The organism is Streptomyces sp. NPDC107575 (genome assembly GCF_055657265.1).
Genome location: NZ_JBVKBG010000007.1, coordinates 1 through 112,506, shown reverse-complemented (window position 1 = coordinate 112,506; position 112,506 = coordinate 1). Strand labels below are relative to the sequence as shown.

Below are 112,506 nucleotides of genomic sequence, written 5' to 3'. Positions count from 1 at the left end.
ACCGCCGCCGCGGGGCGGGCCCTCGGGGCGTGGGGACTGCCCGCCCTCACGCTGCCGTTCTGCCTCGTGGCGAGCGTCATCACGCTGGCCGCGCCCGGGTTCGCGCGGGTGTGGACCGGCGGGGGCGGCATCGCCGCGTTCCCGCGGGCGGTGTCCGGGGCCAGGACCGGGATCCAACTCGACGACGCCGTCCGGGGGTTCTTCGCCGGATTCGGCCAGATCTTCCTGATGCCGCAGTGGTACGCGGGGGCGCTGGTGCTCGCCGGGCTGCTGGTGGCCGGGCCGCGCGTCGCGGGCGTGGCCTGCCTCGGGAACGCCGCGGGCATGGCGACCGCGTGGGCCCTCGGCGAGCCGGCCGCGCAGCTCGCGGATGGCACGTCCGCGTACAACGCGGTGCTGGTTGCGCTCGCGCTCTGCGGGGTGTTCCTGAAGGCCACGCGTCGTACGGTGGCGTACGCCGTCGCGGGGGCGGTGGCCGCGACCGTTTGCGCTCCGGCGTTCGGGGCGCTCGCCGCGCCGGTCGGCGGCCACATGTTCACCTGGCCGTTCGCGTTGACCACGCTGGTGTTCCTTGTCGCTGCGAGGTCGTTCCCTCGGTTGACCCAATCAAGCCCCTGCGGCGATTGAGCAGGCGGCGCCGTGGCCGACGCCTCGGGGCTCCGCCCCGGACCCCGCTGCTCAATCGCCGCAGGGGCTTGAATGCCCGAACCGCGGGTCAGGCCGACTCGAGGGCCGCGACGTCCAGTTTGCCCATCTTCATCATCGCGGCGAGGACCCGCGCGGCCCGGTCCTTGTCGGGGGCCGCGAGGAGTTCGGGCAGGCAGCGCGGGACGATCTGCCAGGACAGGCCGTACTTGTCCTTGCACCAGCCGCACGGGCCCGCCTCGCCGCCGTCCGCCGTGAGGCGGTCCCACAGGCGGTCGACCTCGGCCTGGTCGGCGCAGTCGACGGAGAACGAGACCGCCTCGTTGAACTTGAACTCGGGGCCGCCGTCCAGCGCCTGGTACTCGGTGCCCGCGAGGCGGAACGACACGACGACGCCCGAGCCGGGTTCCTGGGACCCCTCGTCACCGAAGCGCTGGACCTCCAGGACCTCGGAGTCGGAGCCGGGGAAGAGCGACATGTAGAAGTCGACGGCCTCCTCCGACTTGCCGTCGAACCACAAGCAGGGGCGGATCTTCTGGATGCTGGCGGACATGGTGTGCCTCCTGAGTTCCCGTTCCGATGGCCGGTGCCGGTCGCGCCGGTCCGCACTTCAGGCTTCTTCACCTACAGACCGGCCGCCAGCCGGGAACTCATCGGCGGGGCATCACCAAAAGCACGGCTAGAACACGACGAGCGCCCTGCCGCCCTTGCCCGCCATCATGGTGTCGAACGCCGCCGGGATCCCGTCCAGCGCGATCCGCTCGGTCACCAGCGTGCTCAGGTCGAGGCGGCCCGCGCGGATGTGCTCGGCGAGCACCGGGAGGTCCTGGGCCGGGTCGCAGTTGCCGTAGACGCAGCCGGACAGCGTGCGACCCCAGTGGAAGATCTCCAGGGCGTTGAAGGTGACCTGCTGGTCCTTGCCGCCGATGCCGACGACGGTGGTGCGGCCGCCGCGCCGGGTGGACTCCCAGGCGGTACGGATCGTGACGGCCCGGCCGACGCACTCCACCGCCACGTCGACGCCCTGCTTGCCGGTCAGACCGCGGATCTCGCGGGCCGTGTTCTCCGACGCGACCACGTAGTCCGTGGCGCCCGCCGCCCGCGCGAGGGCCTCCTTCTCCGGCGAGACGTCGACCGCGATGATCTTAGAGGCGCCCGCGATGCGCGCGGCCTGGAGCGTGGCGAGGCCGACGCCGCCGACGCCGTACACCGCGACGGTCTCCCCCTCCCGGACCCGCGCGGAGTGGTGCACGGCGCCGTATCCGGTGAGCACGGCGCAGCCGAGCAGGGCCGCGTCGGTGAGCGGGACGCCGTCCGGCACCGGCAGGAGGCAGTTCGCGGCGACGACCGTCTCCTCGGCGAACGCGGCGACGTTCAGGCCGGGGTGCAGGTCGCTGCCGTCGGACGCGCGCTTCGCGTGGATGCCGGCCGCGCCCGCGAGGGCGTTGGCGCACAGCCAGACCTCGCCGAGCCCGCAGGCGTGGCAGTTTCCGCAGGAGGGCGCCCAGTTGAGGACGACGCCGTCGCCGGGCACCACGTGCGTCACGCCCTCGCCGACGGAGACGACGGTGCCCGCGCCCTCGTGGCCGAGGACCGCGGGGACCGGGACCCGCATGGTGCCGTTGGTCAGGGACAGGTCGGAGTGGCAGACCCCGGCGGCGGCGAGCCGCACCCGGACCTGGCCGGGGCCCGGTTCGGGCAGGTCGATGTCGGCGATCTCCAGCGGGGAGCCGACGGCGGGCAGTACAGCGGCGCGGACCATGATGAGCACAACTCCCTGAGCGAGTGCGGGGTGTCACGTACGTGCCCAGCCAAACTAGCGTCGCTAGTTTCAGGGGTCCAGGGGCCAGGGGGCCAGAGGTCAGGGAGGGGCAGGCGTACTGGCGTCTGCCGAGGGCCCCGGGCGCCCGGTCAGTGCCGCTGGCGCTCCTTCTCGCGTCGCCGCAGGCGGGGAACCCACGACCTCTTGGGCACCGAACCGCGCCCGGGGCCGCCCCTGACCCCGAGCCCGGCGGCCACGAACAGCAGCCCGCCCAGCATCACGAACGGCGCCGCCGTCCCCGCGACCCCCGCGATCAGACCCGCGGACGCCGGGGCCGCGACCTGCCCGAGCCGGTTCCCGGTCAGCCGGAGCGCGAGCGCCGTGGAGCGGGCCTCTGCGGGGGCGGCCTGGACGACCGTGGTCATGGAGAGCGGCTGGCCGACGCCGAGGCAGAAGCCGAGGACGATCAGCATCACGGCGAGCGCCCACACCGGCACGGGCAGCGCGATGCCCGCGCACAGCACCGCCGCGAGCAGGCACGTGGTGGCGATCAGGGCGGTCCTGCCCAGCCAGTTGATGAGCGGGGTCATGACCAGTCGGCAGGCGACCGTGGCGCCCGCGCGCAGGCTGAGCAGCACGCCGACCACGGACGGCGCGATCCCCCGGTGCTCGCCGACGACCGGCAGATACGCCGTGAGGATGTCGGTGGCCGACAGGACGGCGAGGCTGATGAAGATGCCGCCGGGCACGCCGCGGGTGCGCAGGATGCGGTGCACGGGGACCCTGGAGGCCTCCTTCGTACGCGAACCCGTCCGCGTACGCCGGGACTCGATGCGCCACAGCGAGGTGACGGCCAGCGCGCAGACGCCCGCCGACACGAGGAGCGCGAGGGCGCTCGTGCCCGCCATGTCGTGGCCGTCGATGAGGGCACCGGCGGCGATCGGCCCGACGAGCTGGCCGAGGGAGGCGCCGATGGTGAAGTGGCCGAAGTTGCGGTCCTGGTCCTCGGGCGCGGACTGCCGGGCCACGATCGACTGGGCGCCGATCACGAAGCACAGATGCCCGAGCCCCATCACGCCGCTCCAGGCGGCCATCGCCACAAGGGTGTCGGCGAGTCCGCTCAGCGCGCAGCCGCCCGCGATGAGGACGACCCCCACCGGGAGCAGCGGCGCGCACCGGCCGTGGTCCGTGCGCCGGCCGAGCGGCACGGCGGCGAACAGCGGGAGCAGCGCGTAGACCCCCGCGATGACGCCGACGGCACGCTCGTCGGCGCCGAGCGCGAGGGCCCGGTAGGAGACCGCGGGCCGCGCCATCGACACCGCCCCCTGCGCGAAGCTGAAGGCGATGACGAGGCGGAGCAGCCAGGCACGGCTCATGAGGTCACGGGATTCATCGGTTCTCGGGATTCATCGGGTCACACGATTCCGAACAGCAGACCGGCGCCGAGGACGACCAGCGCGGTCAACGCCGCCCATTTCACGGTGAACTTGGTGTGGTCGCCGAACTCGACCTTAGCCATGCCCACGAGCACGTAGACCGCCGGGACCAGCGGGCTCGACATGTGCAGCGGCTGCCCGGCGAGCGAGGCGCGGGCGATCTCGAGGGTCGAGACGCCGTGCGCGTTGCCGGCCTCGGCGAGCACCGGGAGGATGCCGAAGTAGAAGCCGTCGTTGGACATGAAGTACGTGAACGGGATGGACAGCACGCCCGTCACGAGTGCCATGTGCGGGCCCATCCAGTCGGGGATGCCGCCCACGACCCACTTCGCCATGTGGTCGACCATGCCGGTGCCCTGCAGCACACCCGTGAAGACGGCGGCGGCGAAGACCATGCCCGCGACGTTGAGGACGTTCTCGGCGTGCGCGCCGATCCGGGCCTTCTGGTCGGCCATGTGCGGGTAGTTGACCGAGAGCGCGAGCGCGGCGCCGAGCATGAACAGGACCGGGATCGGCAGGAGTTCCATGATCATGGAGGCCAGGAGCACCACCGTGAGCAGCGCGTTGAACCAGTAGAGCTTGGGGCGCAGGGTGGCCCGGTTCGGGTCGAGCCCGGAGAAGGTCTCGCCCTCCTCGTTCTCGTACGAGGGGGCGGACGCGGAACCGCCACCGGCGCCGGCCCCCTTGCTGCCGCTGCCTGCGCCCGCGCCGACGAGCACCTTCTCCTCGACGGTCTCGGTGACCGTGACGTCCTCGTCCAGGGAGAGGTAGCCGAGCCGCTTGCGCTCCCGGCGCCCGAGCACGTACGCGAGGGCGAACACGAAGAGCAGTCCGACGCCGAGCGCCGGGATCATCGGCACGAAGATGTCGCTGGCGTCCACCTTCAGCGCGGTGGCGGCGCGGGCCGTCGGGCCGCCCCACGGCAGCGTGTTCATCACGCCGTTGGCCGTCGCGGCCACACCCGTCATCACGACGAGGCTCATCTTCAGGCGCTTGTACAGCGGGTACATCGCCGAGACGGTGATCATGAAGGTGGTCGAGCCGTCGCCGTCGAGCGAGACGATCGCGGCGAGCACGGCGGTGCCGACGACGATCCGGACGGGGTCGGCCTTCGCGAACTTCAGGATGCCGCGCACGATCGGGTCGAAGAGACCGACGTCGATCATCACGCCGAAGTAGACGATCGCGAACATCAGCATGGCGGCGGTGGGCGCCAGGTCACCGATGCCGGCGATCACGTAGTCGCCCAGCTTGGCGCCCTGGCCCACCAGGACGCAGAACAGCGCCGGTATGAGCACGAGCGCCGCGATGGGCGACACCTTCTTCATCATGATCAGCACCAGGAAGGTGGCGATCATCCCGAATCCGAGGATGGTCAGCATGGGGAGGGCCCTCTCACGTCTACGTTCGCCTTCGAACAGCCGCCGTGGGGGAGGCAGCCAGCGAGACGCTAGGTGGGCCGAACAAGCGTTAACAAGACATTGACACGCGAGCAATAAGCGCAAAACTCCAGGTCACAGCCGTCTCGCGCGGAAACCTCGGCGGAGACCTCGGCGGATACCTCAATCCAGCACCCGTGCCAGGTACGCCCGCAGCAGCTCCCGCACCTCCGCGATGATCGCCTCGTCGCCGCGCTCCGGGTCGATCCGGAACGCGAGCCGGACCAGGGCGTCGGCGGACTCCACGGCCACCAGGAACGCGCGGCGCAGGGCCGCGTCGGGGGTCCGGCCGAGGCGCGGGGCGAGGAGTTCGGTGAGGGTGTCGGCGACGCGGTGGTTGGGGTCGGCGTCCGGGGCACCCACGGGGAGCTGGGTGCCGAAGTCGACCAGGGAGAAGCCCGGCGCCGTCCGCTTCATCGCGAGGTACTCGTCGAGCACGGCGTCCATGGCGGCCCGCCAGTCGCCGGTGGGGACGTCCCCGAGGCGCGCGGTGACCCGCCGCACGTACCGCTCCAGGTTGCGCTCGGCCAGCGCGTCGACCAGGGCCCGCTTGTTGCCGAAGAAGCGGTAGACCGAGCCGATGGGGACCTCGGCGCGGTGCGCGACGGCGCGGGTGCTCAGCTCGTCGTAGCCCGTCTCGTCGAGGAGTTCGGCGCAGGCGTCGAGGATCCGGGTCAGACGCTCGGCGCTGCGCCGCTGAACGGGCGTGCGGCGCAGGGACGTTGGGTGGGCCATGCGGGTCACCCTACGGGGACGCGGTCAGGTCCGCGGTGGCCTGGACGGGCTTGTCCGCGACGGCCCACACCGTGTGGTCGTCGGCGTAGAGGCGGGCGGTGAGCTGGTGGGTGCCGCGGTGCACACGGCTGCCGGGGAGGCGGTAGTCGACGGCGCGCAGGCGGGCGAGGCAGCGGCCGTCGAGGTAGAGCCGCGCGTACCCGCGGCCGAGGGCGGCGCGGGCCGGGGTGCCGTGGGGGCTGAGGCGGAAGCGGCGCACCCAGACGCGGACCTCCCAGCCGCCCGCGGGGCCCGTCCGCGGCTTCACGATCAGGCCGATCTCGGGAGCGCCCTTCTCGGGTATCCGGCGGAAGTGGTGGCCCGCGCCGTCGGTGCGGGAGAGGACCTCTCCGGCGGACCGCGGGCCGTCGCCGCCCTCCCCGCAGCCGGCCGCGCTCGCGATCAGGGCACAGATCAGCAGCGCCGCGGCGGCCGCACGGAGCGACGGGAAGGTGGGCATGTCCGGGACGGTAGAGGACCGTCGGCTCCGGCGGATCCCTCGCGGGGAGGACGCCCGCGGGCCGCCGCTCGGCCGCTGGTACCGCCGCGCGTCGGCCATCCGGAGGACGGCGGTGTCTTGCGCCGCGCACCCGCGAATCCTACGGTGTTGCATAGGAATCATTGACCAGGGAGCGATGATGAGCGGGGACGTACGCAAGACCGCCGAGGGGCTGACCTACCTCTCCGGCTTCGGGAACGAGCATGGCTCCGAAGCCGTGCCGGGAGCCCTGCCCGAGGGGCGCAACTCGCCGCAGCGCGCACCGCTCGGCCTGTACGCGGAGCAGCTCAGCGGCACCGCGTTCACCGAGCCGCGGGCGCAGAACCGCCGCTCGTGGCTGTACCGGATCCGCCCGTCGGCGGCCCACCCGGAGTTCACCCGTGTCGACAACGGGGCGGTGCGCACGGCCCCGTTCACCGAGACCGCCCCCGACCCCAACCGCCGCCGCTGGAACCCGCTGCCGGAGCCCGCGCCCGGCACGGACTGGCTGGCCGGCCTGTGGACCCTCGGCGGCAACGGCGACGCGACGCAGCGCACCGGCATGGCCGTGCACCTCTACCACGCCAACTCCCCCATGCTGGACCGGGTGTTCAGCGACGCGGACGGCGAGCTGCTGATCGTCCCGGAGCGCGGCGGACTGCTGCTGCGCACGGAGTTCGGGGTGCTCGCCGTCGAGCCGAACGAGGTGGCGCTGATCCCGCGCGGCGTCCGCTTCCGGGTGGAACTCCTCGACGAGACGGCCCGCGGGTACGTCTGCGAGAACTACGGCGCCCCGTTCCAGCTCCCCGACCTCGGCCCGATCGGCGCCAACGGCCTGGCGAACGCACGGGACTTCAGGGCGCCGGTCGCCGCGTACGAGGACGCCGAGGGCCCCGTCGAGGTCGTCAACAAGTTCTGCGGAAACCTCTGGACCGTGACGTACGACCACTCCCCGCTCGACGTCGTCGCCTGGCACGGCAACCACGTCCCGTACGTATACGATCTGCGCCGCTTCAACGTCATCGGGACGATCTCGTACGACCACCCGGACCCGTCGATCTTCACGGTGCTGACGTCCCCCTCGGACACGCCGGGCCTGGCCGGGGTCGACTTCGTCGTCTTCGCGCCGCGCTGGCTGGTGGGCGAGGACACGTTCCGGCCGCCGTACTTCCACCGGAACGTGATGAGCGAGTACATGGGGCTCATCGAGGGTGCCTACGACGCGAAGGCCGAGGGCTTCGTGCCGGGCGGCGGCTCCCTGCACAACATGATGTCGGCGCACGGCCCCGACCGGGACACGTTCGACCGGGCGAGCGCCGCCGAGCTGAAGCCGCAGAAGGTGGACGACGGCCTGGCGTTCATGTTCGAGACGCGCTGGCCCGTCACCCTCGCCCCGCACGCCTCGACGGCAGAGCACCTCCAGCGCGGCTACGACGACGTGTGGCGCGGACTGGAACGCCACTTCCGCGGATAGACCCCATGGTCGCCGCATTGCACCACTCCCCCCGCGACCGGTACGGATAACCCGTGACGTCATTCGCCCCGGACTCGATCGTCCTGAACCGCAAATTGCCGCTCTGGTATCAGGTGTCGCAGTCCCTGCGCGCCTCGATACTCGGAAGATCGCCGCAGGACCCGCTGCGCCTGCCCACCGAGGAGCAACTCGCGGGGCACTACGGGGTCTCCGTGCTCACCATGCGTCAGGCGCTCAAGGAACTGGAGGACGAGGGGCTCATCACGCGGCACCGGCGCCGCGGCACGTTCATCGAGCCGGATGCCCAGCAGGGCGCGCCGGTGCGCCTGCTCGGCTCGGTCGACGCGATCGTCGCGCAGCAGTCCGGCATGACGACGCGGCTGCTCGACCACGACACGGTGCCGGTGCCCGTGGCCTTCGCCGAGCACTTCCCGGGGGCCGGGTCCGTCCCCACGTACCACCGGCTGCGCTCCGACGAGAAGACCGGCGAGCCGACGAACCATGCCCGCAACTACCTGCGGCCCGACATCGGCGCCCGCGTCGACCTCGCGGACCTGGAGCGGTGGCCGATGACGAAGGTGCTGCGGGACGTGGTCGGCGTGCGCATCAGCCGGATCACGGACTCGGTCCAGGCGCGCCTCGCGGACCCGGAGACGGCCCGCCTCCTCGAAGTCCCCCTCCTGAGCCCGATCCTGCACTACACGGGTGTGACGTACGACGAGGAGGGCAGGGTGCTGGACGTGGCGGTCATCCACTACCGGGGAGACCGCTTCTCGTTCACGGTGACGTTGGACGCGGACTAGGCACATCAAGCCCCGCTTTGTGGACGAGAGCCCGCGGGGTCCGGGGCGGCGCCCCGGGAGCGCAACCACGGTGCCGCGCAAGAGGGGGACGTACCATGCCGGGCGTGACGAACGACCCGCTCCTGGCGGAGCTCATGCCCTGGTCCGTCGCGCCGCTGCGCACGGGCCGCGGCTGGCCCGTCGCACCGGACGCCGCGACCCTGAAGTCCCGCTGGAACACATTCGTCCAGGCCGACGAGGCACAACGCAGCACGCTCCTCGAACCCTCCCGTGCCCGCACCCTGCACACCGCCGCCGCCCAGCTCCCTGGCCAGCGCACCGGCACGGAGCCGCTCGCGCACGCGGAGGGCCCCTGCCCGGAACCCGTACCGCTGCTGCACGGCCCGTTCGACGAGCAGTGGCTCATCCCGGACCAGCGCCTGATCGACGCGGCCCGGCCCGAACTGTGGCGGGTCGCGGACGACCGGCAGCTCTTCCTGGTCGAGCAGGGCCACGTGCCCGACGCCGGCGGCCCCGCACTGCTCGCGTCCGCCGTGCTCCCGGAGGGCCGCTCCCCCGCGGGCAGGCCCGGCCGCATCCGCCCGCTGTACCGCCGCCCCGGCGGCACGGAGCCGAACGTGGCGCCGGGCCTGCTCACCCACCTCTCCGGGACGTACGACCGGGAGGTGACGGCGCCCGACCTGTTCGCGTGGATCCTGGCGGCGGGCGCCCGCGACGGCTCCCCCGACGTCCGCGTGCCGCTGCCGGACGACCCCGGCGTATGGGCGCGCGGCGTCGAACTGGGCCGCCGTGTGCTGTGGTTGGAGCGGCGCGGCACGGACGCCGAGCGCCCCAAGCTGCCCGGCGGCCGCCGCCCGTACGTACGCGCCCCGCTGCCGGCCCGGCCGACGGAGATCCGCTACGACCGGGACGAGGAGGCCCTGCTCGTCGGCGAGGGACGCGTCTCCCCGGTCCCCGCGGCGGCCTGGGACTTCCACGTCAGCGGGGTCCGGGTCCTGGAACAGTGGTTCGCGCGCCGCACCGAGCCCGCCGAGCCCGGCACGCTCGCGGCGCTGCGCCCGGCCACCTGGCCGCAGCCGTGGACCTCGCAGCTCCTGGAACTCGTCACGGTCCTGACGCTGCTCGCGGAACTCGGCCCGCGGCAGCAGGAGTTGCGGGAGGCCGTGCTCGCGGACCCGATGACGTCGAAGGACCTGGAGCGGGCCCACGTCCTCCCCGTCCCCGACGCGGCACACCGCCCCGCCTCGGTCCTGGACCACCAGGAGGAGGGCCCCGGCGGCCAGTTCGCGATCCTGTGACCCGGCGGGACGGGCACGCTACTCCGCCGCGAACCCCTCCAGCGTCCGCCTCAGCGCCCGCTCGAACACCGCCTCCAGGTCGATCGGGCCCGCGTCCTCGGCGAACGACGCCGCGAGGCGCGGGTACTTGCCCGAGGCCACCTGCTCACCCAGGTACGCGATCCGCACCGCCTGCTCCTTCTCGGCGCTCCACGGCAGGGAACGGGTGCGCTCGGCCGTGGCGATCTCGTTGGCCACGTACGTCGTGACCACGCTGGTCACCGCCGCGACCAGCTCCATCTTCGTGCCGTACGGCAGATCGAGCGGGTCGAGGCAGGTCAGGCAGTACTCCAGATATGCCAGCGCGTTCGGGCTGAACCCGTAGACCGGTGACATCAGGCCCGGCATCCAGGGGTGCCGGTGCATCAGCGCCCGCGCCTGCCGGGCGAGCCCGAGGACGTCCGCCCGCCAGTCGCCGCTCGGCTCGGGGAACTCGTACTCGGCGCTGACGGCGTCGACCATCAGCTCGTACAGGTCCTCCTTGCGCGGCACGTAGTTGTACAGCGACATCGTGCCCATGCCCAGCTCGGCGGCGACCTTCCGCATGGACACCGCGTCGATGCCCTCGGTGTCGGCGACGCGGACCGCCGTCGCCGCGATGTCGGCCCTGCTGTGCGCGGGCCTCGGCCCCCGCCCGGCGCGCTCGGGGCGCGCCCAGATCACTTCGGGTTCGACCGCTCGGCCCGCCATTGATCATCACCTCGCGCACCATCCTAGTTACGTACACCGTACGTAGTGCGCTACGGTGGGGCCATATGACTTCTACGTACGCTGTACTTAGTGAAGGTCTGGAGAAGCGCTTCGGCAAGGGACCGAAGGCCGTGCACGCCGTGCGCGGCCTGGATCTGGCGGTCCGCGAGGGCACGGTGTGCGGACTGCTCGGGCCGAACGGGGCGGGCAAGACGACCGCCGTCCGGCTGCTCACGACGCTCCTGCGCCCCGACGCCGGCACCGCGCGTGTCGCGGGGCACGACGTCACCGCGGAGCCGCACGAGGTACGCCGCCGCATCGGCGTCACCGGCCAGTACGCCTCGGTCGACGGGGACCTCACCGGCCGCGAGAACCTGCGCCTGTTCGCCCGCCTGCTGCGCGCGCCGGGCGCCAGGACCCGCGCCGACGAGCTGATCGAGCGCTTCGAGCTGACCGAGGCCGCCGACCGCCCGGCCCGTACGTACTCCGGAGGCATGCGCCGCCGCCTCGACCTGGCCGCGAGCCTGATCACCCGGCCCGCCGTACTCTTCCTCGACGAGCCGACGACCGGGCTCGACCCGCACAGCAGGAACGGCATCTGGGAGGCCGTGCGCGAGCTGTCCCGCGAGGGCACGACCGTCGTCCTCACCACGCAGTACCTGGAGGAGGCGGACCAGCTCGCCGACGACATCGTGCTGATCGACGGGGGCCGCGCCGCCCACTCGGGCACGCCCGCCGAGCTCAAGGCGCAGATCGGCCACTACGCGGAGGTGGCCGTGGCGCAGGACGCGGGCGAGCAGGCGCTGCACGCGGCCGCCGTCGTCCTCGACCAGCTCACCGGCGCCCGCCCCGAGGTGGACGCCGAGCGCCGCACCGTGGGCGCCGTCGTCCTCGACCCGGCCGTCACGCTCCCCCGCGTCGTCCGCGAACTCGACGCGTCCGGCGTCCCGTTGCTCGACGCGACGCTGCGCCCGCCCACCCTCGACGAGGTGTTCCTGCGCCTCACCGTCACCGGCCACGAGACCCAGGAGGTCGCCGCATGAGCACCGCCATCCTCTACGACGGAACCGCCATGCTCGGCCGGCACCTCCAGCGCGTCCGGCACGCCCCGGCGATCCTGATCATGACGCAGACGATGCCGATCGTGTTCCTGCTGTTCTTCGGCTACGTCTTCGGCTCGGCGCTCGCCATGCCGGGCTCGGACTACCGGGCGTTCCTGGTGCCGGGCATGCTCGTCGCCACCGCGGCGGGCGGGATCATGAACGGGATGTTCGGCGCCGCCCAGGACTCGCACCGGGGCGTGATGGACCGCTTCCGGACGCTGCCGATGAGCCGGGCGGCGGTGCCGCTCGGGCAGGCCGTCGCCGATCTGCTGACGACGGCGGTCGGGCTCGTCCCGCTGGTGCTCGTGGGGCTCGCGATGGGGTGGCGGATCGAGGGCGGACTGCCGGGCGCGCTCGGGGCGTTCGGGCTGCTCCTGCTCTTCCGGTTCGCGACGACCTGGGTGGGGATCCTGCTCGGCCTCGCCTCGGGGAGCGAGGAGGCGGCGGGGCAGCTCGGCAGCGCGACCTTCATGCTGCCGCTGCTGTCGAACGCGTACATCCCGACCGACGGGATGCCGGGCTGGGTGCGCACGGTCGCCGAGTGGAACCCGATCAGCGCGGTGGCCACGGCCGTCCGCGACCTGTTCGGCAACGCGCCGGTGCCGCACGGCGCCGCGTGGCCGGTGACGCACCCGGTGGCGGGCTCCCTGGCGTGGTGTGCCGTACTGCTCGCGGTGTGCGTGCCGCTCGCCGTCCGCCGCTGCACGCACGGCGGACGGTGAACGGACCTCCCGTGCCTACTTCTGCGGCTCCAACGCCGGGCCGAGCGAGGAGAACTTCTCCTGGGACACGACCCGCTTCGGCGGCCAGGTGATGTTGCTCGGCGGCCACTTCTGCCCGGTCTTCTTCAGGAACCACTGCGGCGGCTCGTACATGGGCGGCTCATAGCCGTCGGGGATCGCCGTCTTCCACTCGACGTCCTTGGTGCGGTCCTTGAACTCGTCCTTGATGGCCTTGAGCCGCTCCGGCTGGGTGATCAGGTCGACGGCGGTGGCGGCCAGGTACTTCGCGGCGGCGAGCACCGCGGCCTGGCCGGGCGCCGCCGCCGCGCAGGCGGCCGTGGACCAGGTGTGGAACTTGCCGCCGATCGGGGCGAGCGCGGCGCCCATCGAGACGGTCGGCACGTTCCAGCTGATGTCCGCGACGTCGGTGGAGCCGCCGCCGAGGAACACCGGGTCCGGCGGCTTGAGTTCGGCGACCTTGTCGTGCATTCCGGCCTCGGGGAGCCCCAGGGACTTCTGCAGGTCCTTCGCCAACTGGTGTGCTTCCGCAGTGAACTTCGGCGGTCCGATCTGCCGCATGTTGTCGTGCAGCAGCTCCGCGAAGGACTTGGACGGCAGCTGGTTCCAGCAGGCCGAGGTGATGCGGTGCTGGACCTTCGTCTGCGAGGCCTTGGCGGCGGCCTCGGAGATCGCGATCACCTTGTCGAGCAGCACCTGGACGCGGGCGGTGCTGCCCTCGCGCACGTAGTAGCTGATCTCGGCGATCTCCGGGGTGACGTTCGGGATGTCGCCGCCGTTGTTGATCACCCAGTGCAGGCGGGCGCTCGGCGCCATGTTCTCCTCGCGCAGGAACTCCGACATCGTCGCCATCATCACGGCGGCGTCGAGCGCGGACTTGTTGCCGAGCGGGGTGCCGCCGTGCCCGGCCACACCGAGGAAGGTGAAGGTCACGGCGGTCATGGCGTTGCTGGTGCCCCAGCCGGTGGCGTTCGCGGTGGAGGGGTGCCAGTCGAGGAAGGCGTCGAGCCCCTCGTACACGCCCTTGCTGACCGCGTACGTCTTGCCGATCAGGGTCTCCTCGGCGGTGGAGCCGAAGAACTTCACGGTGACGGGCAGCTTGTGCTTCTTCGCGGCCTGGGCGACGGCGGCGGCAGCGGCAGCCGCCGCGGTGCCGAGCGCGCTGTGCCCGCAACCGTGCCCCGGGCCGTAGCTCGGGGCGAAGGGGTCGTGGATGTACTCGCGGGGGTCGTGGTGCCCGACGCCCTTGTTCTGGGAGAGGCCGGGCAGCGCGTCGTACTCGCCGCTGAACCCGAGCACCGGACCGCCGCTGCCGTACGAGAAGGTCGCGGTGAACGCGGTCGGGAAGCCGGCCGTGCCGAACTTCACGTCGAATCCGGCCTGTTCGAGGAAGCCGGCCTCGGCGAGCGAGGAGTTCCACTCGCGCAGCGAGAGCTCGGCGTGCTCCCAGATCTCCTCGTTCAGGCCGGTGATGCGGGAGCTGTTGGCGCCGATCCAGCCGAGGGCGGCGGCCTTGGCCGGGCTGTCCTCGGCGAGTCCTTCAGGGGCCTTGTATTCGAGAGGCGCCGCGTCCGCGCCGTCCGCCGCGGCGGCCATCGCCGGGTCCGCCTGGGCGGTCATCGCGGCGGTGGTCACTCCGGCGGCGCCGAGCATCTGCATGATGCGGCGTCTGCTGATCTGCGGCCCGGTGCCGGTGTCGGGCATCTCGTGCTCGTGGTGGTCGTGCAGGTCACACACGCGAACCTCCGGGGGTGAGGTGGGTGTAGCTGTAACTGCCAACGACGATCACGCGCCACACTGAACCCTGGAGGTTGCCCCGTCAACATCCGTGCGTGACAAGGGCGTTACGCGACGTGCGGGCGCACGCGCACGACAAAGGCCCGCATCGTCCTCCTTGCCGGAGTGTCCGCCGCGTGCCGTGGGGATGACGGTCGCTGTGATGCGCGGCGGTGCACCGGACGGCGCGGAGGCGCGATACGGGCCTTGTCTCTTGCTGGGTCGGCCGCTTTCTAGTGGCCGCCGAAAAGCGAGCGGGTCAGCCGCCGCAGCGGCGCGAAGAGGGAGACCCTCCGCACGCGTGCGCGCCTTCCGCTGCGCTCGTGCGCCGTGTCACGCGTGGTCAGCTCGCGCATCAGTGACGTCGCCTCCATCGTCTCGCGCTGCGGGACGGCAGGGCCGCCGAGCACCGAGAGATGGCGGTCGAGACGCGAACTGGTCGCACTGTTCCCGCAGGTGATCGCAGGCACTCGCGGCCTGCTGCGCACTGTTATCTGTTCCATGTCACTCCCCACCCGTACGAGGGCACCCGGCCCGGGCAGGTTAACCCTATCGCCCCAGCGCGGCACTCGTGTATCCCGGTCGCAGCATTCACCTCCCTCGTAAGGGGGTTGACGGTTCGAAAGCGATCACTCTCCGAATCCGACCGATTCCAGGGCGAGTTGGACAAGTGGGGCTCCTGTGGGCCGTTCTGAGCCGCCGTCCGGCTCGGTCGTGACAGCGAGTGAGGAGGCGTCCGGAGTCAAGCCGGTGGCCACCACGGGCGTGTCGGAGCCGCCGTCGGGCAGCAGACCGAGGGAACGGGGCGGCGCCGAGGGCTCCATCAGCCACAGCTGGTGGACCCGCCCCCGGGGCGGCGACTGGAGACCTGTGACAGTGATCACGGCGCTGCCCCGCTCCGGCGACGCGACCACGTTCAGGCCGTCCGCGCGCACCGCGCCGGCGTCCGGCGCCGCGAGCACCCGCGCCACCTCGCGCGAGGCGGCCCGCTGTGCGTCGAGCCGGTCCGAGGTGCGCTCCAGCTGCACGGCGAAGAGCGCGGCCACGGTGAGCGCGCCCGCCCCGGTGGCCACGCCGAGCGGAATCAGCAGCCCACGCGCGCGTGGTGCGACGCGGGCCCGCGGCTCCACCGTGACCTGCTCGGTGCGTCGTACGGCGGCCAGGACCCGCTCGCGCAGCGCGCTGGGCGGCGCGACGGCGGCCGAGCAGGCGAGCCGCACGGAGCTCTCCGTGAGCGCGCGCACCTCCTCGGCGCACGCGTCGCAGCGCTTCAAGTGCCGCTCGAAGCGGGCGCGTTCGCGGTCCTCCAGGGCGTCGAGGGCGTAGGGCGCCACGAGGGAACGCGGCCGGTGGGGCAGTCGGGTACGGAGGTTCATGCGGCGTCCCCCAGGCAGGCGCGCAGCCGGGTGAGCCCGTCGCGCATCCGCGTCTTGACGGTGCCGAGCGGGACCGAGAGGCGTTGCGCGACCTCCCGGTAGGTGTAGCCCTCGTAGTAGGCGAGGGTCACGGAGGAGCGCTGGAGGTCGGTGAGGCCTTCAAGGCAGCGGCGCACCCACTCGCGGTCCAGGTTCGTCTCGACCTGCTCGGCGACCTCGTCGAAGGCGGTGCGGTGCCAGCGGCTGGCGGCCCGCGCCTCGCGCTCCCTGGACGCGCGGGCCTGGCGCACCCGGTCGACCGCTCTGCGGTGGGCGCGGGTGAGCACCCAGGCCATCGCGGTGCCCCGGCCCGGGTCGAAGCGGGCCGCGTCCCGCCACAGCTCGAGGAACACCTCCTGGGTGACCTCCTCGGACTGCGCGGGGTCACGAAGGACCCGCAGCACGAGCCCGTACACCGTGCCCGACACCAGTTCGTACAGCTCCTCGTACGCCCGTACGTCGCCCCGCCCGACCATCGGCAGCAATTTGTCCGCCCGCATCGGTTCCCCTCCCGCTCGGCGGCGCGCGGCCCGGTGCCGCGCCGCCCCCACTACCTGGTTCGCGGCCGGGCCCGGTCCGGATCGGGGGCGCCGCGAGGTTTCGTGAGGGAAGTACGGGCGGCCGGGGGTCCGCCGCCCAATCGGCGGCCGACCAATCCGCCGGGCGCGGCGCGCCGAATGGCTTGGCGTCAACCGCACTTCGTGCACGGACCGCGTGAGGACGGACCCATGACCTCTCAGTCAGCGAAGCCATCGAAGACACCGGCTTCGGCAAGCCCCGACATGGCACGCGGCACACCCCGCGTGCGGATGCGGCGCCAGGGCCTGGCGCTCCTGGTCTGCGGCGGCCTCGCCGCGGGCGGCCTCGCGGCCGCCGGCGCGACCGGCGTCGGCCCCCAGCGGGCCGAGGCCTCCAGCCACCGCGAGGCCCCCTTGATCTCCGGCCAGCCCCAGTACGACAACACCGACGTGTACGCGTTCGTGAGCCCCGACAAGCCGGACACCACGACCCTGGTGGCCAACTGGACCCCCTTCGAGGAGCCCGCGGGCGGCCCGAACTTCTACCCGTTCCCCGAGGACGCCCATTACGACCTGCACATCGACAGCGACGGCGACGCGCAGGGCGATCTGCTGTACCGGTGGACCTTCAAGACCCACACCAAGAACGGGAACACGTTCCTCTACAACACCGGCCCGGTGAACAGCCTCGACGACCCGAACCTCAACGTCACGCAGACCTACGACATCGACCTGCTGCGTCTGAAGGACCAGAAGATCGTCTCCAAGTCGAAGATCGCCGACGACCAGCCGGTGGCGCCGTCGAACGTCGGCAAGGCGTCGATGCCCGACTACAAGAAGCTGCGCGACCAGGCGGTCAAGAAGGTCGGCGGCGGCGTCACCTCCTACGTGGGCCAGGCCGACGACCCCTTCTTCCTCGACCTGCGCGTCTTCGACCTGCTGTACGGCGGGAACCTCTCGGAGGTCGGCCGGGACACGCTCAAGGGCTACAACGTGAACACGGTCGCCCTCCAGGTGCCCACCGCGTTCCTGACGGAGTCGAAGGACCAGCCGACCATCGGCGTGTGGTCGACGACCTCCCGCAAGGACGCGCAGGGCGACTGGACGCAGGTCTCACGGCTCGGCAGCCCGCTGGTCAACGAGGTGGTGAACCCGCAGAAGGTCAAGGACCGCTTCAACGCGTCCTCGCCGTGGAACGACGCCCAGTTCCTGCCGTTCGTGACCGAGCCCGAGCTGCCGAAGCTGATCGAGTCGATCTACAAGATCAAGGCTCCGAAGACACCGCGCAACGACCTGGTGGACGTCTTCCTGAAGGGCGTGAAGGGCCTCAACCAGCCGCCGGGCGTGCGCCCCTCGGAGATGCTGCGCCTCAACACGTCGATCCCGCCGACGAGTTCACCGAAGCGGCTCGGCGTGCTGGAGGGCGACAAGGCGGGCTTCCCGAACGGGCGCCGGCTCGCCGACGACGTCGTGGACGCCGAGCTCCAGGTCGTCGAGGGCGAGCTCCTCGGCAAGAAGAACGACCTGGGCGACGCCGTCGACGCCAACGACAAGAAGTTCGAGTCGTCGTTCCCGTACGTGGCGCTGCCCACGGAGGGTTCGCGCGGGCCGCTCGCCAAGACCAAGTCGCAGAGCGACACCGAGGTCCGCGACCAGCTCACCGGCAGCTCGGTGAACTCCGGCTCGGGCGACGACAACACCCTCGTGCTGGCCTCCGCCGCGGCGGCCGGCGCCGGATTCCTGCTCATCGGCACCGGGCTCGTGTGGTGGCGCGGCCGGAGCAGGCGGCGGGCGCGGTTCAATCCGCCGTTCTCCATGTGAACCGTCCCCGCTGAACCGGCGCGGCCCGCGTGCCTGATCCTCCACACCGCGGGCCGCGCCTCCCACTCGTCCCTCGCCACCACGTCCCAAGGAGCGCGCATGCAGGCCTTGTTCAGCAAGGGGATCAGGGCGTCCGGGCTCGGGCGGCTGCTCGCCCTGGGCGCCGCGCTCGCCCTCGCCGTCACCGCGGGCGCCCTGGTCGCCGACGACGGCTCCCCGCCGAAGGCCGTGACCACGGGGAGCGTCCCGAACCCGGCACCGGCCCGGCTCGCCTCCGGCGATCTCGACCGGGGCGTCGCCGAGCTGCAGAAACATCTGAAGGCCCGGCCCAAGGACTACGCGTCGTGGGCCTCGCTCGGCACCGCGTACGTCGAGCAGGCCCGGGTGAGCGCGGACCCGTCCCGCTACCCGCAGGCCGGGCGCGCGCTGGCCCGCTCCCTGAAGCTGCGGCCCGGCAACGACCCGGCGCTCGCCGGGCGGGCCGCGCTCGCCGCGGCCCGGCACGACTTCGACGGCGCGCTGCGCCACGCCCGCAGGGCCCTCGCCGTCAACCCGTACAGCGAGGCGGCCCTCGCCCTGCGCGTCGACGCGCTCGTCGAACTCGGCGACTACCGGGCCGCGTCGAAGGCCGCCGACGAGGCGGACTCGCGCCGCCCCGGCATCCCGGCCTTCACCCGCTTCGCATACGTACACGAGCTGCGCGGCGACGCCACCACCGCACGCAAGGTCCTGGAGCGGGCCCTCGCCTCGGCCACGGCACCCGGCGACGTGTCGTACGTGGCGACGTCGCTCGGCCAACTCGCCTGGCGCCAGGGCGAGTACAAGACCGCCCTGCGCCATTACGCGACGGCGCTGCGCGCGGACCCGGACGCGGTCGCCGCCCTGGAGGGGCGCGGCAGGGCGCGGGCCGCGAGCGGGGACACGGCGGGCGCGATCCACGACCTGAAGGCCGTCGTCGCGCGCGCCCCGCTGCCGAGCGCGCTGGTGGAGCTCGGCGAGCTCTACGAGGCGCGCGGCGAGGACAGGGCCGCGAAGCGGCAGTACGCCCTCGTCGGCACCTGGCTGCGGCTCGCCCGCGCGGGCGGCGTCGACGTCGACCTCGACATCGCGCTCGCCTCGACGGAGCACGGCGACCGGGCCGCGGGCCTCAGGGCGGCGCGCGCCGAGTGGCAGCGCCGGCACACCGTGCACACGGCGGACGCGCTCGCCTGGGCGCTGCACGTGGCCGGCCGCGACAAGGAGGCGCTGCCGTACGCGCGGCGGGCCACGGCGACCGGCTTCGGCGAGGCCGCGTTCCTCTACCACCGGGGCGTGATCGAACTGGCCGCGGGCGACCGCTCCGAGGGCCGCGAGCTGCTGCGCGAGGCGCTGGACCGCAACCCCGGATTCTCGCCGCTGGGCGCGAAGGCGGCGCGGGCGGCCCTGGCGGGGTCCGATGACAAGGGGGCCTCGCGATGAGGCGCTGGAAGCGGTACGTCGTCCTGCCCACGGCGCTGGGCGCCGCCACGGTCGGGCTCCTCCTGGCCGCGTCCCCGCAGGCCTCCGCGCACCCGCTCGGCAACTTCACCGTCAACCACTACGACGGGCTGCTGGTGCGCCCCGGCGCCCTGCGCGTGGACCACGTGGAGGACCTGGCCGAGATCCCGACGCAGCAGGTGCGGCCCGAACTCGACGCGCGGGGGCGGGAGTCGTGGGCGAAGGAACGCTGCACGAGCGCCGCGCGGCGCACCGAGACCGACGTCGACGGGCGTCGGGCCGCCCTCGATGTGCGTACGGCCGACGCGGTGCTCCGCCCCGGCCAGGCGGGGCTCAGGACGCTGCGCGTGGAGTGCGCGTTCACCGCTCCGCTGCCGCGCGCGCAGGACGGCGACAAGGTCCGCGTCGAGCTGCGCACCGGCGCCGCTGAGGGCCCGGGCTGGCGCGAGATCACGGCGCGCGGCGACCGGACGACGCTGACGGCGTCGAATGTGCCGACCACATCGACGTCCGCCCGCCTGACGCGTTACCCGAAGGACCTGCTGTCCTCTCCCCCGAACCGGACCTCCGCCGAGGTCACGGCCGCGCCCGGCGGCCCGGCGGCCCCGGCCGCGGGAGGCGGTGCGGCCGGATCCGAGGTCCTCCCGCGCGGCGCCGACCGCTGGACCGAGGCCCTCACCAATCTGGTGTCGCGGCACGAACTCGGCCCCGGCTTCGCGGCGTTGGCCCTCGGCATCGCGCTGTTCCTCGGCGCGCTGCACGCGCTCGCGCCCGGCCACGGGAAAACCCTGATGGCCGCGGCCGCGGCGGCCCGCAGCCGGGCCAGGTTGCGCGACGTACTGCCGCTCGCCGCGTCCGTGACGGTCACCCACACCCTCGGCGTGATCGCGCTCGGCGTCCTCGTGACGGCAGGATCCGCGGCCGCGCCCTCCGTGATCGCCTGGCTGGGCCTGGCGAGCGGTGTGCTGGTCACGGCGGCCGGGGTGGGCCTGCTGCGCAGGGCGTGGCGGTACCGCGCGGCGGCACGGGCGCACACGCACGACCACGGGCACGACCACGGACACACGCATGACCACGGGCACGGCCACGCCCACCCGCACCCCCATGCACACCCCATGCCTCAACCCACCCTCCGCGGAACGCTGTTCCTCGGTTTCGCCGGAGGTCTCGTGCCCAGCCCCTCGGCGGTCGTCGTGCTCGTCGGCGCCTCCGCGCTCGGCAAGGCGTGGTTCGGCCTGCTGCTGGTGTTCGGTTACGGTGCCGGGCTCGCGCTCACCCTCACCGCCGTCGGCTTCACGGTGGTGCGGGTCGGCGGCCGGATCGCGCAGGCGCTCGCCGATCTCCCGCGCCCCGGACGCGGACCGCTCGCCGCGTTCTTACGCCGTGGTCTGAGCCGCGCGGTGCCGTTCGGTTCCGCGTTCGTCGTCGTGGCCCTCGGCTGCGGATTGGTGTTCAGGGGGGCGGCAACGGCGCTCGGTTGAGCTACTTTTGTTCAGACTTGTCGTGCCGCGCTTGCTTGTCTTCCCACGAATGGGGGCGCCCGTGGTTGAGCGTGTGGTCGCCGGACGGTACCGACTGCTCGACCCCCTCGGCGAAGGCGGCATGGGCACCGTGTGGCGGGCCCGCGACGAGGTGCTCGGGCGCGAGGTCGCCGTGAAGGAGGTGCGGGCGCCCGCCGGGCTCCCGGACGCCGATGTGCAGCGCATGTACGCGCGCCTGGAGCGGGAGGCGTGGGCGTCGGCGCGGGTCACGCACCGCAACGTCGTGACCGTGTACGACGTGGCCACCGACGAGCAACGCCCGTGGGTCGTCATGGAGTTGGTCCGCGGCGTCTCCCTCGCCGAGCAGCTGGACGCGGAGGGCCCGCTGCCCCCGGCGCGCGCGGCGCACATCGGCGCCGAGGTGCTCGCCGCGCTGCGCGCCGCACACGGCGTGGGCGTGCTGCACCGCGACGTGAAGCCCGCCAACGTCCTCCTGTCGAACGACGGCAGGGTCGTGCTCACGGACTTCGGCATCGCCATGGTCGAGGGGACCCAGGCCCTCACCATGACGGGCGAGGTCATCGGCTCCCCCGAATTCCTGGCCCCCGAGCGGGCGTTGGGGCGCACGCCGGGTCCCGAGTCGGACCTGTGGTCGCTCGGTGTACTGCTGTACGCGTCCGTGGAGGGGCACTCGCCGTTCCGCCAGGACACCCCGCTGAGCACGCTGCGGGCCATCGTGGACGAGGAGTTGCCGCCGCCGCGCCGCGCGGGTCCGCTGACGCCCGTCATCGAGGGGCTGCTGCGCAAGGACCCGGCCGAGCGGACCCCGGTGTCCGACGCCGAGCGGGACCTGCGCATCATCGGCTCGGGCGGCACCCTGCGCGCGGGCCCGGTGCAGGCCTCGCCGCTGGCGTCGCAGCCGACGGTGACGTCGATGCAGTCCCCCGTCCACACGCCTCCGCCGACGCCCGTCGCGGCGGGCTCGGTCGGGGCGACCGGGACGGCCGCCACGACGCCGGTCACGGCCCAGTCCGATCCCCGCTACCCGCGCCGCGCCTCGATGGCCATGATCGCGGGCATCGTGGTCCTCCTCCTCGCCATCGGTGGACTCACGTACGCCCTGCTGAACCGCGACTCGGACCCCAACGGCAGCACGAACAACGGCGGCGGCACGTCCGGGGGCAAGAGCGGCGGGGGTACGACAGGCGGAGACAACGGCAGCGGCGGCGGAAACGGCGACGGGGGCGGCGGAACGACCGGCGACAACAACGGTGGCAACGGCGGCTCGACCGGCGGAGGGGACAACGGCAACGGCGGTTCCGGCAGCGGCGGCCACACGACCACCCCGGCCCAGTCCGTCCGGGTCAGCGTCCATGCGGTGCGCGGCAGTTACTCGGGCCCGTGCCCGCTGCCGGCCGCGGCCGCCCCGGCGTTCTCCGCGACGATCACGGTGGGCCGCGCCCCGGCGAACGTGCAGTACCGCTGGGTGGTGAAGAGCGGCGAGGCCTCCGACCCCGGCTGGAAGACGCTGAACGTCCCCAAGGGCGCCGCGAACAAGGCCCGTACGGTCACCACCACGCAGACGCACTACGAGGAGGGCGGGACGCTGCGCGACCAGATCGGCGTCGAGGTGCGCAGCCCGCTGGCGGCGACGTCCAACTACGTCTCGTACGCGACCACATGCAAGGTGGTGACCCCGACGAGCGGGGCCACCACCGGTTCGCCCACGTACTGAGGTCCGCGATCCGTGATCCGCTTTACACGGCGGGTCTACGCGGCGGACCCGAACACGGGCAGGTAGCCGCCCGACTGTCCGGCTGCCGTGGGGTGGTACGACTCGCCGATGTTCGACCAGTTGACGCTGTGCAGCCACGCGTCGCCGGAGCAGATCTCGTGCCCGGTGAACGTGCTGGTCACGTCGCCGAAGGCGAAGCCCCTGGTCGCGGCGTTCTGCTTGATGGTGGAGTTGAGGAGGTCCGCGGCGCCGTTGATGGCCGAGCGCTCGTTCTCGGAGAGGCCCGCCACGCAGGTGCCGCTGAGCTTGTAGAAGCGGGGGTAGCCGAGGACCACCACGCGGGCGGCGGGGGCCTTCGTGCTGATGGCCGAGTAGACGTCGGAGAGCTTGCTCGGGAGGGTCGAAGTGACGTACGAGCGCGCCTGGTTGACGCGGTCGATGCAGGTGGACTCGGAGTACAGGACGCAGGTCGTCATGACGTCGGCGAAGCCCGCGTCATTGCCGCCGATGGAGATCGAGACGAGCCCGGTGCCCGCGCCGAGCGGGCCGAGCTGATTGGCGATGACATCACCCGTACGAGCGCCCGAGCACGCGGTGAAATTAAAGCTTGAGGGTGAGTGGGCCGCCGCCCACAAGGCGGGGTACGCCTTCGTGGAGCGCTTGCAGGCACCGCTGCCCGAGTCGTAGCTGCCGGCGCCGACACCGGAGGAGTAGGAGTCGCCCAGGGCCACATAGCCCGTGGCGGCAGCGGAGTCGGAGGCTTGCGCGGCCGTCGCCCCGGTCAGGGCTGCCACCGCGGCAAGAGCGAAAGAGGAGACGTAGGCCGCAATCCGGAAAGATCTCATGGAACCTCCCTTTAGCAGGATCAGCAGGGTCTCTGCCGCCCACCGTTGTTGCAGGTTCATGTCAGGGGTATGACATACCCGCGGCCCGACCGCGCTACGCCCGTAGAGCGCCCACCAACTGGAGGGAACGGGCCGGGAGTTGCCCCGTCGACACCTTGACGCCGGACCGCGGACTGCGCCACATTGAAGCCCGGCATCCGGCGCTTCGGGGGGCAAAGTCGCCAATGCAGACCATCGGCATCAAGCCGTCGTCATCGGACGGCTCACATCTGCTCGCGGGGGCGGGCGTCGTCGCGGCAGGCGCGGGGCTCGTGCTCGCGCTCTCGCACGCCGAGTCGCCGCTGCGCGGGCCGCTCGCGCTCTTCTTCCTGCTCGCCGCGCCCGGCGCCGCGTTCGCGGCCGCCCTGCGCGGACTCGACCCGTGGGCCCGGGTGCTCGCCTCCGCGGCCGGCGCGGTCGCGGTCGTCATGCTGGTCGCCCAGGGCATGCTCGCCGTGCACCGCTGGTCGGTGACCGGCGGGGTGCTCACCGTGGCGATACTCAGCGCTTCCGCTTTTCTTGTGCAATGGATCGTTCGGCGGCTGCGCGGGGGCGCGGCCGAGGAGATTCGCAAACGGATCGCGAAAATCCACTAATGGGGACGGAAGTTAAGAGAATGGCCAAAACAATAAAAACGTGAGGCCTCGTTCCAGGTCTTGCCATACAGTCTCAATCATCAATACCGTCGTACATCCACCCGCATCGGACCGGCACGAAATGCGATCTAGGGGAGGGACCGAGGTCGCGAAGGTCCGGAGCGGGGCGCGGCAGGGGGGTGCCGCGTTCCGGTGAGCCGCTCGCTTCGGCGTCCTGGGTCGCCGGGTCGCGTGCCGCGCGACCGGTCCGACGAACCGGTGTGTACAGCCAGCTCACCCGGCCTGTACGGAGAGCTCTTCTGGCCTGGCCGTAAGTGAGAACCCCCCTTTCGAACCGGACACGAAGCCGGACCGCCCGGGGGCGGGCGGTCCACCGGACGAGAGGGACCAGACTCATGAGCAGTTCCGTTGTGCCTCCGGTGATACCCGAGGGGACACCTCCGGAAGGCCGAATTCCCGCCCGTTACCGGGCCATCTCCACGCACCTGGCGATCGCGCCGCGGGTCAGCGTGGTCATTCCGGCCATGAACGAGGCGGAGAATCTTCCGTACGTCTTCAAGACCCTTCCCGACTGGATCCACGAGGTCGTTCTGGTGGACGGCAATTCCACCGACGACACCGTGGAAGTGGCCAGGGAATTGTGGCCGGAAGTCGTGGTCGTACCGCAGCGCGGAAAGGGCAAGGGGGATGCCCTGATCACCGGCTTCACGGCCTGCACCGGAGACATCATCGTCATGGTCGACGCGGACGGCTCCGCGGACGGGCAGGAGATCGTCTCCTACGTCTCCGCGCTCGTCTCCGGCGCCGACTTCGCCAAGGGCTCGCGGTTCGCCAACGGCGGCGGCACGGACGACATGACGCCCATCCGCAAGCTCGGCAACTGGGCGCTGTGCTCGGCCGTCAACGCCAAGTTCGGCGCCCGCTACACCGACCTCTGCTACGGGTACAACGCGTTCTGGCGGCACTGCCTGGACGAGATCGAGCTCGACTGCACCGGGTTCGAGGTCGAGACCCTGATGAACATCCGGGTCGTCAAGGCCGGCCTGAAGGTCCAGGAGATCCCGAGCCACGAGTACCTGCGCATCCACGGCGCCAGCAATCTGCGCGCCGTCCGCGACGGCCTGCGCGTGCTCAAGGTCATCATGAAGGAGCGCTCGAACCGGCGTGCCCTGCGCAGCAGGCAGACCCCCGCGAAGCTCAACCTCGTGCGGGAGGACGGGTCTTGACGCAGCGACACGAGACGCGGATGACGGCGTCCGTCGTCATCTGCGTGTACACCGAAGAGCGCTGGAGCGACATCCTCGCCGCCGTCGACTCCGTGCGCGCGCAGTCGTACGCCGCCCTGGAGACGCTCCTCGTCGTCGACCACAACCCGGCCCTCCTTGAGCGTCTCGCCAAGGAGTTCGACGGCGCGGCGGACGTCGAGGTGCTGGCGAACGCCGGTCCGCGCGGCCTCTCCGCCGGGCGCAACACCGGGATCGCCGCGGCGCGCGGCGACATCGTCGCGTTCCTCGACGACGACGCCGTCGCCGAGCGGGACTGGCTGCATTGGTTCGCCGACGCCTACGCCGACCCGCGCGTCCTCGCGGTCGGCGGGCGCACCGAGCCGATCTGGGCCTCGGGCCGCAGGCCGCTGTGGTTCCCGGAAGAGTTCGACTGGGTGGTGGGCTGCTCGTACAAGGGGCTGCCGCCCGGCAAGGTCCGGGTGCGCAACGTGCTGGGCGGCAACGCCTCCTTCCGGCGCACCGCCTTCGACATCGCGGGCGGCTTCGCGACCGGCATCGGGCGGGACGGCGACAAGCGCCCGCTGGGCTGCGAGGAGACGGAGCTGTGCATCCGGATCACGCGGGCGAGACCGGACGCGGTGCTCCTGATCGACGACCGCGCCGTCATCCACCACCGGGTGCCGGCCGGGCGCGAGCGCTTCGCCTACTTCCGCACCCGCACGTACGCCGAGGGCCTCTCCAAGGCGCTGGTCGCCCGAAGTGTCGGCGCCGACAAGGGACTCGAGACCGAGCGCGCCTACTCGACGCGGGTGCTGCCGGCCGGAGCGGCGCGCGGCGTACGGGACTTCGCGCTCGGCCGGGCCGGCGGCGCGGGCCGCGCCGGGGCGATCGTCGCCGGGGTGCTGACGGCCGCCGGGGGCTACGCGCTCGGCAGCTGGCGGGCGCGCGGCGCGGGCGCGACGTTCACCGTGGCGGAGATCGACGCGCCCGCGAAGAACGTCGGGAGAACGGAGGCGGCGGCGTGAGCGCCCAGCAGCGGAGGCCCGACGGCGGGCCCGTGCCGATCCTCATGTACCACGCCGTCTCCTCCGATCCGAAGCCCGAGACGCGTCAACTCTCGGTCTCCCCCAGCCAGTTCGCCGAGCAGATGGAACTGCTCGCCGACCACGGCTGCACCCCGCTGACCACCGCCGAGCTCGCCGGGAGCTGGCGCGGCGACGGCCCGCTCCCGGACCGTCCCGTCCTGATCACCTTCGACGACGGCTACGAGGGCGTCCACACGCACGCCCTGCCAAGCCTCGCCAAGCACGGTTTCCCAGCCACCCTGTTCGTCTCGACGGGGTGGCTGCGCGGCGCGTACGACACCGGGGGCGGGCTCGACGCGATGCTCGACTGGCACCAGGTGCGGGCGCTCGCCGGGCAGGGCGTGGAGATCGGCGGGCACAGCCACACCCACCCGCAGCTCGACCAGCTCGACGACGCGGACCTGGAGTTCGAGCTGCTGCGCTGCCGGGAGATCGTCACCGGCGAGCTGGGCCGGGCGCCGGTCTCCTTCGCGTATCCGTACGGCCACTCCGACCGGCGGGTGCGGCAGGCGGTGCGCGCGGCCGGCTTCGCCCAGTCGCTCGCCGTCGGGAACGCGCTCGCCGCGCGCCGCCAGGGCCCGTACGCCCTGCGCCGAGTCACCGTGCGCCGCTCGACCGGTGTCACCGAGTTCGAGCGGCTCGTCGACGGCCGCGCCATCGGCCGCACCTTCGCCGCGGACCGTGCCCTCACCAAGGGGTACGCCGTGGTCCGCAGAGCCCGGCAGGTCCGCCGGAAGACGGCCGCCCTGCTGCCCGGCCCGATCCGCCAGAAGGGCCCGAGCACCCGTGTCTGACACGACGACCACCCGCGCCAAGGCCGACCGGGCCGCCACGACCGAGGCCGACGCGCCGGCCGCCCCGGGACGGCGGCTCAGGCTGCCCGGCATACGGCGCGGCAAGAAGGGCACAGAAGACGGCATGGGCGGTTCGGGGGGCGGAAGCCAGCTGTTCCGGAACGCCTATGCGCTGATGCTGAACACCGGCATCTCCGGCGTGCTCGGCGTCGGCTTCTGGCTGGCCGCCGCGCACTACTACACGGCGGACGCGGTCGGGCAGGGCTCGGCGGCGATCGCGGCGATGAAGTTCCTCGCGGGGCTCACCGCCGTGACACTGACCGGCGCGCTCGCCCGCTTCATCCCGATCGCCGGGCGCGGCACGGGCCGCCTCATCTTCCGTACGTACGCGGGGAGTTCCGCGGCCGTCGCGTTCGCCGCGCTGGTCTTCCTGCTGACGCTCGACGTGTGGGGGCCCTCGTACCGGTTCCTGCACGGGACGCTGCACGGGCTTGGCTTCATCGCGGCCGTCATCGCCTGGTCGCTGCTCACGCTGCAGGACGGGGTGCTGACGGGGCTGCGCAGCGCGCTGTGGGTACCGGTGGGCAACACGGTGTTCTCGCTGGTCAAGCTGGGCCTGCTCGTCGCGTTCGCGGGCGCGCTCGCGACGACCGGGGTGTTCGTCTCGTGGGTCGTCGCGATCGCGTTCTCGGTGATCCCGCTCGGCCTGCTCGTGTTCCGGCGGCTCGTGCCGCGGCACATCGAGGCCACGGACGGCAAGACCGAACCGCCCTCGCTGCGAGAGATGGGCCGGTTCCTCGCCGGCGACTACACCGGCTCGCTGTTCTCGCTCGCCGTCGTGTACCTGGTGCCGGTGCTCATCGCCTCGCAGGTCAGCTCGGCGGACAACGCGTACTTCTACATCACGACCACGATCGGCGGCACGGTCAACCTGCTGGCCATCAACATGGGCGCCTCGCTGACCGTGGAGGGCTCGCACGACCCGGCGCAGCTCGCCGCGAACACCCGGGCCGCGCTGCGCCGCATGGCCCGCATCATGCTCCCGATCTGCGCCCTGCTCTTCCTCCTCGCCCCGTACGTGCTGCACGTGTTCGGGCAGGACTACTCGGACGCGGCGACCCCGCTGCTGCGCTGGTTCGCGGTCGGGGCGGCGCTGCGGGTGGTCATGGAGACGTACTTCGCGGTGCTGCGCGCGCAGAGCCGCACCTCAGGACTCGCCTGGCTGCAGGGCCTGTTGTGCGTGCTCGTGCTCGGCCTCACCCTGCTGCTCCTGCCCCGGATGGGGCTCACCGGCGCGGGCGTAGCCGAGATCTCCTCGCTCACCGTGATCGTGGCGATCGCCGCGCCGAAGCTGTGGCGTGTGGTGCGCACGGCGCCCGCCGAGCCGGCGCCCGTGGACGCGCCGCCGGACGGCGACCTGGCCGACCTGGGCACGCCGAAGGCGCGGTCCGGCAAGGAGGAAGGCCCCAAGTGGGCGCTGCGCGACGCGATGGACTCGGACACGCTGAAGCTCGCGGTGCAGCTGAACCTGGACCACCAGGAGCGCCGCCCCGACGTCCGCCCGGGTCCCGTGACACCGCCGGCCGGGACCCGGATGCCGACGTGGGCGACCAAGCCGCCTTCGCCTGCTGCAACGCCCACGTCCGCCTCCTCGGCTGCCTCCGCCTCCGCCTCGCAGGCGTCGAGCGGCATCCACGGGGAGGACGACTCGGCCCTCCACCCCGACCCGTACCCGGAGGCCGTCGACCTGGCCTTCGACCCCGAACCCGACACGGGCCCCGAATCCGAACCGGCCCCCGAGCCGGAATCCGGTCCCGAGCCCGATCCGGCCGCCCCGGCGCGCCCCGGCACACCGTCGGAGCCGGCCCGTCGAGCCAGGCTCACGCCCACCGTCGTCGTCCTCGCGCTGCTGCTCGTGGCGGCCGTCGGCCTCTACTGGGGGCCCGTCCTCGGGATGGGCGAGGCCGATCTGGACCGGATGGGCGGGCTCGGACTGATCTCCGTCCTGTCCCCCGTCACACTGCTCGGCGCCGCCCTGCTCATCGGCGTCTTCGCCTCGCTCCTGTGGCTCGAACGCCCGCACAAGCGGCTGCTGTTGCTCACCCTGCTCGCCACCGTCGTGTCGCTGCACGCGCTGCCCGCCGTCATCGAGGCGGAGCCGCGGTTCGCGACGGCCTGGCAGCACCTGGGCTTCATGGACTACATCGACCGCACCGGCTCCGCGGTCCCCGACCTCGACGCGCGCTGGAGCTGGCCCGGCTTCTTCGCCGCGGCCGCGTTCCTCGCGAAGGCCTGCGGCGTCAGCGATCTGACCGAGATCATCCGCTGGTGGCCGACGGTCATCCAACTCCTCTATCTGGCCCCGATGTTCCTGCTGCTGCGCTCGGTACGGGCAAGCTGGCGGGCCAAGTGGTCCGGTGTCTGGATCTTCGTCCTGAGCGGCTGGGTGGGCCAGGACTACTTCTCGCCGCAGGGCTTCACGTACCTCCTGTATCTGGTCTTCGTGGCGATCCTGCTGGTCTACTTCCGGGCGCCCAGGATGCTGTGGTCGAAGCGGCGCCCCGGCGAGACCGAGGTCGCGCCGACCGACAGGCGCCAGCGGGCGGTACTGCTCGTCGTCCTGATCGCCCTGTTCGCGGCGACGGTCCCGGCGCACCAGCTGACCCCGTTCGTAATGCTGGGCGTCCTCGCGGTGCTCGTCCTGGTCGGCAGGTCGGAACTGCGCGGCCTGCCCCTGCTGTTCGGCGTCATCGTCGTCGTCTGGCTGGGCTTCCTCGCCGAGCCGTACTGGTCGGGGCACTTCAACGAGCTGTTCGGCGGGGTCGGCGGCGTCGGCGGGAATGTGACGTCCTCGGTCTCCGGCCGTATCCAGGACGGCAGTTCGTCCCACAAGCTCGTCCTCTACACGCGCGTGCTGCTCGCCGGCGCCGTGCTCGCGTTCGCCTGCTGGGGCTGGTGGCGGCGCCGCGACTGGAAGTACCGCGAGCGCTCGCTGATCGTGCTGGCCTTCGTCCCGTTCCTGGGCTTCGGCATGCAGTCCTACGGCGGCGAGATGGCGCTCAGGGTCTTCATGTTCGCCCTGCCCGGCGTCGCGCTCCTCGCCGGGCTCGCGCTCTTCCCGCGCACCGGAGCCACGGCGAAGGAGCGCGACAAGGACCGCATCAGCCTCGCCCCGCTGGCCGCGCTCATGGCGGGCCTGGTGCTCATGGGCGGGTTCCTGGTGGCCCGCTGGGGCAACGAGCCCTTCGAGCGGATCCGGCCCGGCGAGGTCGCGGCGATGGACTACGTCTACGCGCACGACAAGCCGACCGTACGGCTGCTGTGGCTGAGCAACGACACGGTCAACAACGTCACGCCCGCGATGCCGTGGGGCGCCCGCGACATGGAGAAGGTCAACTACGTCCCGACGCTCGCGCCCGTCGACCCGGTCCTGGTCGGCGGCCTGGTCAAGGCGCTCAAGGACGCGGGTCCCAACTCGTACCTGATGCTCAACAAGAGCCAGGTCGTGTATCTCCAGATGGACGTCGGCTACTCCAAGGCCTGGCCCACGCGGCTCGTCGAGAACCTGGACCGGCGCGAGGAGCTGAAGAAGGTCTACGTCAACGCGGACGTGACCATGTACCAGCTGCGCAAGGAGCCGACGGGCCCGGTCGCGAAGGCCGACCCGGGGCCGATCGGGCCGCAGGTCACCTGGACGCCGTGGTCCCTTGTGGGCGCGCTCGCGGCGGTCGCCCTGATCCTGCTGCTCACGGCGCGCGAGGTGGTCCGGGTCGCGCTGCGGCCGAGCGTGCGCCAACTCCGCTGGCTGCAGAGCACGTTCTGGTTCTCGCTGCCGCTGCTCGCGGTGGTGCTCGCGTCGCTGATCCAGCGGTTCATCACGATGGGGCTGAACTGAGGCGCCGGTGCGGTGGCTGCGGCGCTATCGCCGCAGCCACTTCACCTCGTAGCCCTTCATCTCGAACCGCTGACCGTCGATCTTCGCGCTGATCGGCCGCTTCAAGGTGTTCACGACGAGCACGGCCTTGTCGTCGGCGAGCACCCGCACGTTCGGCACGTCGTCCTTGGCCACCGACACCTTCTCGAACCTCGTGCCGGGACCGAACTCCTCGTTGAACCGCGACACCAGCCCGTACATCGGCAGCGCGCCCCCGCCGGAGGCGCGGTCGGTGGGCCGCCACAGGCAGCCGGCGCAGCCCGCGCCCTTCTCGTCCTCGGGGTTCCAGTAGAACCCGGACGTCGCCCCACCCATGGCCATCGCGATCATCCCGGAGGCCTGCACGGCGACGCGGTGCGGCTCGCTCCAGCCCTGCCGCTCGTCCCTGCTGTCGGCGGGCTCCACGTAGTACTCGGCCCACCACAGCGGCAGGTCGTCGGTCTGCCGCTCGATCCACCGGCTGACGTCGGTGAACTTGTCGGTGGCGGCGAACTCGTCGGGCAGCAGTTCGTCGTCGTTCGTATAGCTCGACCCGTCGACGACGACGAAATCGGCGCCCGCCTTGTTCTTGTTCCAGTACTCGAAGGCGTCGACGATCCGCTGGTCCATCCGCCCCCAGGCGCCCTTCACGACATCCGAGCCGCCGTCGGTCTGCTTCGGATGGAGGCTGTCCATCACGAGGTAGGGGCCGCCGACCATGATGTCCTCGCGGACGTTCTTCAGCGCCTTGTAGACGAGGTTGTAGAGCTTCGTGTAGCCCTCGTAGTCCCAGCGGCCCTTGCCGTCGTTCCAGAAGCCCTTGAACTCGTTCCAGACGATGAAGTGCCGGACGTACGGGTACCGCTTCGCGACCGTCGCCGCGAGGTTCGCGTAGTCCTTGTAGTGCTCCGGGGCCGGCGCGGTCTCCAGGCTGGCCTTGCTCCAGTCCGTGTTGCCGACGCCCGCCTTGCCGCCCTTCATCCAGTCGGGCGCGCAGCACAGCGTGACCACGGGTGTGCCGCCGGACTTGCGGACGAAGTCGATCCGCCGGTCCAACTCTTCGAACTGGTAACGCCCCTTCACCGGCTCCGGGTTGCTCGCGCCCCAGCCCATGATGTGCTGGTTCTGCGGCATCGGCCGCTCACCCAGCAGCTTCTCCGCGCGCTCGGTCGCCTCGGGCGAGCCCTCGTCGGCGGAGAACTGTGTGTGCGTGAACCCCCAGCCGACCTGCGGCCCCAGCTCCTTGGGCGGCTCGCCGGGCGTGCCGTGCACCCGGTCACCGTCGGGGGTGGTGCCCGCGGTGCTGTGCTTGCCGTCCGGAAGCGTGCTGATCACCGTCAGCACCAGGGCCAGTACGGCCATACCCACGCCGAGCAGGGCGATGAGCCGCCATCGCCGCGCCCCCGATTCCCACCCATGACGTCCCATCAAGGACAAGAGTAACGAGGGGAGTTGGCGGAAGGACCAGCTCCGTTGCCACGGACTCGTAACGAGGTTCGACAGCCGGGGTGCGCGTGTCGGCCGGTACGGAGCGGGGGCGCGCTGCGGAAATTGCGTGCGGGAGGCCCGTTCGTGCCGGATCATGGCGGCATGTCTGCGAACCCCTTCGACGTGCTGCCGGTCCGGCTGGGCGTCGACGACAGCGACTCACCGTCCGACGTCGTCGACGCGCTGTTCCTCGGCCGCTTCGCCACGGGCGAGCAGCCCTTCTCGCACGCCAAGAACATCGACCGGGTGCGCTCCGCGGCGACGCTGCTGCCGCCGGACGCGCGGGTGCTGCGCTCGGCGCGCGACGACGACCGCAGCGCGACGCTCGCCGAGGGTGACGGGTGGACGCTGCTCATCTCCCGGTGGAGTCGGGGCGCGGACGTCACCGTGACCGCGACGACGGCGGAGCTGGCGGAGAAGGTCCTGAAGCAGGCCACGGACGGCGCGGCCGACGAGCCGGAGCCGCAGCCGGAGAACGTGGCGATGGGTTTCTGGTACGTGTCCCCGCGCCGCGGGCCGCACCGTACGACGCGTCAGATCGCGGCGGGTACGTGGGAGGAGGTGCGGCCCAACTACACGGCGCCGGTCGCCGAGGCGATGGACGGGCTGATGAAGACGCGGCCCGAGGACATCGCGGGCCGGCTGCTCCTGCTGCACGGGCCGCCGGGGACGGGCAAGACGTCGGCGCTGCGGACGCTGGCGCGGTCGTGGCGGGACTGGTGCCAGGTCGACTGCGTGCTCGACCCCGAGCGGCTCTTCTCGGACGTCGGCTATCTGATGGACATCGCGATCGGCGAGGACGACGGTTCGGCGAACGGGCGTTGGCGGCTTCTCCTCCTGGAGGACTGCGACGAGCTGATCCGCGGGGAGGCGAAGCACACGGCGGGGCAGGCGTTGTCGCGGTTGCTGAACCTGACGGACGGGCTGCTCGGCCAGGGCCGCAATGTCCTGGTCGGGGTCACGACGAACGAGGACCTGGAGCGGCTCCACCCGGCCGTGGTACGGCCCGGCCGCTGCCTCGCCCGCATCGAGGTCTCCCCTCTGACGCGCCGCGAGGCCACGGAGTGGCTGGGGACGGAGGAGGGGGTGGGGCGGGAGGGGGCGACGTTGGCGGAGCTGTACGCACTGCGCCGCGGGGTGTCTCCGACGGCGGTACCGGATCCACGGGGCGGCTCGGAGGCGGGCCTGTACCTGTAGCCCCCCGTCCACCCACGCCACGGGGCTCCGCCCCGGCCCCCGCGCCTCAAGCGCCGGCGGGGCTGGAAAAGATCGGGGCTCTGCCCCGTACCCCGCTGCTCAATCGCCGCAGGGGCTTGATTTTGCCCGCCCACCCGCAGACGACGGGCCGGTCTCCGCCGCCCATCTCCCACCCGCCCGCCCCCTCCAGGGGCGTCGGCCTCACGGGGTGCCGCCACCGCCTGCCGGCGAGCTGCCGCCGGCACGGCTGCCCACCCGCCGCGGTCGGCCGTCACCGCCTTGGGCAATCTGCCGCCTTGGGCGGCAGGGTGGGCAAGGCGGCGCCCGGTGCCGCGCAACAGGGACGACTGGCCCAGCCACGACACGGCAGACGGCGACCGCCTACGCGTACGCCGCGCGCAGCGCGTCCCGTGCCGCGGAGAGGGCCGCGGATTCCGAGAGGCCCAGGCGGCGGACCCGTTCCGCGTACGCCTGCGCCGCCACCACCGCCTCCCGCTCCGCCGCATCCCCCGCCGCCGCGACGAACGTTCCATTGCGGCCCCGCGTCTCGATCACCCCGTCCGTCTCGAGGGCCCGGTACGCCTTGGCCACCGTGTTCGCGGCGAGCCCGAGTTCCTCCGCGAGCCCGCGCACCGTGGGCAGCTTGTACCCGACGGGCAGCGCCCCCGACCGGGTCAGCTCGGAGATCTGGGCCCGCACCTGCTCGTACGGCGCGCCACTGTCGTCAATACGGATCTTCAAGGTCACGCGGCCGATTCTCCCGCAGCACCGAAAAATAGGAGGCACCCGGTAGCGCGCGGCGCGTAGCGTGCGCCCCCATGACCGTCATCGTGCGCGCGCTGGACCTCAGCGATCCGGCCGACACCGAGGCCTTCGCCCGTATCCGCCGCACCTGCCTGCCCGCCATGCTCGCGACCCCGGCCTCCGTCGCGTACGACGCCGCACAGGCCCACCCCGACGCCCACTACCGCCAGCTGATCGCCCAGACCGGCACCGGCGAGGTGATCGGCACCGCGCAGGTGGGCCTCGCGTACGACAGCCCGCAGCCGGGCCAGGGCTACGCGAACGTATACGTCCACCCCGAGCACACCGGCCACGGCGCCGGCACCCTGCTCCTGCGCACGGCGGAGGAGCACCTCGGCCGGCACGGCGCGACGGAGGTGCACTGCTGGGCCCTGGACGCCCCGCGCAACCTCGCGTGGGCCGCCGCCCGCGGCTACCGCGCGAGCCGCAGCGCGCACTTCCTCCGCCTCGACCTCACGAGCGGCGCCCTCCCGGCCCGCCAACCGCTCCCGCCCCACGTCGAGTTGCGCACCGCATCCGACTACGCGGCGGATCCCCGGCCACTCTTCGACCTGGACGCGGAGGCCACGTCCGACGAGCCGGGCGACATCCAGTCCGAACTCACCGACTACGAACAGTGGTTGCGCGACACCTGGCACCAGCCGCTGCTGAACCACGAGCTGACCACGGTGGCGCTCGTGGACGGCACCCCCGCGGCGTTCACCGCGGCCCTCACCGACGGCGAAGGCCGCTACGTGTCGGGCATGACGGGCACGGCCCGCGCCTTCCGCGGCCGGGGCCTCGCCAAGCTCGCCAAGAACGACTCCCTGCACCGGGCCCGCGCCGCCGGCATCACGGTGGCGTACACGGGAAACGACACCGGCAACGAGCCGATGCTCGCGATCAACAAGTGGTTCGGTTACGCACTCGACGCGACGGAGATCCGCCATGTCCGCACCCTCACCCACTGAACCCGCTGGCGGCTCCCTCCACGTCCACCTGGTCAAAGCGGGCCGCACGAAGATCAGTTATCCGGTGGAGCTCCTCCACGACGACGGCATCCGCGTCACGGTCCGCGCCCCCTGGGCGGGTGACGGCGTACGGGACTTCGGCTTCGTGCAGTTCGCCCCCGGCGACGTCTTCACCGAGCACTACTGGCGCGACCGCTGGTACTCCGTGAAGGAGGTCCGCGCGGCGGACGGCTCGCTCAAGGGCTGGTACTGCGACATCGCCCGCCCCGCCGAACGCACCGCCGAAGGCGACATCCGCTGCGAGGACCTCGACCTCGACCTGTGGGTGTCGGCGGACGGCGTACAGGTGATCCGCCTGGACGAGGACGAGTTCGCCGACAGCGGCCTCGCCGAGCGGGACCCGGAGGCCGCGCGGAACGCGGTCCGGGCCCTCGACGACCTCGAACGCCTCGCCAAGCAGGGCGAATTCACCGCCTTGCTCGTCCACTGACCGCCAAGCGTCAACCGCTCACACAACGCCGACCACCGCGTACCGCTCGTCCGCGACCTCCCGCCCCCACAGCCGCGCGTCCCCCGACAGCGGCTCGCGGCGGACGTCCGCGACGAGCGGCGCGAGCGCGTCCGCGAGGCGCGCCGCCGGGATCCCGACCGGGCTCGCCTCGCCCCACACCCCCTCCACCAGGACGAGCCGCCCGCCGGGCCGCAGCAGCGACACCCAGCGTCTCAGCACGGCCCCCATGTCGGGCAGCGTCCACAGCACGTGCCGGGCCAGCACCACGTCGTACGCGCCCTGCTCCACCGGCGGCTCCGCCGCGTCCCCGAGCAGGAACTCCGCGTCATGTCCCGCGAGCTTGCGCCGGGCGTGGCCCAGCATGGCCGGCGCGCTGTCCACCCCGGTCACCCGATGTCCCCGCTCGGCCGCGAGGAGTGACAAGCTGCCCGTCCCGCACCCGAGGTCGACCACGTCACAGGCCTCTTCCGGCAGCCACCCCGCGAGCCGCCCGGCCCAGGCCGCACGGACGTCCGGGTCCCGCAGCCCGTGATCCGGATCGTCGTCGAATCCGTCCGCCGCCGCGTCCCAGTCGATCGGCCCCTCGGCCGTGCCCCCGCATGTCGTCATTCCCCCATCGTGACAACCGCCACTGACAATTGCGCTTCGAAGGGGGACCCTCCGGGAACAGGTCTACAACGGCACCACGTTGGAACCCGTGTAGGTACAGGAGGCATCATGCGCCGAGTGACCATGCACAAGCCGACCGGAGCGAGCACCATCGCGCGGCGGCTTCAGGACGAAGCGGCGGAGCGCAAGCGCGAGCGCCCCGAAGTGCGCAAGGACGTCCGCAAGACCTGGTGGCCCGACGAGTGAGCGGGGCCGGTCAGATGCCTCCAAGACCCAGCCGCTTGCGGTAGTGGACTCGGTCGTAGGGGCCGTCCGTGCGGCGGTCCACGACCTCGTATCCGTAGCGCGGGTACAGCTCCTGGTTCTCCCACATGAGGGCGTTCGTGTAGAGCCGCACCTCGGGGAGGCCCAGTACGCGCGCGTGCTCCTCCACGAAGGTGAGCAGGCGGCGGCCCACCCCCTGGCCGTGGGCGTCGGGGTGGACCGCGATGCTGTCGAGGAAGAGGTGGTCGGGGCGGGCCTCGACCACGACCAGGCCGGTGACGTCCGGGGCGCCCGTGACGTGCACCAGGCCCGCCGCCACGTTCGCCGCGTGGTCGGCCTCCATGGGTGCCGGTACGACGCCGATGCGGGCGATGTAGTGGTGGTACGCCGCGTCCGTGACCGCCTTGACGGCGGGCACGTCGGCGGCCGTCGCCCGGCGGATCGCGGGTTCTCCGCTGTCGTTGGTCATGCCGTCCTGTCTACGTCACTTCCCCTCCCGCGCACCACCAGCTTCTTGAGCAGCGGCCACGCCACGATGAGCAGGACGACCGCGTAGACCGTCACGGAGAACGGCGTGTTGACCAGGCCGCTGACGCTGCCGTCGCTGATCTGGAGGGCGCGGCGCAGTTGTTGTTCGGCGTTCGGGCCGAGGATGACGCCGATGACGGCGGGCAGCACGGGCAGTCCGTAGCGGCGCATGCCGAAGCCGATGAGGCCGATGATCAGCAGGATGACGAGGTCGACGGCCTCGCCGCCGACGGCGTACGCGCCGACCGCCGCGAAGAAGAGGATTCCGGCGTAGAGGTACGGGCGGGGGATGCGCAGCAGCTTCGCCCAGACGGGGGCCAGGGGCAGGTTCAGGGCCAGGAGCAGCACCATGCCGACGAAGAGGGACGCGATGAGGCCCCAGACCAGTTCGGGTTCGCGTTCGAAGAGGAGCGGGCCCGGCTGGATGCCGTACTGCTGGAAGGCCGCGAGCATGACCGCGGCGACCGCGGTCGTCGGGAGGCCGAGGGTGAGCATCGAGACCAGCGTGCCGGCGGCGGATGCCGAGGCCGCCGATTCGGGCCCTGCCACGCCCTCGATGGCGCCCTTGCCCCACTCGTCCTTGTGCTTGGACAGGCGCTTCTCGGTGACGTAGGAGAGGAACGTGGGGATCTCGGCGCCGCCCGCGGGGATCGCGCCGAACGGGAAGCCGATGAGGGGGCCGCGCAGCCAGGACTTCCAGGTGCGCTTGACGTCGGAGCCGCCGAGCCAGGGGCGGCCGACGGGGATCGCCTCTCCGCTGGTGCGGCGCAGGTGGGCGGCGACCCACAGGGCTTCGCCGATGGCGAAGAGGCCGACCGCGACGATGACGACGTCGATGCCGTCGGCGAGCTGGAGCGAGCCGAAGGTGAGGCGTTGCTGGCCGGTCATCTGGTCGAGGCCGACCAGGCCGAGCGTGAGGCCGATCAGGAGCGAGGCCAGGCCGCGTACACGCGACGAGCCGAGGACCGAGGTCACCGCGATGAACGCGAGGACCATGATGGCGAAGTAGTCGGGCGCGCCGATGTCGACGGCGAGCGAGGCGACCTTCGGGGCGAGGGCGACCAGCAGGATCGTGCCGATCATGCCGCCGGCGAAGTGTCCGACGGCGGCGGCCGCGAGGGCCTGTGCGCCGCGTCCGGCCTTCGCCATGGGGTTGCCCTCCATGGCGGCGACCACGGCGGCGCTCTCGCCGGGGGTGTTGAGCAGGATCGAGGTCGTCGAGCCGCCGAACATGGCGCCGTAGTAGATGCCCGCGAACATGATGAACGCGCCGGTGGGTTCGAGCCCGTACGTCACCGGGAGGAGCAGGGCGACGGCCATGGCGGGGCCGATGCCGGGCAGCACGCCGATGGCGGTGCCGAGCAGGACGCCGATCGCCGCCCACAGCAGGTTGATGGGCGTGAGGGCCGTGCCGAAGCCGTCGAGGAGGGAGTTGAGGGCGTTCATCGGGTCACAGCACTCCCATCAGGGGGCCGCCCGGCAGGGGCACGCCGAGCAGGTTGTTGAAGAGGACGAAGGTGAGCAGGGAGAGGCCCGCGGCGATCAGCGGGTCGCGGGTGAGGTGGCGGCTGCCGAGCGCGTACGCGGCGCCCCAGAACAGCAGCGCGCCCGCGAGCGGGAAGCCGAGCGGTTCGATGAGGACGGCGGTGGCGAGGAAGACGCCGGCGAGCAGCAGCACGGTGCGCCAGTCGGCGGGTTCGGACAGGTCGATGTCCTCGCCGGCCTCGGCCTCTCCCCTGCCGCCGCGCAGGACGTCGACGGCGAGCAGGACGGCGACGGCGAGCAGCCCGATGCCGACGACCACCGGCACGGTCTTCGGTCCCACGGGTCCGCGCTGGGCGATGTCGACGTTCATGGTGAGCGCGTCGGTGAGGACGAGCACGCCGAGCACCAACAGGAGTACGCAGACGCCGAGTTCGGAGTGTGCGCGCAGCCAGGACGTGCGCGTGCCCTCGTCGGGGCGGGTCTCGGTGGCGGTCGCGGGCTCTACCGGGTTCACAGGCCAAGCTCCTTCAGTACGGACACGACGCGCTTGTCCTCGGCGTCGAGGAAGGTCCCGAAGTCGTCGCCGACGAGGAAGGCGTCGTCCCAGCCGTTCGTCTTCAGCGACTTCTTCCACTCCTTGGAGGCGTGCAGCTTCCGTACGAGGTGGGTGAGTTTGTCGCGCTGGGTGCCGGAGAGGCCGGGCGGGGCGACGATGCCGCGCCAGTTGGTGAAGTCGACGTCGTAGCCGGACTCCTTGAGCGTGGGTCCGTCGAGGCCGGGGGCGCGTTCGGGGCCCGTGACGGCGAGGAGGCGCAGTTCGCCGCTCTTGATCTGGTCGAGGTACTCGCCGACGCCGGAGACGCCGAAGGCGACCTTGTTGCCGAGGATGGAGGCGAGGAGTTCGCCGCCGCCGTCGAAGGGGACGTAGTTGACCTTCTTCGGCTGGATGCCGGCGGCGCGCGCCATCAGCATGGGCGCCAGGTGGTCGGGGCCGCCGGGCGAGGAGCCGCCGCCGACGGGCAGCTTGCCGGGGTTCTTCTTCCAGGCGTCGATGAGCTGCTTGATGTTCTTGTACGGGGAGTCCTTCGCGACCACGACGACATCGGGCTCCTCGGTGAGCCGGGCGATGGGTGTGGTGTCGGCGAGGGTCTTCGGGGAGTGGTTGGAGCGGGCGGCTCCGACGACGCCGAGGCCCATGGACATGGCCAGCTTGCCGTTGCCGTGTTCGCCGACGAGGCGGGTGAGGCCGACGGTGCCGCCCGCGCCGGGCAGGTTGAACACCTCGATGTTGTGGGTGAGTCCGGCGTCCTCGGCGTTCTTGGCGGCGGTGCGCGCGGTGATGTCGTAGCCGCCGCCGGGGGTGTTGGGGACCATGAGGCGCAGGCCGGGGATCTGGGTGCCGGTGTCGGCGCCGCTGCCCGTGGTGAGCAGCGGCGGTCCCACGAGGACGAGCAGCGCGGCCCCGAGCAGGGCGAGGGGTGTGCGCAGGCGCACGTGTGCCACCTACTTCTTGGGGTTGTTTTGGGGGCGGGTTGGTTGTGAGGTGGCCCACATGTTGCCCACGTGTTAACAAGCTGTCTCTCTTCCGCAAGCAACGGACGTTGTGGTCCTTGTGGTCGCGCACCTAACCTGCGCCAGTGACAAAGGGCTTGGTCAAGGTCTTGATCGTGGACGACGACTTCATGGTCGCGAAGCTGCACAGCCGGTACGTGTCCGCGATGGACGGGTTCGTGGTGACCGGGGTGGCGCACAGCGGCGCGGAGGCGTTGCGCGCGGCCGAGGCGTTGCGTCCCGATCTGGTGCTGCTCGACGTGTATTTGCCGGACATGGACGGCATCGAGGTGTTGCGTGCGCTGCGCGCCGCGGAGGAGCGGGATCCGGTCCGTACGCCGGTGGACGCGCTGTTCATCACGGCGGCGCGGGACGCGGAGGTGGTGCGGGCGGCGCTGCGGGCGGGGGCGCTGCACTATCTGATCAAGCCGTTCAACCAGGCGGCGCTGCAGGAGCAGTTGAGGCATGTGGCGGCGCTGCGGACCCGCCTCGACGACCTCGACGAGGCCCGCCAGGAGGACGTCGACCAGATCTTCGGGGCCCGCCCGCCGGGTTCGCGGGAGCTGCCGAAGGGGCTCGCGGCGCACACCGCGGATCTGGTGGAGCGGACATTGCGGGCGCATCCGGCGGGGCTCTCGGCGACGGAGTGCGCGCAGGAGGCGGGCACGCTGTCGCGGGTGAGCGCGCGCCGCTATCTGGAGTTCTTCGCGGGGACGGGGCGGGCGCGGGTGTCGCTGCGGTACGGCGGGACGGGGCGGCCCGAGCGGCGGTACAGGTGGGTGTCCTGAGGTCGGTATCAGGGGCGCCCCGAAGGCGGTTTCGGTGGGTGTCCTGAGGGGAGTCTGAGTGGCGTCTTAAGGGGGCCATAAAGATCCACTCGGAGCGCTCCCAGGGGCCTGACAGGGCGTTTTTTCGGGCTAACTTCCTTGCCGCAACCCCCAATGCACTCGAGCAAGGAGCACCCCCATGCCCGCATCCCGCCGCAAGATCGCCGCGTTCGCCACGGTCGGCGCGCTCCCCCTCGCACTGACCGCCCTGTCGGCGTCGCCCGCGGCAGCGCACGGCACGCTCGGCGATCCGGCCAGCCGGGTCGCCGCCTGTTACGCGGAGGGCGCCGAGAGCCCCACGTCGGCGGCGTGCAAGGCGGCGGTCGCCGAGGGCGGCCCGCAGGCCCTGTACGACTGGAACGGCATCCGGGACGGCGAGGCGGCCGGCAAGCACCAGGAGAACATCCCGGACGGCAAGCTGTGCTCGGCGAACTCCGAGGAGTTCAAGGGCATGGACCTGGCCCGCGACGACTGGCCCGCGACGAAGGTCTCGGCGGGCTCGTACACCTTCAAGTACAAGGTGACGGCCCAGCACAAGGGGACCTTCAACCTCTACATGACGAAGCAGGGCTACGACCCGTCGAAGCCGCTGAAGTGGTCCGACCTGGACCTGGAGAACCCGGTCGCGACGAAGACGGACCCGACGGCGTCGGGCGGCTACTACACGTTCTCGGGGAAGCTCCCGGACCGCACGGGCCGCCAGCTGGTCTACGGGATCTGGCAGCGTTCGGACAGCCCTGAGGCGTTCTACTCCTGCTCGGACGTGACGTACGGCGGCGCGTCCACGGCCGCCGCGGCGTCCGAGCCCTCGGATCAGCAGATCGCGGCGGACGCGGAGAAGTCGACGGTCGACCACAGCGGTATGGACATGGGCGACGACGCCAACGCGCCTGCGGCGCAGGGTGATTCGCAGAACCTCGCGGAGACGGGTGGCGACTCCACCACCCCGTACATCGCGATGGGCGGCGCGGCCGCGCTGGCGATCGGTGCGGCGGGGTTGTTCGCGTCGATGCGGCGGCGCGCCGCGGGTGGGCGTCACAGCGGCTGAGCATTATTAAGCCCCTGCGGCGATTGAGCAGCGGGGTCCGGGGCGGAGCCCCGAGTCCTTGACCCCGGGAGCCGCCTGCTCAATCGCCGCAGGGGCTTGATTGGCTCAAGCCGCCGCAGGCCTCGCCGCGCCAGGGCCGAACTTGGTCCGGACGGAGTCCACGGCCGCCTCGATGCGGCGGTCCCGCTCGTCCGTCGGGTCGAACAGGAGCTGGCGGGAGGCCCGTTCGGCCGCGACGAGTTGCTCGGCCCGCAACGCGAAGGACCGCACCCGGGCGCGCTGCAGACCGAGCCGGTCATGGAGTTCGTACGCGAGCGAGGTCAGGGCCGGGGTGTGGGCGGACGCCTCCCGCAGGGTGCGGGTGCGCGTGGTCGTGCTGCGGTCCGCGTAGCGCACGGTGAGGGTGAGGGAGCGGGTCGTCTGCTCCTCGGCGCGCAGCCGCAGGCCGAGCCGGTCGGTGAGCGCGAGGAGCGCGGCCCGCTGCCGGTCGCGGTCCAACTCGTCCTGCGGGAAGTCGTGTTCGACGCGGATCGAGCGGGCCGGGGCCGCCGGGACCACCGGCGTCGGGTCGAGGCCGCGGGCCGCGTCGTACAGCTTGCGCCCCGCCGCGGCGCCGAGGATCCGCTGCAGGGTGCCGAGCGGCGCGGCGGCGATCCGGCCGACGCTGTCGAGGCCGTACGAGGACAGGGTGCGGGCGGTCGCGGGCCCCACGCCGTGCAGGGCGGCGGCCGGTTTGTGGGCGAGGAAGGCGGCGACCGCGTCGAGGTCGTCGGGGAGTTCGCGGACGGCCGAGGGCGGGCCGTCGACGGCGACCATGCGGGCCAGCATCGGGTTCGCGGCGACGCCGATGGTGGAGCGGAGCCCGTACAGGCCGCCGGTGCGGGCCCGGATCCGCTCGGCCAGGGCGGGCGCGTCCGTGCCGAAGTAGCGCAGGCTGCCCGTGACGTCGGCGTACGCGGCGTCCGGGGGCAGCGCCTGCACGAGGGGCGTGAACTCGGCGAGCAGGCCGAGCAGCCGGAGGTAGAGCTTCTCGTCCGCCAGGTCGTGGAAGTGGACGTACAGAATCTGCGACACCGAATCCGACACCGCCGCCTGCCCCTCGCTCTCCTTCGTCATCCCGCGCTCCCCGGACTCTGGTGCCACAACTTGCGGCTCTGCTTGACGGATTCGCCGGGTGGCTGGAGGTCCGCCCAGGGGTGCAGGTCGTAGCCCGTCTCCAGGCGGATGCTGCGTCCGCCGTCCGCCGTCCCGCCGGCGGCGGGGCGCTCCTCGGTGAGTCGCTCGGTGACGGCGGACAGGCCGCCGGTGCGGCGCAGTTCGGCGAGTTCGGCCAGGTCCCAGGCGGCGGAACCGGTGACCGAGAGCGCCTTGCCGCTGCCGCCGCCCCTGCGCTGCACCACGCCGCGCACGAGGAGCAGCCAGGAGTGGAAGACGGTGTGCGCGGCCGCGTCGTGGCTGTCCTCGAAGAACGCGCAGTCGACGAGGCCCGAGGTGTCGTCGAGCGTCGTGAAGATGACGCGCTTGCCGGAGCGGACCGGTGGCGTCTGCACGGCGCCCTTCGCGCCGGCGACGAGGACCACCTGTCCGTGCGGCAGGTCCTTGAGGCGGTGCGCGGAGGCCACGCCGAGTTCGTCGAGCAACTCCCGGTGGTCGCCCAGGAGATGGCGCGAGGTGTCCATGCCGAGCACGCCGAGCTCGGCGCCGAGCCGTTCGGCGTCGTCGAGGTCGGGGAGCTGGGCGGGGGCGACCTCGGCGGGGGCCTCGCCGGTCTCACCGAGTGCCAACTGTCCCTGTGCGCCGCCTCGTTGGGCGCGTTGCGATTCGGCGATGTGCAGCATCAGGTCGCGCCGGTTGCGCCCGAAGGCGTCGAGCGCGCCGACCTGGGCGAGTCGTTCGGCGACCGGCCGGGACGGTCGGGCGCGGGAGAGGAAGTCCTGGAGCGAGACGTAGGGGCGGCCCGCGACGATCCGCTCCGCCTCGGCGTCGCTCATGCCGCGCACATCGTCGAGCGCAAGCCGGATGCCGTGGACGAAACCGCCGATACCGCCGAAACCATCCCCACCATCAGACACCAGTTCGATTCGATAGGCCGGATCCGACGCGTTCACATCGAGCGGCAGCACCGGCACCCCCCACCGCCGCGCGTCCGCGAGCAGCAGCCGCTTCGGGTACATGCCGGGGTCGTGCGTGAGCAGCCCCGCGTAGAACGCGGCCGGATGATGCGCCTTCAGCCACGCCGACTGGTACGAGGGCACGGCGAACGCAACGGCGTGCGCCTTGCAGAACCCGTACGCGCCGAACGCCTCGATGATCTCCCAGGTCCGCGCCACGACCTCCTCCTCGTAGCCGCGCTCGCGGGCCCGCTGCTCGAACCAGACGCGCACCCGCCCGACCTGGTCCGCCTTCGAAAGCGCCCGCCGCGTGTAGTCGCCGAAGGCGAGACTGCACCCGGTCATGACGTGCAGCATCCTGATGATCTGCTCGTGGAAGACGACCACGCCGCACGTCTCCTCCAGCGCGCCCTTCAGGTCCGGGTGCGGGTACGCGGGCGCCTGCTTGCCGTGCCGCGCCTTGATGAACGGGTCGACCATGTTGGCCGCGACCGGTCCTGGCCGGAACAGCGAGATGTCCACGACCAGGTCGTGGAAGGTCTCGGGCAGCAGCCGCGCGAGCAGATCGCGCTGGCCCGGCGACTCGGTCTGGAAGCAGCCCAACGTCTGGGAGGACTTGATGAGTTGATACGTCTTCGGGTCGTCCTGCGGCACCTGCGCCGGATCGTCCAGGTCGATGCGGCGGCCGCCCACCCGCTCGATCTCGGCGACGGAGTGCGCCATCGCGGACTGCATGCGCACCCCGAGGACGTCGAGTTTGAGGAGGCCGAGGTCCTCCACGTCCTCCTTGTCGAACTGGGACATGGGGAAGCCCTCGGTGCTGGTCGGCACGACCGGGGTGCGGCGCAACAGCGACGTGTCGGAGAGCAGCACTCCGCACGGGTGCATGGCGATTCCGCGCGGCAGCGCGTCGAGCGCCTCGACCAGGTCCCACATCCGGCTGCCGCCGTGCGCCTCGGGGTCGATGCCGCGCAGCTCAGGGAGTTCCCGGAGTGCGGAGCGGGCGTCGCGGGCGCGGATGTGCGGGAAGGACTTCGCGAGCCGGTCCACCTCGGCCGGTTCCATACCGAGGGCGAGGCCCACGTCCCGTACGGCGTGCCGGACCCGGTAGGTCTCCGGCATGGACACGGTGGCCACCCGCTCGGGCCCGAAGCGGTCCAGGATCGACCGGTAGACCTCCAGGCGGCGGGCGGACTCCACGTCGATGTCGATGTCGGGCAGCTCCATGCGCTGCTCGGACAGGAAGCGCTCCATGAGGAGCCCGTGTTCGACCGGGTCTGCGGTGGCGATGCCCAGGAGGTGGTTGACGAGCGAGCCCGCGCCGGAGCCGCGCGCGGCGACCCGGATGCCCAACTCCCTTGTGTCGGAGACCACTTGGGCGACCGTGAGGAAGTACGAGGCGTAGCCGAGGCGTTCGATCAGGCCCAGCTCGTCCTCCAGACGCTCCCAGTAGCGGCGCTTTCTGTCGTAGCGGCGGGCCAGCATCGCGGCGTCGCAGCGCGAGCGAAGCACCCGGTCGGGGGTGCGGCGGGCGGCGCCGACGAGATCGGGCTCGGGGAAGTGGACGCGGCCGAGCCCCAGGTCGTCCTCGGGGTCGACGCGGCAGGACTGGGCGGTCTCCTCGGTGACGGCGAGGAGACGGCGCGCGGTGTTGACGCCGTATCCGGCGGACTCGGACACCTGCTCGGCGATGCGCGCCATGTCGGCGGCCGGCTTGAGCCAGCGTTCGCCGCTGTCGAGGGCGCCGCGCGGGTCGATCGGCACCAGTCGGCGCGCGGAGTCGAGGACGTCCGCGACCGGCCCCTGCCCGGAGTCGGCGTAGCGGACGGCGTTGCTGAGCACGGGGAGGATCCCCTGGTCGACGGCGAAGCCGAGGGCGCGGGCGGCGTGCCGCAGCGAGCCGGAGCCGGTGCCGCTCAGGCCGTGGGAGACGACCTCGATGCGCAGCGCCGCGCTGCCGTACCGCTCGCGCCAGGGCGCGAGCAGCCGGGCCGCGCGGTCCGGGCGTCCGGCGGCGAGCGTGCGGCCGACGTCGGATTCGGGGCCGAGCAGGACGACGACGTGGTCCGCCCCGAGGACGTCCCAGGGCAGCAGCGGCCTGCGGTCGCTTCCCGCGTCGCGGTGGGCTTCGGTGACGAGCCGGCACAGTTCGGCCCAGCCGGCCGCGCCGTCCCGCGCGAGGAACGTCACGCGCTGCGCCGACTCGTCGACGAAGGCGCCGCCCCGGGCCGGTGCGCGCCGCCGCTCGGTGCGCTCGGCCGCCTCGGCCGGCGCGGCCACGGCGAGGTCCGCCCCGAACAGCGGCCGGATGCCGGCCCGGCCCGCGGCCTTCGCGAAGCGGACGGCGCCGCCGAGGGTGTCCCGGTCGGTCAGGGCGAGGGCGTCGAGGCCGCGCTCGGCGGCGCGCTCGGCGAGCGCGTCCGGGTGCGAGGCCCCGTACCGGAGGGAGAACCCTGAGGCGGTGTGCAGATGCGTAAAGCTCCGCATCCGAACCACCTCGCCACTACTCCCCCCTCTGTACGACTTGCCACACCAGCCTCATCAGGACCGATGCCCTCACCGTAAACCATGTTCGAATACTTGTGCGAGTCGATACGGCCACTCGGAATCCGGCCACCCGGGAAGCCGCCCCACCCGTTCGGCCCTCCCCGACTGCATGAGCCGGGGCCGCGCCCGAGCGTTGAGGCATGAAGTTCGCCGAAGAGTTCAAGAACGCCGTCACCCCTCGAGCCGCGCTCCTCGTCATCGGTGTCCTGGCTCTCCAGCTCCTGTTCATCACCTCCTACGTGGGGGCGCTGCACAGTCCGAAGCCGAAGGACGTCCCGTTCGGCGTCGTCGCGCCGCAGCCCGCGGCGGCGAAACAGCTCGCGCAGCAGCTGGACAAGCTGCCCGGCTCCCCGCTCGACGCGCGGGTGGTCGGCGACGCGAAGACCGCGCGCGACCAGGTCCTGAACCGGGAGATCGACGGCGCCCTGGTATTCAAGGCGAAGGGCGCGCAGGACACCCTCTACGTCGCGTCCGGCGGCGGCACCGTCCTGGCGTCCGCCCTGGAAGGCCTGGCCACCACGATCGACGCCCAGCAGCAGCGCACGGTGCGGACCGTCGACGTGGCGCCGGCCTCGGCGCAGGACTTCGACGGACTCTCGGCCTTCTACCTCGTCGTCGGCTGGTGCGTCGGCGGCTATCTGTGCGCGTCGATCATGTCGATCAGCGCCGGGTCCAAGCCGGCGAGCCCGCAGCGCGCCGCCATCCGGCTCGGCTCGCTCGCGGTCTTCGCGATCGTGGGCGGCATCGGCGGCTCACTGATCATCGGCGACTCGCTCCTGGGCGCGCTGCCGGGCTCCTTCTGGGGCCTTGCCGGGCTCGGCGCCCTGGTCACCCTCGCGGTCGGCGCGATCACGCTCGCCCTGGAGGAGCTCACGGGCGTCGTCGGCATCGGCCTCGCGGTGCTCCTCATCGTCATCGCGGGCAACCCGAGCGCGGGCGGCGCCTTCCCGCTGCCGATGCTGCCGCCGTTCTGGCAGGCGATCGGCCCCTGGCTGCCACCGGGCGCGGGCACCTGGGCGGCCCGCTCCATCGCCTATTTCAAGGGCAACGACCTCACCCAGTCCCTGCTCGTCCTGTCCGCGTGGGCGGTGGTGGGCATCGTCGCGACGCTGCTGGTGTCGGGCCTGCGCGAGAAGCGGCGGGGCACGGAGCCGACTCCCGAGCCGGCCCCGGCACCCGCCGCGTGAACCTCGCTCACTCGGTCCCGTAGTACGCCTGCCGCATCAGCCGCTTCATGTCGTCGATCATCGGCATCCGCGGGTTGGCGGGCGCGCACTGGTCGGCGTAGGCGTTCATGGCCTGCTGCGGCAGGGCCTCCAGGAAGGCCGCCTCGTCGACGCCCTCCGCCCGGAAGGACGCCGGGATCCCGCACCGCTCGCGCAGCTCCTCGACCGCCCTCGCGTAGGACTCCACGCCCTCCTCGGGGGTGGCGGCGGGCAGGCCGAGCATCCTGGCGATGTCCTGGATCCGCTCGGGCGCCCGGTACGTCTCCGCCTTCGGCCACGGCGTCGCCTTGTACGAGACGGTGCCGTTGTGCCGGACGACGTGCGGCAGGAGCAGCGCGTTGGTGCGGCCGTGCGCGACGTGGAAGGTGTTGCCGAGGGTGTGCGCCATCGCGTGGACGAGGCCGAGGAAGGCGTTGGCGAAGGCCATGCCCGCGATGGTGGAGGCGTTGTGCATCCTCTCGCGCGCCTCGGGGGCCCTGGCGCCGTCCTTCACGCAGGCCTCCAGGTTCTCGAAGATGAGCTTGATGGCCTGGAGGCACTGGCCGTCGGTGAAGTCGTTCGCGTACACGGAGACGTACGCCTCGGTGGCGTGGGTCAGCGCGTCGAAGCCGGAGTCGGCGGTGACGGTCGGCGGCAGGTTCATCGGCAGCGCCGGGTCGACGATCGCCACGTTCGGGGTGAGCGCGTAGTCGGCGAGGGGGTACTTCTGGGCGGCGGCCGGGTCGGAGATGACGGCGAAGGGGGTGACCTCGGAGCCGGTCCCCGAGGTGGTCGGTATCGCGACGAGCTTCGCCTTCTCCCCCAGCTGCGGGAACGTGTAGGCCCGCTTGCGGATGTCGAAGAACTTCTCCTTGGTGTCCGCGAACTCGATCTCCGGGTGCTCGTACATCAGCCACATGATCTTCGCGGCGTCCATCGGCGAGCCACCGCCGAGCGCGACGATCGTGTCCGGCCGGAACTCCCGCATGGCGGCGGCGCCCGCCCGCACGGTGGCCAGCTCAGGGTTCGGCTCGACGTTGTCGATGACCTGCAACGTCACCGCGGTGGCCCGGGAGTTGAGGATGTCGGTGATCCTCTGCACGAACCCGATGTCGCCCATCGTCCGGTCCGTGACGACGGTGACCCGGTGCACGTCGTCCATCTCGGCGAGGTACTTGACCGCGCCCCGCTCGAAGTAGATCTTCGGCGGGATCTTGTACCACTGCATGTTGGTGTTGCGCCGCCCGATCCGCTTGATGTTGACGAGGTTGACCGCGGAGACGTTGTTGGAGACCGAGTTGTGGCCGTACGAGCCGCAGCCGAGGGTCAGCGACGGGACGAAGGCGTTGTAGACGTCGCCGATGCCGCCGAAGGTGGAGGGCGAGTTGACGATGACGCGGACCGCCTTGACGCGGCGGCCGAACTCCTCGGCCAGTTCCGGGGATTCGGTGTGAACGGCGGCGGAGTGACCGAGGCCGTTGAACTCGACCATCCGCGCGGCGAGTTCGATCCCGTGCCCGGTGTCGTCCGCCTTGAGGGCGGCGAGGACCGGGGAGAGCTTCTCGCGGGTGAGCGGCTCGCCGGGGCCGACCTCCGCGCACTCGGCGACGAGGACCGAGGTGTCCTCGGGGACCTCGAAACCGGCCTGCTCGGCGATCCAGGTCGCGGGCTTTCCGACGACGGACGCGTTGAGCCTGGCGCCCGCGCAGTCGCTGCCGTGGGCGGTGGTGCCGAAGACGAACTCCTCCAGCTTGGCCTTCTCGGCGGCCGTCACCACGTGCGCCTTGAGCCGCCGCAGCTCGGCGATGCCGTCCTCGTAGATCTCCGCGTCGAGGATCACGGCCTGCTCGGAGGCGCAGATCATGCCGTTGTCGAAGGCCTTGGAGAGCACGATGTCGTGGATGGCGCGCTGGAGCTTGGCGTCCTTCGCGACGTACGCGGGCACGTTGCCCGCACCGACGCCGAGGGCGGGCTTTCCGCACGAGTAGGCGGCCTTGACCATGGCGTTTCCGCCGGTGGCGAGGATGGTGGAGACGCCCTCGTGGTTCATGAGGAAGCCGGTGGCCTCCATGGAGGGCTGCTCGATCCACTGCACGCAGTGCGCGGGGGCGCCGGCCTCGATCGCCGCTTCGCGCACGATGCGCGCGGCCTCGGCGGAGCACTTCTGGGCGCTGGGGTGGAAGGCGAAGACGATCGGGTTGCGGGTCTTCAGGGCGATCAGCGCCTTGAAGATCGTGGTGGAGGTGGGGTTGGTGACGGGGGTCATCGCGCAGATGACGCCGACCGGTTCGGCGATCTCGGTGATGCCGCTGATCTCGTCGCGGGAGATCACACCGGCCGTCCTCAGGCCGCGCAGCGAGTTCACGACGTGCTCGCAGGCGAAGAGGTTCTTGACCGCCTTGTCCTCGAACAGGCCGCGGCCCGTCTCCTCGACGGCGGCCTTCGCCAGGTCGCCGTGGTGGGCGAGCGCCGCGAGCGACGCCTTCTTGACGATGTGGTCGACCTGTTCCTGGTCGTACGTCAGATACGCCGCGAGCGCTTCGCGCGCTCCAGCGACCAGTTCGTCGACCGTCCCCTCGACACCCTCGGCACCCTCGACATCCACGGCAGGCTCCCTTTTCGTGCCTTTTCGCTGATGCCTCAATTCCACACCTTTACGTTCCACTGAGGTGTCGGAGAACGTCCTCGGCCCGGGGGACCAAGGTCCCACGCCTCCAAAGGCGAAGGCCCCGCCCCCGGTCTCCCGGGGGCGGGGCCCTAAGGCGTCGGCCGGTCAGCCGATTTCCGTGCCCGTGGCGGAGAGCGCCTCCGTCACCGGCTGGAAGAACGTCTCGCCGCCCGACGTGCAGTCGCCGCTGCCGCCGGAGGTGAGGCCGATCGCCGAGTCGCCCGAGAAGAGCGAGCCGCCGCTGTCACCGGGCTCGGCGCAGACGTCGGTCTGGATGAGGCCGTTGACGATGTCGCCGTTGCCGTAGTTCACGGTGGCGTCGAGGCCCTTGACCGTGCCGTCGTGCACCTGCGTGGTGGAGCCGGAGCGGGTCACCTTCATGCCCACGGTCGCTTCCGCGGCCTTGGTGATCTGCTGCGCGGAACCGTTGTAGAGGTTGACCTCGCTGGGGTGGTCGACGCCGGACGCGTACTTCACGAGCCCGAAGTCGTTGTCCGGGAACTGGGAGTCGGCGTTCGTGCCGATCTCCTGGCCGCTGGAGTCGGTCCACGTGGAGATCGACTCGGTGCAGTGGCCCGCCGTGAGGAAGAACGGCTCGCCGCCCTTGGTCACGTTGAAGCCGAGGGAACAGCGGCCGCCGCCCCCGGTGATGGCGTCGCCGCCCGCGACGAACGGCTTGAACTCGCCCTGACTGCGCTTGAGTTCGGCCTTGCCGCCGAGCTTCTCGACGACGCCGGTGAGCTGGTTCCAGTCGGCGCCCTTGACCGTGCGGTCGGCGGTGACGACGACCTTGTTGGTGGCGGGGTCGACGGCCCAGGAGGTGCCCGGGATGGTCGCGTCCTGCTTCAGGGTCGTCCGCGCGCCCTTCAGCTCGGCGAGCGAGTTCTGGACGACTCTGGCCTTCGCGCCGGCGGCCTGCGCCGTCTGCGCGGCCTCGTCGTTCAGGACGTTGACGACGAGCTGCTTGGTCTTGGCGTCGTAGTAGCTGCCCGCCGACTCCGCGCCCAGGTCCTTGGTCAGGCTCGAGGCGAGAGTTCCGGCCTTGGCGATCGAGAGCGTCCGGGGCGCCAGGTCGGGAGCGTCGGTGCTGGCGTTCGCGGTCTGGAAGGTGATGCCCGCGGCGGCCAGCGCGAAGATTCCCGCTCCGACCACGGCGGCACGCCGCTTGGGTATGCGTCGGTGCTTCAACTCACGTCCTCCTGTGGGGGGTTGGGATACCGGTTCGAGTGGGGCCGGACCGGATCCGTGAGGCTGACTTGGCCACTATCCCGACCGTCACAGGGAACACACAAGGTCGACTTCCGGACGCGCGTTCGCAAACCGTCGTACGCCCCTCACTCCCTGAATGCGCCCCCGCGCCGCACGTCGATCCCCACTGCAAACACGCCGGGCTCCCGCGGGTGGGCGGAGGGTGAGGTCTAGTCCTGTCCTGAATTCGCCCCCGCCTGCTCGCCGTTCACGCCGGGCTCGGGGGCCTGCGCACGCCCCTCGGTCAGCCCCGGCAGCGCCCCTTCGGCGAGTTGGGTGACGGCGGTCCGCGCCACGTGTTCCGCGTCTCCGGGCGTGGCCCGCTCCAGGAAGCGCAGCAGCTCGACCGGGAACGGCAGCACCAGCGTCGAGTTCTTCTCGGCCGCGACCGCCACCACGGTCTGCAGGAGCCGGAGTTGGAGGGCGGCGGGCTGGTCGGACATCACGCCGGCCGCCTCGGCGAGCTTCTTGGACGCCTGCAACTCGGCGTCGGCGTTGATGACACGCGCGCGGCGCTCACGATCGGCCTCGGCCTGCCGGGCCATCGACCGCTTCATGGTCTCCGGCAGCGACACGTCCTTGATCTCGACCCGGTCGATCTGGACGCCCCAGCCCACGGCCGGGCTGTCGATCATCAGCTCCAGGCCCTGGTTGAGCTTCTCGCGGTTCGACAGCAGATCGTCGAGGTCGCTCTTGCCGATGATGGAACGCAGTGAGGTCTGCGCCATCTGCGAGACCGCGAAGCGGTAGTCCTCGACCTGCACCACGGCCTCGGCCGCGTCGACGACCTTGAAGTAGATGACGGCGTCCACCCGCACCGTGACGTTGTCCCGCGTGATGCCGTCCTGCGCGGGCACCGGCATCGTGACGATCTGCAGATTGACCTTACGGAGCCGGTCCACGAACGGCACGATCATCGTGAACCCCGGGCCGCGCACGGACTTGGTGAGCCGGCCGAGCCGGAACACCACCCCGCGCTCGTACTGCTTGACGACCCGCGCCGCCGCCATCACGTACACGGCTCCGGCACATGCGACGGTCACTCCCGCCGTCACCAGTTCCTCGACCATCTCACGGCCCCCCAGGGTCCGAAGTGGGCGCAAAAGGCGTGTACTTCGAAGGTAATCCCGTAAGGGACACAGAGGGAGAGCCCCCGCCCGACCGAAATGGCCGGACGAGGGCTCCCGCTGCTGGCTGCGACTGCGGAACGTACGACGGGTGGTGCGGTCGGATCAGTAGACGCTCACGCCGTACGCGCTGAGCGCCTCGGTCACCGGCTGGAAGAACGTGGTGCCGCCGGATGAGCAGTTGCCGCTGCCGCCGGAGGTGAGGCCGTAGGCGGTGGAGCCGCCGTACAGCGGGCCGCCGGAGTCGCCGGGCTCGGCGCAGACCGTGGTCTGGATGAGGCCGGAGACGATGTCGCCGCCGCCGTAGTTCACGGTGGCATTGAGGGCGGTGACCCGGCCGCTGTGGATGCCGGTGGTGGAGCCCCGCCGGGTGACGGTGGTGCCCACGGACGGGGTGGCGGCGCGCGTGATGTCCACGCTGCCGACAGTGCCGGGGTGGGTCACGCCGCTCGCGTACTTGACGATGCCGTAGTCGTTGCCGGGGAAGCTGGACCCGGTGGTGGAACCCGCGGTCGAGGTGTGCGCGGAGTTGGACCACCAGGTCCCCGCGCCGTCGGTGCAGTGACCGGCGGTCAGGAAGTAGTAGGTCCCGGCGCTGTTGCGGACGTTGAAGCCGAGGGAGCAGCGCCAGCTGCTCGCGTAGATGGCGTCGCCGCCGGATATCAGCTTCTTGAAGGTGCCCGCCGTGCGCTCGACCTTGAGGGCGCCCGCGGTGTCGCCGGCCGCCTTCTTGATCTTGTTGATCTCGGCCTGCGAGACCGTGCTGTCGACGGTGACGACGACCTGTTTGGTCTTGGAGTCGACGGCCCAGGCGGTACCGGCGACATCCGCGGAGCGGACGGCGTCACGGGTCTGGGTGAGTTCGGCGGCGCTGAACGTCTGCGAGGCGTCGGACGCGTTGGCGGAGGGAATCGCGAATGCTGCCACGGCGAGCAGACCGGAACCGACGGCGATCAGCCGGGTCGATCTGGTTCTGCCGCTGCGGGGGGTGCTGCGCTTGATCCTCACTGCTCGTTCCTCCCGTAGGGAAGTCGGGGGCCCTCGTGGGGTGGGGCCCGTGAGGCGCAGTCAGGAGACGGGCGGTTGTCCGGATTCCGGACCCGCCGTGCCCCTGACAATCGCTGACGGGAGTATTCGCCGGTCCGGCCGCCGCGCACAAGAGTGCCTTTCGGACTTCCGCCACTTCTCCGCAATCGCCCCCGCTCTGTGCGCGGCCGGTGCCTCAGGCTCCGCAGTCACAGCACGAGCAGCAGTCACAGCAATCGCAGCAGTCCGGCCCGTCGCAGTTGCGGCAGCAGCCCTCGCGCTTCTTCCGGGACCAGGCCCCCTCGTACTCCTCGGCGCAGCACACCTTGCACGTGCAGCACAGCCCGATCGCGACGGCGCACCCGGCGAGCAGTCCCCGCTTCCCCGGCTTCGGCGACTTCCCGAACGGATCGCCCCCGGGGCCGCCGGGACCGCCCGGCCCGCCGGAGCCACCGCCGCCGTACGGATTGCCGCCGCCGTACGGATGCTGGGGCCCGTACGGCCCCGAGCCCCCGGAGCCGTACGGCACGTCGTCGCCGTGCTGCGGCGTCGACGCAGAGCCCGCGTGCGCGTGGGCAGTGGCGCAGGCCCCCGTTCCGAACGCCCGGTCCACCGAGCGCCCCAGCTCGTGCGCGAGGAGCAGGTGCGCCAGCTTGTCGTCCGCGAAGTCGACGTCGCGCAGGGCGAGCCGGACGCCGTGCAGCGCGTCGTCGGCGAGGCGCCGCGCCTCGACGAGCGAAGTGCCGGTGGCGGTGAGGGGGTTCCAGGCACCCGACGCGGCATCGGCCTCCCGGTCCTCGACGGCGTCCAGCAGATGCGCGAGCCGCCCGAACAACCGGCCCGCCTCGGCCAGCGGCTCGGCGTTCGCGGGGCGCCCGGCGAGCGTCGCGGTGTGCGCGAAGGCGGCGGCGGTCGCCGTCTCGGTCGGCTCGGTCACGGCGAGCACGCCGGTGCCGGGCCCGGCGAGCGCCTCGACCCCGGCCTGCCGCTCGACGGCGTCGACCAGGACCGCCGTGTCGAACCCGACGTCGGATCCGGTACGGGCCCCGGCCCTCGTCCAGCCCGCGGCGACCTTCCGCGCGGCGACGGCCACCGGCCTGCGCGCGAAAAGACCGTCCCGGTCGTCGACGTGGTCGCGCACCTTCGCCGAGGCGAGAACGAGCGAGACGGCGGCGGCGAGCCGTGCCCCCTCGCCCTGCGCGACGGAGGCGCCCCGCATGCCCCGCAGCGGGCAGGGCCCGGCCTGCCGCCGCCGGTCACCGGAGCGCTCGCTCTGAGCCTCCGTCAGAACCGATATCAGCAGCCCGTCGTAATTGGTGACGACGCGGGCGAACTGCCCGTGGTCACCGCGCAGCGCCAGACACAGCCCGCAGAGGTGCGCCATCCACTGGGTCCTGAGGCTCTCCCCGAGCCGATGAGAGCAGGGCCGAACCATGCCGAACAAGAAGACTCCCCCGTAGGCCGAATGACGGCCCGTCAACTCGGCCACGGGCCCCCGGCATCGTATCGAGCCCTTGCGCGACCTTCCCGTTCACCCGTACGCACCGAAGGTCACCCATACGCCGTGAAGAATCATATTTCACTCACCATCAGCAGCCGTATCCCGTACAACCCTTGGGAACTGGGGGACAACGTCACGCAGACTGTGCACCAGTACCGTCACGAAACCCCCGCGCGGCGACTATCCCCTTGGCGTCGCATCTGCATCATGGACGAACATTGGGGATGCACGACATGCGGAACGCAGAGGAACCGCTGTGAGAGGAGGCGTCCATGGGATCGGTGCGCAAGGCGAGTGCCTGGCTTGGCCTCGTCGACGACAACGATGAAGAGCGTTACTACGACGACGACTACGACGAGGGGCCCGAGCCCGCCGCCGCCGGCGACGCAGCCTGGGTCACGGACCCGCGCGTGAAGGTCGCCTCCGAGGAGGCCCAGGAGAAGGGCCGCCGGATCGGCACGGTGACCCCCGACACCTTCCGGGACGCACGGCGCATCGGGGAGATGTTCCGGGACGGGGTCCCGGTCATCATGAACCTCACGTCGATGGAGCCGGCCGACGCCAAGCGCGTGGTGGACTTCGCGGCGGGCCTGATCTTCGGGCTCCGGGGTTCCATCGACCGGGTCGCCACGCGGGTGTTCCTGCTGAGCCCCGCGGACACGCAGATCGTCTCGGGCCGTGACACCAAGGCCCCGACGGACGGTTTCTTCAACCAGAGCTGAGCGGTTCGGGGGCCTCCCCCGAACCGCGCGTCACGCGGCCGAGGACGCCGAGGACTCAGCCTGTGACGAGGCCCGCCGCGGCGCCGCCACGTCCGCGTCGTCCGCCGCGGGAGCCTCGCACTCCATCCGCCTGGGCAGCCGCAGCGCGGCGAGCGCCCCGAGGAACAGCAGCACCGCGCTGACCACCAGCGTGACGTGCAGACCGTGCACGAACGCCGCGCGCGCGGCCTCCCGCAGCGCGTCCCCCGCCGCGCCCCCGAGCCGCGCGGCGATCTGGTACGCCTCCCCCAGTGAGTGCCCCGCGGCGGTCGACGTGCCGTCGGAGACCCCCGGCACATTGCCGAGCCCGGGCGCGTACGCCGCGTTCATCACCGAGCCGAGCAGCGCGATGCCCATGCCCGCGCCCAGCTGGTACGAGGTCTCACCGATCGCGGCCGCGCCGCCGGCGTCGTCCGCCGGCGCCTCCGTGAGCATCGACTCGTAGGCCCCGAACAGCGTGGTCTGGAAGCCGAAGCCGAGCAGCACGAACCCGAAGCCGAGCAGCCACGGCTTGTCCTGCTCGCCCATCGCGCAGAGCATCAGCACGGCGCAGGCGGTCAGCGCGAAGCCGGACGACACCATGGCGCGCGGCCCGAAGCGGCGCAGATTCGCGGAGCCGATGATGCCCGCGGTCATCGCGGCGAAGGTCAGCGGCAGCATCCGCAGGCCGGTCTCGAGCGGGCTCAGACCGAGCACCAGCTGGAGGTACTGGACCGCGATCAGTTCGAGGCCGACGAGGGCGAGCATCGCGATGACGATGCAGCCGACGGAGGTGGAGAACGCGACCCGCGAGAACAGCTTCATGTCGATGAGCGGGTGCTCGCGGCGGCGCTGGCGGCGCACGAAGAGGAAGAGCAGCACGACACCGACGAGGAACGGCAGCACGGCCTCGGCGTCGAGCAGATCGCGCTTGGTGCCGAGTTCCTTGATGCCGTAGACGACGCCGAGCACGCCGAGCGCGGCGAGCAGCGCGCCGAACAGGTCCCACGGGCCGTCGCTGCGGCCCTTGGACTCGGGCACGAGGACCCGGCACAGCGGCAGCATGATCAGCATCAGCGGGATGTTGATGAGGAAGACGGAGCCCCACCAGAAGTGCTCGACGAGGAAGCCGCCGAGCACGGGCCCGGTGGCCGCGCCGACCGCGGCGACCGCGGTCCACACGCCGATCGCGACGGCCCGCTCGTGCCGGTCGGGGAAGACGTCGCGCAGGATCGAGAGCGTCGCGGGCATGATCATCGCGCCGCCGATGCCGAGGATCGCGCGGGCCACGATGAGCACCTGCGCGGTGTCCGAGAACACGGCGAGCGCGGAGGCCGCGCCGAACAGGGCGTAGCCGAGCAGCAGGATCTTCCGGCGGCCGACCCTGTCGCCGAGCGTGCCGAACAGGATCAGCAGCGAGGCGCACACGAGCGGATACGCGTCGCCGATCCACAGGAGCTCGACGGAGGTCGGCTTGAGGTCCTCGGTGACCGCGGGCAGCGCCACGTAGAGGATGGTCGAGTCGAGGGCGACCAGAAGGAGACTTGTGCACAGGACGACGAGGACGACCCAGCGATGAGGGCGGGCGCCAAGTGCGGCCAGGCGTCCGAGGGGACGCCCGGAGGCCGTGTTCGTCCCGGACATGTACGTACCTCCCAGTGGTCCTCGCGTTCGGCGGTTCCCAGGACGGGGGATGCCATAGGCGTTGTCTGGGTTCCGGCTCGGGAGGAGCGGTCTCCCGGCCCCGCGGCGACAAGGCGAGTAAGCCGTCAGCGTACGCGAGTTCTCGCCAATGACACGTGGCGGACCTCTCAAGGCGGCCGCAGGTGGGTGTGGCGTGCACCACTCCCGGGACGGGGACCTGCTGGTGGGGCGGGTGGGACGGACGCCGATAATCGGGGCCGTGACGGACGTGGACCAGCGACATAGACCTTCCCTGCGGTACGCCGCGCCCGCCCTGCTCGGATACGCCGCCGTGCGGGCGCTCGGCCTGCTCGTGCTCGCGGTGTGGAGCGCGGCGAACGGCAAGAGCGCGCACACGCTGCTCACGGCCCGCTGGGACTCGCTCTGGTACACGCGGGTCGCCGAGCACGGCTACGGCTGGTCGGTGACGCTGCCCGACGGCACCGTGCACTCGAATCTCGCGTTCTTTCCGCTGCTTCCGTGGCTCGAACGTTTCGGCTCGGCGGTCAGCCCCTTGTCGTACGCGGACGCGGGTCTCGTGGTGAGCCTGCTGGCCTCGCTGGCGGCGGCGTGGGGGATCTTCGCCGTCGGGGATCTGCTGCACGGGCGGACCGCGGGCATCTGCCTGGCCGTGCTGTGGGGTGCGCTGCCCATCGGGATCGTGGCGTCGATGGCGTACAGCGAGGCGCTGTTCACGGCGCTCGCGGCGTGGGGCCTGTACGCGGTGCTGCGCCGGCACTGGGTGCTCGCGGGGCTGCTCGCCGCGCTCGCCGGTCTGACCCGGCCGATCGGGGCGGCGGTCGTGGCCGCGGTGTGGGTGGCCGCCACCCTGTGGGTCGTACGAGAACGGCGGGCGTCGTCGCGGCTCGTCCTCGGGGTGCTGCTCGCGCCGCTGGGTGCGGCGGCGTACGTGCTGTGGGTCGGGCATCGGACCGGCGGCGGGCTCTTCGGCTATCTCGACGTGCAGGCGCAGTGGGGCAACGGCTTCGACGGGGGCGCGGCCTTCGCCGGATTCGTCGCCGACCGGTTCACGTCGCCGCTGGGCGCGCTGGCCGGGATCGGTCTGATCGTCGGGGTCGCGCTGGTGATCTGGCTGTATGTCGCCGGTGTGCGGCAGCACCAGCCGGCGCCGGTGCTCGTCTGCACGGGCATCGTCGTCGTGCTCGCGCTGTGCGCGTCGGGGTACTTCGGCTCGAAGCCGCGGCTGCTGCTGCCCGCGTTCCCGCTGCTGCTGCCGCTCGCGACGGCGCTCGCCGGATGGCGTACGAGCAGGTCGGCGTGGGTGCTCGGCGGTCTCGCAGCGTTGTCGGCGGCCTACGGAGCGTTCTGGCTGAACGGTTCGGGTCCGCCATGAGCGGTGAGTGAACGGCCAATTCCGCACGGGTATCAGGTGAACGCATTCATAAGCGTCATATAATGAGCCGCGGAAACGATCTTTGAATTCGGGAATGCTTCCTTCCGGGTCGCCGAAATCATGGGAATATTCGGCCACCTGAGATCAATCCCACATCACATCGTCATCACAAAGCCCCTGATTCGCGGCGGTCCACCTCTCGGTCGCTGTAGCGTCGATTGGGTGCGTACCGAACGAAACCTGACCCGCCGTGTGGAGCGGGTCTTCGCCAGGCTCGATCGCGAGCCCGAACGACCGACCCATGTGGACATGCCCCACATGAGCCGGCACCGGGTCGTGCTCTTCGGGCTGACCCTGTCCTTCTACCTCACGATCGTGGTGGCGGTGCTCACCACGTCATGGCTGGTGGCGGTGGACTGGCAGGTCATGTTCTTCCGGCCGTACCAGCAGTGGCCGGACATCCACGCCTTCCTCGACTACTGGGTCGTCCTCGGCCAGCGCGGCCCGACGGCGGTCATGGTGACGGCATGGCTGGGCTGGCGCTCGTGGCGGCAGCACACGCTGCGGCCGCTGCTGATGTTCGGTACGGCGCTGCTGCTGCTCAACGTGACGGTGGGCGCCGCCAAGTACGGCATGGGCCGCGCCGGTCCGCACTACGCCACGACCATCGGGTCGAGCGAGATGTGGCAGGGCGGCGACATATTTCCCTCGGGCCACACCGCGAACGCGGTGGTGACCTGGGGCATCCTCGCCTACCTCGCCTCCACCCCGCGGGCCAGGCGCTGGCTGTCCGCGGTCTCCGCGGTGATCTCCCTGAGCGTCGGTCTGACCACGGTCTACCTCGGTACGCACTGGCTGAGCGACGTGCTGCTCGGCTGGGCCGCGGGCCTGCTCATCCTGCTCGCGCTGCCCTGGTTCGAGCCGCTGGTGGCCCGCGCCGAGGCGTGGATCTTCGCGGTGCGCGACCGTTTGCGCGGCCGCCGCTCCGGCGCCCGGCTGCCACAGCCGGAGTCCGAGCCCGTGCCGGTGCCCGCGATGACCACGACCCGCACGCGCGAGTCCGCCGGCACCACCAGATCGAGCCGCCAGCTGCTCCCCCAGGGGCCGCACACCCCGCGCGGCGAGCGCACGCCGATCACCCCGGCGGGCAGCCGCCGGCCGACCACGGAGAGACTCACGCGCGGGACACCCTCGACGAGAACGGTGTCCTAGCGCGCCCACAGACGGCGGGGCACCGGTACGCACAGCCAAGCCCCGCACCGCGAAGGCCCCCGAACCTCCTGCAGGTTCGGGGGCCTTCGCACGTCGCAGGGGCCTTCAGCCCTTCCAGCAGCGCGTCACTCTTCCGTCCGTGACCTCGAAGTTCAGCCGGCCGGTCAGGTACTCCATGGTGATGATCGCGCCGGGCGGCAACTGCCGCACGGCGGTCCAGCCGCGGCCACGGGCCTGCGACTCGGCGGCCTCTGCTTCGAGGCCGAGATACGCGTCCGGATTGTCCTGCGGCTCGGTCGGCGGGGTGGGAATGGGTGCCATGCCGCCACCGTAGGCCGCGCGTCACACTTTTGTCACAAGATCACGACAGTTGGCTATTAGGAGTTCCTCACACGTTCGAGGGTTTCCTGCGTCTTACTCGCTTCTTACTTTTGCTTTCTCTGCGCGGCGCGGGGGAATTGCGGCGGCCCGCGCACAATTCCCCCGCGCATTTCGAATCCGACGGCGGCGCGGGCGAGTTGAGCCCGGCCGGGAATTGTCTGTCCATGCCAGAAACAGGGGTACGCCCTCTGTCGCGGCGGGTACCCGCGCGAGCATCATGGCCTTCAGTCCGCAGCAGGCCCGAGGCGCGCAGCAGAGCAGCGAGGGGGCAAGCGATGGGAACGACCGGGGTGCAGGCCGGGCCTGCGACGGTGGGGGCGCCGCGCGAGCGACGTCCGGGCCGGATCGTCGTGGACTGGCTGACCACGACCGACCACAAGAAGATCGGCCACCTCTACCTGATCACGTCGTTCGGCTTCTTCCTGATCGGCGGGGTGATGGCCCTGCTGATGCGGGCCGAACTGGCGCGCCCCGGCCTGCAGGCGCTCTCCAACGAGGAGTACAACCAGCTCTTCACGATGCACGGCACGATCATGCTGCTGCTGTTCGCGACGCCGACCTTCGCCGGCTTCGCGAACGAGATCATGCCGCTGCAGATCGGCTCGCCGGACGTCGCGTTCCCGCGGCTGAACATGTTCTCGTACTGGCTGTTCCTCTTCGGCGGCCTGATCGTGCTCGGCTCGCTGATCGTGCCGGGCGGGGCCGCGGACTTCGGCTGGTTCGCGTACGCGCCGCTGAACAGCCTGACCCGCTCGCCCGGCGTCGGCGCCGATCTGTGGATCATGGGGCTCGCGCTCGCCGGGTTCGGCACGATCCTCGGCTCGGTGAACTTCCTGACCACGATCATCGGGATGCGGGCGCCCGGCATGACGATGTTCCGGATGCCGATCTTCACGTGGAACACGCTGTTCACGTCGATCCTGGTGCTGCTCGCGTTCCCGGTGCTCGCCGCCGCGCTGCTCTGCCTGGAGGCGGACCGGAGGTTCGGGTCCGTGGTGTTCGAGGCCCAGTACGGGGGTGCGCTGCTGTGGCAGCACCTCTTCTGGTTCTTCGGGCATCCGGAGGTCTACATCATCGCGCTGCCCTTCTTCGGGATCATCAGCGAGATCCTGCCGGTCTTCAGCCGCAAGCCGATCTGGGGCTACACGATGCTGGTCGGCGCGACGATGGCGATCACGGGCCTGTCGGTGGTCGTGTGGGCGCACCACATGTTCGCGACGGGCGGGGTGCTGCTGCCCTTCTTCTCGTTCATGTCGTTCCTGATCGCGGTGCCGACCGGCGTGAAGTTCTTCAACTGGACCGGGACGATGCTGAAGGGCTCGCTGTCCTTCGAGACGCCGATGCTGTGGTCGGTCGGCTTCCTGACCACGTTCCTCTTCGGCGGCCTGACCGGCGTCATCCTCGCCTCGCCACCGATGGACTTCCACGTCACCGACTCGTACTTCGTGGTGGCGCACTTCCACTACGTGGTGTTCGGCACGGTCGTCTTCGCGACCTTCGCCGGCTTCTACTTCTGGTGGCCGAAGCTGACGGGGAAGCTGCTCGACGAGCGGCTCGGCAAGATCCACTTCTGGACGCTGTTCGTCGGCTTCCACACGACGTTCCTGGTCCAGCACTGGCTGGGCGCGGAGGGCATGCCGCGCCGTTACGCGGACTATCTGGCGGCGGACGGCTTCACGGCGCTCAACACCGTCTCGTCGATCGGCGCGTTCCTGCTGGGCCTGTCGACGCTGCCGTTCCTCTACAACGTCTGGCGGACGACGAAGTACGGGGTGAAGGTCGAGGTCGACGACCCCTGGGGCTACGGGCGCTCGCTGGAGTGGGCGACGGCCTGTCCGCCGCCGCGCCACAACTTCGTCACGCTGCCGAGGATCCGCTCGGAGTCCCCCGCGTTCGACCTGCACCACCCGGAGTTCGCGGCCTTCGAGGACCGGCCCCTGGAGTCCGGGAAGAAGGGCTAGCCAGGGCTCAGTCCTGGGCCGGGCCGACCTGTACGGAGAGGTCGTTGGCCCCCGTGTAGTAGGCCTCCGCGGTCAGTTCGCCGCGGCCCGCGACGGTCACCCGCGCGGGCGGGTACGTGAAGATCGGCTTCTTGTCGGCGATGTCGTCGAGCAGCCGGGCGAGCCGCACCCGCGGGCCGTCGTCCCCCGCGGGCCGCAGCCACAGGTCCCAACGGCCCTCGCGCAGCTCGTCGTAGCCGATGCGGAGCGTGAACCGGTCTCCCTCCCAGCCCAGTTCGCCGCGCAGCACGGGGCCGCGCTCGGCGCGAGAGCGGATCTCCGCATACGCCTTCGCCGTGAACTCGGTGCCGTAGATCCGCCCGTGCACGGTCAACTCGCCGTCCTCGATGAGCAGTTCACCGGCCTCGGCGTGCGGCGCCCGCAGCCAGCTGCGCACGGAGAGGTTGCCGTGCTTGGTGGCGTACGGGATGCGCACGGCGACGTAGCCGCGCGAGCCGCTCGGGGCCCGGTCCACCAGGGAGCGCAGATCGTTGACGCCCGGCATGAGTCGCACCGGCTCGTCCCCTGCGACCTGCGCGTACGCGTCCCAGCGGCCCTCCGCGAGGGAGACGCTTATCGGCAGCGACGCGCGCAGCCGCCCCTCGCCGGTCGGCGTGAGCGGCAGCCGCACCGTGTGCCCCGCGGCCCGGTCGACGAGCACCAGGTGGGCCGGGTCGGGCGACCCGTGGTCGGTGACGTCGAAGGTGAGCCCGCCGGCGGAGTCGGCGATGCAGTCGGCTCGGGGCGGCATGCGGACGCTCCTGTCGCTGTCTTCGGGGCACGGCGGGGGCGGGGCCGTGGGGGCTGTCATGCGGGGTGTCCCTTCCGCTGCGGTCGCAGGGCGTCGCGCACCGCGTAGGCGCCGCCGAGCAGCGAGCCGCGGGCCCGGTGCAGCAGCCCGAGGGAGCCGCCGCGGCTGGTGAGCGAGCCGAACAGGTCCTCGTAGCGCTCGGCGATCCGCGCCGGGTCGAAGCGCTCGGAACCCCTGAGGGCGCGAGCGCTCATCTCCTGGCGCAGGGTGTCGTTGTTGATGAGTTCGAGCAGGCCGCCGGAGATCGCCTCGACGCTGCCGGTCTTGACGAGCCGGCCGTCCACGCCGTTGTCGATGATCTCGCCGGGGCCGTGCGGGCAGTCGGTGGAGACCACCGGAAGGCCGCAGCGCATCGCCTCGACGATCGTCATGCCGAAGGACTCGTACGTCGACGTCACGGCGGCGAGGGAACCTTTCGCCCACTCGGGCTCTATGGGGTGGGCGGGCCCCATGAGGTAGACGTGGTTGTACAGGCCGAGCTCGTCGATGAGCGTGCGCAGCTTGTCCTTCTGCTTGCCGCCCCCGTAGATCCGCAGCCGCCAGTCGGGCCGCTCGGCGCGCACCTGGTCGAAGGCGCGCACCAGCAGGTCGTAGCGCTTCACGGGCGCGAGCCTGCCGGCCGCCACGACCCACTTCCCGCTGCCGTCTGCGGGCGCGACGCCGGGCTGCGGGACGGGGTTGGGCATCGCCTCTATGCGCACACCGGGGAGCCGCAACTGCTCGCGGTAGGCGTACGCGTCGGCCTCCGTGGTCGTGGTGAGCGCGTCGAGGCGGGGGTAGACGCCGCGCAGTTCGCGGCGGAGCGCGGTGGAGTGCGTGCCGAGGGTGAGGTGCTCCTGCCCGACGCGCAGCACACCGCGCCTGGTGTCCCGGGCGAGGTGCACATTGAGGCCCGGCCGGGTGCCGACGACGACGTCGGCGTCCAGCGAGCCGAGGTGCTCGGCGATCCGCCGGTCGGTGAGCGCGCTGTACTGCTCGTACCGCCCCTCGCTGCGCGGGAAGACGGAGGCGGACCGCCGGAACTCCGGGTCGTCGCCCTCGTACCCCGCGGTGCCCTTGCGCAGATCGACCAGATGACGCACCCGTACGCGGGGGTCCGGCGCGAACACCGGCTCGTCCCGGTGCCGGAAGACGGACACGACCTCCACGTCGTGGTGGTCGGCAAGCGCGCTGGCAAGGTTGTACGTGGTGCGGATCGTCCCTCCGATCCCGTACGCATTGTGAATCAGGAAAGAAATCTGCATGCGCCCTCGTATCTGTCTGAACAGTCCGTCTTCTCCGCCTACCGGGTAGTTAGACGGAGATGACCTGGCGAGGGTTGTTCCTCATCGTCATCTTGTTCCTGAACAGATGCCGGATTGGTAGATGTTTTCGGGAACCTTCTCGCCAAATCACCCATCAGGGGGTACGTCATGGCTGGTAGGAGAGCTGCGGAACGTCAAAACAGGTGTGCGTCATATCGCCGCCCTGAGTGACCCAGCCTTTCGCGTCGGTCCATCTCGCGACCGACAGGCACGTCTTTCGAGTTCTCGGCGGCTTCTCGTGCTGCGCGAACGTCACGGGAAGCAGCAGCCCATCGGCCGAGTACCGTACGCGGCGCTCCATGAAACGGTCGACGCACGCGCGCGTGACCGTGCGACAGGAACGCGCGGCGTCCGTGAACCACAGGGCGGCGGCCCAGCCCTCCAGCTGCCACTGCGAGTGCGTCCGCAGCCCCTTGGTCGCCTCCCGGAAGGCGCGCACGGCGGGGTGGCCGGTGTCCTCGTAGTTGCGGCTCGCGCCGGTGGCCCACAGGGAGGCGCGGCAGTGCGGCGCCTTCTTGTAGGCGGACCGGACGGTCGAGGTCCAGTTCTGTACGTTCGTGACCTTCGCGGTGACGCGGGCGCCCGCCTCGTCCATGGCCTCGCACAGCCGCGCGTTGCCGTGCGCGTCGATGGCGTCGAAGACGAGGTCGGCCTTCGCGTCCTTCAGGTCGGCGGCCGCGGCCCGGAAGTTGGGCAGAGCGAAGTCGAGCTGCTCGGTGACGACGCGGTAGCCCTCGGCCCGGAGCCCGCGCGTCACCAGGCGGGCGTACGCGGCCGAGGCGGCCTGGTTGTAGGAGACGACGGCGGCGGTGCGGGCGCCGTGCTCGCGCTTGAAGTAGCGGTAGACCTCGGTGCCGCCGTACAGCTTCCCGTCCCAGCCCGGCGTCCCTTCGCGGGGCGCGAGGCTGCCGTAGATCCCGTACAGGTGCGGATAGGTGTCGTAGGCGGCGCCGATCGGCTGGCCGCCGATGTCGGGCACGCGCGCGTGGGAGACGCGTTCCGCGCCCGCGTAGTCCAGCGCCGTGGTGGCCACGAGGGCGACGACCTTCTGCTCGTCGACGAGCTTGTGCACGCAGGAGGTGTTGCCGACGCCGCTGCCGCCGTCGTCGCACAGGTGCACCTCGACGCGGCGCCCGTGGATGCCGCCCTGCCGGTTCAGCTTCCGGAAGTACGCCTGCGCGCCGTCGCGGGTGTCGGTGAAGGTGGCGCCGCCGACGGGGCTGGTGGCGCTGGTGATGATGCCGACCCGGAGCGGGGTGGTGGTCCGCGGCGCGGGCGCGGAGCGGTCCTCGAAGTCGCTCTCCGGCAGCCGGGACCCGCAGGCCGCGACGGCGAGGAGGGCCAGACCCGCGGCGAGCGCCTCAGCAGCCCGGGCCCGGCGACGCATTGCCGCTCAACTGCACCAGCGCGCACAGGGTGTTGACGGACACCTTCCAGGTGCCGCCCTGCTCGACGGACGTCCCCTTGGCGTCGGGCAGCACCGTCGCGCCCTTGAGGGCGAGGCCGTACGTCACGTCGGCCGCGGTCGCCGAGGTGAAGGCGACCTCGGTGACGGTGGCCTCCACCTGGCCGCCGCGCTTGTCACCGCTGAAGCCCTTCAGGACCGGGCGCATCTTGGCGCCGTCCTCCAGGACGGCCTCCTTGTCCTTCATCGACACCTTCGGGTCGAAGAACTTCTTCCAGTTCGTCTTGATCTCCTTCTCGGCGGCGGCCCGGTCGGCGGGCCCGCTGCCACTGGGCCGCGCCGACGAGGGCTCCTCGCTCGTGGGCTCCTTGTTGGTGGGCTCCTTCGAGCGCGGTGTCGGCGGGGCGCTGTCGTCGCCTCCGCTGTCGTCGCCGCAGGCCGCCAGGGCGGGGCCGAGGACCAGGGCCAGGGCGACGGCGAGCGCCGCGCCCCGTCCGCGAGCCGCGCGAGATGTGCTCCAGAGAACCATCAGGCCACCGCCGGGTGTCGGTCCGGGGACGGGGTCGGCGGCCTCGCCGAGATCGCGAATGCTTCGCCAACTGTCCCCGGAGCTTTCGGAGTTGTGCTCCAAAAGGCATAGTGCAAGCGATCGGCGGACAAGGCCAGACACACGCGCGCACCAGTGGGGGCCGGCGATGCGGACTGCCCGAATACGTACTGTGCACCCGGCCCTGTGGGCGGGGCTCGCGGCGCTCACCGTCGGCGCGGTGCTCTGCGTGATCGGCTGGTACGGCATGTCGGGCGAACGCTTCGCCGAGCGCCAGCTCCCCTATCTGGCCTCCTGCACGGTGCCGGGCGCGGCCCTGATCGTCGCGGGCGCGGTGCTCCTCACGCACGGCAGGGACCTGCTCGCCGCCTCGCGCGTGGAGCGCCTCTACGAGCTGCTGGTCACGGCCGAACCGGCGCCGGGGGACGCGGATCCCCCGCCCCCGCTCGCCTCCAGCGGCCGACTGCTCATGGCGCCCGGCGGCACGCTGTGGCACCGCGCCGACTGCCCGCTCGTCGAGGGCAAGCCGCGGGCGGTGCCCGTGGACCCTGGCGCGATCACGGAGGCGGGCCTCGGCCCGTGCCCCATCTGCGACCCGCCCACCGGGAGTTGAGGAGCCGAGGTCGTGTCGTCCCTCAGTTACGACCTCACGCTGGCCGGGCTCTCGGTGGGAGCGGCGGCGGCGCTCACCGGGATCGGCCTGATCGTCACCTACCGGGCGACGGGCGTCCTCAACTTCGCGCACGGCGCGGTCGCGATGCTCTGCGCGTATCTGCTGCGGCAGCTGGTGGTGGTGTGGGATGTGCCGCTGTGGGCGGCCGCGGCGCTGGTGCTCCTGGTGGTGGCTCCGGGGTTCGGACTCGCCCTGGAACGCTGGGTGTTCAGGCCACTGGCCCTCGCGGGGAACGACCCGGCGCGCACCCTGGTGGCGTCCATCGGCGTGTTCGTCCTCCTCGTCGGGGCGGCGGCACTGCTGTGGGGCACGGGGGCGCAGGAGGACGCGCCGAGGCTGATCGGCGGGGAGCCGTGGGGGCAGCTCGCGGTGGCCTGCGCGATCGGGGGCACGGTGTGGGCGGTGACGCGCTGGACGCGGTTCGGCGGTGAGCTGCGGGCGGTCGTCGACAACCGTCCGCTGGCCGTGCTCGGCGGGATCGACGCGGACCGCGTCGCCGCGGCGGGCTGGGCCTTCGGCACGTTCACGGCGGGCCTGACGGGGGTGCTCCTGGCCCCCTACGTACGCCTCGACCCGTACGGGCTGCCGTTGCTGGTGATGGAGGTCGTGGCGGTGGCGGTCGCGGCGGGCATGCGGCGGCTCGGGGTGGCGGTGGGGGCGGCGCTCGCGATCGGGGTCGCGCAGAGCCAGATGACGCGGCTGCATCCGAGCGGCTGGGCCGAGCCGCTGGTCCAGGCGGTGGGGGCGAATCTGTTCGTGGTGGCGCTACTGGTGGCGGCGCTCGCGCTGCCGGGCGTGGGCGGGAAGGGGGCGCTGCCGACGACGGTGACCCGCCGGACGCGGGCCGCTCCGCGGGGTGCCTGGCTGGTGGCGGGGGTGCTGTTCCTGCTGCCGCTCGGGTTCGCGGGCTCGGACCTGCGGACGTCGATCCAGGTACCGGCGCTGGCGCTGATCCTGTTGTCCTTGGTGGTGGTGACGGGAAGAGCGGGCCAACTCGCGCTCGGGCAGGGGGCGTTCGCGGGCCTGGGGGCCCTCTTCGCGGCGCTGCTGGCGACGGGCCGCTTCCCGGGCCTCCCCCAACTCCCGGGCATCCCCGCCCTCTTGGTGGCGGTGGCGATGGTGGCACCCCTCGGCCTGCTGACCGCCGCACCCGCGATCCGGCGGCACGGTCTCGCCCTTGCGCTCGCGACCTTCGCGGTGGGGGTCGGGGTGAGCCGCTTCGTGTTCGCCCAGCCGTACGCGACGTCCGGCCTCACGCCGCCGCGGCCTGCGGGCTTCGGGAACGACAGGGCGTTCTACGTACTCGAACTCGCCTTGCTGGTCGGCGCGTTGGCGATCGTGGCGGGCCTGCGCCGGGGACGCGTGGGCCGGGCGCTCGCGGCGGTGCGGGACCACGAGGCGGGGGCGTCGGCGGCGGGGGTCGGGGTGCCGGGTCTCAAGGTCGCGGTGTTCGTGGTGGGGGCGGGACTCGCGGCGCTGGGAGGCGGCCTCCTCACCTTCGGCCTGCGCTCCTTCGACCCGTCGGCGTACGACCCGGTGCGGGGCCTGCTGTGGTTCGCGGCGGTGGTGGTCCTGGGCGCGGACGCCCCGCTCGGCGCGCTCATCGGGGCGGGCCTCCTGGTGGGCCTGGACGCGGGGGCCCGGGGCGGGGTCGCGGCGCTGGCGATCGGGGTGCTGGCGGTGCTGGTGGGGCGGGGTGTGAGCATCCGACTCCGGGGCCCAAGGCCCGGTCGGCCAAATCAAGCGCGCTTGTCGGACGAGAGCCCGCGGGGTCCGGGGCAGAGCCCCGAGACGTGGGACCGGCCGACCGCAACGAGACCGACGCCGATCGCACTATCGGCCACCGACCTCACCGTCACCTACAACACCCACCCCGTCCTCCAGAACACCACCATCCGCCTCCGGATCGGCACGGTCACCGCCATCGTCGGGCCCAACGGCGCCGGAAAAAGCACCCTCTTCCACTGCCTCGCCGGAACGGTCCGCCCCGACGCCGGCCGGATCCGGCTCGGCCCACGGGACATCACCCACCTCCCCGCCCACACCCGCACCAGACTCGGCATCGCCCGCACCTTCCAACAGCTCGTCGTCTTCCCCTCGTTGACCGTGGCCGAGAACATCCGGGTCGGCGCCGAGCAGGGCCGCGTACGGAACCCGGCGGCCGTGGAGCGGATGACGCGCCTGTTCGGCCTGCGGGGCGGGCAGGAGACGGACGGGCTGCCCACCGGAACGTTGCGCCGCGTCGAACTGGCCCGCGCGCTGGCCGGCGACCCGCACGTACTGCTGCTCGACGAACCGACCGCCGGACTCGACCCCGCCGAAGTCGCCGCCCTCGCCCGCCTGCTGCGGGCACTCGCCGACGACGGCGTCGCCGTCCTCGTCGTCGAGCACGACCTGGACCTCGTCGCCGAACTCGCGGACACCGTGCACGTGATGGCGGCGGGCCGCATCGTGAGCTCGGGCACCCCGGACTCCGTCCTCGACCGCGCCCCGGGGCCGTCATGACGTCCGCCCCCGGCGGTGGCATCCAACTGCGCGACGCCCGCGTCCGCTACGGCCCCCTGGAGGCGCTCCACGGCGTCACCCTGGCCGCCCCCGACCGCGCGCTCACCGTGCTGCTCGGGCCGAACGGCTCCGGCCGCAGCACCGCCCTGCGCGCCCTCGCCGGCACCGTACGGCTCACCGCCGGGTCCGTGGTCTGGGACGGGGCCGACGTCACCCGGCACACCGCCCACGCCCGCGCGGCCGCGGGTCTGCGCCTCGTACCCGACCGGCAGGCCGTCTTCGCCGGTCTCACGGTGGCCGAGAACCTCCGCCTCGCCGCGCACGAGCGGGACTTCGGCGCCGCCCTCGACGCCTACCCCGAGCTGCGCCCCCTCCTCGCCCGCCGCGCCGGCACCCTCTCCGGCGGCGAGCAGCGGATGCTCGCCGTCTCTCGGGCCCTGGTCTCCCGCGCCCGCGTCGTCCTCGTCGACGAGCCCACCCAGGGCATGGCCCCGCCGGTCGCCGCCCGCACCCACGCCCTCCTGCGCGGACTCGACGCCTGCGTGGTCCTCGCCGAACAGCGCCTGCCGCCCGGCCTGCGCGGGACGCCCGTGTTCGTGTACGAACTCCGGCGCGGCGCGGTCGTCTTCCGCGGCGAGGCCACCGAGGGCCCGCCGCACCGGTCGTCCCCGCTCAGCCCGACGAGCCCGCCGCCCCCGTCGACTCCCCCGGCTCGGGGATGACCAAGGTCGTCCCCTCGTCGAGCCGGTCCGGGTGCGGGCCGATCACGTCGCGGTTGGCCTGGTAGAGCGCCTGCGCCCCGCCCTCCACCTCGAAGCGCCGCGCGATGGACGCCAGCGTGTCGCCGCGCTGCACCACGTGGACGCGGCCCTTGAGCCCGTACCGCTTGGAGCAGACCGGCCACGCCTCCCAGCCCTGAGTGCGCAGCACCTCCTCCGCGACCTTGATCTGCTCGGCACGGGTCGCGAGGTCGGCGCGCGGCGCGTACTGCAGGCCGCCGTGCTCCTCCCAGGTGGACTGCCGGAACTGGAGCCCCCCGTAGAAGGAATTGCCGGTGTTCTCGTCCCAGTCGTTGCCGCTCTCGCACTCCGCGAGGCAGGACCACGGCCACTCGGTCTTGGCGCATTCGTACGGCTCGGCGGCGTCCGCCCGGGCGGCGAGGGCCGGGAGCGCGGCCAGGGCGAGCAGCGCGCCCAGCAGGGCCGCCGTCCACCGCCGCGGGCCGTGCGCCTTCGGAAACGTAGCGCTCAGGTGCATAGCGCGGACGGTAGGCAGCCGGTGCGCGGCCGCCCGTCGTGCCGCGCCGCGCCCGCCGCGCGGCCCCACCCGGTCGGCGGACGGGGCGGGGCCGCGTGGCGCACAGGTGGTCAGCGCAGCAGCAGCCGCTGCCCCGGCAGGATCAGGTCGGGGTCGCCGCCGATCACCGCCCGGTTCGCGGCGTAGAGGCGCTGCCAGGTGGTGCCGTGGGCCGCGGCGATGCGGCCGAGGGTGTCGCCGCCTCGGACGACGTAGCCACCGCGGCGGGTGGCGCCGCGGTCGGTGTGGCCTGAAGTGCGCGGCTTCTGCGCGACCTTGGGAGCTGCCTTCGGCGCCGCCTTGGGCGCTGCTTTGGGTGCCGCCTCGGGTGCCGACTGCACGCCCGGCGCGCTGCCGTACGCGCCTGCCCGTGCCGCACAGGTGGGCCAGGCGCCCCAGCCCTGCGCGCGCTGCACCTTGGTGGCGACGGCGATCTGCTGCCCCTTGCTGGCCCGGTCTGCGGTCGCCGCGTAGGCCCCTCCGCCGTACGCGCGCCACGTGCCTGCCGAGAACTGGAGGCCGCCGTAGTAGCCGTTCCCGGTGTTGATGTGCCAGTTGCCGCCGCTCTCGCAGCGGGCGATGCGGTCCCACACGCCGCCGTCCGCCGCTGGGGCGGGGCCGGCGAGGGCGAGGAGACCGAGTGGGGCGGCGAGGGCCACCCCGGCGAGGACCGCTGTCGTGTGTGCCGTACGGATCGGCGCGGACATGAGAATCCCTCTCGTGGACTGCTCGTTGCGGACGGCGGTGGAATCTAGGCAGCCCACGACGGCCGCGGCAACCAACGGCCCGTCCCGCCAGGCCAGTTCGCCGTTACCCGGAGTACCGGCGTTTTTCGGCCAACCGATAGATACAAGGATTTCAGGATTTGTCGACCTGTCGTCCCGATGATCTGTGACCCACTTCACCGGTCCAACTTCCTTGGAAAACCAACAAGTTGGCGTGGAGTGACGGGTTCCGGGCGTTCGTTCACGGTGTGCGCCGGATGAGGTGATTCCGTTCCGATCGGGGCGTGACCGAGGACACAGATCATCCGTTGTCCCTTCATAAGCACTCGCCTGACCGTGGCCGATCACCCCGATCGGTCCAACAGATCCCTGAGGAGTCCCCGTGCCTCGCTTGCTCGACGTCAGCAACGACGTACGCGCCGAGATCGGCGACGAAGAAGCCGACCGCCTGATGGCCGGCGACAACGCCCCCGGCAGCTACGACTGCACCTCCTGCCGCACGCCGGGCGACTCGCAGCAGCAGCCGACCAGCACCGTCCTGTTCGTCGGCGACGAGACCGCCGTGCTCGCCTTCGCCCACGCCTCCTGCCTGCCCTCGCAGGTCGTCCAGGTCGCGGAGGACCAGCTGCAGGGCGCCGTGCAGTCCGTCGGCGGCGGCCAGGACGCCCCGGCCGCGCAGCCCGACGGCGGCGCCCCCGCCGCGCCCTCGCAGGCCGTGCTCGGCGTCACCAGCGGCCTCGTGCTGATCGGCGACACGACGCACCCCGCCCTCGTCGTCGAGCCGACGGGCCCGATCGCCCGCCCCGGCACGACGACCGACGGGGACGACTTCCTGCCGCTCCTGATCGAGCAGGGCTTCATGCCGGCCACCTCGCTCGACGGGGTCCCCTCGATCCTCGGCGGCTGGTCGGTGCTGCTCGCCATGGGCCAGCTGCACGCGATCCTGCAGCCCGGCACCGGGGGCTCCGCCGCCCAGGTCGCCTGGTGGCAGGCGCACCAGCCGCTCCTGGTCACGGAGGGCTGGCGGACCGCGGCGAACAAGACGCAGACGGTGCTCGTCTTCGCCGCCTCCGCCGGTTCGATCGGCCACCAGCCGCGCGAGGACCTGCTCCGTCAGGCCCTCGACAAGGCGGCGGCGAACGGCCGTCTGGTGGCCGCCGCGATGCCGCTCGCCGGCACCTGATCCGGCCTGGCGGCCCCCCAAGGGCCCCCACGAACGCGCCGGTCACACCGCTGACAGCCCGCAACAGCGCAGGCCAAGGGCGCATCCGTCGGGGGCCCTGTTCGTTGGCACATACGTGCACCCATACGACCCCACCTCATCCCCCGCGTCCGGTTCCACCCCTTCGTCCCGACGGCACCAGCCGTATCAGAACCACATCCCGTCGATGCGCCCCGCGGAGGAGCAGCCGGGCGGCCATGCCGTGGGCGGCCACGCGGGGAGCGGCCCGTCGGTGACCCCGATCTACGACGCCCTGTACGCGGAGTGGCGCCGCTCCTTCCGCACGCTGCCCGGCGACCGCAGCGGCGAGGAGGACCTGGGGTTCAGGGGCTTCGACCCGCTCCACGGCCCGCGCCCGCACCATCCGCCGCGCTGGCAGCCGTACCCCCCGCAGCACACCACGGGACGGCACTTCCCCGCGGCCCTGCCGCCGGGACCGCGCCGGGAGCACTGACCTCCCCGCCCCGCACAGCACGACGCCGCCGAGTGGATCCCTCCACCGGCGGCGTTCGCCTGTGCTCCCGCTGAAGCGGGACTACTTCTTCTTGCCGCGCTTCTCGCGCACGCGCACCGAGATGTGGATCGGCGTGCCCTCGAAGCCGAACTCCTCGCGCAGGCGGCGCTCGATGAAGCGCCGGTAGCCGTGCTCGATGAAGCCGGAGGCGAAGAGCACGAACCGCGGCGGCTTGGAGGCGGCCTGCGTGCCGAACAGGATGCGGGGCTGCTTGCCGCCGCGCACCGGGTGCGGGTGGGAGGCGACGAGTTCGCCGAGGAAGGCGTTGAGCCGGCCCGTCGGGATGCGCGTCTCCCAGCCGTCCAGGGCCGTCTCGATCGCGGGGACGAGCTTCTCCATGTGCCGGCCCGTGCGCGCCGAGACGTTCACCCGGGGCGCCCAGGCGACCTGGCCGAGCTCGGTCTCGATCTCGCGCTCCAGGTAGTAGCGGCGCTCCTCGTCGAGGGTGTCCCACTTGTTGAAGGCGAGGACGATCGCGCGGCCCGCCTCGACCGCCATCGTCACGATCCGCTGGTCCTGGATGGAGATCGACTCGGAGGAGTCGATCAGGATGACCGCGACCTCCGCCTTCTCCACGGCAGCGGCGGTGCGCAGCGAGGCGTAGTAGTCGGCGCCCTGCTGCAGGTGGACGCGCTTGCGGATGCCCGCCGTGTCGACGAACTTCCAGGTGACGCCGCCGAGTTCGATCAGCTCGTCGACCGGGTCGCGGGTGGTGCCCGCCAGCTCGTTGACGACGACGCGGTCCTCGTCCGCCACCTTGTTCAGAAGCGACGACTTACCGACGTTCGGGCGGCCGATCAGGGCGATCCGGCGCGGACCGCCGAGCCCGGCGCCGCCGAAGCTCTGCTGCGGGGCCTCGGGCAGGGCCTCCAGGACGGCGTCCAGCATGTCGCCGGTGCCGCGGCCGTGCAGCGAGGAGACCGGGTGCGGCTCGCCGATGCCGAGGGACCACAGGTACGAGGCGTCGGCCTCGCCGCTCGGGCCGTCGACCTTGTTGGCGCAGAGCACGACCGGCTTGTTGGCCTTGCGCAGCAGGCGCACGACGGCCTCGTCGGTGTCGGTGACGCCGACCTTGGCGTCGACGACGAAGACGACGGCGTCGGAGGCCTCGATCGCGTACTCGGCCTGCGCGGCCACGGACGCGTCGATGCCGAGGACGTCCTGCTCCCAGCCGCCGGTGTCGACGACCTTGAAGCGGCGGCCGGCCCATTCGGCCTCGTAGGTGACGCGGTCGCGGGTGACGCCGGGCTTGTCCTCGACGACGGCCTCGCGGCGCCCGATGATGCGGTTCACCAGGGTCGACTTGCCGACATTCGGGCGGCCGACGACGGCGAGCACGGGCAGCGGCCCGTGGCCCGCGGCGTCGAGCGCGCCCTCGACGTCCTCGAGGTCGAAGCCCTCCTCCGCGGCGAGCTCCATGAACTCCGCGTACTCAGCGTCGCCCAGCTCCCCGTGCTCGTGTTCCGGGGAGCCCTCGGGCTGGATCTGGTCGTTCATGAAGTCCGTACCTCGTCGTTCATTCGTGGTGATCGGTGCGCCCGCCTCGTGTCAGGAAAGCCGCACTACTGAAAGTCTCGCTCAGCGCCCGGTCAGGCGCCTGGCGTTGTCCAGGTGGGCGGTCAGCCGCTCCTGGATGCGCACGGTCGCCTCGTCGAGCGCCTTGCGCGTACGCCGTCCGCTGCCGTCGCCCGCCTCGAAGGGGTCGCCGAAGACGACGTCGACCCGGCTCCTGAGCGGGGGCAGCTTCTTTATCAACCGTCCCGGGCGCTCCGTGCTTCCCAGCACGGCGACCGGGACGATCGGCGCCCCGCTGCGCACCGCGAAGTACGAGAGTCCGGCCCGCAGCGACGCGAAGTCGCCCTCGCCGCGCGTGCCCTCCGGGAAGATGCCGAGCACTCCCCCGTCGGAGAGCACGCCGAGCGCGCGCGTGATGGCCGTGCGGTCCGCGCTGGTGCGGTCGACCTTCACCTGCCCGATCCCGTCGAGGAACGGCCCGAGCGGTCCGACGAACGCCTCCTGCTTGATCAGGAAGTGTGTCGGACGCGGGGCGACGCCCATGACCATGGGTCCGTCGATGTTGTGGGAGTGGTTCACGGCGAGTATCACCGGGCCGGTCGCGGGGACCCGCCAGGATCCCAGGACCCGCGGCTTCCACAGCCCGTACATGAGGCCGACGCCGATGCGCCGACCGACCTCGGCGCCCCGCTCGGAAGGCGCTTGGGTCACTTCGAGTCCCGCTTCTCCTCGACGAGGGTGACGACGCACTCGATGACCTGCTGCAGCGTGAGGTCGCTGGTGTCGACCTCGACGGCGTCCCCGGCCTTGGCCAGCGGCGACGTCTTGCGGCTCGAGTCGGCCTTGTCGCGGGCGACGAGGGCCTCCTGCGTGGCCTTCACGTCGGAGCCCTTGAGCTCGCCGGAGCGGCGGGCGGCGCGGGCCTCGGGCGAGGCCGTGAGGAAGATCTTCAGGTCGGCGTCGGGCAGCACGGTCGTACCGATGTCACGGCCCTCGACGACGATGCCCTTCTCGGCGCCGAGCGCGATGGTGCGCTGCAGCTCGGTGATCCGGGCGCGCACCTCGGGGACGGCGCTGACGGCGCTGACCTTGGAGGTGACCTCGGTGGTGCGGATCGGCGCTGACACGTCCGTGCCGTCCACCGTGATGGTGGGGGCGGCCGGGTCGGTGCCGGAGACGATCTCGGCCTTGCCGGCGACGGCGGCGATCGCGGACGGGTCGTCCAGGTCGATGCCGTTGTTCACCATCCACCAGGTGATCGCGCGGTACTGGGCGCCGGTGTCCAGGTAGCTGAGGCCGAGCTGGGCGGCGACGGCCTTGGAGGTGCTCGACTTGCCCGTGCCGGAGGGTCCGTCGATGGCGACGATCACTGCTGCGGCGGCGGTCGCGGCGGTTTCCATAGGTGACGGACACCTTTCTCAGTGCACGGGGGCATGGGTACGGGGCGCGGAAGCGCCCCGTACAAGGTTACTGGCTCCGGAAGACCCCTTCTTACGTGCCTCCGCGGGCCTCGTTACTGGCGCATCGCCCAGCCGCGCTCGCGCAGCGCGGCTGTCAGCTTCGGCGCCTGCGCCGGCTGCACCATGAGCTGCATGAAACCGGCCTGCTGCCCGGTCGCGTGCTCGATGCGGACGTCCTCGATGTTCACGCCGGCCGCGCCCGCGTCGGCGAAGATCCGCGCCAGCTCGCCCGGCTGGTCGGAGATGAGGACGGCCACGATCTCGTACGCCGCCGGGGCCGCGCCGTGCTTGCCGGGGACCCGGGACTGGCCCGCGTTGCCCCGCCGCAGCATCGTCTCGACGCCGTCCACGCCCTCGCGGCGCTTGGCGTCGTCTGAGGACTGGAGGGAGCGCAGGGCCTGCACCGTCTCCTCCAGGTCGCCCGCGACGGCGGAGAGCAGGTCGGCGACGGGACCCGGGTTCGCGGAGAGGATGTCGATCCACATCCGCGGGTCCGAGGCCGCGATCCGCGTCACGTCACGGATGCCCTGCCCACAGAGGCGTACGGCGGCCTCCTCGGCGTGCTCCAGACGGGCCGCGACCATGCTGGAGACCAGGTGCGGCATGTGCGAGACGAGCGCGACGGCCCGGTCGTGGGCGTCGGAGTCCATGACGACGGGGACGGCCCGGCACAGAGCGACCAGCTCGAGGGCGAGGTTCAGGACCTCGGTGTCCGTGTCCCGGGTCGGGGTCAGCACCCACGGCCGCCCCTCGAAGAGGTCGGCATTGGCCGCGAGCGGACCGCTGCGCTCACGGCCGGACATCGGGTGCGTACCGATGTACGGGGTGAGGTCGAGGCCCAGCTCCTCCAGCTCGCGGCGCGGTCCGCCCTTGACGCTGGCGACGTCGATGTAGGCGCGGGCGAGGCCCCGGCGCATCGCGTCGGCGAGCTGCGCGGCGACGTGCGCGGGCGGCACGGCGACGACGCACAGGTCGACGGGTCCCTCGGGCGCCTCGTCGGTCCCGGCGCCGAGCGCGGCGGCGGTGCGGGCCTGCCCGGGGTCGTGGTCGGCGAGGTGCACGGTGACGCCGCGCGAGGCGAGGGCCAGGGCGGCGGAGGTGCCGATCAGGCCGGTGCCGATGACGAGTGCGGTTCTCACTGGGCGATGTCCTTGCGGAGGGTGGCCGCGGCGCCGAGGTACACGTGCGCGACCTCGGCCTTGGTCCGCTCGGTCTCGATGTGCGCGAGGATCCGGACGACGCGCGGCAGGGCGCCGGCGATGTCGAGCTCCTGCGCGCAGATCAGGGGCACGTCGACGATGCCGAGCTTGCGGGCGGCCGCGGCGGGGAAGTCGGAGTGCAGGTCGGGCGTGGCCGTGAACCAGATGGAGATCAGGTCGTCGGCGGTCAGCTCGTTGCGCTCAAGGACGGCCGTGAGCAGCTCGCTCACCTGCTCGTCCATGTGCCCGGCCTCGTCCCGTTCGAGTTGGACGGCGCCCCGGACCGCTCGTACCGCCACGTCACTGCCCCTTTTCCATGTACGTGCAATGGGATAGGAGGCCAGCGTAATCAAGGCGGCGGACGCGGGTGCGCGGCGCCCGTCTGCCGAGACGGACACCGCGCGCCCCGACGCCGTCGGGTCAGAGCTTCTGCTGCTTGATGAGGTCCTCCAGGGAGCCGGACGACGGCACCTGGCCCTCGGGGGTGAGCCTGTCGACGACCTGCGGCAGATCCTTGGCCACCTGCGCGGCCGCCTCGTCGCGGCTGACGCCCGCCTCCGCGGCGACCTTGTCGAGGGTCTCGTCGGGCACGGCCTGCTTGACCTGATCGGGGCTGAGCGCCTGGTTGTCGCCCGTGCCGACCCACGAGTCGAGCTGTCCCTTGTCGACCAGGCCCGACTTCGTGATCACCTCGAGCAGGCCGCCCAGCGGATTGGACCCGGCGCCCGCTCCGCCGCCGGCGCCCGCTCCACCTGCGCCTCCGCCGAGGAGGCCGCCCAGGAGCGAGCCGAGGATGTTGCCGCCGCCGGAGCCGCCGCCCTGGCCGCCTCCGCCGAGGAGACCGCCGAGCAGACCGCCCAGATCGTTACCGGCCATGGTCACGCGCCTTTCGGAACATTCACCTGCGAGGAAACCCGGACCACCTCAATGTCGCCCGAACCGCCCCCTGTCGCCACCCGGCCGGAGCTGCTTGCATGGAGGCCGTACCGCTGCCGCCTCGGGGGGAGGCCCGGTCATGAAGCGCTCGGGCCCGCTGTTCACCTTGCTCGCCGGACTGGCCCTCGGCCTGTTCATGCTGTCGCTCAACGCGACGACGGGCGAGGGCACTTCGTCGTACGGGGAGGCCCCCGCGGCGAAGGTCACGCCGTCCGCCTCCGCGTCGCCCTCGAAGGCACGCCCGTCGCCCTCGAAGTCCCCGGGGCCTTCGGAGGCGAGCCCGACGCGGACGGCCCGCGCCAAGACCAGCTACGCGGGCCGCACCGACGACGACACGTCCGCGATCTCCATCTCCGTACGCGGCGACAAGGCGATCGCCTACTTCTGCGACGGCCGCTCCAAGGAGTCGTGGCTGAAGGGGAACGTGGAGGACGACGGCGAGATGAAGCTGTCCGGCAAGCACGGCGCGAAGCTGGAGGGCCGGCTCACCGGCGACCGGGTCCGCGGCACCACGACCATCGACGACCACCCCTACGGCTTCACGGCGAAGAAGGCCGTCAAGCCGTCCGGCCTGTACCGGGCGACCACCGAGGTGCGCGGCGCGAAGATCGACGGCGGCTGGATCGTGCTGCCCGACGGCCGCCAGGTCGGCATCGTCCGCCGCGACGACAAGCCGTCCGCCGCACCGCGCATCGACCCGGAGTCGGGCGCGGTCACGGTCGACGGCGACCGCCTGACGGCCCGCCCGGTCGTCCCCTGAACGGCACGCGGAGGGTCCTGAGACAGAGGGTCCTGAGACAGAGGGTTCAGAGACAGAGGGTTCAGAGAGGGTTCCCATGACCGTCGACCCGAACGCCGCCACCCAGAGCTTCCCGAACCCCGACCACCGCCGCCCGTCCGCGGCCCGCTACCTGGTCCCCGCGCTCGTGGCGGCGGCGGTGGCCGTGGCACTCGGCGCGTACGGCAAGGTGCACGACCCGGAGGGCACGGCGTTCAACCTCGCCGGTTTCTCCAGCACGAGCGCGGTGAAGTCCTGGCTGGCCACGGCGGCCTTCGCCTTCGCGCTCGTCCAGATCGTCTCGGCGTTCATGGTGTACGGGAAGCTGCGCGGCCCGTCCTGGGCGCCCGCGCTGCACCGCTGGTCGGGCCGGGTCGCGTTCCTGCTCGCGGTGCCCGTGGCGGTGCACTGCCTCTACGCGCTCGGCTACCAGACGTACTCGACCCGGGTCATGTGGCACTCCTTCTTCGGCTGCTTCTTCTTCGGGGCGTTCAGCGCCAAGATGCTGCTGCTGCGGGTGGAACGGCTGCCGGGCTGGCTGCTGCCGGTGGTGGGCGGTCTTGCGTTCGCGGTCCTGACGCTGCTGTGGTTGACGTCGGCACTGTGGTTCTTCCGGACGGTGGGAGTGACGACATGAGGCGCAGCGCGTCGCGCAGGAGCGTCCTCGTCGCGGGCACGGCGGCGCTGGCGGCGGGCTGCAGCAAGTACGGGGACGAGGGCGGCGGGGGCGACGGGGGCGAGAAGACCTCCGCATCGGAGCCCTCCTCCGCCCCCTCCAAGCCGAGCGGCACGGGATCCAAGAACCCGCCCGCGGCCGACGAGCTGACGAAGACCTCCGCCGTCCCGGTCGGCGGCGGCAAGGTCTTCCCCGACGACAAGGTCGTGGTGACCCAGCCGGCCAAGGGCGACTTCAAGGCCTTCTCCGCGGTGTGCACGCACCAGGGCTGCACGGTCAAGGACGTCTCCGGCGGCACCATCAACTGCCCCTGCCACGGCTCGAAGTTCAAGATCGCCGACGCCTCGGTGGCGGGCGGCCCGGCACCCCGCCCCCTGGACCCCCGGCAGATCGAGGTCACCGGAGACTCGATCACGCTGGCCTGACCGCTGCGCCTACGCTCACCCCATGAACGGGGAACACCTGGTGCGCGACCACACCATCTACTCCTGCGTCATGGGGTCACGCGCCTTCGGCCTGGCCACGGACGCGAGCGACACGGACCGCCGGGGCGTGTACCTGGCCCCGACGCCGCTCTTCTGGCGCTTCGAGAAGCCGCCGACGCACGTCGAGGGCCCGGCGGACGAGCAGTTCTCGTGGGAGCTGGAGCGCTTCTGCGAACTGGCGCTGCGCGCCAACCCGAACATCCTGGAGTGCCTGCACTCGCCGCTGGTCGAGCAGGTCACGGACACGGGCCGCGAACTCCTGTCGCTGCGCGAGGCGTTCCTCTCCCGCCGAGCGCACGAGACGTTCGCGCGCTACGCCGCGGGCCAGCGCAAGAAGCTCGAAGCGGACGTCCGCACCCACGGCGCCCCGCGCTGGAAGCACGCGATGCACCTGCTGCGTCTCCTGATCTCGTGCCGCGATCTGCTGCGCACCGGGAAGCTCACGATCGACGTGGGCCCGGACCGCGAACCGCTGCTCGCGGTCAAGCGCGGCGAGGTGCCCTGGCCGGAGGTGGACCGTCGGATGACGCGCCTGGCGGCCGAGGTCGAGGAGGCGGCGCCCCGCACTCCCCTCCCCGCGGAACCGGACCGCGCCCGCGTCGAGGACTTCCTGATCCGCGCGCGCCGCGCATCAGCCCTGGAGCCGCAACCGGACGACTAGGTCGTGCAACGCGTCGTGGGCGGACGGCTGCTCGGGCAGCGCGGAATCGGCCTGCGCCGCGTCCAGCTCGGCGTGCAGCGCCTCCACATCGGCGGCGACCCGCTCGTACGCGATGTCCGCGCCCGGCAGCCCGGCGGCGGTGAGCGTCATGGCGACATGTTCGCCGACGCCGACGCCCCGGCCCACCGAATTACGCGGCGTCCCACCGCGCCCCGAACTCCAGCAGTTCCTCCCGGTGCTCGATGCGGCCGGTCCACTCGTCCGGCCAGGCGTCGGCGCCGAGGTGGGCGCCCGCGAAGGCCCCGGCGAGGGCCGCGATCGAGTCCGAGTCGCCGGAGGTGCAGGCGGCGCGGCGCAGCGCCAGGACGGGCTCGTCGACGAAGAGGAGGAAGCTCAGCAGGGCCGTGGCCAGGGCCTCCTCCGCGATCCAGCCGGCGCCCGTGGCGAGGCAGGGGTCGGTCTCGGGGGACGGCTCGCGCAGCGCCTCCCGCAGCCGGTCGAGGACGCCGAGGCACTCGTCCCAGCCGCGCGCGATGAACCGCTGCGGCGTCGGTTCCTCACCGCGCCGCCACAGGTCGCCGAGCCAGGCCTCGTGGTACGTCTCCCGGTTCTCGTACGCGTAGGAGCGGAGCCGGCCGACCAGGCCGGTCGGCTCCGCGCCCGCGGCGAGGAGGCGTACGGCGTGCGCGGTGAGGTCGGCGGCGGCGAGGCCCGTGGGATGCCCGTGGGTGAGGCCCGCCTGCAACTGGGCGGCGCCCGCCCGCTGTTCGTCGGTCAGTCCCGGTACGAGCCCGAGCGGCGTGACGCGCATATTGGCGCCGCAGCCCTTGGAGTGGATCTGGCTGGCCTCCTGCCAGGACCGGCTCTCGGTCTTCAGGAGGGCGCAGGCGCGCAGGCAGGTGTTGCCGGGCGCGCGGTTGTTGTCGGGCGACTCGTACCAGTCGACGAACTCCTCGCGCAGCGGGCGCTCGAACCGCTCCGGTGTGAGGGGGCCGCTCCTGTGCAGCGCCCGCGCCACGGCGAGCGCCATCTGCGTGTCGTCGGTGATGTACGCGACGGGGTGCCCCGGCAGCTCCATCTCCCGCCAGGGCCCGCACTTGGCGAGGATCGCCGGTACGTCGTTGAACTCGGTCGGAAAGCCGAGCGCGTCCCCGAGGGCGAGGCCGAGCAGCGATCCGGTGGCGGAACTCTTCGTCATCGGCGGGACCTTTCCGAGGGCTCGTGCGCGGGGCGCAGCAGCGGTGGGTGCAGGGACGTGGCGTCGCCGGCCCGGTACAGCGCAGCGGGCTTGCCGCGCCCGCCGGTGAGCCGGGACGCGCCGGGGATCTGCTCGACGAAGCCGGGGGTCGCGAGCACCTTGCGGCGGAAGTTCGCCGGGTCGAGGTCGGTCCCCCACACCACCTCGTAGACCTGCCGCAGCTCGCCGAGCGTGAACTCGGGCGGGCAGAACGCGGTGGCCAGGCAGGTGTACTCCAGCTTCCCGCCGATCCGGATCTGGGCGTCGGCGAGGATCCGGTCGTGGTCGAAGGCGAGCGGGCCCTGGGTCCCGTACGGCAGCCAGGCGGCCCGCGCCGCGTCCCCGCCGCCGTGCGCCTGCGGGGCGTCGGGCACGAGCGCGGCGAACGCGACGGACACCACCCGCATCCGCGGATCGCGCCCCGGTTCGCTGTACGTCCGCAGCTGTTCCAGATGCAGCCCGGCGACGTCGGCGAGCCCGGTCTCCTCGGCGAGCTCGCGGCGCGCGGCCGCCTCCGCCGACTCGTGCGGCTCCAGGAACCCGCCGGGCAGCGCCCAGCGCCCCGCGTACGGCTCGTGACCGCGCTCGACGAGCAGGATGTGCAGCCGTCCGGACCGGAGCGTGAACACGGCCAGGTCGACGGTGACGGCGAAGGGCTCGTAGGCGTACTTGTCGTAGCCCGCCACCGGGCTGTTGTCGGACATGCGAGGACCCCCTCCCTTTATTGGTCCAACAGACCTTAAAAGGAGGGGGTCGCCGCACACAAGACCCGCGCGGGTGCGACCTACAGGTCGACCTCCTGCATCAGCATGCCGACCTCGGTGTTCGACAGACGCCGCAGCCAGCCCGACTTCTGGTCGCCCAGCGTGATCGGACCGAAGGCGACCCGCACCAGCTTGTCGACCGGGAAGCCGGCCTCGGCCAGCATCCGCCGCACGATGTGCTTGCGGCCCTCGTGCAGGGTGACCTCGACCAGGTAGTTCTTTCCGGTCTGCTCGACAATGCGGAAGTGGTCCGCGCGCGCGTACCCGTCCTCCAGCTCGATGCCGTCCTTGAGCCGCTTGCCCAGATCGCGCGGGATCGGGCCCACGAGGTGCGCGAGGTAGACCTTCTTCACGCCGTACTTCGGGTGCGTGAGGCGGTGGGCCAGCTCACCGTGGTTGGTGAGCAGGATGACGCCCTCGGTCTCCGTGTCGAGCCGTCCGACGTGGAAGAGGCGCGTCTCACGGTTGTTCGTGTAGTCGCCGAGACACTGCCGCCCCTCGTTGTCCTCCATGGTGGAGACGACGCCGACCGGCTTGTTCAGGGCGAAGAACTGGTACGACTGCGTGGCCACGGTCAGGCCGTCGACCTTGATCTCGTCCTTCTCCGTGTCGACACGGAGACCCTGCTCCATGACGATCTCGCCATTGACCTCGACGCGGGCCTCATCGACCAGCTCCTCGCAGGCGCGCCGCGAACCGTAACCGGCACGGGCCAGGACCTTCTGCAGCCGCTCGCCCTCCTGCTCGGCGCCGGGGAACGTCTTGGGGAGCTTGACGTCCTTCTTGCCCGCGTACCGCTCGCGGTTGCGCTCCTCGGTCCGCGTCTCGTACTCGCGCGAACGCGAGGGAGCCGTGCGGGCACGGCCGCCCGACTGCTGCTGCCCGCGCTTGGGGCCGCCCTTGGCACCGCCGCGCGCGGAGGCGCCACGGCCCGCCTTCGGACCGTCCTTCGTGGCGTTCGGGCCTACGTCGTAGAGGCGCTCCTCGGGACGCGGCCGCTTCGGACGCGCGGGCCTGTCGTCCCGCTTGTCGTCACGCCTGTCGTCACGCCTGTCGTCGCGGTAGCCGCCGCCACCGCGCCTGTCGTCGCGGTTGTTGCCGGCGCCGCGCTGGTTGCCGCGGCCCCCGCTGTTCCCGCCGCGGCCGCTGCTGTTGCCACCACGGCTCCCGCCGTTGTTTCCGCTGCTGTTCCTGCCGCTGCTGCTTCGCATCAGATTTCCGTTAGTCGTGTACTTCCTCGACACCCGGCGCATCGGGTGCGTCCGGGTCGAACGACGGGACCCCTTCCTGCGTATCGCCCTCGATCGCGTCCGCCTCGGGGAGGAAGGGCGCGAGTTCCGGCAGCTCGTCCAGGCCGCGCAGGCCCATCCGCTCCAGAAAGTAGTTCGTCGTCCTGTACAGGATCGCACCTGTTTCGGGTTCCGCGCCCGCCTCCTCCACCAGCCCCCGCTGCAACAGGGTCCTCATGACCCCGTCACAGTTCACTCCGCGCACCGCGGAGACCCGGGAACGGCTGACCGGCTGCCGGTACGCGACGACGGCGAGGGTCTCCAGGGCCGCCTGGGTGAGCCTCGCCACCTGCCCGTCGAGGACGAAGCCCTCGACGGCGGCCGCGTACTCGGGCCGGGTGTAGAAGCGCCAGCCGCCCGCCACGAGCCGCAGCTCGAAGCCGCGGCCCTGCGCGCGGTACTCGTCGGCCAGCTCCCGCAGCGCATCGCTCACGGCCCTCCTGGGCCGCTGCAGGATCTTGGCGAGATGCTCCTCGGTGGCGGGCTCGTCGACCACCATGAGTACGGCTTCCAGGGCGGGCTTGAGGTCGAGCTCCGCCACACCACCGGGGTCGAGCTCGCTCATGTGGCAGCCTCCTTCTGCTCGGGGGCCTCGGGTGCCCGGTCGAACTCGTCCGTGACCGTCGGCTCGGCGTCGGCGTCGCCCCCGGTCCAGCGCACGACCAGCTCCCCCAGCGGGGTCTCCTGGTCGAGCCCCACGGCCTTCTCCCGGTACAGCTCCAGCAGGGCCAGGAACCGGGCGACGACGGTGAGCGTGTCGTCGGTGTCGGCGACGAGCTCCCGGAACGGGGCCTCGCCGACCTCCTTGAGCCGGGCGACGACGAGCTGGGCCTGCTCCTGCACGCTCACCAGCGGCGCGTGGATGTGCTCGACGTACACCTGCGGCCTGGGCTTCGGCTGCATCGCCTTCACGGCCAGCCTGGCGAACCCCTCGGCTCCGATGTTGATGACGACGTCGGGCAGCAGCTCGGCGTGGTGCGGCTCCAGGCCCACGGTCCGCGGGTACCGGCGCCCCTCGTCCTCCATCCGCTCGCTGAAGATGTCGGCGATCCGCTTGTACGCGCGGTACTGCAGCAGCCGCGCGAACAGCAGGTCCCGCGCCTCCAGGAGGGCCAGGTCCGCCTCGTCCTCCACCTCGGCGGCGGGCAGCAGGCGGGCGGCCTTCAGATCGAGCAGCGTCGCGGCGACGACGAGGAACTCCGTCGTCTGGTCGAGGTCCCAGTCCGGCCCCATGGCCCGGATGTGGGCCATGAACTCGTCGGTGACCTTGGAGAGCGCGACCTCGGTGACATCGAGCTTGTGCTTGGAGATGAGCTGCAGCAGAAGATCGAACGGCCCCTCGAAATTATCGAGCCGAACCGTGAACTTCCCGTCATCGACCTCGGCCTCGGAGTCCTCGGCCTCCGGTTCCACCGCCTTGGGCAATCTGCCGCCTTGGGCGGCAGGGTGGGCAAGGCGGCCCCCGGTTCCGGCCGAAGGTTCGGAGGGCGCAGGCTCCGGTTCGGAGAGCGCACCACGCCCGAGCGCACGCCGACGACCGCCCGGCGGCGGTGGCATCGGGGGACCAGAGGATTCGTTGACGGACATCAACCCAGGACGCTACCCGCCCAGCGGCTAGCGCCCCCGCAGCCGACGTACAAGAATGCTCGCGTCCCCACGGGACTCCAGATCCGCCAGGACCACGGCGACCGCCTCACGCACGATCCGCCCCCGGTCGACCGCGAGCCCGTGCTCACCGCGCAGCACGAGCCGCGCGTGCTCGAGGTCCATCAGCTCCTCGGCGGAGACGTACACGGTGATCTTCTCGTCGTGCCGCTCACGCCCACTGGGCCGCCGGTTCGCCGCCCGCGACCGCTTCCGCGCCGCCGCGGACGAGCCACGCCCACCGGAACCTTCCTGCGCCCCGCCGGAGGCCCTGCGGCCCGCCTTCTCCGCGCCCTCCGCGGCGGCGGCCCGGGTGCGCGACCCGGCGTCCGACTCGGCCTCTGCGGCGGAGTGCTCACCGGAAGCGGAGGAGGCCGGAGCCGCCTCCGCCTCACCGTCGGAGGCGGCCGCCTCGTCGCTCTCCCCGGCGGGCGAGGGGACCCGCGCCTCGCCGTTCGCCGAGCGTCTCGGCGACGACGCCTGCAGCCCCATGCCCCCGGTCGTACGGAACAGTTCGTCGGCCCCCGGCAGACTCACTCGGCGTGACACCGGGCGAGCACCTCCCTGGCAAGCTGACGATAGGCCGCGGCACCGACCGAGTTCGAGGCGTACGTCGTGATCGGCTCACCGGCGACCGTGGTCTCCGGGAAGCGAACGGTTCTGCCGATCACCGTGTGGTAGACGTTGTTGTCGAACGCCTCCACGACGCGCGCGAGCACCTCACGGCTGTGCACGGTCCGCGAGTCGTACATCGTGGCGAGGATCCCGTCGAGCTCCAGGTCCGGGTTGAGCCGCTCCTGGACCTTCTCGATCGTCTCGGTCAGCAGGGCCACACCGCGCAGCGCGAAGAACTCGCACTCCAGCGGAACGATGACCTTGTGAGCCGCGGTCAGCGCGTTCACGGTCAGCAGGCCGAGCGAGGGCTGACAGTCGATCACGATGTAGTCGTAGTCGGCCATCAGCGGCTTCAGCGCCCGCTGCAGCGTGGACTCGCGCGCCACCTCGCTGACCAACTGCACCTCGGCAGCGGACAAGTCGATATTGCTGGGGAGCAGGTCCATGTTCGGAACCGCGGTCTTCAGCAGGACCTCGTCCGCGGCCATCCCCCGCTCCATGAGCAGGTTGTAGACCGTGAGGTCGAGCTCCATCGGGTTCACGCCGAGGCCGACCGACAGGGCACCCTGCGGGTCGAAGTCGACGAGCAGGACCCGGCGCCCGTACTCGGCGAGCGCGGCACCCAGGTTGATGGTCGACGTGGTCTTGCCGACGCCGCCCTTCTGGTTGCACATCGCGATGATCTTCGCCGGGCCGTGATCGGTCAGCGGTCCTGGGATCGGGAAGTACGGCAGCGGACGCCCGGTGGGACCGACGCGCTCGCGGCGCTGGCGGGCAGCGTCGGGGGCGAGCGTGGCCGCGTACTCGGGGTCGGGCTCGTACTCGGCGTCGGGGTCGTAGAACGACCCCTCGGGCAGGGTGTCGTAGTCGGCGAAGTGACTTTGTGTGTCGCCACTTCGGTCGCCGGCCATGGCGTTCACGTGATGGCCATCCATGCTCTGGTCTGCTGTCTGCGTCGGCGTCTGCTGGGGGATGCCCTGATAACTGCTCTGATGGGCAGCGAAGGTACGCACAGCGACGGGGCCGACAGCCTGAAGCCCCGCGGGAACCTGTCCGCCTGGCTGGCCACCCCCGGGAGTAAATGTCGACTCATTCACAAGTCGTCTTACCTCCTTGGATATGGCCAGGAACATTTATCGATAGGTCAGCGTGGCACCATGCCGACGGTTGGCGACTCTATGGCGTGTCACCACTCCGCAGCAACACAATCCGCCGGACCGGGCACGATGTGTCGGTAACGAAACACCCTCATGTCAAGGGCGTACGACGGCTCTTCGGTGCATTTCGTCGCCGTGCGAATCGGGTAAAGGGTTACGTTCGCGGCGAGTTGACCATGTCCGGACCCGTCCTGTTCCCCTACACGTACGGCCGGACCCCTCACAAGGTCCGGCCGTAGGCGTGAGATTGACGACTTTCGTTGACGTCGCCTTCTGGGTGGGTCAGCCGAGCAGGCTCTCCAGCTCGACGTGCTCGAGGCCGTGCGCCTCGGCGACCTCCTTGTAAACGACCTTGCCGTCATGGGTGTTGAGACCCAGGGCGAGGGCCGCGTCGCGGCGCAGGGCCTCGGCCCAGCCGCGGTTGGCCAGCTCGACGATGTACGGCATCGTCGCGTTGGTCAGCGCGTACGTGGAGGTGTTCGGCACGGCGCCCGGCATGTTGGCGACGCAGTAGAAGACCGAGTTGTGCACCTTGAAGGTCGGCTCGGCGTGCGTGGTCGGGTGCGAGTCCTCGAAGCAGCCGCCCTGGTCGATCGCGATGTCGACAAGGACACTTCCGGGCTTCATGCGGGACACGAGCTCGTTGGTGACCAGCTTCGGCGCCTTGGCGCCGGGGATCAGGACCGCGCCGATGACGAGGTCGGCCTCGAGGCAGGCCTTCTCCAGCTCGAAGGCGTTGGAGACGACGGTCTGGATCTTCGTGCCGAAGACCTTGTCCGCCTCCTTGAGCTTGTTGATGTCCTTGTCGAGCAGGGTCACGTGGAAGCCCATGCCGATGGCGATCGTCGCGGCGTTCCAGCCGGAGACGCCGCCGCCGATGACGACGGCCTTGCCCGCGTGCACGCCGGGGACACCGCCGGGCAGCACACCGCGGCCGCCGTTGGCCGCCAGCAGGTGGTAGGCGCCGACCTGCGGGGCGAGGCGGCCCGCGACCTCGGACATCGGGGCGAGCAGCGGCAGCTGGCGGTTCGCGGTCTCGACCGTCTCGTACGCGATCGCGGTCGTGCCCGACTCCAGGAGCGCGTCCGTGCACTCCTTGGACGCGGCCAGGTGCAGGTACGTGAAGAGGGTCTGGTCCTTGCGGAGGCGGTGGTACTCCTCCGCGATCGGCTCCTTGACCTTCAGGAGCAGGTCCGCCGTGGCCCAGACCTCGTCGGCGGTGCCGAGGATCTGCGCGCCGGCCGAGACGTACTCGGCGTCCGTGATCGAGGAGCCGACACCGGCGTTCTGCTCGACGAAGACCTGGTGGCCGTGGCGCACCAGCTCATGGACGCCGGCCGGGGTGATGGCCACCCGGAACTCGTTGTTCTTGACCTCGCGGGGGATGCCGACCTTCATCGTCGATCACGGTCCTTGGCTCAGGGGTTAAACGGGCAATGCACTACATACCGGTACACCACGGGACGCACCGGGAGACGCCACGGATGACCGCGGCAGAGCCAGTCTAATGAAGGTTATTGAGCTGTCTAGCCTTTCGAAGCATCAATCTTCTGCGGATGCACTACGGATTTCGCAGGTCTCGGCGGGCTGATCCGAAGGATCTGCTTCCACCTCCCCAGCACCGGCCAGCTCCTCTCCCAGCATGCGCTCGGCCGCACCGCGGTGCAGCTTGGCGGCGGCCGGGTCGCCGAGCCGGTCGAGGGTGTCGGCGAGGCGCAGCTGGAGCGCGGCCTGCAGCCGCGTGTCCTGCGCCTGGCGCGCCCACTCGATCGCCTCCTGGCAGGTGTGCAGCGACTCCTCGGGCCGGCCGGCGTACTCGAGCACTCGGGCCAGCTCGCTCAGGGCCCGTGCCTGGGCGGGCACGTCGCCCTCCTTGCGGTAGCCGGCGAGGGCGGAGCGCAGGGAGCGCTGCGCCTCGCCGTAGCGGCCCGCGTACGTGTGGACTCCCGCGATACGTCCGTGCAGGCGCGCGGCGTCGGCCCGCTCGCCGCGGGTGAGCCGCTGCGCGAGGGCCCGCCCGTACCAGTCGGCGGCCCGCTGCCAGTCCCCCAGCGACTGGTAGGCGCCGCCTACGGATTCCATCGCGCGGCCCGTCGCGTACGGGTCCCGGGCGGCGCGGCCCGCGTCGAGCGCGGCCCGGTAGCGGGCGAGGGCCTCGTGGGTGCGGCCGGTCCTGGCGTCGAGGTCGGCGAGGTTGAGCAGGGCCGCGGCCTTCTCCCTCGGCAGCTCGCGCCGCTCGGCGACGTCGAGCACGAGCCGGTGGATCCCGTAGAGCTCGGACGCGGCGTCCTCGGTGCCCCGGTGCGCCACGATCGCCCGGACGAGAGCGGCCATCAGGCGCCGGGCGAGGGTGTCCAACTCCCCGTCGGCGACGGCCAGTCGGGCCGCGGCGAGCAGTGCGGGCTGCCGTGCGCGCAGCCAGGCGGCGGCCGCCTCCCGGTCGGCGAAGCGCAGGGCGCTCGGCAGTCCGGCGAGCTTCTTGCGGGCCGGGGAGCCGTCGGGTTCGGTGACGGCGCGGCACGAGGTGAGCAGCCGCACGGTCCGCTCCAGCATCCGGGCGCGGGCCAGCTGCACCTCGGCGGGGCGGTCGACGGTCTCGGTGAGGCCGCGCAGGAACGGGGCGAGGCAGCCGGGCACCTCGTACTGCGGCAGCTCCGAGTCCACGCCGCGGACCAGGCCGAGGGTGACGAAGGCGTCGAGGGTGGAGTGGGCCGCCGCGACCGAGCAGCCGGCGAGCGCCGACGCGGTGTGCGGGTCGACGAGTCCCGCGGGGGCGAGGCACAGATAGCGCAGTATCCGGGCGGCGGGCCCGGGCAGCGCCTCGTACGCAAACCGGAATACACGGGCCAGGGCCGAACCGTCCGGTTCGAGGGCGTGCAGCTGCTTGGCCAGGTCGGCGACGGATTCCTTGGGGCGCGCGGCGAGCCAGCCGCCCGCGATCTCCAGGGCGGCGGGTTCGGCGCCGCACAGCTCCACCAGGGACTCGGCCGAGCGCGGGTCGCAGGTGACACGGACCGAGCCGGTGTGCCAGGTGAGGAGTTCGAGCGCGGCCTTGGTGTCGAGGCCGCCGAGCGTGCAGGGCCGGACGTCCGGGATGCCGGTCAGCGGGCCCTCGGCGACGGCCACGGCGAGGCAGTCCGGGGTGTCGGGGAGCAGCGGGTCGACCTGTTCGGCGCTGCCCGCGTCGTCGAGGAGCAGCACCACGCGGCGGACCGCGAGTCCTTCGCGCAGCCGCTCGGAGAGGTCGTCGGCGTTCTCACCCGGCGGGGCGGGCAGTTCGAGGGTGTCCAGCAGGTCGCGCAGGACGTGTTCGGTCGGGACGGGGGTGCCGTCGGGGGCGGTGAGGCGGGTCCGCAGGGTGCCGTCGGGGTACTTGTCGCGGACGCCCCGCAGCAGTTCCTCGGCGAGGGCAGTGCGTCCCGTGCCCGGGCGTCCCGCGATCAGGAGCACCCGGGCACGGGGCGCCTTGCGCCCCGAGAGCGTGTCGAGTCCTGCCCGCTCGATGTCGGACCGGAGCTGCGACAACTCCCGCTTGCGCCCCAGGAACTGACGCTCCGCCACCTCTTGCGCCCGACGGGTGCGACGCCGTTTGCGGGGCCGCCCGGGGGCCGACTCGGCCTCCGTCACGTCGTCCGACTCGACCGCCTGATCCGTCACGGGCCACGCTCCGTCTCACCCATCCCCTCCGGGGGTCGGCAGGGGGCGTTCCCGAGCCTAGTTGAGGGGTCCCGGGTGACCTTGGCGGGCGCCGCGCCCAAGTCCCCTGATCGGATCAACGGATGATGTGACCACTATCAAGCCCCGCCGGCGTTTGAGGCGCGGGGTCCGGGGCGGAGCCCCGGGGCCGTGACCACGGTGGCGTTACGCGTCGAACGGGCGCGCCGGCCACTCCGCCAGGGCCGGGCGCAGCGAGTCCAGACCGTCCCCCGCAAGCACAGCGCTCAGCGAAAGCGCTCCGACCACAAGGCAGTTGTTGTGCAGCTCGCCCGCGAGCACACCCCGGACAAGGTCCGTCAGCGGCACCCGCGCGAACTCCATGTCCGCCTCTTCCTCCTCCACCTCGAACCGCTCCCCCTCCGCCTCGGAGAGATCACGGGCCAGGAAGATGCGGACCGCCTCGGAGCAGCCGCCCGGCGTCGTGTAGACGTCCGTGAGGACCCGCCAGTCCTCGGCCTTGACGTGCGCCTCTTCGTACAGCTCACGCTGCGCCGCGTGCAGCGGATTCTCACCGGGGATGTCCAGCAGACCCGCCGGGATCTCCCAGAGCTTCATGTTCACCGGGTGCCGGTACTGCTTGAGGAGGAGGACCCGGTCCTGGTCGTCGAGGGCGACGACCGCCACCGAACCGGGGTGCACCTGGTAGTCGCGCCGGGCGACGGAGCCGTCCGGCATCACGACGTCGTCCGTACGTACGGAGGTCTTGTTCCCGACGAAGGGCGTCTCGGTCGCCCGGACCTCCCACTCCTCGGCCGTGTCCACGAGCGGCGGCGTGCTGGCCGTCATACCGAAAGCCCTCCTACGTACGCATGAGCAGTGCCCATAAGAAACCGGGGCGCACGCCGCAAAAGGCGTACACCCCGGTAACCGTACATCGCTTGTGTTACAAGCCCCGCAGAGCCCTTACTTGGCCTTCTTGGCTCCCGCGGAACCGGCCGAACCGCCCTGCGCCGCCTTCACCTTGCGCTCCACGGCCGCCTTCACCAGACCGGCGAACAGCGGGTGCGGACGCGTCGGACGCGAGCGCAGCTCCGGGTGCGCCTGCGTGGCGACCAGGTACGGGTGGACCTCACGCGGGTACTCGACGTACTCGACGAGCTTGCCGTCGGGCGACAGACCGGAGAACTGCAGGCCCGCCTTCTTCTCCAGCTCGGCGCGGTACGCGTTGTTCACCTCGTAGCGGTGCCGGTGGCGCTCCTCGACGTACTCCTTGTTGTCGTACACCTCGCGCACGATGGAGCCCTCGGCGAGCTTCGCCGGGTACATGCCGAGCCGCATGGTGCCGCCCATGTCGCCCTCACCGGCGACGATGTCGAGCTGCTCGGCCATGGTCGAGATGACCGGGTGGGCGGTGGCCGCGTCGAACTCGGTGGAGTTGGCGTCCGGGATGTCCGCCAGGTTCCGCGCGGCCTCGATGACCGTGCACTGGAGGCCCAGGCACAGACCGAGCAGCGGGATCTTGTTCTCGCGGGCGAACTGGATCGCGCCGACCTTGCCGGACACACCGCGGTCGCCGAAGCCACCGGGGATGCAGATCGCGTCGACGTCGCCGAGCGTCTTCTTGGCACCGGCCGGCGTCTTGCAGTCGTCCGACGTGACCCACTTGATCTTGACCTTGGCCCGGTTGGCGAAACCGCCGGCACGCAGCGCCTCGGTCACCGACAGGTAGGCGTCGGGCAGGTCGATGTACTTGCCGACCAGCGCCATGACGATCTCGTGGTCCGGCTTGTGGACACGGCCCAGCAGGTCGTCCCACTGCGTCCAGTCCACGTCGCGGAACGGCAGGTCCAGCTTGCGGACGGCGTACGCGTCCAGGCCCTCGCTGTGCACGACCTTCGGGATGTCGTAGATCGAGGGGGCGTCGGGGCACGCGACGACCGCGGCCTCGTCGACGTCGCACATCAGCGAGATCTTGCGCTTGATCGCGGTCGGGACCTCACGGTCGCAGCGCAGCACGATGGCGTCCGGCTGGATACCGATGTTGCGCAGAGCCGCAACCGAGTGCTGGGTCGGCTTCGTCTTCAACTCTCCCGACGGGCCGATGTACGGCAGGAGGGAAATGTGGACGACCAGCACATTGTCACGGCCGACCTCGTGGCGGACCTGACGGACGGTCTCCAGGAACGGCAGCGACTCGATGTCACCGACGGTGCCGCCGACCTCGGTGATCACGACGTCGACCTCGTCCGTCGCCATGCGGCGGATGCGGTGCTTGATCTCGTTCGTGATGTGCGGGATGACCTGGACGGTGTCGCCGAGGTACTCGCCGCGCCGCTCCTTGGCGATGACCTGCGAGTAGACCTGGCCGGTGGTCACATTGGCCGAGCCGTCGAAGTCGATGTCGAGGAAGCGCTCGTAGTGGCCGATGTCCAGGTCGGTCTCGGCGCCGTCGTTGGTGACGAACACCTCGCCGTGCTGGAAGGGGTTCATCGTGCCCGGGTCGACGTTCAGGTACGGGTCGAGCTTCTGCATGACGACACGGAGGCCACGGGCCTTGAGCAGCATGCCGAGGCTGGAGGCGGTGAGGCCCTTACCGAGGGACGAGGCGACACCCCCAGTGACGAAGATGTGCTTGGTCGTCGAAGATTTCGGCTGCATGGCCAAGAGGGGGCTCCCGTGGTCGCGGTCGTGGGGTGCGTGCCGACGCGCTCGCCCGAGTTTTCGGGAGGCGCCGTCGCTGCGGTTCGGGGGTTCTATGACCACCGGCTCACGGGCTACCAGGGTATCAGCGCATCGGGGAGGCTGCTTCCGGCCACGCTCCGCGCACAGCTCACCACGCAGGTGGGACAAGGGGTCGACACTCACCCGTACGGCCCAGACGTGTTGGTGTGAGCGGCACGCGGATCACTTGAGCGCGTCGTATCCTGCTCGGACACTCGGCTGGCGAGTCACAACGGAAAACGGCGTCACGACGGCAACACCCCCGCCCGTCCCCCACCGTTCATCGGAGCACTACGTCCGTTCGCCGCGACCCCACCCGGAACAACCGGCTCGTCAGTTCGTTTGACAACGACGTATCCGGACGGCGTATCAACGGGACAGTACGATCCGTCGTCTCATCCCCCCAATCCCTTCCCTCGCATCAACTCTTCGCTCCAACTTTTCCCTCCAACCGTGGCCGTTCGACTGGAGATGCACGTGGCCGGGCGCATCGAGGATTACGCACTCATCGGAGACATGCAGACCGCCGCCCTGGTCTGCCAGGACGGCACAGTGGACTGGCTGTGCCTGCCCCGCTTCGACTCGCATGCCATTTTCGCCGGGCTGCTCGGCACCGAGGATCACGGCTTCTGGCGCCTGGGTCCCGCCCATGCGTCCGATGCCGAGCCACCGAGAGCGGCGCGGCGCGGATACCGCGGCGACTCGCTGGTCCTGGAGTCGGAGTGGGACACGCCGCGCGGCACGGTCCGGGTCACGGACTTCATGCCGCCGCGCGACGGCGCACCCCAGCTGACCCGGATCGTGGAGGGCGTGAGCGGGCGCGTGCCGATGCGTTCCGCGCTGCGCATGCGCTTCAGCTACGGCCGGATCACACCCTGGGTCCACAAGGTCGACGGCCGTACGGTCGCCGTCGCGGGGCCCGACTCCGTGTGGCTGGACTCCGAGACCGAGACGTACGGCAAGAACCTCACGACGTACTCGGACTTCACGGTGGCGCCCGGTGACCGGGTCGCCTTCACCATCCAGTGGCAGCCCTCGCACAAGGACCAGCCGCCGCTGCCGGACCCGGAGAACGCGCTCACGGCGACGGAGCAGTTCTGGCGCGAGTGGGTCGAGCACTGCACGTACCACGGCCCGTACCGCGAGGCCGTCGTCCGCTCGCTCATCACGCTCAAGGCCCTGACCTACGCGCCGACCGGCGGCATCGTCGCCGCGCCGACGACCTCGCTGCCCGAGGAGATCGGCGGCGTACGCAACTGGGACTACCGGTACACGTGGCTGCGCGACGCCGCCATCACCCTGTCGTCGCTGCTGCGCACCGGCTACCGCGAGGAGGCCCGTGCCTGGCGCGAGTGGCTGCTGCGGGCCGTCGCGGGCGACCCGGAGAACCTGCAGATCATGTACGGCATCGCGGGCGAGCGCGAGCTCGGCGAGGCGGAGCTCGACTGGCTGCCCGGGTACGAGAACTCGGCGCCCGTCCGGGTCGGGAACGGGGCGGCGCACCAGCTCCAGCTCGACGTGTACGGCGAGGTGACCGAGGCGCTGCACCTGGCGCACATGACGGGCCTGGCGCGCAACGACTACGCGTCGATGCTCCAGCTCAAGCTCATCCAGTACCTGGAGGGGCACTGGGACGAGCCGGACGAGGGCATCTGGGAGGTGCGCGGCCCGCGCCGGCACTTCGTGCACTCGAAGGTCATGGCGTGGGTGGCCGTGGACCGCACGATCAAGCTCATCGAGTCCGGTGACGTGGACGGCCCGCTGGAGAAGTGGCGCGACCTGCGCGACGACATCCACAGGGACGTCTGCGAGAAGGGCTACGACAAGGAGCGCAACACCTTCACGCAGTCGTACGGCAGCAAGGAGCTGGACGCCTCGCTGCTGCTGATTCCGCAGATGGGCTTCCTGCCGCCGGACGACAAGCGGGTCATCGGCACCATCGAGGCGATCCAGCGGGAGCTGTCGACGCCGGACGGCTTCATCCTGCGGTACCCGACGGACGGCGACGACGCCGGTGTCGACGGGCTGCCGGGCGACGAAGGGGCGTTCCTCGCCTGCTCGTTCTGGATGGCGGACGACCTGGCGATGATCGGCCGGGTCGACGAGGCCCGCAAGCTGTTCGAGAAGCTGCTCGCGCTCCGCAACGACCTGGGCCTGCTGGCCGAGGAGTGGGATCCGCGGCTGCAGCGCCAGGTGGGCAACTTCCCGCAGGCGTTCAGCCACGTGCCGCTGATCGACACGGCGCTGCGGCTGACGGCTTCGGGCGCGTACGGAGGTTAGCGCGGGGGTACGGGCGGGGGCGGAGATGTTGCGCGGGCGCGTGCGCCGGTAGCGTCCGTGTCATGGACAGCACCTCGCCCGAGTTCTCCGCCTTCTCCTCGCCCGGCGGCATCACCGTGCGGCGCGCCCTGGAACTGCCGGGGCTGCGCAGCGGGCTCCCCGAGGTCGTGGCCGGCGGGGAGCGCCTGCACCGGACCGTGCGCTGGGTGCACGCCGGCGAGGTGCCGAACATCGCGTCGCTCCTCAAGGGCGGCGAACTGCTGCTGACCACGGGCTTCGGGATCGGCACCCGCCCCGCCGAACAGCGCGCCTTCGTGCGCAAGCTGGCCGAGCGGGGCATCGCGGCGCTCGTCATCGAGCTGGGCCAGCGGTTCGCGCGGCTGCCCGCGGCGCTCGTGGAGACGGCGCGGGCCGCGGGGCTCCCGCTGGTCCAGCTGCACCGCGAAGTGCCGTTCGTGACGGTGACGGAGGAGATCCACACCGAGATCGTCAACGGGCACTACGCGCTGCTCCAGCGGGCGGAGGAGGTGCACCGGCGCTGCACCGAGGCGCTCCTGAGCGGCGGCGGTGTCCCTCAAGTCCTGCGCATCCTGGCCGAGTTCAGCGGGAACCCGGTCTTCCTTGAGACCGCCGACGGGCAGCTGCTGTACGCGGCCGGGGCCGAGGACGACATCACCGATCCGCTCCAGGTGTGGGAGGGCATGCGCGCCACGCACAAGGACGAGCCGCCGAGCGGGGCCGTCCTCGTGGACGTGCCGGGCGGCGGCCCCGGCGCCGGTTCCGTGCGGGCGAGGCTCGTGCTGCTGCCCGTGTCCGGGACGCTCGCGCCCGTGCACCGGATCGCCGCCGAACGGGCCGCCGGCTCGCTGGCCGTGGTGCTCATGCAGGCCCGCCAGGAGGAGGAGCTGGCCGCGCGCGGGCGCGGCGACTTCCTCACCGACCTCGCGGAGGGCCGGATCGCGCCGGACGACGCCCCGGCGCAGGCCCGCGTCCTCGGCTTCAAGCCGGCCGGGAGCGGGCCGCTGCTGCCCGTGGTGATGCGGCTTCCCGAGACGACGATGGGCCTGTCGCCGGGCGGCGGCTGGGCGGTGCTCGCGCGGGCCGTGTCCGAGGAGCTGGCCTCGGTCGGGGTGCCGGTGCTGCTCGGCGTGCGCCCCGTGGAGGGGCGGGTGCCGCTGCTGCTCGGGCTGCGTTCGGAGTCGGAGCGCACGGCGGTCGCGGACCGGGTCGCCGCGGCGCTGCGGGCGGGTGTGGCGCGGGCCGGGATGCAGCGGGCGGAAGGGCAGCCGCCGGTCGTGGTGGTCGGCGGAGCGGGCGGCTGGGCCGCCGCCGCGGCGGGGCTCCGGCACGCGGCGGAGACGGCGACGGCGGCGCAGGGCCTGGACGACCGGCCGTGGTTCGACGCGCGGCGCCTCGACATCGACCTGCTGCTGTGGCGGCTGCGGGACCATCCGGACCTGGCGGCGTTCGTGGAGCGGGCGATCGGCCCGCTGCAGGAGCACGACAGGCGGGCCAAGCCGCCGCTGCTGCCCACGCTCCAGACCTATCTCGCGCACGCGGGCCGCAAGGCGGAGACGGCACGCGAACTCCATCTGAACCGGCAGACGCTCTACAACCGGCTCGCGCGGATCGGTGAGCTGCTCGGCACGGACCTGGACGACCCGCAGACGGTGCTCGCGCTGAGCCTGGCACTGCGGGCGCGGCGGCACACTCCGGCCACTCCCTAGAGCCTTTAGTGAAAGCCGGTCAACTCGTCGTAGACGCTGAGGACTTGGGCCACGGTCGCGTCCTCGGTCGGCCAGGACGCGGCCTGCGCGACGCCCCGCTCCTTGAGCTGGTCCCGCCGGACGGGGTCGGCGAGGAGCCGCCCGACGGCACGGGCGAGCGCCGGCGCGTTCCCGTAAGGCACCAACTCCGCGCCGTCGCCGACGAGTTCGGGGATGCCACCGACGTCCGTTGCCACGAGGGGCACGCGCGCGTGCAGCGCCTCCTGGGCGAGCAGCGAGCGGGACTCCCAACTGCTGGGCAGCACCGCGACATCGGCGGCGCGCAGCAGTTCGGCGACGTCGTCGCGGCGGCCCGCGAGCCGCACCGGCAGGCCCTCGGTCTCGATGCGCCGCTGGAGCGCCGCCCGTTCGGGCCCCTCCCCCGCGATCACGAGCAGCGGCACGGGGTCGAGCCCGAGCAGCGCGTGCGCGGCGTCGAGCAGCACGTCGTAGCCGCGGTGCCGCTCCAGGCTGCCGACGGCCATCAGTAACGGCCGGTCCACGCAGCCCAGTTCGGCCCGCGTCTTGCTGCGGGTGCGCTCGGCCTCCTCGCCCTCCGGGAGCGGTGCGCGCGGCGCCGGGAAGGCCACCGCGGCGAGCCGGGCGTCCCGCGCGCCACGCGCCCGCGCCCGGTCCACCAGGTCGGAGGAGGTGCCGAGGACGACGGCGGCCGCCCTGGCCACGCGCCGCTCCAGAATGCGCAGCAGATGGGCCCGGGCCCCCTCGGCGTACGAGCGGGTGTGCCAGGTGACGACGAGCGGGACGCGGCGGCCGCCGAGCGCGAGGGAGGCGCGCAGCGCGGCGTGCAGCCCGTGCGCGTGCACGAGGTCGGCGTCGGTGCAGGCGACGCGGAGCGCGGCGACGGACGCCGGGTCGCCGCGGCGCGGCACCGGAAGGTGGTGCGCGCCTGCGGCCGCGAACCCGTACGCCCGCTCGGCCGCCATCGGCGTGCACACCGTGACCCGCACCCCGCGGGCCACCAACCCCGCGGTCAGGGACCGGACATGGGCGCTGCTGCCCGCACTGCCGCCGCCCAGCACCTGCACGGTGCGCAGCGTCGGCTGGCCGTGCGCTGACGGGCTGCTGGGGTGGCTCACGCGGCCGGGCTCCTGAGGGGTGTCGGCGAACTCGGTAGGTACGGAAGGGGTTAGGTATACGGAGAGTACGGGCTCAGGGATACGTACACCGTCGGTCCCCCAGGATGCCAGCCCGTACCGACATTCCGGCACCGGTCGCCGTCCCGCACCCCCCGGGCCTGGGCAACACGGCACACGGGACCACCCACATGGGTGAGTTGAGGAACCCGATGCTTACGCCGCCCGCGACCGGCCCGTCACGCGTCCGACCTGGCCGCCGAGAGCAGCTCCTCCGCATGCGCCCGTGCCGTCTCCGAGTCCTCCTGGCCCGCCAGCATCCGGGACAGTTCCCGCACCCGGTCCTCGCCCTCCAGCACGGTCACACCGGAACTCGTCACGGAGCCGTCGTTGGTCTTCTCGACCAGGAGCTGGCGGTCCGCGAACGCGGCGACCTGCGGCAGGTGCGTGACGACCACGACCTGCGCCGACCTGGCGAGCTTGGCGAGACGCCGGCCGATCTCGACGGCCGCCTTGCCGCCGACGCCCGCGTCGACCTCGTCGAAGAGATACGTAGGTACCGGGTCGTTGCCCGCGAAGACGACCTCCACGGCGAGCATCACGCGCGACAGCTCACCGCCGGACGCGCCCTTGGCGATGGGCCGGGGCGGCGCTCCGGGGTGCGGGGCGAGCAGCAGCTCCACCTCGTCGACTCCGCTGGGGCCGCAGGCCACGTTCCTGCCGTCGACCTCGACGCCGTCGGCCGCATCGGTCTCGGTCTGCCGGATGTCGAAGGAGACCCGGGCGTGCGGCATCGCGAGCGAGGAGAGCTCCTCGGTCACCGCGGCCGCGAAGCGGTCGGCCGCCTCCACGCGCGCGTGCGTCAGCTCCTGCGCCAGTACGCCCAGTTCGCCGCGGAGCGATTCGCGCTCGGCGGTCAGCTCGCCGATCCGCTCGTCGTCGCCGTCGAGTTCGAGGAGGCGCGCGGCGCTCGTCTCGGCCCAGGCCAGCACCTCGGTGACGTCCTCGCCGTACTTGCGGGTGAGGGCCGTGAGGGCCGCACGCCGCTCCTCCACCGCGGACAGGCGCAGTGGGTCGGCGTCCAAGTTGTCCGCATAGCCCGCGAGTTCGGCGGCGACGTCGGTGAGCAGGATCTGCACCTCGCCGATCCGCTCCGCGAGCGTGCCGAGCGCCGAGTCGTGCGAGCGCACGGCCTCCAGGGCCCGGTGCGCGCCGCCGACCAGCGTCTGCGCGTCGACGCCCTCCGGGTCCTCGGGGTTCCCGGCGAGCGCGGCGTGCGCTGCGGCCGCGGCCGAGGCGAGCGCCTCCGCGTGGCCGAGCCGGGACGCCTCCTCGGCCAGCTCCACGTCCTCGCCGGCCCTGGGCTCCACGGCGCCGATCTCGTCGAGCCCGAAGCGCAGCAGATCCGCCTCCTGCGCCCGCTCACGGGCGCGCGTGGTGATCTCCTCCAGCTCGGTGCCGACGGCCCTCAGCCGCTTGTAGACGGCTCCGTACTTGGCGAGCGGCGCCGCGACGGCGTCCCCCGCGTACCGGTCGAGCGCCTGCCGCTGCCTGCCGAGCTTCAGCAGTCCCTGCTGGTCGGTCTGGCCGTGCACGGCCACCAGTTCGTCCGCCAGCTCGCTCAGTACGCCCACCGGCACGGACCGACCGCCCAGGTGCGCCCGCGAGCGCCCCTCGGCGGAGACGGTGCGGCTGAGCAGCAGCACCCCGTCCTCGAGCTCGGCGCCCGCCTCCTCGGCCCGCTCGCGCGCGCCCGAGTCGGCGGGCACGGCGATGCGCCCCTCGACCACGGCGTTCTTCGCGCCGATCCGTACGAGCGCGGGGTCGGCGCGCCCGCCGAGCAGCAAGCCGAGACTCGTGACGACCATGGTCTTGCCCGCGCCCGTCTCACCGGTGACCGCCGTGAAGCCGGGCGAAAGCTCGACCACGGCGTCGTCGATGACTCCGAGCGACCGTATCCGCATCTCCTCCAACACGCCTCTGACCTTACGAGGTCGGAGGCCGTCCGTGCGACGGACCCTGGCCACCGGCACCGATTCCGCAGGTGGGAGGGCACCTGCGGTGACAAACCTTCACGCCGCCGTCACTCGATCGTGCCGCTCAGTGCGGGGCGCCGCGCCACCCGGCGACCGGGAGCGCGAACTTGGCGACGAGCCGGTCGGTGAACACCGCGTGGTGCAGCCGCGCGAGCCGGACGGGCACCTCGCCCCGGCGCACCTCGATGCGCGCGCCCGGCGGGAGCTCCACGGTCCGCCGCCCGTCGCACCACAGCACGCCGTGCGGCGTGTGCTGCTGGACCTCGACGGCGAGCACCGAGTCGGGGGACGTGATGAGCGGCTTGGCGAACAGGGCGTGCGCGCTGATCGGCACCATGAGCAGCGCCTCGACCTCGGGCCACACCACGGGACCGCCGGCGGAGAACGCGTAGGCGGTGGACCCGGTCGGGGTGGCGCACACGATGCCGTCGCAGCCGAAGCCGGTGACCGGGCGGCCGTCGATCTCCAGCACGACCTCGAGCATCCGCTCGGGCTCGATCTTCTGGACGGCCGCCTCGTTGAGCGCCCAGTCCCGGTGCACGACGTCGCCGTTGCGGTGCACGGCGACGTCGATCGTCATCCGCTCCTCGACCTCGTACTCCTTGGTGACGACGCGGTCGACGACCTTGTCCAGGTCGTCGCGCTCCGCCTCCGCGAGGAAGCCGACGCGGCCCAGGTTCACCCCGAGCATCGGCACTCCGGACGCCCGCGCGAACTCGGCGCCGCGCAGCAGCGTCCCGTCACCGCCGAGCACGATGAGCAGCTCACAGCCGTCGAGACAGGCCGGTGTCGCCTCCGACTCCTTCACCAGTTCGACGGAGTCGGGCAGCGGCAGGTCCTGCGCCTCCGTCTCCAGGACGCGCACCCCGAGGCCGCTGCGCAGCAGCCCCTGCACGACGAGTTCGGCGCTGCGGATCGCGGCGGGCCGCCCCGTGTGCGCGAGCAGGAAGACCGTACGGGCTCGGGTCTGTGGCCGATGTGTCAGCTCTGTCACTGGGGGCCCTCCGCAACTGCACGCTCTACGTCAGCCGGGTCGAGCTGATCCGCCCCGGCACGCAGCCACAGAAAGTACTCGACGTTCCCGGACGGTCCGGGCAGGGGGCTCGCGGTGACCCCGCGCACGCCGTACCCGAGCTTCCATGCCTGGTCGGCGACCGTCCGTACGGCTCCGGCCCGCAGTTCGGGGCTGCGCACGACGCCGCCGCTGCCGAGCCGCTCCTTGCCCACCTCGAACTGCGGCTTGACCATCAGCACGAGGTCCGCCCCCGGTGCCGCGCAGCGCGCGAGGGCGGGCAGCACAAGGCCGAGCGGGATGAAGGACAGGTCCCCCACCACGATGTCCACGGGTACGTCATCGATCGCCTCCAACGTCAATTCGCGTACGTTCGTACGGTCCTTGACGGTGACGCGTTCATCGCTCTGCAGTGACCAGGCGAGTTGCCCGTAGCCGACGTCGACGGCGACGACGTGCGCGACCCCGGCCCGCAGGAGCACATCGGTGAAGCCGCCGGTGGACGCGCCCGCGTCCAGCGCCCTGCGGCCCTTGACCTCAAGGCCTTGCGGGCCGAACGCCGCCAGCGCGCCCGCGAGCTTGTGCCCGCCGCGCGAGACGTAGTCGGGGTCGCCGTCGTCCGCCGCGACCACGATCGACACGCCCTCGTTGACCTGCGTCGCGGGTTTGGTCGCGACGATCTTGGAGACGCTGACCCGGCCCGCCGCGATCAGCTGGCTCGCGTGCTCGCGCGAGCGCGCCAGCTTGCGGTTGACGAGTTCGGCGTCGAGGCGGCGACGTGCCACACCTGCCACGGTGGTTCAGCTCCTGTTGTCGTGCGGAGACGGAGAGGCGGGGCGGGCATCCAGCGCGGTCAGCGCGTTCCGCAGCCCCTGATGTACATCCTCGTACACCTCGGCGTGCCCGTCCGCCGCGAGGTGGTCCACATCGCCGAGCCGCTCCAGCTGGGCGTCCACGTCGGCGTTGCCCGTGGGGGTGCGCTCGATGCCGAGCGGGGCGGGGGCCGCCGGGTCGTACGAGGGTTCCGGCGCGGGTTCCGCGGCCGGCTCCCGCTCGGGTTCCGGCACGTCCGTGGGCTCGGTGGGCGTCTCGCTCATGCCCCGACGCTACCCCGAAGCGCCGGTGTACCGTCGATCACGATGGCGACGACTGAGGAGTGCCGGGCGGCGCTCGACAAACTCTCGGACAACATGGCGGGGGCCGACGGGGACGTGCGCACGGCCGCGTCCCTGGACCGCTCGCTGAGCTGCCGCATCACCGATCTCGACGTGACGTTTTCCGGCCGTCTCAAGGACGGCCGGATCGAGGTCCTCGACACCCGGCCAGGACCGCCCGCCGAGAAGGCGCAGATCCGCCTCGCGATGACCGGGGACGACCTGGTCGCGATGGTCGAGGGCGAGCTGAACTTCGCGAAGGCGTGGGCGGCGGGACGCGTCCGGCTCGAAGCGTCCTTCCGCGACCTCCTGCGGCTCAGGACGCTGCTGTAGCGATCTCCTTGCGGCGCGCGTGCCGCGCGGCCGGCACCACGAGCGGGGTCCCCGTCTCCGGGTCGTCGATGACCTGGCACTTCATGCCGAACAGCTGCTCGACGAGCTCGGCCGTCACGATGTCCTTGGGCGCACCCTCCGCGATCACCTCGCCCTCGCGCAGGGCGATGAGGTGCGTGGCGTAGCGGGCCGCGTGATTGAGGTCGTGCAGGACCGCGACGAGCGTGCGCCCCTGCTCCTCGTGCAGCTCGGCGCAGAGGTCGAGAACGTCGATCTGGTGCTGGATGTCGAGGTACGTCGTCGGCTCGTCGAGCAGCAGCAGCGGCGTCTGCTGGGCGAGCGCCATCGCGATCCACACCCGCTGGCGCTGGCCGCCGGAGAGCTCGTCGACGTACCGCTCGGCGAGCTCGGCGACGCCGGTCGAGCCCATCGACTCCTGCACGATCCGCTCGTCCTCCGACGACCACTGGCGCAGCAGCCCCTGGTGCGGGTAGCGGCCGCGGGCCACGAGGTCGCCGACGGTGATGCCGTCGGGCGCCGTCGACGACTGCGGCAGCAGGCCGAGCGTCTTCGCGACCTTCTTGGCGGGCATCGACTGGATGACGCTGCCGTCCAGGAGGACGCGGCCCGCGCTCGGCTTGAGCATCCGCGACAGGGCGCGAAGGAGCGTGGACTTGCCGCAGGCGTTCGGGCCGACGATCACCGTGAAGGAGTTGTCGGGGATCTCCACCGACAGCTTCTCGGCGATGACGCGCTGGTCGTATCCGAGGGTCACGTCGTCGGCTATCAGCCTGTTCACTGCGGTGCTCCTTTGGTTCGTACGAGAGGGGCCGGGCGTGTGCGGGTCGCGCGAGGTCATATCCGCCCCGCCTTCCGCTCGGTGACCAGCAGCCACAGGAGATAGATGCCGCCGACGACGCCGGTGACCACGCCGACGGGCAGCTGGTCGGCGCCGAACGCCCGCTGCGAGACCAGGTCGGCGACGATCAGCAGGGCCGCGCCGAGGATCGTCGAGGCCGCCAGGTTCGGCCCCGGCGACTTGGTGAGGCGCCGGGCGATCTGCGGCGCGGTGAGCGCCACGAAGGTGACCGGGCCCGCGGCCGCGGTGGCGGCGGCCGTCAGCACGACGGAGGCCGTGAGCAGCAGCAGCCGGGTCCGCTCGACGCGCACGCCGAGGCCGCCCGCCGCGTCGTCGCCCATCTCCAGCATCCGCAGAGGACGGGAGTACGCGGCGACCACCGGGATCAGCACGACGAACATGATCAGCAGCGGCCAGACCTGCGTCCAGTCGCGGCCGTTGAGCGAGCCGGTCATCCACACGGTGGCGCGGGCGGCGTCCACGAAGTCGGCCTTGGTGAGCAGATAACCGTTGATCGCGGTCACGAAGGCGGAGACACCGATGCCGACGAGGACGAGCCGGTAGCCGTGCACGCCCCGCTTCCACGCGAGGACGTAGATCGCGAAGCCGGTGACGAGCCCGCCGACGAGCGCGCCGATCGCGACCTGCCCGGCGCTGCCGCCGAAGATCACGATCATGACGAGCGCGCCGGCCGTGGACCCCTGCCCGAGGCCGAGCACGTCGGGGCTGCCGAGCGGGTTGCGGGAGACGGACTGGAAGAGCGCGCCGGACAGGCCCAGCGCGGCGCCGACCAGCAGGCCGACGAGGACCCGCGGGAGGCGCAGGTCGTTGATGATGAACTCCTGGCCGGCGTCGCCGTTGCCCGCGAGGGTGCGCAGCACGTCGGGGACCGCGATCGGGAAGTCGCCGGTGCCGATGAGGAAGACACTCGCGGCGAGCGCCGCCACGAGGAGCACGGCGACGACGACGAGCGAGCGGACGTCGAGCCGGACGGAGAGCCCGCCCGGGGTGCGTACCGCCTTGGTCTTCGGCTTCTTGGTGCGGGGCTCGGTGGCGGTCACAGCTGGGCCATCCTTCGGCGACGTACGAGCACGATGAAGACCGGCGCGCCGATGACGGCCGTGACGATGCCGACCTGGAGCTCGGACGGGCGGGCCACGATCCGGCCGATGACGTCCGCGCCGAGCAGCAGCACGGGCGAGAGGACCGCCGCGTACGGCATGATCCAGCGCATGTCGGGGCCGGTGAACGAGCGCACCATGTGCGGCACCATCAGGCCGACGAAGGCGATCGGGCCGCAGGCCGCGGTGGCCGCACCGCACAGCAGCGTCGCGGCGACCATGCTCAAGGCGCGGGTGCGGCCGAGGTGGGCGCCGAGCGCGCGTGCGGTGTCGTCGCCCATGGCCATGGCGTTGAGCGGCCGGGAGAGCAGCAGCGCGAGCACGGCGCCGACCGCGATGAACGGCCACACCTGCTGGATGGTGTGCATCGTGGACGTGGCCAGCGAGCCGACCTGCCAGAACCGCATCCGGTTGAGGGCCATGTCGTCGGTGATCATCACCGCGTAGAGATAGCCGGAGAGCGCCGCGTTGATCGCGGTACCGGCGAGCGCGAGCCGCACGGGCGTCGCGTTGCGGGTACCGCCGAGCGCGTAGACGAGGACGCCCACGGCGGCGGCGCCCGCGAAGGCGAACCATACGTAGCCGGTGAGCGAGGTGACCCCGAGGAAGCTGATGGCGGACACTACGGCGGCCGACGCGCCCATGTTGATGCCGAGGATGCCGGGGTCGGCGAGCGGATTGCGGGTCAGTGCCTGGAGCACGGCGCCGGCGAGGCCGAGCGCGACTCCGGCGAGCAGACCGAGCAGGGTGCGCGAGATCCGCTCGCCGACGACCACGTCCGCGTAGTTCCCGGTGTCCTGGAACAGGCCGTGCCAGACCTGGTCCAGGGAGAGCGGTTTGGCGCCCACGGCGATGCTCGCCACAAGGACGGCCACCAGCACCAGGACAGACGCGAGCAGCCCGACGGTGCGTATGAGCGCACGGCGGTCGGGGGGCGCGGGAGCGGTCACCGCGCTGGCTTCGGGAGGACTGTCGACCAACACGAAGTTAGGTTAGCCTACCCTGCAACCCCAGAACATCACGGCCCGGCCCAGCCGGCCCCGCCTTGGGCAATCTGCCGCCAAGGGCGGCAGGGTGGGCAAGGCGGCCCCCGGTGCGGGGCGAGCACACTCCCGCCCCAACCCCGGCGCGGCCCACCCGCCAACGCATCGGCGCGCTACAACCCCAACCGTGCAACCGCCTTCCCGGCATCCAACTCGCACACACCTTCCCCGGCCGCATCCCACGCCGCCCCACACAGCGCCCGCAACCCGTCGATCGCCTCCCCGTCCCCCTCAAGCCGCAGCTCCCCACCCCCGGCAAGCGCAGTCCAGCCCCCGCACCGGAACCCACCGTCCCCACCCTGAAGCCCCTCGACCTCCGGCTGCCCGGTGAGCAACCCCCGCAGATCCACATCCACATACGTGGGCCGATGCTCCGGCGGCGCGGCGAGCAACTGCGCCGCATCCGTCACCCCGGTCAGCACAAGAAGCGAATCCACCCCACCGTTGAACGCCCCCTCGATGTCCGTGTCGAGCCGATCCCCCACCACCAACGGCGTCTTCGCCCCGGTCCGCAGAATCGTCTCCTTGTGCATCGGCGGCAACGGCTTCCCCGCGATCTGCGGCTCCGCACCCGTCGCGATCCGGACGACCTCCACCGCCGCCCCGTTCCCCGGCGCGATGCCCCTCGCGCTCGGAATGGTCAGGTCGGTATTGGACGCGAACCACGGCACCCCGCGCGCGATCCCGTAACAGGCCTCCGCGAACCGCCCCCACGGCATCTCGGGCCCGCCGTACCCCTGCACCACCGCGGCCGGGTCCTCGTCGGCGGAGTCCACCGGCACGAGCCCGCGCTCCCGCAGCGCCACCCGCAGCCCCTCGCCGCCGATCACCAGCACCCGCGCCCCGCTCGGCACCTGCTCGCTGATCAGCCGCGCGACGGCCTGCGCCGACGTGATGACATCGGCGGCCCCGGTCGGGATCCCGAGCTCGGTCAGATGCTCGGCCACGGCGTCCGGCGTGCGCAGCGCGTTGTTCGTGACATACGCGAGCCCCATCCCGCCCCCGCGCGCCACGGCCAGCGACTCGACGGCATGCGCGATGGCCTGCCCGCCCGCGTACACCACCCCGTCGAGATCGAGCAGCGCGGTGTCGTACGCCTCGCTCAACGCCCGCGCGCTGTCACCGGGCCGCACCCGGGCAGCCCCGCCGCCGGCCGCCCCGCTCGCCCTGTCGCCCTGGCTCATTCCGCATCGCTCCTCGCTCGATCCCACTGCCCCGATCATCCCCCACGGCACTGACACTCGTACGATGCGGGGATGAATACCGCAGGTCGCACGGCACAGACGGGCAGCAACGGCCTGGACCTGATCCCGTTCAGGGGCGTCCGCTACGTCCCCGAACAGGTCGGCAGCCTCGCCGCCGTGACCTCGCCCCCGTACGACGTGGTCGTACGGCCCGACGGACTGCACCACCTGGAGAACGCGGACCCGCACAACATCGTCCGCCTGATCCTGCCGCAGGCCGTGGAGCCCCGGACCCGCAACGAACTGGCGGCCGCCACCCTGCGCCGCTGGCTCGCCGAGGGCGTCCTCGCCCCCGACGACGAACCCGCCTTCTACGTGTACGAGCAGCGCAAGGGCGACATGCTGCAGCGCGGCATCATCGGCGCCCTCCACCTCTCCGAGGCCTCGGAAGGTGTGGTCCTGCCCCACGAGGACGTCATGCCGCATGTGGTCGAGGACCGGGCCGGCCTGATGCGCACGACCGCCGCGAACCTCGAACCGCTTCTGCTGACCTACCGCAGCAACGGCAACGCGACCGGCGCCACCGCCGTCATCGAACGCACGGTCCAGCGCGCACCGCTCCTCGCCACCACCACCGAGGACGGCTACAGCCACCGTCTCTGGGCCCTCACGGACCCCGCCGACCAGCACCAGGTCCGAGCCGGCCTCGCCGCCCACCAGGCGCTCATCGCGGACGGCCACCACCGCTGGGCCACATACCTGCGCCTGCGCACCGAACACACCTCGCCGGACCGCACGCCTTGGGACTACGGCCTGGTCCTCCTGGTCGACACGGCCCGCTACCCCCTCCAGGTCCGCGCCATCCACCGCCTCCTCGGCCGCCTCCCCCTCGACCGGGCCCTGGCGGCGGCCCGCCCGCACTTCCGCGTACGCGAGGTGGCGGGCCCGCTGCCGCACGCGATGGATGCCCTGGCCCAGGCGTCGTCCCACGGCAACGCCTTCCTCCTCACCGGCACCGAGGACACGTACCACCTCCTGGACCGCCCCGACCCGGCCCTCCTCGACCGTACGATTCCGGCCGACCGCCCCGACGCCTGGCGCACGCTCGACGCCACGGTGCTGCACTCCACGCTCCTCGGCGACGTCTGGGGCATCCCGGAGGACTCCCCCGCCGACGTCGCGTACATCCACGACACACAGGCGACGGTCGACAAGGCCCGCCGCGACGGCGGCACCGCGGTCCTGATGCACCCGGTCCGCGAGGAGGTCGTCCGCGAGCTGGCCCGTCAGGGCGTCACGATGCCCCGCAAGTCCACATCGTTCGGCCCGAAGCCGGCCACGGGCCTGGTGCTGCGCACACTGACGGACGACTGACCCCGGCAACAACGACGAACGGGCGGGCTCCCCTGAGGGAACCCGCCCGTTCGTCATGTCACGACCTACCGCTCGTCGTCGGCCCTGTCGGCCTCCGGCGCCGGGGCACCGTCCTCCGCACTGTCGTCAAAGGCGTCCACGAACTCGACGCCGTCCAGCTCCGCGAGCCGGTCCGACGCGTCCGTGCTGCCGTCCTTGTCGGCCTCGACAGCCTTGGCGAACCACTCCCGCGCCTCGTCCTCGCGCCCGGCCTCAAGCAGGGCGTCGGCGTACGCGTAGCGCAGACGCGCGGTCCACGGCTGCGTGGAGTTCGAGGCGAGCTCGGGGCTCTGCAGCGTCACGATGGCGGCGTCCAGCTGCCCCATGTCGCGCCGCGCGCCGGCGGCCACGAGCCGCATCTCGACCTGTCCGGCCTTGTCCAGCTTCGACACCTCGGGGGCGCCGGCCATGTCGAGGGCCTTCTCGGGCCGCCCGAGGCCACGCTCACAGTCGGCCATGAGCGGCCACAGGTCCACGGTCCCGGTCATCCGCCGCGCGGCCCTGAACTCGGCGAGCGCCTCGCTGTACTTCTGGTTCCCGTACGCGGCGAAACCGGCGGCCTCCCGCACTCCGGCGACGCGCGACGCCAGCCGCAGCGCGATCCTGGAGTACGCGTACGCCTTCTCCGGGTCCTCATCGATGAGCCGGGCCACCATCACGAGGTTGTTGGCGACATCCTCGGCAAGCCCCCTCGGAAGGGACTGAAGCTCCTGCTGCACGCTCTTGTCGAGCTCGGCACCGGAGACGTCCTCCGGAATCGGCAGCCGCTTGATCGGCTCACGGTCCCGCTCCCGATCGTCCCGGAACCTGGGCCCACCGCCGCGCCGGTCATCACGCCGATCGTCACGGCGGTCACCCCGACGATCATCACGCCGGTCATCCCGCCCACGGAACCCACCGGGACGCCCGCCCCGGTCATCACGCCGGAAACCGCCGCCACGGTTGTCATCACGCCGGTCGTCACGACGCGGCCCACGATCCCGGTCACGGTCGTCACGCCGGAAGCCACCGCCACGGTTGTCGTCCCGACGCGGCCCACGATCACCGTACGAACGGTCGTCACGCCGGTCATCGCGCCGAAAGCCACCACCGCGATTGTCATCGCGTCGCTCATCACGACGCGGCCCACGATCCCGGTCACGGTCGTCACGGCGGAAACCGCCACCGCGATTGTCGTCCCGACGGTCGTCCCGACGCGGCCCACGGTCACCGTACGAACGGTCGTCCCGACCGTCATCGCGCCGGAAGCCACCACCGCGGTTGTCGTCGCGTCGGTCGTCACGACGGGGACCACGGTCCCGGTCACCGTACGAACGGTCATCGCGCCGGTCGTCACGGCGGAAGCCACCGCCACGGTTGTCGTCCCGACGGTCGTCACGCCGGAAGCCGCCACCACGGTTGTCGTCACGGCGGTCGTCACGACGCGGGCCACGGTCCCGGTCACGGTCGTCACGGCGGAAGCCGCCACCACGGTTGTCGTCCCGACGGTCATCGCGCCGGAAGCCACCGCCACGGTTGTCGTCGCGCCGGTCGTCACGACGGGGACCACGGTCCCGATCACGGTCACGGTCGTCACGGCGGAAGCCACTACCGCGGTTGTCGTCCCGGCGGTCCCTGCGCGGGCCGCCGGTGTTGCCGCGGAACCCGCCCCGGTCCCCCCGGTCACCACTGTCCCGTCGGCGCTGATCGCGCTCCGGTCGCTCGTCGGGAGAGTTGGTGGCCATCGGTCGACTCCTGTCTTCGGTACCGCAGTCATTCTCGCGCAACCGGGGTGCCGGCGCGCTCCGAGGAAAAGCTCTGGAAATACAAAAAGGACCCTTGGTCCCAGCATGTGTGCCGGGACCAAGGGTCCTCTCAAAAATAGTTCGGCGGCGTCCTACTCTCCCACAGGGTCCCCCCTGCAGTACCATCGGCGCTGTGAGGCTTAGCTTCCGGGTTCGGAATGTAAC

Annotated in this window: 102 protein-coding genes and 1 rRNA gene (1 of these 103 only partly in view); 39 read left to right on the top strand and 64 right to left on the bottom strand. The window is 71.9% G+C overall.

Features of this window, described 5'->3' with window-relative positions; all coding sequences use genetic code 11:
• Positions 1–627, top strand: partial view of an urea transporter gene (locus tag ACZ7L4_RS32910; RefSeq protein WP_472108334.1) — the 3' portion only. Its footprint begins 372 nt before the window's first position; only the last 627 of its 999 coding nucleotides appear in the window; its start codon lies off the left edge, out of view; the stop codon is at positions 625–627.
• An 88-nt stretch (positions 628–715) separates the two neighbouring features.
• On the opposite strand, the gene ACZ7L4_RS32905 is transcribed toward ACZ7L4_RS32910, so the two are convergent.
• The 6 genes from ACZ7L4_RS32905 to ACZ7L4_RS32880 all read right to left on the bottom strand — a co-directional run bounded on the left by ACZ7L4_RS32905 (position 716) and on the right by ACZ7L4_RS32880 (position 6,516).
• Positions 716–1,186, bottom strand: coding sequence for a VOC family protein (locus ACZ7L4_RS32905; RefSeq protein WP_472108814.1), 471 nt, complete (start codon positions 1,184–1,186; stop codon positions 716–718).
• Positions 1,187–1,324: 138 nt separating this feature from the next.
• On the bottom strand, positions 1,325–2,407 hold the full coding sequence (locus ACZ7L4_RS32900; RefSeq protein WP_472108332.1) for a Zn-dependent alcohol dehydrogenase: 1,083 nt from the start codon (positions 2,405–2,407) through the stop codon (positions 1,325–1,327).
• Positions 2,408–2,556: 149 nt separating this feature from the next.
• The gene (locus tag ACZ7L4_RS32895; protein ID WP_472108331.1) at positions 2,557–3,783 is read right to left on the bottom strand and encodes an MFS transporter; all 1,227 of its coding nucleotides are present in this window, start codon (positions 3,781–3,783) and stop codon (positions 2,557–2,559) included.
• A 38-nt stretch (positions 3,784–3,821) separates the two neighbouring features.
• Complete coding sequence (locus ACZ7L4_RS32890) at positions 3,822–5,225, bottom strand: CitMHS family transporter (protein WP_472108329.1); 1,404 nt, start codon at positions 5,223–5,225, stop codon at positions 3,822–3,824.
• A gap of 180 nt (positions 5,226–5,405) precedes the next feature.
• Complete coding sequence (locus tag ACZ7L4_RS32885) at positions 5,406–6,017, bottom strand: TetR/AcrR family transcriptional regulator (RefSeq protein ID WP_472108327.1); 612 nt, start codon at positions 6,015–6,017, stop codon at positions 5,406–5,408.
• Positions 6,018–6,027: 10 nt separating this feature from the next.
• Positions 6,028–6,516, bottom strand: a complete 489-nt coding sequence (locus ACZ7L4_RS32880) for a hypothetical protein (protein ID WP_472108325.1) — start codon at positions 6,514–6,516, stop codon at positions 6,028–6,030.
• 178 nt (positions 6,517–6,694) lie between these two features.
• On the opposite strand from ACZ7L4_RS32880, the gene hmgA reads away from it, so the two are divergent.
• The 3 genes from hmgA (at position 6,695) to ACZ7L4_RS32865 (ending at position 10,109) form a co-directional block, all read left to right on the top strand.
• Complete coding sequence (gene hmgA / locus ACZ7L4_RS32875) at positions 6,695–8,008, top strand: homogentisate 1,2-dioxygenase (RefSeq protein ID WP_472108323.1); 1,314 nt, start codon at positions 6,695–6,697, stop codon at positions 8,006–8,008.
• A 53-nt stretch (positions 8,009–8,061) separates the two neighbouring features.
• Entirely contained in the window at positions 8,062–8,811 is a 750-nt protein-coding gene (locus ACZ7L4_RS32870) for a GntR family transcriptional regulator (protein ID WP_450814404.1), read from the top strand.
• Positions 8,812–8,906: 95 nt separating this feature from the next.
• A complete protein-coding gene (locus tag ACZ7L4_RS32865) occupies positions 8,907–10,109 on the top strand; it encodes a type ISP restriction/modification enzyme (protein WP_472108321.1) in 1,203 nt (400 codons plus the stop codon).
• Positions 10,110–10,127: 18 nt separating this feature from the next.
• Here ACZ7L4_RS32865 and ACZ7L4_RS32860 read toward each other — a convergent pair whose 3' ends face one another.
• On the bottom strand, positions 10,128–10,838 hold the full coding sequence (locus ACZ7L4_RS32860) for a TetR/AcrR family transcriptional regulator (RefSeq protein WP_472108319.1): 711 nt from the start codon (positions 10,836–10,838) through the stop codon (positions 10,128–10,130).
• A gap of 65 nt (positions 10,839–10,903) precedes the next feature.
• On the opposite strand from ACZ7L4_RS32860, the gene ACZ7L4_RS32855 reads away from it, so the two are divergent.
• Together ACZ7L4_RS32855 and ACZ7L4_RS32850 are read left to right on the top strand one after the other, a co-directional pair.
• Complete coding sequence (locus ACZ7L4_RS32855) at positions 10,904–11,881, top strand: ATP-binding cassette domain-containing protein (RefSeq protein WP_472108317.1); 978 nt, start codon at positions 10,904–10,906, stop codon at positions 11,879–11,881.
• The gene (locus ACZ7L4_RS32850) at positions 11,878–12,663 is read left to right on the top strand and encodes an ABC transporter permease (protein ID WP_472108315.1); all 786 of its coding nucleotides are present in this window, start codon (positions 11,878–11,880) and stop codon (positions 12,661–12,663) included. The genes ACZ7L4_RS32855 and ACZ7L4_RS32850 overlap by 4 nt, the downstream gene beginning before the upstream one ends.
• 15 nt (positions 12,664–12,678) lie before the next feature.
• Here the strand turns inward: ACZ7L4_RS32850 and ACZ7L4_RS32845 are convergent, their stop codons facing one another.
• The 4 genes from ACZ7L4_RS32845 to sigK form a co-directional block, all read right to left on the bottom strand.
• Positions 12,679–14,418: an amidohydrolase gene (locus ACZ7L4_RS32845; protein WP_472108313.1), complete on the bottom strand. Its 1,740-nt coding sequence runs from the start codon at positions 14,416–14,418 to the stop codon at positions 12,679–12,681.
• 272 nt (positions 14,419–14,690) lie between these two features.
• Positions 14,691–14,960 (bottom strand): hypothetical protein, encoded by a 270-nt coding sequence (locus tag ACZ7L4_RS32840; protein ID WP_472108311.1) that lies wholly within the window; start codon positions 14,958–14,960, stop codon positions 14,691–14,693.
• A gap of 126 nt (positions 14,961–15,086) precedes the next feature.
• Positions 15,087–15,833 (bottom strand): anti-sigma factor, encoded by a 747-nt coding sequence (locus ACZ7L4_RS32835; protein ID WP_472108309.1) that lies wholly within the window; start codon positions 15,831–15,833, stop codon positions 15,087–15,089.
• Positions 15,830–16,423, bottom strand: coding sequence for an ECF RNA polymerase sigma factor SigK (sigK, locus tag ACZ7L4_RS32830; protein WP_472108307.1), 594 nt, complete (start codon positions 16,421–16,423; stop codon positions 15,830–15,832). The genes ACZ7L4_RS32835 and sigK overlap by 4 nt, the downstream gene beginning before the upstream one ends.
• Positions 16,424–16,654: 231 nt before the next feature.
• Here sigK and ACZ7L4_RS32825 point away from each other — a divergent pair, with 231 nt between their 5' ends.
• The 4 genes from ACZ7L4_RS32825 to ACZ7L4_RS32810 all read left to right on the top strand — a co-directional run bounded on the left by ACZ7L4_RS32825 (position 16,655) and on the right by ACZ7L4_RS32810 (position 22,903).
• Entirely contained in the window at positions 16,655–18,211 is a 1,557-nt protein-coding gene (locus tag ACZ7L4_RS32825) for a DUF4331 domain-containing protein (protein WP_472108813.1), read from the top strand.
• Positions 18,212–18,310: 99 nt separating this feature from the next.
• Positions 18,311–19,669: a tetratricopeptide repeat protein gene (locus tag ACZ7L4_RS32820; RefSeq protein WP_472108305.1), complete on the top strand. Its 1,359-nt coding sequence runs from the start codon at positions 18,311–18,313 to the stop codon at positions 19,667–19,669.
• The gene (locus tag ACZ7L4_RS32815) at positions 19,666–21,168 is read left to right on the top strand and encodes a nickel transporter (RefSeq protein WP_472108303.1); all 1,503 of its coding nucleotides are present in this window, start codon (positions 19,666–19,668) and stop codon (positions 21,166–21,168) included. Before ACZ7L4_RS32820 ends, ACZ7L4_RS32815 begins: the two co-directional genes overlap by 4 nt.
• Positions 21,169–21,217: 49 nt before the next feature.
• Positions 21,218–22,903 (top strand): serine/threonine-protein kinase, encoded by a 1,686-nt coding sequence (locus ACZ7L4_RS32810; RefSeq protein WP_472108301.1) that lies wholly within the window; start codon positions 21,218–21,220, stop codon positions 22,901–22,903.
• A gap of 35 nt (positions 22,904–22,938) precedes the next feature.
• On the opposite strand, the gene ACZ7L4_RS32805 is transcribed toward ACZ7L4_RS32810, so the two are convergent.
• On the bottom strand, positions 22,939–23,748 hold the full coding sequence (locus ACZ7L4_RS32805) for an SGNH/GDSL hydrolase family protein (RefSeq protein ID WP_472108299.1): 810 nt from the start codon (positions 23,746–23,748) through the stop codon (positions 22,939–22,941).
• Positions 23,749–23,972: 224 nt separating this feature from the next.
• Here ACZ7L4_RS32805 and ACZ7L4_RS32800 point away from each other — a divergent pair, with 224 nt between their 5' ends.
• The 5 genes from ACZ7L4_RS32800 to ACZ7L4_RS32780 all read left to right on the top strand — a co-directional run bounded on the left by ACZ7L4_RS32800 (position 23,973) and on the right by ACZ7L4_RS32780 (position 31,383).
• Positions 23,973–24,383, top strand: a complete 411-nt coding sequence (locus tag ACZ7L4_RS32800) for a hypothetical protein (RefSeq protein WP_472108297.1) — start codon at positions 23,973–23,975, stop codon at positions 24,381–24,383.
• 395 nt (positions 24,384–24,778) lie between these two features.
• A complete protein-coding gene (locus tag ACZ7L4_RS32795) occupies positions 24,779–25,609 on the top strand; it encodes a glycosyltransferase family 2 protein (RefSeq protein WP_472108296.1) in 831 nt (276 codons plus the stop codon).
• A gap of 20 nt (positions 25,610–25,629) precedes the next feature.
• Positions 25,630–26,634: a glycosyltransferase family 2 protein gene (locus tag ACZ7L4_RS32790; RefSeq protein WP_472108811.1), complete on the top strand. Its 1,005-nt coding sequence runs from the start codon at positions 25,630–25,632 to the stop codon at positions 26,632–26,634.
• Between the two features lie 44 nt (positions 26,635–26,678).
• On the top strand, positions 26,679–27,488 hold the full coding sequence (locus tag ACZ7L4_RS32785; RefSeq protein WP_472108809.1) for a polysaccharide deacetylase family protein: 810 nt from the start codon (positions 26,679–26,681) through the stop codon (positions 27,486–27,488).
• Positions 27,481–31,383: a lipopolysaccharide biosynthesis protein gene (locus ACZ7L4_RS32780; RefSeq protein WP_472108295.1), complete on the top strand. Its 3,903-nt coding sequence runs from the start codon at positions 27,481–27,483 to the stop codon at positions 31,381–31,383. Before ACZ7L4_RS32785 ends, ACZ7L4_RS32780 begins: the two co-directional genes overlap by 8 nt.
• A gap of 24 nt (positions 31,384–31,407) precedes the next feature.
• On the opposite strand, the gene ACZ7L4_RS32775 is transcribed toward ACZ7L4_RS32780, so the two are convergent.
• Entirely contained in the window at positions 31,408–32,829 is a 1,422-nt protein-coding gene (locus ACZ7L4_RS32775) for a GH39 family glycosyl hydrolase (RefSeq protein WP_472108294.1), read from the bottom strand.
• Between the two features lie 162 nt (positions 32,830–32,991).
• Here ACZ7L4_RS32775 and ACZ7L4_RS32770 point away from each other — a divergent pair, with 162 nt between their 5' ends.
• On the top strand, positions 32,992–34,086 hold the full coding sequence (locus ACZ7L4_RS32770) for a DUF5925 domain-containing protein (protein ID WP_472108292.1): 1,095 nt from the start codon (positions 32,992–32,994) through the stop codon (positions 34,084–34,086).
• Positions 34,087–34,467: 381 nt separating this feature from the next.
• On the opposite strand, the gene ACZ7L4_RS32765 is transcribed toward ACZ7L4_RS32770, so the two are convergent.
• Entirely contained in the window at positions 34,468–34,833 is a 366-nt protein-coding gene (locus tag ACZ7L4_RS32765) for a GntR family transcriptional regulator (RefSeq protein ID WP_472108290.1), read from the bottom strand.
• A 71-nt stretch (positions 34,834–34,904) separates the two neighbouring features.
• Between ACZ7L4_RS32765 and ACZ7L4_RS32760 the strand changes: the two genes are divergently transcribed.
• Both ACZ7L4_RS32760 and ACZ7L4_RS32755 read left to right on the top strand, forming a co-directional pair.
• A complete protein-coding gene (locus ACZ7L4_RS32760) occupies positions 34,905–35,840 on the top strand; it encodes a GNAT family N-acetyltransferase (RefSeq protein WP_472108289.1) in 936 nt (311 codons plus the stop codon).
• Positions 35,818–36,330: a ribonuclease FAU-1 family protein gene (locus ACZ7L4_RS32755; RefSeq protein WP_472108287.1), complete on the top strand. Its 513-nt coding sequence runs from the start codon at positions 35,818–35,820 to the stop codon at positions 36,328–36,330. The genes ACZ7L4_RS32760 and ACZ7L4_RS32755 overlap by 23 nt, the downstream gene beginning before the upstream one ends.
• Before the next feature lie 18 nt (positions 36,331–36,348).
• Here the strand turns inward: ACZ7L4_RS32755 and ACZ7L4_RS32750 are convergent, their stop codons facing one another.
• A complete protein-coding gene (locus ACZ7L4_RS32750; RefSeq protein ID WP_472108286.1) occupies positions 36,349–36,960 on the bottom strand; it encodes a class I SAM-dependent methyltransferase in 612 nt (203 codons plus the stop codon).
• A gap of 108 nt (positions 36,961–37,068) precedes the next feature.
• Between ACZ7L4_RS32750 and ACZ7L4_RS32745 the strand changes: the two genes are divergently transcribed.
• A complete protein-coding gene (locus ACZ7L4_RS32745; RefSeq protein ID WP_422406432.1) occupies positions 37,069–37,206 on the top strand; it encodes a hypothetical protein in 138 nt (45 codons plus the stop codon).
• A gap of 10 nt (positions 37,207–37,216) precedes the next feature.
• On the opposite strand, the gene ACZ7L4_RS32740 is transcribed toward ACZ7L4_RS32745, so the two are convergent.
• The 4 genes from ACZ7L4_RS32740 to ACZ7L4_RS32725 are packed head-to-tail and all read right to left on the bottom strand — an operon-like array spanning position 37,217 to position 40,731.
• A complete protein-coding gene (locus tag ACZ7L4_RS32740; RefSeq protein WP_472108284.1) occupies positions 37,217–37,693 on the bottom strand; it encodes a GNAT family N-acetyltransferase in 477 nt (158 codons plus the stop codon).
• Positions 37,690–39,198: a tripartite tricarboxylate transporter permease gene (locus ACZ7L4_RS32735; RefSeq protein WP_472108282.1), complete on the bottom strand. Its 1,509-nt coding sequence runs from the start codon at positions 39,196–39,198 to the stop codon at positions 37,690–37,692. Before ACZ7L4_RS32735 ends, ACZ7L4_RS32740 begins: the two co-directional genes overlap by 4 nt.
• Before the next feature lie 4 nt (positions 39,199–39,202).
• Complete coding sequence (locus tag ACZ7L4_RS32730; RefSeq protein WP_472108280.1) at positions 39,203–39,751, bottom strand: tripartite tricarboxylate transporter TctB family protein; 549 nt, start codon at positions 39,749–39,751, stop codon at positions 39,203–39,205.
• The gene (locus ACZ7L4_RS32725; protein WP_472108807.1) at positions 39,748–40,731 is read right to left on the bottom strand and encodes a Bug family tripartite tricarboxylate transporter substrate binding protein; all 984 of its coding nucleotides are present in this window, start codon (positions 40,729–40,731) and stop codon (positions 39,748–39,750) included. Before ACZ7L4_RS32725 ends, ACZ7L4_RS32730 begins: the two co-directional genes overlap by 4 nt.
• Before the next feature lie 155 nt (positions 40,732–40,886).
• Here ACZ7L4_RS32725 and ACZ7L4_RS32720 point away from each other — a divergent pair, with 155 nt between their 5' ends.
• Both ACZ7L4_RS32720 and ACZ7L4_RS32715 read left to right on the top strand, forming a co-directional pair.
• Positions 40,887–41,576, top strand: a complete 690-nt coding sequence (locus ACZ7L4_RS32720; RefSeq protein WP_472108805.1) for a response regulator — start codon at positions 40,887–40,889, stop codon at positions 41,574–41,576.
• A 178-nt stretch (positions 41,577–41,754) separates the two neighbouring features.
• On the top strand, positions 41,755–42,663 hold the full coding sequence (locus tag ACZ7L4_RS32715) for a lytic polysaccharide monooxygenase auxiliary activity family 9 protein (protein ID WP_472108278.1): 909 nt from the start codon (positions 41,755–41,757) through the stop codon (positions 42,661–42,663).
• A gap of 105 nt (positions 42,664–42,768) precedes the next feature.
• Here ACZ7L4_RS32715 and ACZ7L4_RS32710 read toward each other — a convergent pair whose 3' ends face one another.
• Complete coding sequence (locus tag ACZ7L4_RS32710; RefSeq protein WP_472108276.1) at positions 42,769–43,779, bottom strand: DNA polymerase Y family protein; 1,011 nt, start codon at positions 43,777–43,779, stop codon at positions 42,769–42,771.
• Positions 43,776–47,261 carry a DNA polymerase III subunit alpha gene (locus ACZ7L4_RS32705; protein WP_472108274.1) on the bottom strand — a complete coding sequence of 1,162 codons (3,486 nt, stop codon included), beginning with the start codon at positions 47,259–47,261 and terminating at the stop codon, positions 43,776–43,778. Before ACZ7L4_RS32705 ends, ACZ7L4_RS32710 begins: the two co-directional genes overlap by 4 nt.
• A gap of 200 nt (positions 47,262–47,461) precedes the next feature.
• On the opposite strand from ACZ7L4_RS32705, the gene ACZ7L4_RS32700 reads away from it, so the two are divergent.
• Positions 47,462–48,508, top strand: a complete 1,047-nt coding sequence (locus tag ACZ7L4_RS32700; RefSeq protein ID WP_472108272.1) for an ABC transporter permease — start codon at positions 47,462–47,464, stop codon at positions 48,506–48,508.
• Between the two features lie 7 nt (positions 48,509–48,515).
• Here ACZ7L4_RS32700 and adhE read toward each other — a convergent pair whose 3' ends face one another.
• The 5 genes from adhE to ACZ7L4_RS32675 form a co-directional block, all read right to left on the bottom strand.
• A complete protein-coding gene (adhE, locus tag ACZ7L4_RS32695; RefSeq protein ID WP_472108270.1) occupies positions 48,516–51,131 on the bottom strand; it encodes a bifunctional acetaldehyde-CoA/alcohol dehydrogenase in 2,616 nt (871 codons plus the stop codon).
• A gap of 168 nt (positions 51,132–51,299) precedes the next feature.
• Positions 51,300–52,382 carry a S1 family peptidase gene (locus tag ACZ7L4_RS32690; RefSeq protein WP_472108269.1) on the bottom strand — a complete coding sequence of 361 codons (1,083 nt, stop codon included), beginning with the start codon at positions 52,380–52,382 and terminating at the stop codon, positions 51,300–51,302.
• Positions 52,383–52,612: 230 nt separating this feature from the next.
• Positions 52,613–53,512, bottom strand: coding sequence for a slipin family protein (locus tag ACZ7L4_RS32685; protein WP_472108267.1), 900 nt, complete (start codon positions 53,510–53,512; stop codon positions 52,613–52,615).
• Positions 53,513–53,674: 162 nt separating this feature from the next.
• Complete coding sequence (locus ACZ7L4_RS32680; RefSeq protein ID WP_472108266.1) at positions 53,675–54,577, bottom strand: S1 family peptidase; 903 nt, start codon at positions 54,575–54,577, stop codon at positions 53,675–53,677.
• Between the two features lie 214 nt (positions 54,578–54,791).
• A complete protein-coding gene (locus tag ACZ7L4_RS32675; RefSeq protein ID WP_472108264.1) occupies positions 54,792–56,039 on the bottom strand; it encodes a DUF5685 family protein in 1,248 nt (415 codons plus the stop codon).
• Positions 56,040–56,368: 329 nt separating this feature from the next.
• Between ACZ7L4_RS32675 and ACZ7L4_RS32670 the strand changes: the two genes are divergently transcribed.
• Entirely contained in the window at positions 56,369–56,818 is a 450-nt protein-coding gene (locus ACZ7L4_RS32670; protein WP_422406449.1) for a cell division protein SepF, read from the top strand.
• Between the two features lie 30 nt (positions 56,819–56,848).
• Here ACZ7L4_RS32670 and ACZ7L4_RS32665 read toward each other — a convergent pair whose 3' ends face one another.
• On the bottom strand, positions 56,849–58,480 hold the full coding sequence (locus tag ACZ7L4_RS32665; RefSeq protein WP_472108262.1) for an MFS transporter: 1,632 nt from the start codon (positions 58,478–58,480) through the stop codon (positions 56,849–56,851).
• A 259-nt stretch (positions 58,481–58,739) separates the two neighbouring features.
• Between ACZ7L4_RS32665 and ACZ7L4_RS32660 the strand changes: the two genes are divergently transcribed.
• Together ACZ7L4_RS32660 and ACZ7L4_RS32655 are read left to right on the top strand one after the other, a co-directional pair.
• On the top strand, positions 58,740–59,873 hold the full coding sequence (locus ACZ7L4_RS32660; protein WP_472108260.1) for a hypothetical protein: 1,134 nt from the start codon (positions 58,740–58,742) through the stop codon (positions 59,871–59,873).
• A gap of 222 nt (positions 59,874–60,095) precedes the next feature.
• On the top strand, positions 60,096–61,085 hold the full coding sequence (locus tag ACZ7L4_RS32655; RefSeq protein WP_472108258.1) for a phosphatase PAP2 family protein: 990 nt from the start codon (positions 60,096–60,098) through the stop codon (positions 61,083–61,085).
• 105 nt (positions 61,086–61,190) lie between these two features.
• On the opposite strand, the gene ACZ7L4_RS32650 is transcribed toward ACZ7L4_RS32655, so the two are convergent.
• Positions 61,191–61,406, bottom strand: coding sequence for an I78 family peptidase inhibitor (locus tag ACZ7L4_RS32650; RefSeq protein ID WP_472108256.1), 216 nt, complete (start codon positions 61,404–61,406; stop codon positions 61,191–61,193).
• 335 nt (positions 61,407–61,741) lie between these two features.
• Between ACZ7L4_RS32650 and ctaD the strand changes: the two genes are divergently transcribed.
• Complete coding sequence (gene ctaD / locus ACZ7L4_RS32645) at positions 61,742–63,427, top strand: aa3-type cytochrome oxidase subunit I (RefSeq protein ID WP_472108254.1); 1,686 nt, start codon at positions 61,742–61,744, stop codon at positions 63,425–63,427.
• A gap of 7 nt (positions 63,428–63,434) precedes the next feature.
• Here the strand turns inward: ctaD and ACZ7L4_RS32640 are convergent, their stop codons facing one another.
• From ACZ7L4_RS32640 to ACZ7L4_RS32625, 4 genes are all read right to left on the bottom strand, one after another.
• Complete coding sequence (locus ACZ7L4_RS32640; RefSeq protein WP_472108252.1) at positions 63,435–64,217, bottom strand: hypothetical protein; 783 nt, start codon at positions 64,215–64,217, stop codon at positions 63,435–63,437.
• 56 nt (positions 64,218–64,273) lie between these two features.
• The gene (locus tag ACZ7L4_RS32635; RefSeq protein WP_472108250.1) at positions 64,274–65,521 is read right to left on the bottom strand and encodes a glycosyltransferase family 4 protein; all 1,248 of its coding nucleotides are present in this window, start codon (positions 65,519–65,521) and stop codon (positions 64,274–64,276) included.
• A gap of 166 nt (positions 65,522–65,687) precedes the next feature.
• On the bottom strand, positions 65,688–66,968 hold the full coding sequence (locus ACZ7L4_RS32630; RefSeq protein WP_472108248.1) for an ABC transporter substrate-binding protein: 1,281 nt from the start codon (positions 66,966–66,968) through the stop codon (positions 65,688–65,690).
• Complete coding sequence (locus ACZ7L4_RS32625; RefSeq protein ID WP_472108246.1) at positions 66,943–67,515, bottom strand: MTB12 C-terminal domain-containing protein; 573 nt, start codon at positions 67,513–67,515, stop codon at positions 66,943–66,945. Before ACZ7L4_RS32625 ends, ACZ7L4_RS32630 begins: the two co-directional genes overlap by 26 nt.
• A gap of 166 nt (positions 67,516–67,681) precedes the next feature.
• Here ACZ7L4_RS32625 and ACZ7L4_RS32620 point away from each other — a divergent pair, with 166 nt between their 5' ends.
• Genes ACZ7L4_RS32620 through ACZ7L4_RS32610 form a run of 3 tightly spaced genes read left to right on the top strand, consistent with a single transcriptional unit; the run spans position 67,682 to position 71,433 of the window.
• Entirely contained in the window at positions 67,682–68,146 is a 465-nt protein-coding gene (locus tag ACZ7L4_RS32620; RefSeq protein ID WP_472108244.1) for a hypothetical protein, read from the top strand.
• A 12-nt stretch (positions 68,147–68,158) separates the two neighbouring features.
• Positions 68,159–70,711 (top strand): ABC transporter permease subunit, encoded by a 2,553-nt coding sequence (locus ACZ7L4_RS32615; RefSeq protein WP_472108242.1) that lies wholly within the window; start codon positions 68,159–68,161, stop codon positions 70,709–70,711.
• Complete coding sequence (locus tag ACZ7L4_RS32610) at positions 70,708–71,433, top strand: ATP-binding cassette domain-containing protein (RefSeq protein ID WP_472108240.1); 726 nt, start codon at positions 70,708–70,710, stop codon at positions 71,431–71,433. The genes ACZ7L4_RS32615 and ACZ7L4_RS32610 overlap by 4 nt, the downstream gene beginning before the upstream one ends.
• Here the strand turns inward: ACZ7L4_RS32610 and ACZ7L4_RS32605 are convergent.
• Positions 71,384–71,968, bottom strand: a complete 585-nt coding sequence (locus ACZ7L4_RS32605) for a transglycosylase family protein (protein ID WP_472108238.1) — start codon at positions 71,966–71,968, stop codon at positions 71,384–71,386. The two genes, ACZ7L4_RS32610 and ACZ7L4_RS32605, sit on opposite strands and share 50 nt — an antisense overlap.
• 110 nt (positions 71,969–72,078) lie before the next feature.
• Positions 72,079–72,714, bottom strand: a complete 636-nt coding sequence (locus ACZ7L4_RS32600; protein ID WP_472108236.1) for a LysM peptidoglycan-binding domain-containing protein — start codon at positions 72,712–72,714, stop codon at positions 72,079–72,081.
• Between the two features lie 400 nt (positions 72,715–73,114).
• Here ACZ7L4_RS32600 and ACZ7L4_RS32595 point away from each other — a divergent pair, with 400 nt between their 5' ends.
• Together ACZ7L4_RS32595 and ACZ7L4_RS32590 are read left to right on the top strand one after the other, a co-directional pair.
• Positions 73,115–73,915, top strand: coding sequence for a hypothetical protein (locus tag ACZ7L4_RS32595; protein WP_472108234.1), 801 nt, complete (start codon positions 73,115–73,117; stop codon positions 73,913–73,915).
• A gap of 205 nt (positions 73,916–74,120) precedes the next feature.
• Positions 74,121–74,408: a hypothetical protein gene (locus tag ACZ7L4_RS32590; protein ID WP_450816951.1), complete on the top strand. Its 288-nt coding sequence runs from the start codon at positions 74,121–74,123 to the stop codon at positions 74,406–74,408.
• Between the two features lie 81 nt (positions 74,409–74,489).
• On the opposite strand, the gene der is transcribed toward ACZ7L4_RS32590, so the two are convergent.
• The 6 genes from der to ACZ7L4_RS32560 form a co-directional block, all read right to left on the bottom strand.
• The gene (gene der, locus ACZ7L4_RS32585; protein ID WP_472108232.1) at positions 74,490–75,965 is read right to left on the bottom strand and encodes a ribosome biogenesis GTPase Der; all 1,476 of its coding nucleotides are present in this window, start codon (positions 75,963–75,965) and stop codon (positions 74,490–74,492) included.
• Positions 75,966–76,046: 81 nt separating this feature from the next.
• Complete coding sequence (locus ACZ7L4_RS32580) at positions 76,047–76,694, bottom strand: lysophospholipid acyltransferase family protein (RefSeq protein WP_450816947.1); 648 nt, start codon at positions 76,692–76,694, stop codon at positions 76,047–76,049.
• Positions 76,691–77,383, bottom strand: coding sequence for a (d)CMP kinase (cmk, locus tag ACZ7L4_RS32575; protein ID WP_472108230.1), 693 nt, complete (start codon positions 77,381–77,383; stop codon positions 76,691–76,693). Before cmk ends, ACZ7L4_RS32580 begins: the two co-directional genes overlap by 4 nt.
• Before the next feature lie 113 nt (positions 77,384–77,496).
• On the bottom strand, positions 77,497–78,582 hold the full coding sequence (locus ACZ7L4_RS32570) for a prephenate dehydrogenase (RefSeq protein ID WP_472108228.1): 1,086 nt from the start codon (positions 78,580–78,582) through the stop codon (positions 77,497–77,499).
• A complete protein-coding gene (gene aroH / locus ACZ7L4_RS32565) occupies positions 78,579–78,941 on the bottom strand; it encodes a chorismate mutase (protein WP_266721209.1) in 363 nt (120 codons plus the stop codon). The genes ACZ7L4_RS32570 and aroH overlap by 4 nt, the downstream gene beginning before the upstream one ends.
• A 121-nt stretch (positions 78,942–79,062) precedes the next feature.
• Entirely contained in the window at positions 79,063–79,518 is a 456-nt protein-coding gene (locus tag ACZ7L4_RS32560; RefSeq protein ID WP_472108226.1) for a YidB family protein, read from the bottom strand.
• A 139-nt stretch (positions 79,519–79,657) separates the two neighbouring features.
• Between ACZ7L4_RS32560 and ACZ7L4_RS32555 the strand changes: the two genes are divergently transcribed.
• The 4 genes from ACZ7L4_RS32555 to ACZ7L4_RS32540 all read left to right on the top strand — a co-directional run bounded on the left by ACZ7L4_RS32555 (position 79,658) and on the right by ACZ7L4_RS32540 (position 82,178).
• Entirely contained in the window at positions 79,658–80,338 is a 681-nt protein-coding gene (locus ACZ7L4_RS32555) for a hypothetical protein (RefSeq protein ID WP_472108224.1), read from the top strand.
• A gap of 76 nt (positions 80,339–80,414) precedes the next feature.
• Positions 80,415–80,993, top strand: a complete 579-nt coding sequence (locus ACZ7L4_RS32550; protein WP_472108223.1) for a DUF6529 family protein — start codon at positions 80,415–80,417, stop codon at positions 80,991–80,993.
• Positions 80,990–81,457, top strand: a complete 468-nt coding sequence (locus tag ACZ7L4_RS32545; protein ID WP_472108221.1) for a Rieske (2Fe-2S) protein — start codon at positions 80,990–80,992, stop codon at positions 81,455–81,457. The genes ACZ7L4_RS32550 and ACZ7L4_RS32545 overlap by 4 nt, the downstream gene beginning before the upstream one ends.
• Before the next feature lie 22 nt (positions 81,458–81,479).
• Positions 81,480–82,178, top strand: a complete 699-nt coding sequence (locus ACZ7L4_RS32540) for a nucleotidyltransferase domain-containing protein (protein WP_472108220.1) — start codon at positions 81,480–81,482, stop codon at positions 82,176–82,178.
• On the opposite strand, the gene ACZ7L4_RS32535 is transcribed toward ACZ7L4_RS32540, so the two are convergent.
• The 12 genes from ACZ7L4_RS32535 to ACZ7L4_RS32480 all read right to left on the bottom strand — a co-directional run bounded on the left by ACZ7L4_RS32535 (position 82,149) and on the right by ACZ7L4_RS32480 (position 95,199).
• Entirely contained in the window at positions 82,149–82,328 is a 180-nt protein-coding gene (locus ACZ7L4_RS32535; RefSeq protein ID WP_472108218.1) for a hypothetical protein, read from the bottom strand. The genes ACZ7L4_RS32540 and ACZ7L4_RS32535 overlap by 30 nt on opposite strands.
• Before the next feature lie 40 nt (positions 82,329–82,368).
• The gene (locus ACZ7L4_RS32530) at positions 82,369–83,376 is read right to left on the bottom strand and encodes an ADP-ribosylglycohydrolase family protein (protein ID WP_472108216.1); all 1,008 of its coding nucleotides are present in this window, start codon (positions 83,374–83,376) and stop codon (positions 82,369–82,371) included.
• Positions 83,373–84,119, bottom strand: coding sequence for an NUDIX hydrolase (locus ACZ7L4_RS32525; RefSeq protein ID WP_450816931.1), 747 nt, complete (start codon positions 84,117–84,119; stop codon positions 83,373–83,375). The genes ACZ7L4_RS32530 and ACZ7L4_RS32525 overlap by 4 nt, the downstream gene beginning before the upstream one ends.
• A gap of 80 nt (positions 84,120–84,199) precedes the next feature.
• On the bottom strand, positions 84,200–85,390 hold the full coding sequence (locus tag ACZ7L4_RS32520) for a pseudouridine synthase (RefSeq protein ID WP_472108214.1): 1,191 nt from the start codon (positions 85,388–85,390) through the stop codon (positions 84,200–84,202).
• 10 nt (positions 85,391–85,400) lie between these two features.
• Complete coding sequence (gene scpB / locus ACZ7L4_RS32515) at positions 85,401–86,033, bottom strand: SMC-Scp complex subunit ScpB (RefSeq protein WP_450816927.1); 633 nt, start codon at positions 86,031–86,033, stop codon at positions 85,401–85,403.
• On the bottom strand, positions 86,030–87,055 hold the full coding sequence (locus ACZ7L4_RS32510; protein ID WP_472108212.1) for a segregation and condensation protein A: 1,026 nt from the start codon (positions 87,053–87,055) through the stop codon (positions 86,030–86,032). The genes scpB and ACZ7L4_RS32510 overlap by 4 nt, the downstream gene beginning before the upstream one ends.
• Before the next feature lie 27 nt (positions 87,056–87,082).
• Positions 87,083–87,661: a hypothetical protein gene (locus ACZ7L4_RS32505; RefSeq protein WP_399239917.1), complete on the bottom strand. Its 579-nt coding sequence runs from the start codon at positions 87,659–87,661 to the stop codon at positions 87,083–87,085.
• Positions 87,646–88,824 (bottom strand): ParA family protein, encoded by a 1,179-nt coding sequence (locus ACZ7L4_RS32500; protein ID WP_385765075.1) that lies wholly within the window; start codon positions 88,822–88,824, stop codon positions 87,646–87,648. The genes ACZ7L4_RS32505 and ACZ7L4_RS32500 overlap by 16 nt, the downstream gene beginning before the upstream one ends.
• A gap of 342 nt (positions 88,825–89,166) precedes the next feature.
• On the bottom strand, positions 89,167–90,282 hold the full coding sequence (gene ald, locus ACZ7L4_RS32495) for an alanine dehydrogenase (protein ID WP_472108210.1): 1,116 nt from the start codon (positions 90,280–90,282) through the stop codon (positions 89,167–89,169).
• Positions 90,283–90,426: 144 nt separating this feature from the next.
• The gene (locus ACZ7L4_RS32490) at positions 90,427–92,409 is read right to left on the bottom strand and encodes a tetratricopeptide repeat protein (protein WP_472108803.1); all 1,983 of its coding nucleotides are present in this window, start codon (positions 92,407–92,409) and stop codon (positions 90,427–90,429) included.
• A gap of 336 nt (positions 92,410–92,745) precedes the next feature.
• Positions 92,746–93,387: an NUDIX domain-containing protein gene (locus tag ACZ7L4_RS32485; protein ID WP_472108208.1), complete on the bottom strand. Its 642-nt coding sequence runs from the start codon at positions 93,385–93,387 to the stop codon at positions 92,746–92,748.
• A gap of 117 nt (positions 93,388–93,504) precedes the next feature.
• Positions 93,505–95,199: a CTP synthase gene (locus ACZ7L4_RS32480; protein WP_472108206.1), complete on the bottom strand. Its 1,695-nt coding sequence runs from the start codon at positions 95,197–95,199 to the stop codon at positions 93,505–93,507.
• Between the two features lie 540 nt (positions 95,200–95,739).
• Between ACZ7L4_RS32480 and ACZ7L4_RS32475 the strand changes: the two genes are divergently transcribed.
• Together ACZ7L4_RS32475 and ACZ7L4_RS32470 are read left to right on the top strand one after the other, a co-directional pair.
• Complete coding sequence (locus ACZ7L4_RS32475; RefSeq protein WP_472108801.1) at positions 95,740–97,542, top strand: glycoside hydrolase family 15 protein; 1,803 nt, start codon at positions 95,740–95,742, stop codon at positions 97,540–97,542.
• A gap of 62 nt (positions 97,543–97,604) precedes the next feature.
• On the top strand, positions 97,605–99,269 hold the full coding sequence (locus tag ACZ7L4_RS32470) for a PucR family transcriptional regulator (protein WP_472108204.1): 1,665 nt from the start codon (positions 97,605–97,607) through the stop codon (positions 99,267–99,269).
• Between the two features lie 5 nt (positions 99,270–99,274).
• On the opposite strand, the gene ACZ7L4_RS32465 is transcribed toward ACZ7L4_RS32470, so the two are convergent.
• The 5 genes from ACZ7L4_RS32465 to ACZ7L4_RS32445 all read right to left on the bottom strand — a co-directional run bounded on the left by ACZ7L4_RS32465 (position 99,275) and on the right by ACZ7L4_RS32445 (position 104,547).
• Positions 99,275–100,405, bottom strand: a complete 1,131-nt coding sequence (locus ACZ7L4_RS32465; RefSeq protein WP_472108202.1) for a glycosyltransferase family 4 protein — start codon at positions 100,403–100,405, stop codon at positions 99,275–99,277.
• Positions 100,406–100,641: 236 nt separating this feature from the next.
• The gene (gene recN / locus ACZ7L4_RS32460; RefSeq protein ID WP_472108799.1) at positions 100,642–102,366 is read right to left on the bottom strand and encodes a DNA repair protein RecN; all 1,725 of its coding nucleotides are present in this window, start codon (positions 102,364–102,366) and stop codon (positions 100,642–100,644) included.
• Positions 102,367–102,502: 136 nt separating this feature from the next.
• A complete protein-coding gene (locus ACZ7L4_RS32455; protein ID WP_472108797.1) occupies positions 102,503–103,423 on the bottom strand; it encodes an NAD kinase in 921 nt (306 codons plus the stop codon).
• 5 nt (positions 103,424–103,428) lie between these two features.
• Entirely contained in the window at positions 103,429–104,244 is an 816-nt protein-coding gene (locus ACZ7L4_RS32450; RefSeq protein WP_472108200.1) for a TlyA family RNA methyltransferase, read from the bottom strand.
• A gap of 6 nt (positions 104,245–104,250) precedes the next feature.
• The gene (locus ACZ7L4_RS32445; RefSeq protein ID WP_472108199.1) at positions 104,251–104,547 is read right to left on the bottom strand and encodes a hypothetical protein; all 297 of its coding nucleotides are present in this window, start codon (positions 104,545–104,547) and stop codon (positions 104,251–104,253) included.
• Between the two features lie 42 nt (positions 104,548–104,589).
• Between ACZ7L4_RS32445 and ACZ7L4_RS32440 the strand changes: the two genes are divergently transcribed.
• Positions 104,590–104,937 (top strand): SCP2 sterol-binding domain-containing protein, encoded by a 348-nt coding sequence (locus ACZ7L4_RS32440; protein WP_472108197.1) that lies wholly within the window; start codon positions 104,590–104,592, stop codon positions 104,935–104,937.
• Here ACZ7L4_RS32440 and ACZ7L4_RS32435 read toward each other — a convergent pair.
• The 4 genes from ACZ7L4_RS32435 to ACZ7L4_RS32420 all read right to left on the bottom strand — a co-directional run bounded on the left by ACZ7L4_RS32435 (position 104,921) and on the right by ACZ7L4_RS32420 (position 109,144).
• Positions 104,921–105,796: an ABC transporter ATP-binding protein gene (locus tag ACZ7L4_RS32435; RefSeq protein WP_472108196.1), complete on the bottom strand. Its 876-nt coding sequence runs from the start codon at positions 105,794–105,796 to the stop codon at positions 104,921–104,923. The two genes, ACZ7L4_RS32440 and ACZ7L4_RS32435, sit on opposite strands and share 17 nt — an antisense overlap.
• Entirely contained in the window at positions 105,793–106,857 is a 1,065-nt protein-coding gene (locus tag ACZ7L4_RS32430) for a FecCD family ABC transporter permease (RefSeq protein ID WP_472108194.1), read from the bottom strand. Before ACZ7L4_RS32430 ends, ACZ7L4_RS32435 begins: the two co-directional genes overlap by 4 nt.
• The gene (locus ACZ7L4_RS32425) at positions 106,854–107,900 is read right to left on the bottom strand and encodes a FecCD family ABC transporter permease (RefSeq protein WP_472108192.1); all 1,047 of its coding nucleotides are present in this window, start codon (positions 107,898–107,900) and stop codon (positions 106,854–106,856) included. Before ACZ7L4_RS32425 ends, ACZ7L4_RS32430 begins: the two co-directional genes overlap by 4 nt.
• Before the next feature lie 173 nt (positions 107,901–108,073).
• Positions 108,074–109,144: an HAD hydrolase-like protein gene (locus ACZ7L4_RS32420; protein WP_472108191.1), complete on the bottom strand. Its 1,071-nt coding sequence runs from the start codon at positions 109,142–109,144 to the stop codon at positions 108,074–108,076.
• Positions 109,145–109,216: 72 nt separating this feature from the next.
• Between ACZ7L4_RS32420 and ACZ7L4_RS32415 the strand changes: the two genes are divergently transcribed.
• Complete coding sequence (locus ACZ7L4_RS32415; RefSeq protein WP_472108189.1) at positions 109,217–110,518, top strand: DUF1015 family protein; 1,302 nt, start codon at positions 109,217–109,219, stop codon at positions 110,516–110,518.
• 65 nt (positions 110,519–110,583) lie between these two features.
• On the opposite strand, the gene ACZ7L4_RS32410 is transcribed toward ACZ7L4_RS32415, so the two are convergent.
• The 3 genes from ACZ7L4_RS32410 to rrf all read right to left on the bottom strand — a co-directional run.
• Positions 110,584–111,276, bottom strand: a complete 693-nt coding sequence (locus tag ACZ7L4_RS32410) for a tetratricopeptide repeat protein (protein ID WP_472108187.1) — start codon at positions 111,274–111,276, stop codon at positions 110,584–110,586.
• Positions 111,213–112,133, bottom strand: a complete 921-nt coding sequence (locus ACZ7L4_RS32405) for a hypothetical protein (RefSeq protein ID WP_472108185.1) — start codon at positions 112,131–112,133, stop codon at positions 111,213–111,215. Before ACZ7L4_RS32405 ends, ACZ7L4_RS32410 begins: the two co-directional genes overlap by 64 nt.
• Positions 112,134–112,420: 287 nt before the next feature.
• Positions 112,421–112,506, bottom strand: a 5S ribosomal RNA gene (rrf, locus tag ACZ7L4_RS32400); the annotation flags it as partial.

What these genes read in the sequence shown, in the direction of transcription:
- ACZ7L4_RS32420 (WP_472108191.1), bottom strand. Translation starts at nt 109,144, where the DNA reads ATGAGCCAGGGCGACAGGGCGAGCGGGGCGGCCGGCGGCGGGGCTGCC.
- ACZ7L4_RS32540 (WP_472108220.1), top strand. Translation starts at nt 81,480, where the DNA reads ATGAACGGGGAACACCTGGTGCGCGACCACACCATCTACTCCTGCGTC.
- ACZ7L4_RS32880 (WP_472108325.1), bottom strand. Translation starts at nt 6,516, where the DNA reads ATGCCCACCTTCCCGTCGCTCCGTGCGGCCGCCGCGGCGCTGCTGATC.
- ACZ7L4_RS32775 (WP_472108294.1), bottom strand. Translation starts at nt 32,829, where the DNA reads ATGGGACGTCATGGGTGGGAATCGGGGGCGCGGCGATGGCGGCTCATC.
- ACZ7L4_RS32610 (WP_472108240.1), top strand. Translation starts at nt 70,708, where the DNA reads ATGACGTCCGCCCCCGGCGGTGGCATCCAACTGCGCGACGCCCGCGTC.
- ACZ7L4_RS32700 (WP_472108272.1), top strand. Translation starts at nt 47,462, where the DNA reads ATGAAGTTCGCCGAAGAGTTCAAGAACGCCGTCACCCCTCGAGCCGCG.
- ACZ7L4_RS32810 (WP_472108301.1), top strand. Translation starts at nt 21,218, where the DNA reads ATGGGGGCGCCCGTGGTTGAGCGTGTGGTCGCCGGACGGTACCGACTG.
- ACZ7L4_RS32665 (WP_472108262.1), bottom strand. Translation starts at nt 58,480, where the DNA reads ATGTCCGGGACGAACACGGCCTCCGGGCGTCCCCTCGGACGCCTGGCC.
- ACZ7L4_RS32440 (WP_472108197.1), top strand. Translation starts at nt 104,590, where the DNA reads ATGGCGACGACTGAGGAGTGCCGGGCGGCGCTCGACAAACTCTCGGAC.
- ACZ7L4_RS32860 (WP_472108319.1), bottom strand. Translation starts at nt 10,838, where the DNA reads ATGGCGGGCCGAGCGGTCGAACCCGAAGTGATCTGGGCGCGCCCCGAG.
- ACZ7L4_RS32755 (WP_472108287.1), top strand. Translation starts at nt 35,818, where the DNA reads ATGTCCGCACCCTCACCCACTGAACCCGCTGGCGGCTCCCTCCACGTC.
- ACZ7L4_RS32795 (WP_472108296.1), top strand. Translation starts at nt 24,779, where the DNA reads ATGAGCAGTTCCGTTGTGCCTCCGGTGATACCCGAGGGGACACCTCCG.
- ACZ7L4_RS32785 (WP_472108809.1), top strand. Translation starts at nt 26,679, where the DNA reads ATGTACCACGCCGTCTCCTCCGATCCGAAGCCCGAGACGCGTCAACTC.
- ACZ7L4_RS32790 (WP_472108811.1), top strand. Translation starts at nt 25,630, where the DNA reads ATGACGGCGTCCGTCGTCATCTGCGTGTACACCGAAGAGCGCTGGAGC.
- cmk (WP_472108230.1), bottom strand. Translation starts at nt 77,383, where the DNA reads ATGGAAACCGCCGCGACCGCCGCCGCAGCAGTGATCGTCGCCATCGAC.
- ACZ7L4_RS32770 (WP_472108292.1), top strand. Translation starts at nt 32,992, where the DNA reads ATGTCTGCGAACCCCTTCGACGTGCTGCCGGTCCGGCTGGGCGTCGAC.
- ACZ7L4_RS32530 (WP_472108216.1), bottom strand. Translation starts at nt 83,376, where the DNA reads ATGACGAAGAGTTCCGCCACCGGATCGCTGCTCGGCCTCGCCCTCGGG.
- ACZ7L4_RS32555 (WP_472108224.1), top strand. Translation starts at nt 79,658, where the DNA reads ATGAAGCGCTCGGGCCCGCTGTTCACCTTGCTCGCCGGACTGGCCCTC.
- ACZ7L4_RS32705 (WP_472108274.1), bottom strand. Translation starts at nt 47,261, where the DNA reads ATGCGGAGCTTTACGCATCTGCACACCGCCTCAGGGTTCTCCCTCCGG.
- ACZ7L4_RS32715 (WP_472108278.1), top strand. Translation starts at nt 41,755, where the DNA reads ATGCCCGCATCCCGCCGCAAGATCGCCGCGTTCGCCACGGTCGGCGCG.
- ACZ7L4_RS32805 (WP_472108299.1), bottom strand. Translation starts at nt 23,748, where the DNA reads ATGAGATCTTTCCGGATTGCGGCCTACGTCTCCTCTTTCGCTCTTGCC.
- ACZ7L4_RS32525 (WP_450816931.1), bottom strand. Translation starts at nt 84,119, where the DNA reads ATGTCCGACAACAGCCCGGTGGCGGGCTACGACAAGTACGCCTACGAG.
- ACZ7L4_RS32820 (WP_472108305.1), top strand. Translation starts at nt 18,311, where the DNA reads ATGCAGGCCTTGTTCAGCAAGGGGATCAGGGCGTCCGGGCTCGGGCGG.
- ACZ7L4_RS32630 (WP_472108248.1), bottom strand. Translation starts at nt 66,968, where the DNA reads ATGCGTCGCCGGGCCCGGGCTGCTGAGGCGCTCGCCGCGGGTCTGGCC.
- ACZ7L4_RS32435 (WP_472108196.1), bottom strand. Translation starts at nt 105,796, where the DNA reads ATGACCTCGCGCGACCCGCACACGCCCGGCCCCTCTCGTACGAACCAA.
- ACZ7L4_RS32815 (WP_472108303.1), top strand. Translation starts at nt 19,666, where the DNA reads ATGAGGCGCTGGAAGCGGTACGTCGTCCTGCCCACGGCGCTGGGCGCC.
- ACZ7L4_RS32710 (WP_472108276.1), bottom strand. Translation starts at nt 43,779, where the DNA reads ATGACGAAGGAGAGCGAGGGGCAGGCGGCGGTGTCGGATTCGGTGTCG.
- ACZ7L4_RS32760 (WP_472108289.1), top strand. Translation starts at nt 34,905, where the DNA reads ATGACCGTCATCGTGCGCGCGCTGGACCTCAGCGATCCGGCCGACACC.
- ACZ7L4_RS32485 (WP_472108208.1), bottom strand. Translation starts at nt 93,387, where the DNA reads ATGACGGCCAGCACGCCGCCGCTCGTGGACACGGCCGAGGAGTGGGAG.
- ACZ7L4_RS32625 (WP_472108246.1), bottom strand. Translation starts at nt 67,515, where the DNA reads ATGGTTCTCTGGAGCACATCTCGCGCGGCTCGCGGACGGGGCGCGGCG.
- ACZ7L4_RS32600 (WP_472108236.1), bottom strand. Translation starts at nt 72,714, where the DNA reads ATGTCCGCGCCGATCCGTACGGCACACACGACAGCGGTCCTCGCCGGG.
- ACZ7L4_RS32885 (WP_472108327.1), bottom strand. Translation starts at nt 6,017, where the DNA reads ATGGCCCACCCAACGTCCCTGCGCCGCACGCCCGTTCAGCGGCGCAGC.
- ACZ7L4_RS32445 (WP_472108199.1), bottom strand. Translation starts at nt 104,547, where the DNA reads ATGAGCGAGACGCCCACCGAGCCCACGGACGTGCCGGAACCCGAGCGG.
- ACZ7L4_RS32895 (WP_472108331.1), bottom strand. Translation starts at nt 3,783, where the DNA reads ATGAGCCGTGCCTGGCTGCTCCGCCTCGTCATCGCCTTCAGCTTCGCG.
- ACZ7L4_RS32620 (WP_472108244.1), top strand. Translation starts at nt 67,682, where the DNA reads ATGCGGACTGCCCGAATACGTACTGTGCACCCGGCCCTGTGGGCGGGG.
- ACZ7L4_RS32740 (WP_472108284.1), bottom strand. Translation starts at nt 37,693, where the DNA reads ATGACCAACGACAGCGGAGAACCCGCGATCCGCCGGGCGACGGCCGCC.
- ACZ7L4_RS32640 (WP_472108252.1), bottom strand. Translation starts at nt 64,217, where the DNA reads ATGCCGCCCCGAGCCGACTGCATCGCCGACTCCGCCGGCGGGCTCACC.
- ACZ7L4_RS32840 (WP_472108311.1), bottom strand. Translation starts at nt 14,960, where the DNA reads ATGGAACAGATAACAGTGCGCAGCAGGCCGCGAGTGCCTGCGATCACC.
- ACZ7L4_RS32865 (WP_472108321.1), top strand. Translation starts at nt 8,907, where the DNA reads ATGCCGGGCGTGACGAACGACCCGCTCCTGGCGGAGCTCATGCCCTGG.
- ACZ7L4_RS32750 (WP_472108286.1), bottom strand. Translation starts at nt 36,960, where the DNA reads ATGACGACATGCGGGGGCACGGCCGAGGGGCCGATCGACTGGGACGCG.
- hmgA (WP_472108323.1), top strand. Translation starts at nt 6,695, where the DNA reads ATGAGCGGGGACGTACGCAAGACCGCCGAGGGGCTGACCTACCTCTCC.
- ACZ7L4_RS32855 (WP_472108317.1), top strand. Translation starts at nt 10,904, where the DNA reads ATGACTTCTACGTACGCTGTACTTAGTGAAGGTCTGGAGAAGCGCTTC.
- recN (WP_472108799.1), bottom strand. Translation starts at nt 102,366, where the DNA reads ATGCGGATACGGTCGCTCGGAGTCATCGACGACGCCGTGGTCGAGCTT.
- ACZ7L4_RS32635 (WP_472108250.1), bottom strand. Translation starts at nt 65,521, where the DNA reads ATGCAGATTTCTTTCCTGATTCACAATGCGTACGGGATCGGAGGGACG.
- ald (WP_472108210.1), bottom strand. Translation starts at nt 90,282, where the DNA reads ATGAAGGTCGGCATCCCCCGCGAGGTCAAGAACAACGAGTTCCGGGTG.
- der (WP_472108232.1), bottom strand. Translation starts at nt 75,965, where the DNA reads ATGAACGACCAGATCCAGCCCGAGGGCTCCCCGGAACACGAGCACGGG.
- ACZ7L4_RS32470 (WP_472108204.1), top strand. Translation starts at nt 97,605, where the DNA reads ATGGACAGCACCTCGCCCGAGTTCTCCGCCTTCTCCTCGCCCGGCGGC.
- ACZ7L4_RS32850 (WP_472108315.1), top strand. Translation starts at nt 11,878, where the DNA reads ATGAGCACCGCCATCCTCTACGACGGAACCGCCATGCTCGGCCGGCAC.
- ACZ7L4_RS32800 (WP_472108297.1), top strand. Translation starts at nt 23,973, where the DNA reads ATGCAGACCATCGGCATCAAGCCGTCGTCATCGGACGGCTCACATCTG.
- ACZ7L4_RS32510 (WP_472108212.1), bottom strand. Translation starts at nt 87,055, where the DNA reads ATGTCCGTCAACGAATCCTCTGGTCCCCCGATGCCACCGCCGCCGGGC.
- ACZ7L4_RS32685 (WP_472108267.1), bottom strand. Translation starts at nt 53,512, where the DNA reads ATGGTCGAGGAACTGGTGACGGCGGGAGTGACCGTCGCATGTGCCGGA.
- ACZ7L4_RS32835 (WP_472108309.1), bottom strand. Translation starts at nt 15,833, where the DNA reads ATGAACCTCCGTACCCGACTGCCCCACCGGCCGCGTTCCCTCGTGGCG.
- ACZ7L4_RS32890 (WP_472108329.1), bottom strand. Translation starts at nt 5,225, where the DNA reads ATGCTGACCATCCTCGGATTCGGGATGATCGCCACCTTCCTGGTGCTG.
- ACZ7L4_RS32545 (WP_472108221.1), top strand. Translation starts at nt 80,990, where the DNA reads ATGAGGCGCAGCGCGTCGCGCAGGAGCGTCCTCGTCGCGGGCACGGCG.
- ACZ7L4_RS32590 (WP_450816951.1), top strand. Translation starts at nt 74,121, where the DNA reads ATGCGCCCCGCGGAGGAGCAGCCGGGCGGCCATGCCGTGGGCGGCCAC.
- ACZ7L4_RS32900 (WP_472108332.1), bottom strand. Translation starts at nt 2,407, where the DNA reads ATGGTCCGCGCCGCTGTACTGCCCGCCGTCGGCTCCCCGCTGGAGATC.
- ACZ7L4_RS32825 (WP_472108813.1), top strand. Translation starts at nt 16,655, where the DNA reads ATGGCACGCGGCACACCCCGCGTGCGGATGCGGCGCCAGGGCCTGGCG.
- scpB (WP_450816927.1), bottom strand. Translation starts at nt 86,033, where the DNA reads ATGAGCGAGCTCGACCCCGGTGGTGTGGCGGAGCTCGACCTCAAGCCC.
- ACZ7L4_RS32535 (WP_472108218.1), bottom strand. Translation starts at nt 82,328, where the DNA reads ATGACGCTCACCGCCGCCGGGCTGCCGGGCGCGGACATCGCGTACGAG.
- ACZ7L4_RS32480 (WP_472108206.1), bottom strand. Translation starts at nt 95,199, where the DNA reads ATGCAGCCGAAATCTTCGACGACCAAGCACATCTTCGTCACTGGGGGT.
- ACZ7L4_RS32560 (WP_472108226.1), bottom strand. Translation starts at nt 79,518, where the DNA reads ATGGCCGGTAACGATCTGGGCGGTCTGCTCGGCGGTCTCCTCGGCGGA.
- ACZ7L4_RS32735 (WP_472108282.1), bottom strand. Translation starts at nt 39,198, where the DNA reads ATGAACGCCCTCAACTCCCTCCTCGACGGCTTCGGCACGGCCCTCACG.
- ACZ7L4_RS32650 (WP_472108256.1), bottom strand. Translation starts at nt 61,406, where the DNA reads ATGGCACCCATTCCCACCCCGCCGACCGAGCCGCAGGACAATCCGGAC.
- ACZ7L4_RS32745 (WP_422406432.1), top strand. Translation starts at nt 37,069, where the DNA reads ATGCGCCGAGTGACCATGCACAAGCCGACCGGAGCGAGCACCATCGCG.
- ctaD (WP_472108254.1), top strand. Translation starts at nt 61,742, where the DNA reads ATGGGAACGACCGGGGTGCAGGCCGGGCCTGCGACGGTGGGGGCGCCG.
- ACZ7L4_RS32550 (WP_472108223.1), top strand. Translation starts at nt 80,415, where the DNA reads ATGACCGTCGACCCGAACGCCGCCACCCAGAGCTTCCCGAACCCCGAC.
- ACZ7L4_RS32605 (WP_472108238.1), bottom strand. Translation starts at nt 71,968, where the DNA reads ATGCACCTGAGCGCTACGTTTCCGAAGGCGCACGGCCCGCGGCGGTGG.
- ACZ7L4_RS32670 (WP_422406449.1), top strand. Translation starts at nt 56,369, where the DNA reads ATGGGATCGGTGCGCAAGGCGAGTGCCTGGCTTGGCCTCGTCGACGAC.
- ACZ7L4_RS32415 (WP_472108189.1), top strand. Translation starts at nt 109,217, where the DNA reads ATGAATACCGCAGGTCGCACGGCACAGACGGGCAGCAACGGCCTGGAC.
- ACZ7L4_RS32520 (WP_472108214.1), bottom strand. Translation starts at nt 85,390, where the DNA reads ATGCGAAGCAGCAGCGGCAGGAACAGCAGCGGAAACAACGGCGGGAGC.